The following is a 111,163-nucleotide window of genomic DNA, read 5'->3' on the forward strand; positions in this document are numbered from 1 at the left end:
CGAACGGCTCGCACCCTTGGCCATGCACCCACCGGGACCGAGAGGTCACAACCCTACTCGTGAGGGCTGCAGAAAGGATGGTCCTCTAATGAGCGCCCCCAGCTTGAAGGAGCTGCCATGAGCGCCGCGCCCGCCACAGGATCTCCACCACCTTCACCGCCGGGCGCGCGACCCACCCCGCTGCTCGTCCTCGACGTCGTCGGCCTCACCCCCCGTCTCCTCGACCACATGCCACACCTCAAGCGGCTCGGCCGGTCCGGCTCCCGGGCCACGCTCGGCACCGTCCTGCCCGCCGTGACCTGCGCCGCCCAGTCGACGTTCCTGACCGGCACCATGCCGTCCGAGCACGGCATCGTCGGCAACGGCTGGTACTTCCGCGAACTCGGCGACGTCCTGCTGTGGCGCCAGCACAACGGCCTGGTCGCCGGGGAGAAACTGTGGGACGCCGCCCGCCGCGCCCACCCCGGCTACACGGTCGCCAACATCTGCTGGTGGTACGCCATGGGCGCCGACACCGACATCACCGTCACCCCGCGGCCCGTCTACTACGCCGACGGACGCAAGGAGCCCGACTGCTACACCCGGCCCCCGGCGCTGCACGACGAACTCACCGAGAAATTCGGCACGTTCCCCCTCTTCCACTTCTGGGGTCCGGGCGCCGACCTGGTCTCCAGCCAGTGGATCATCGACGCGACCCGGCACATCCTGCGCACCCGCGACCCCGACCTGACGCTCTGTTACCTCCCGCACCTCGACTACGACCTACAGCGCTACGGCCCCGACGACCCGCGCTCGCACCGGGCCGCCGCCGACCTGGACGCCGCCGTCGCCCCGCTCCTGGACGACGCCCGAGCCGAGGGCCGTACCGTCGTGGCCCTCTCCGAGTACGGCATCACCCGCGCCGACCGCCCCGTCCACATCAACCGGGCGCTGCGCCGGGCCGGCCTGCTGGAGGTGCACACCCAGGACGGGATGGAATACCTCGACCCGATGGCCTCCCGGGCCTTCGCGGTCGCCGACCACCAGATCGCCCATGTGTATGTGCGCCGCCCCGAGGACCTCGACGCCACCCGGGCCGCGCTCGACGGTCTGCCCGGCATCGACCAACTCCTCGACGACCGGGGCAAGAAGGCCCACCACCTGGACCATCCGCGGGCCGGCGAACTGGTCGCCGTCGCGGAGCCGGACGCCTGGTTCACGTACTACTACTGGCTCGACGACAGCCGCGCCCCCGACTTTGCGCAACTCGTCGAGATCCACCGCAAACCCGGATACGACCCGGTCGAGCTGTTCATGGACCCGCTCGACCCCTACGTCAAGGTCAAGGCCGCCACCGCGCTCGCCCGCAAGAAACTCGGCCTGCGCTACCGCATGGCGGTCGTGCCCCTCGACGCCTCACCCGTCCGCGGCAGCCACGGCCGCCTCCCCGCGAGCGACGACGACGGTCCGCTCCTGCTGTGCTCCACCCCCCGCGCCGTCGGCGACCGCATCGCGGCCACCGACGTGAAGTCCCTGCTGCTCGCCCTGGCGGGCCTACCGGACCACCGGTCCAGAAAGAGGCACCCGTGAACGACACCGTGAATGACAGCGTGAACGACATCGACACCACCGTCACCGGCACCGACGAGCCCCTGCGCCGCGCCCTCGGCATCGGCCGCCGCGGCTTCCTGAGCACCTGCACCGCCGTCGCGGCGGGCGCGATCGCCGCACCCGTGGTCGGCGCCGCACCCGTCCAAGCCGCACCCGTCCAAGCCACGCCGACCACAGCCGCCCCCGCGTCCGGGAGGGGCGGCAGAGGGCAGCTGCTCGTTCCCGCCGACAAGCGCGGCATCATCCTGTACACGGTCCGCGACGCGACCGGCCGCGACCCGCTCGCCACCAGCCTGCCCTCCGGGTTCCGGGCCGTGTTCGAGCAGCTCGCCCGGTTCGGCTACCGGCAGGTCGAGTTCGCCGGATACGGCCAGCACGCCAACGCGCCCGGCGGCGCGAGCCTGGAGAGCGTCCAGGGCGCCCGGCTGCTGCGCCGCTGGCTGGACGAGTTCGGGCTGCGCGCCCAGGGCAACCACGGCTTCATCCCCGGCTCCTGGCCGCTGACCACCGCCGACGTGGACACCTTCAAGAAGCACCTGGAGATCGCGAACATCCTCGGCATGGACCACATGGGCACCGGCGGCGACCCCACCGGCAGCTCCTACCGGGCCGACTGGGACGTGGCCGCCGACAAGTGGAACGCGCTCGGCCGGATCGCCCGCCGCGCCGGGATCAAGCTGTACACGCACAACCACGACGCCGCCTACGGCTTCCTGCTCGACAGCGGCCCGCTGGACGCCCAGGGCCGCCCGACCCGCAGCTCCGGCATCCGCAAGCTGGAGTACTTCCTGTCCGTCACCGACCCCAGGCTGGTCTGGCTGGAGATGGACATCTACTGGGCGCACGTGGCCCAGTACAAGTTCCGCGGCTACACCGCGCCCGACGGCTCCACCCAGGAGCAGATCTTCGACCCCGCGGGCCTGGTCGCCTGCCACAACAAGCGCTACCCGCTGTTCCACGCGAAGGACGGCGTCGTCAACACCAGCAACGGACAGGGCTATGACATGGTCCCGTTCGGCACCGGCGTCATCGACTACACGACGTTCTTCTCCCGCGTCGGCCGACGCAACTACCACAACCCGATGGTCGAGCAGGACAACGCGCCCAGCACCACCGACCCGACCCAGTCCCTGACCCACGCCCGCATCGGCTACCAAAACATCGCCGCCCTGCGCCGCAGGTAACCACACCGCACGCCCACGAGGAGCCCCTCCCCGGGGTTGGCGGAGGGACGCCGGGGGGGCGGCGCCGGGGAGGAACGGCGCCCCGCGCCGCCCCGCCCGAGCACGGCGCGGCCGGCCGCGGCACAGCGGGCGACGGCGCGGGGGACAGACGCGGCGTGCTCGAGCAGGCGGGCCGCGGCACGCTCGGTCCGCGGCGCGGGGGACCGACGTGGGACGGCGGCCCGTGGGCCGGGGGACAGACACGGGGCGGCCCCTGCCCCATCCCGCCCGATCGTGCACCGGACGACGGCGTCCACAACCTCCCGGTCGCCGCCAGACAGCCGAACGCCCGCGCACCGCCCCCACCACCCCCCGTCGACGGCACCCCGCTCGCGGGCGCCCCGCGCCTTGACCCGACCACCGCCCGGCAGCCGTTCCGCACCTCGCCGCGACGAGCTGCTCGGCGGCTTCGGCGCCCCCTGGCGCGGCGCCTTCGCCGACGGGAACCTGCTGATCCGAGCGGTCACCCAGGGCCCCGCGGGCGGCGGCTCCCCGGGAACTTCCCGGACCACCAACTCACACCGCAACCCCGCGCCCGGCCGCCCCACGTCCCCACACGTCCCGGTACGTGTCCGCCCGTGCCTGCCGGGACACACTCCGTGACCTGGGCGGGCCGCCGCCGACCACGTCCCCGGCCTTCGCCCAGGTCACGGAAACGCAGGTGAACGCCACTCCGAAACCTTGGTATCGTTGACCACGTCGCCGCGGGGAACACCCCCGGCAAGGCGGCGGACACCTAGTCCGGGTGGCGGAATGGCAGACGCGCTAGCTTGAGGTGCTAGTGCCCTTTATCGGGCGTGGGGGTTCAAGTCCCCCCTCGGACACCAGCAGAGACCCCAGTTGATCTGGGGTTTTTCTTTTTCTCGGACTGTGGCGTGACCAACCTCGTGACCAACAGCCTGGAGATTCCCCAGGTCAGACCAGGGATGACAGGCCGAGTCGGCCCGCACCGGAGGCGGCCAGTCGGCGCGCTCCGTCCTTACGAGAGTGGCCGTACCGGGCCATGGTGTAGCCCGGCGAGTGATGCCGGACGTTGGCGGAGACCTCTACCGGGTTCTCTCCGGCCTCCAGATCGTTCGTGACCTTGCTGTGCCTCCAGTCGTGAATCCGGAAGTCCTCCGGCAGGTGCAGGCGGGTGCGCAGGGTGCGCCACCGTGCCGAGACCTTCTCAGGGTCCTGCGGGCCGCCAGCCTCGCCCCGGTACAGCTTGAAGCCGTCACGGGCGAACACAAGGTCATGATCAACCCAGGCGGAGCCGAGACGTGCACGTTCGGCGTCCTGCCTCTCCTTCTGCCACTTCAGGACGTTCATCACGGACTGATCCACGTAGATCACCGCGTTGTCGTCGGCGTCCTTGGTCAGCTTCCGCAGCCGGTAGGTGTTGCCCTCTTCGACCACGACCCAGCCCAGTTCGATGGCTCCCTCTTCCCAGTGGATCAAAGACCACTTCATCCCCAGGGCCTCACTGCGCCGGACGCCGGTCGCGGCGTAGACGGTCCACAAGGGGGCGTCTCTGAGGCAGTGATGAGTCAGGCCACCGTCACAGGCCCGGTTCCCGCAGGGCTCCCAGACGGCTGCCAGGAAGCGGGCCGTCTGACCGTCGTCCACGGTGGGGTACTTCTGTTCCTGCGCCCGTATCTCTCGCGACGTGGGCGGGTGCGCAGTCGCCGCCGGGTTGGCGGGGATCAGCTTGGGCACTGCGGCCCCGAGGGCGCCGGACAGGATGTTGTGGACGTGCCGGACGCTCTTCGCTCCGAGAGGCTTGCCCTTGTTGGTCGGGCACGGGGCCGTCTCCAGCAGCCGGTACAGATCATCAAGCGTGTCGTCGGTGACCTCACACAGCTTGACGCTGCCGATGTGCGGCTTGATGTGCAGACGGATCTTCGTCTCGTACCCGGCCACGGTCGTTCCCTCCTTCCTGAGATTCGACAGCCACTTGTCGAGCCAGTCACCCAGCTTCATGTCAGAGCGGGCCGCGATCTTGCCCGCCTCGTAGTTGCTGTGCCACTCCCGCAGCGCCTTCTCTGCTGCGGTCTTCGTCGGGTACTCCCGACCGATCCAGTAGCGCTCCTTCTTCCCTGTCGCCTTGTTGAAATGGAGCGGGGTGCGCACGCCCCAGGTGTTCGGTCTGCCCTTGCGCGGGATCTCCACCGGAGTCCCCCCCGAGCCCGTTACCGCGCTTCGCCACTGGCGTTACTGCTCCTTCCTGTTACTGGTCAACCAGTCGTTGAGGATCGACATCGCCTTGTCCGTGAGCTGCTTTCCGTCCCACAGACCCAATTCCTTGGCGCGCTTGACGAGCTCAGACAAGGTGGCCTTGCCGACGCCAGGAGTGCCGCCAACTCCCCCTGTGGGGCTGTCGTCCCTGTGGCCCTCATCCGGTCCAGTTCGGCGACGAGGAGCGTGTAGTCCTGTTCAGTACGACAACGCGCCGGAACAGGCCACGGCTCGTTCATCGCGCGATCCTCCTGGCTGGCCAGAGCCGCGCGGGCCTGAGCCTTGATCTCCGCAAGGGGGATCTGCCGGAGTAGGGATGCCGGGATGCCGTCCGTTTCCAGGGCCTGGTTCATGCCGCGTTCGATCTCTTCAGCGTCCCCGCCAACGGCCAGCCGGATGGACAGCTGCGAGGGCCCGTTGAAGGGCGCATGGACCGGGCAGCGTGCAGTGACCAGCCATGGTCCGTAGGTGCGCTTCCAGATCAGCTCTGAGCCCTCGCGCTCTCCGCAACACCACCAAGGATGAGGCCCAGGAGGTCCGCGACCCCGCCATGGTCCTGCACGCGCACATCACCCCGTCCGACTGGACCAAATACGTGGGCGAGTCGGAAGCAGCCGGAGGCTCGTACAACCGCATCCTGCCGTTCCTGCTCGGCTCCGTGCCGATGCTCGATGACGACCGGGTGACCCTGCCGAAGGTGGACGGGTGGGAGCTGTCCGACGCCTACGGCTGGGCCACTGCCCGGACCCGTGTGATCACGCTCGGGGAGGACGCCCGGCCCTTGTGGCGGATCGTTCGGCGCTATGCGCGCATCCTCGGTGAGGCACTGCCGGAGGCTCAGGCCGTATTCATCGAACGGACGGCAGAACAGACGCTGAGGGTTGCGGCCTGTCTCGCCGCTTCTGAGTGCTCCGAGACGATTAAGGGAGAGATGCTGGCTGCCGCGTTCGCTCTGGTTCGGCGGTCGGTGCAGGACGCCGTACGCATCACCAGGGGGCTACCTCTCCGAAGGTGAAGCGACAGCCACTCAGTCTCGCTGACAAGGTCCGGGCCCGGATCGAGATGCACGGCGGTCGGGCCACGTCCTCTCAGGTTCTCCCGTTCGTTGGGGCGACGGCCGCTGAGGTTCGCGCGCTGCCGGGAATCGTCGTGACTGTGGAGAGGTCAGGGAAGACGGGTCGACCGGCCACCGTTTTCTCAATCCGCGGTGACAGTTCCGGTGACGCTCCGCCGCAGCCGGCCAGCACGGACAGCAACAGGAACCGGGACACTTCCCGTCACGCTGAGCCGCAGCCGGCCAGCGCGGAGCGTGAACAGAACCGCGCAACGGTTGTCCGTCTGGATGCTTACCGACCAGCACCCAAGCAGGCCCCGAAGCCTGCGCCCGAACCGAAGCGGTCGGTACGCCCTTCGGTTTCCGTGACTGAGCGGCCCGAACCGCTCGGAGAGAACCCGTTCCGCGCACTGCTATAGCAAACAGGCTGGAAAAGCAGAAGGCCCCCCACAGGTTCAGTGGGGGGCGTCTGGCTTCTGGGACACGGCGGGCTTCCCTTCGGCAGTTCGAGCTTAATTTATGTGACGGTGATGCCCCGATAGCCGGTCCACGCCTCGCATGCGGCGACCATGGACTTCAGCCAGTCCTCATCCGGCTTCCGCTCGGCAAACGCGCTGTACATACGCAGGTTGGCGGCGGCGAAGGCGTTGATTGCCTCCGGAGCCGCCTTGTGCCACGCGGGCAACGGAGCCGCCCACTTCTCTGCGCTCGCCGGGGTGTGACCGGCCGCGATGAGCTGGAGAACCAGAAGCGCAGGATCCATGAACCCGGCTCCCATAGTCGGCCACGCCCAATCCACGGCCCACACGCGCCGCCCCGCTACGAGCAGGTTGTGAGGGTTGATGTCCGTGTAGAGAAGCGACTCACCCCGGAACAGCTCGGCTTCCGAACTGTCCGAGGCGAACCGGTCCCACCGGGTCTCTGTCCAGTCTCGGGCGAACGCCGGAAGGGGCACGCGACCAATCTGCGCGATCGTGTCGACCACCAGAGGGAGATCCGGCGAGTCGGGCGCGAAGTCGGCCGAACGGCCGTCGACCACTTCGTAACCCAGGACCAACCAGTCTTCGGCTTCCACATCCCACAACAGGGGCGGTGCGATGTGGACAAGGGCGGCATCGATCATCCGCTCCCTGACGAGGGAGTCCCGCCGACCGCCGGGCCGATTGCGGACAGCCTTGATGAAGAAGGGGCCGTTCTCGCACTCAACGATGGCGGTCAGATCTGAGCTGTTGCCGTGTTCGGTCCGACGGATCGCGGTCACCGGGCCCGTGTGCTCCCGGATGAGAGGTCGGATTGCGGATTCGGGGAGGTCGGTGTCCATGGGCCTTTCAGTTCCTCGGCGAGCACGAACTACCGGGGAAGCCCGGAGAGCACTCGCTCTCGTCGCCACCGCCGCCGCTGTCGTTGTCCGGGCCGCAGGGGCTATCGGGGCCGCAGCTGTACGAGACGCTGAGATCCCGCCCCTGTCGGATGGTCGTGTTGGCCTGTGCCATCTCGGGGCCACCGAGGATAGCGCCGAGCGGCGCGTCCTGGACGTTCCCCACAGCCATCCAGGTCGAGAAGACGCACGGCGACACCTTGCCATCCGGAGCGACGGACGCCCGCCCGTCCCCGCACCGCCCGCAGAGACCGTCCGTGCACGGCTCCTGTCCGCTCGCCGCGCGCCCGAAGGGCCTGACGTGGTCGACGTGAACGGTACGGACGCCCAGTGCCTGAAGCTCCCGCCGGGTCTCGTCGCCGGTGTCAGACGGGCCGGAGACGATCACGGAGACGCGGATCGGGATCTTGTCCGTCACCGCCTTCACGATGTTCGCGCGGGTGCGGGCGTGACTGTTCCGCCCGGTAACTGCGTTGTGCGCGTCCTCCGAGCCGTAGTACGACGTGGCCAGGCTGACGCCCTTCCGCCGAAGCAGCTCCCACCAGTTCTGGCTCAGGTGAACCATGTTGCTGTATACCTCGACGTCCAGGCCGAGCTTCAGCGCGTGCTCGATCAGGGACGGCGCGTCGGGGTGCATGGTGACCTCACCCCCGGTGAACTGCACTCGGGGGACGTCGGCCGCAGCGGCTTCGTTCAGCACACGCGTCCAGTCCTCGGCAGTCATCGAGCCGTGTGAGCCGTCCGGACCGGACCCGTTGTGGCAGTGACCGCAGGCGAGTTGACACTTCCGGGTGAGGTCCAGCCACACCAGGCCGGGCGTGCCCGTGTTCTTGGTGACCGGCGCCTCTGCAATGACGGTCATTCGCTTACCTCTCGTTCGTCCTTTCCGATTTCGAGGTGATGCGTGTTGCAGGGCTCGCCCTGGTGGCGCTCGGGCTGTCCTGGACCTTCTCCTCCAGGGCGAGCAGTCCCCTTGCCCGGAGTCGAACCGGAGCCCTCAGCAGTGCCGGACCACCTCCCGCATCGAAGGGCGGCACTGGTGCTCTAACCACTGAGCTACAAGGGGGAGAAGCCTCTCCCCGCCCCGACGGGGGATGTGTGCAGGAGGAATGCACCGGGGCGAAGAGAGGGGTGGGAGCCCGCTCTGCCGGGGCTGTCGATGAGTTTTTGGAGAGCCATCGAGTGTCGTCCGACAGAGCGGGGGCTATTAGGCTGGCCGCGCGTCGAGCTGCCGGGTGTAGGCGTTGACGTACTGACGTGACCAGTCGCAACAGCCAGCGCAGGCGAAGGCTGGCGCACGCTTGCCGTTCACCTCGATCGGGCCTATGAACGTCACGAGCTGGTCTGTCCTGCGACAGAGCCAGCAGAGTCCCTGTGCCCAGATCTTCTTGAGGGTCACTTCTCTGCCTTCTTGACCAAGGCGTAGTCCTCGTAGATGCGCTTGAAGCGCTCGTGGCCGGTCTCCTTGGTGTGCTCGGCCATCCAGTCCACCACGGCCTGCTCTCGGCCCAGCTCTGGAGACTTCACCCCGCAGTCCTTGTCTCCGACATCAGTCACACACTCGGCTTGCCAGGTCTGCTCTCCAACGGGGTCCGGCTTGGCCACATAGTCCACGTAGCGCAGTACCGATCTCACTTCTCCGGGTGCCCTTGCTTCTCGTAGACCGACAGCAGACCTTCAGCGCGTACGGCCAGCTCCCGCATGAAGGAGAAGCACTCATAGGCCGGCGTCTTGTCCGTAGGCCGCCGCGACAGGTCAAGCAGGTGGTAGCAAGCCCTGTAGTGGGCCATGACTGTCGCGTCCTGGTCCGCCCCGAGATCTTCCGCCAGGAGCGTGGACAGGTGGCCGACTAGGAGTCCCGTCCGGATGTCGATCTGCTCGCGCGTCGACGTGTCCAGCCGCATCGCCAATGAGGCGTCAACCGAGTCCCTGATGGTCTCAACGTCGATGGGCAAGCTGTCTGCTTCGGCCTCGCTGATCACGCGCTCTTCAGTCACGCTCACCACCACGCTTCTCCCCTCGGTGCCGCCTCAGCGGGTTGGGTCCGCAGACGAACGTAGAGGGGCTGGCCTCCAAGTCCCAAGAAGATTGCGCCAGTTTGCAGCAAGCCGATTGACAGCCTCGAACGGGGTCGCGACCATCAGTGTGTCGCGCAATCCGGCGCAAGACTGCGGACGGGAGAGCAACCATGAAGCTACGGTTCCTTGGGAAGAACTCCACCCCCGGAGACAGCCCCACCCTGTACGCCAGCGACCAGGACACCTACGTCATCCAAGGCTGGAAGGTGTATGCGAACGAACTACTCATGCAGCTCGACGTGCCAGAGGGACAGACCATCATCGAGGTACCGACCGAGCTGTTTGAGCACCTGACCAAGGACGGCCAGGTGTCCGGCGAGATCAAGAAGTTCACCGACCCCATCAAGATCGTCACCGAACAGGGGACATGCGTCCTCCAGGGCCCGGAAATGCACGATGCTGAAGCCTTGGGCCAGATGCGCATGCCCGACTATGAGACCTGCATCGAGGTCCCCAAGTCCTCGATCACGGCCCTACTGGAGGAAGACAGTGGACCTGATCAGCCCCGCGCAGCGTGACGAGCTGTTCAACCAGTTCGAACGAGACGCCTTCCACCTGGAGCTGCGAGACGACTACGGATCTCCCATCGAGGACACGCCGTACGCCCGATGGAAGAGGGGCGAGCCCGACGACTACGCATGGCTCAACGACTGGACGACGCTGATGAAGCGCGTCACAGGCGAGGGCAAGACGGTACGTCGCGTTCGCGTGGTCACAGAGCCCCACAGCCAGTACGTCACTTGGGAGCACTCGCTCACACACCTCAATATCGAGATCGGCGAGGACATCCGATGGCTTCCGCGACACCAGTTGCCGGAAGGCGTCATCTTCCCCTTGCAGGGGAACGACTGGTGGCTGTACGACGACCGGCTTCTCGCCGTGGGCCACTTCGACCCTGAAGGCCGAGTGCTCGGATCAGAGATCGTGGAAGACCCTGACACGGTGGCCGAGTGCATCCATCTGCGAGACCTGCTCTGGGCCGTCGCTATCCCTCACGCCGAGTACAAGCCCTGACCCATCAGTGAGCAACCAAGCACAAGAAGCACGAGAGGCGTTGGGTGCCCGGCTTCGCGGGTTCCGTAAGGATGCGGGCTTCGCGAGCGGCCGGGCATTCGCGCTGGCCACAGGATGGCAGGAGTCGAAGGTCTCCCGGATCGAGAACGGGAAGCAGAACGCCAGCGAGGACGACATCCGCGTCTGGTGCACGACGACCAACAGATCCGAGCAGATCGAAGACCTGATTGCCACGGTCCGCCACATTGACGAGCTGTGGCTTGAGTGGCGCCGGCAGTTGGCGACCGGAGCAGAGAAGAGGCAGCAGGCCGCAATACCGGTCTACTCAAAAACTAAGGTATTTCGAATCTGGCACCCGACCCTCGTATGGGGCACGCTCCAGACCTCCGAGTACGCCGCAGAGACCTTCAAGCAGGTCGTCAACTACTACGAGATCCCCGACGACACCGAAGCCGCCACGGCCAAGCGGCTTGAACGCCAGCAGTACCTATACCGGGGCGATCGAATCTTTAACGTTTTGCTCGGCGAGCAGGCGCTATACAGCAACTTCGGAGGAAGGGAGGTGATGAAGGGGCAACTCGACCGCTTGTTGTCGGTCATGGGGCTGGCCAGGCTGAGCCTGGGCATCGTCCCCAGGTCTGCGCCCCTCCGTATCTGGCCTGGCAACTCGTTTTCGATGTTCGATGACAAGCTCGTCCTGGTTGAGACCTTTTCAGCGGAGTTTTCTGTCACACAGCCCCGCGAAATCGAGTTGTACGCTAAAGCCTTCGTCCTCTTGAAACAGTCAGCGGTCTACGGATCCGCTGTACGAGACCTCATTTTCGCTGCAATCCAGCACTACGACAGAATGCCGACCGATTAGGAGGCGGAACCTTGGCTACGAACCCGAATTGGCGCACGAGTTCCTACACGAAATCCGACAGCTGCGTCGAAGTCGCAGACAATGATCCCTCCCGTGTCCTGGTGCGAGACACCAAGCACCGGAAGTTTGGTCACCTGAGCCTCAATCCGGCCTCCTGGAGCCGGTTCATCGAGGCTACGAAGCAGGTCTCTCAGTAGCACTGCCCCATCACCTGTGGGGTCCAGCCCCCAGCCGGGGAGGGGCCGAGTCACCTCAGCTACTGGTTGCTGATGAAGCGCCCAGAGCAGCCCCCTGAGCGAGGGTGTACAGCCCCCTCCGCAAAAGATGTCGGCGTCCAGCTGCCCGGAACTGGACCGGTTGGACACGTGACCAACGCATGACCAACAGCGGCCAGGAACGGGCAGAAACAGCAGGTGAGGATGACCAACCGGCACGGCCGCGAAGAGGGTTCAAGGGGTACGTTTCCCCAGGTCAGCGAGCTAATGGGCTGGTGCCCGAGTGGAGAGTTCAAGTCCCCCCTCGGACAAAACCGCTGACGATACGGTGATGAGGGCCTCGACCTTACGGTCGCGGTCCTCATTGTGTGTTCGTAGCTGATGGTGATGCCCAGGGCCTGGTAGAGGGGGCCTTTCTTCTCGGCGGTGGCAGTCTGGATGCGCTGTGCAATATCTCCAAGACTCTCCCGCCCGCACAGGCTGCACCGGACCCGACCTCGCGGAGCGTAGGGGCGCGCGCCCCGCTTGCCGGCGCGCTCCTGCCGTCCCTGGTTGCGGGCGCGCTGTGTGTGCACAGTGCGGGCGGCATCGAAGAGATCGCGGCTGATGATCGCTTCGTGGGCGGGTTCGTCGGAGTGGATCCACTCGTCGGATGGGTTGTGGGTCATGTGGGTGCGGTGGCCGAGGGTGACGTCGTCGACGTCGAGGAGGCGTTCTTCCTTGCGTTGTTTGTTCCAGAATTCGTGGCCGGTGTAGCGGGGGTTGAGGAGGATGGCGCGCACGGCACCCTGCTGCCATGCGGTCTTCTTGGACCGGCTGCCTCCAGCCGGGACGCCGTCGACGGCCGGTTCTCCGGTGCGAACAGCGACCCCGCCGTCCGGGAGGCGCTGCGGCGCCGGCGGGGCGACAGGGCTGAGCGTCGTACAGGACGGTCTTGACGCGATCGGGGAGGGAACATAGTTTGATGTTTAGCGAACAATCGAATCTGCTTGCCCGACACGTCAGTTGCCGAGGAGAGACGTTGGACCGCTACGGAGTGACGATCCCGCTCAACACCGTCCCGCTGTCCGAGCTCCGGCCGGTCCTGGAGGAGTTGCCCGACCTGGGCTACACCGACGCCTGGACCGGCGAGGCCGCTGGGTACGACGGGTTCACTCCGCTCGTGCTCGCCGCTGCCTGGGCGCCGGGGCTGCGGCTGGGTACGGGGGTGGTGCCGGTGCAGACGCGCGGCCCCGCGCTGCTCGCCATGACTGTCGCCACGCTCGCCGAGGCCGCGCCCGGCCGGGTCGTCGTCGGCGTCGGCTCCTCCGGCCCTCCGTTCGTCACCCGTATCAACGGCATCCCCTTCGAACGGCCGTACCACCGGGTGTACGACACCGTGCGTTTCCTGCGGGCCGCGCTGGCCGGGGACTTCGTCTCCGGGCGCTTCGACTCCTACGACATCGAGGGATTCCGGCTCGCCTCCGTGCCCCGGCCGGCGCCCCCTGTGATGATCGGCGCCCTCGGGCCGCGGATGCTGCGGATGGCCGGGCGCGAGACGGACGGGCTCGTCACCAATTTCCTCACGGTGGACGACGTACCACGCGTGATCGACGCGATGGGACCCGAGGGCAAGGCCAAGGAGGTTGTCGCGCGGCTCTTCGTCTGCCCCACCCGGGACACCGCGCACGCCCGCGCGCAGGGCCGCGCGATGCTGGCCGGGATCCTCAACGCCCGTACCTACTCCGCGTTCCACGACTGGCTCGGCCGGGGCGACGAACTCGCCGCCACGCACCGCGCCTGGGCGGCGGGCGACTTCCGGAGCGCCGGGGCGGCCGTACCGGAGTGGCTGGTGGACGAACTCCTCATCCACGGCGACCCGCAGGAATGCCAGGAACGCATCGCGCGCTACCGGGACGCCGGGGTGACCACGCCGCTGCTCGCCATCGTCCCCGCCCCCGAGTTCGGCACAGGACCCGAGGGCATGGCCCGCGCGCTGCGGGCGCTCGCGCCCCGCTCCTGAGCCGGCCCGGCTCACTTCACGTCGAGGATCTTCGCCACCAGCCGGGCCAGCGTCTTGCGTTCGGCCGGGGTGAGGGCGTGGAACGCGTGGTCCAGGAGTTGCGGCACGCCGCTCTCCACCTCGGCGAGCGCCACCAGGCCCTCCGGGGTCAGCGTGATGGCGTTGGCCCGGCGGTCCTTGGGGTGCCGCTCGCGGCGGACGAGCCCCGAGTCCTCCAGGCCGTCGATACAGCCCACCATCACGCTGCGGTCGATGCGCAGCTGCTCGCTCAGCTCCTGTTGCGAACACGGGCCCACGTCGCTCAACATTTTCAGTACCAGGTGCTGGGCCGCCGTGACGTTGTACTCCGTGAACTCGGCGTCGATGGCCCGCGCCACGACCGTGGTGGCCCGGCACAGGGCGATGTCCGGACGTGCCAGGGCCAGCGTGGCGAAGTACTGCTGCCGGGCGGTGTCTTCGGCGTCCCGGCTCGGCGAGGTGCGGCGGGTACGCGGCGTGTTGGTGGTCATCGGCTCCCTCGTCCCTGGCACATCCTGGACGCCGTAGACGAGCCAAGAATGTCTTTTCCACTACTTTCCTTGAACCAACTGTAACGGGTTCACGTGACCGACATAAGCCAGAAGGTTTACGAAGGGTCGGCGCGCTGAGGTTCGGCGGACCGGATGGAGCCGACACGAGCCCGGCGCGGGCCACAAGCGCGGCGGACCGGGGCGCGCCCGATCCGCACCCCGGTCCGTCGGGTTACCGCCCCGCGGCCGTCACCACTCCACGGGGAGCGCCCTCGGGCGCAGAGTCAGCAGTCCGCCCAGCCACTCGACCTGCTCCGGCTCCATGGCGAGCCGCAGCGAGGGCAGCCGCCGGGCGAGCGTGCCGAACGCGGCCTGGAGCTCCACGCGCGCGACCCCGGCCCCCGGGCAGTAGTGGTGGCCCTGCCCGAAGGCGAGGTGGGCGACGTCGGTGCGGGCGAGGTCCAATGTCTCGGGGTCGGAGACGCGGCGCACGTCCCGGCCGGCCGCGTGCATCACCGGGATGACCCCCTCGCCCTTGGCGATCTTGGTGCCCGCCAGCTCCACCTCCTCGGTGGCGATCCGCATGAAGCCGATCTCGGACGGGGGTGCGTAGCGCAGCAGCTCCTCGGTGGCGCCCGGCAGCAACTCGGGCTCGTCGACGAGGCGTTGCCACTGTTCGGGGTGGCGCAGCAGCTGGAACAGGGCGCGCGAGATGGCGCTGACGGTGGTGTCATGGCCCGCGACCAGCAGGTTGATGCCGAGCCACACCAGCTCGCGCTCGCCCAGCCGGTCGTCGTCGTCCCGAGCGCTGATCAGGGTGCTGAGCAAGTCGTCGCCGGGTTGCTCGCGGTGCTTGGCGACGAGTCCCGCGACGTACGCGGCGGACTCCTCGCGCGCGGAGAGCCGTTCCTGAGGGGTGTGCGCGGTGATGCTGACCAGCCGGTCGGTCCAGGTCTGGAGCTTCTCGCGGTCCTCGACGGGGGCGCCGACCATCTCGCAGATGACCCAGACCGGCAGCACGGCCGCGAAGTCGTGGTGCAGGTCCGCCGGGCGCGGGCCCGCGATCAGCCGGTCGATCAGTTCGTCGGCGATCTCGACGATCCTGGCCCGCCACAGCTCGGCCTTGCGCGGGGTGAAGGCGGGGGAGATCAGCCGGCGCAGCCGGGAGTGGTCGGGGCCCTCCTGGTTGAGGAGGTTGTAGGGGTTGTCCGAGAAGTCCTCGCCGCTGACGGTGCGCACGGCCCCGGGGTCGCGCAGCGCGGCCCGCGACAGGCGGCGGTCGGACATCGCGGCGGCGACCTCGTCATAGCCGGTGACCATCCACGCGGTGTCGCCGCTGGGCATCCGCACTCGGGTGACCGGGCACTTGGCGCGCAGTTCGGAGTATTCCTCGGGGGGCTCGCCGAGCGGGCCGAGGGGGAGCGGGTACTGGGGGAGCGTGTCGTCGGACATGGCGGCGGTTCCCTTTCAGACGGTCGGGGTGGACGTGGCCTTCGAGGCCGGTGGAGCCGGGAGGGGCGCGGGGGCGGACCGGGAGCGGCCGAAGCGGCGCATCGCGGGGCGTTCGACCAGGAGGTGCAGGGCCCACGACAGCAGCAGGGACAACGCGAACGCCGTCACGAGCAGGCCGATCGCGCTCGGTGTGGACCAGGTGCGGCCGGTGCCGAGCAGGCGGTGGCCGTGCTGGAGCAGCAGCCGGTGGACGAGGTAGAAGGCGAAGGACCACTCGCCGAGGCGGACGGCGACCGGGTGGGCGAGCAGCGAGCCCTCGCCCCGCACGTCGCGCTGCGCGACGGCCGCGATGAGCAGCCCGAGAGGGAGCACGGTCACGCTGGTCAGGCCGTACAGGAAGGGCAGCCGCAGCGAGACGGCGTACGCGATCAGGACCAGGGCGGCGGCGGGCAGGACCGGGACCGGGATACGGCGGCCGGACAGCAGCAGGCGGGCCAGCAGGACGCCGAGGAGGAATTCGAGCAGGCGGCCCACCGGAAGGACGTATACGAACCAGAACTGCCAGACGGAGCCGGAGCCGAACGGCAGTGGCGGGGTGGTCGGCAGCAGCTCGGAGATGACCGGGAGCAGCGGGACGAGCAGGGCCGTGACCAGCGCCCACACCCACAGGCGGGCGGGGGCGACGCGCCGGACGAGGCGCAGCAGGAGCGGGAAGAGGAGGTAGAAGAAGACCTCGCAGGAAAGCGACCAGCTGACGTCGTTGAGGTTGGAGAAGACCGCACGGTCGGGGAACCAGGCGTGCATCAGGAAGAGGTTGGGGATCGCCCGGTAGGCGGTGGCGGGGGTGCCGGCAGCGGCCAGCAGGAGCAGGGCGGCGGCCCAGGTGGCGACGTGCAGCGGGTAGACCTTGGCGGCGCGTCGGCGCCAGAAGGCGGGCGCGGTGTCCTGCGGGCGGGCGGACCAGGTCAGGACGAAGCCGCTGAGGACGAAGAAGAAGCTCACGCCGAGCCAGCCGGCGTTGGCCACGGCGTCCGCGTAGTTCTTTCCGAGGCCGACGTCGGCGAAAGGGGCCTCCAGGGAGGCGTGGAAGGCGAAGACGAACAGAACGGCGACGAAGCGCAGGCCCGTCAGCGACGGGAGCCGGGAGAGGCCCGGCGACCTGCGCGGATCCGTGGTCATGAAGGCGCTCCGGATCTAGAAGGTCAATATTCTAATGTTCGCTAATGATCGAAGCATAGGCCGAACTAGTCCCTCCCGTAAACGAGTTGGCCACTTCCGTGGGCGGACCGAAGGGGGAGGGGTGTGCTGCCGGAGTTTGCGGCGGCGGAACCCCGGTGACCCGTTCCTAGGGGAGTCTCAAGCCGCGTTCTCGATGAGCTGATGGGCGTGGGCGACCGCCTGCAGGCGGTTCTTCACCCCGAGTTTCCGCAGGATGTTGGAAACGTGGAACTTGACCGTCTTCTGGCTCAGGCAACATGCCTCGGCTATCTCCGCGTTGGAGCGCCCCGCCGTCATGTGGGAGAAGACCTCCCGCTCGCGGGCGGTGAGCTGCTCCAACGGCGAGGCGGTGCCGGGGGTGAAGAACGGCAGATGCGGCAGGATGCCGTCGATGATGCGGATCGCGATGCCGTGTGGCAGGAAGACCTCGTCCCGCGCGGTCGACTGCACCGCGCCCACCAGGTCCTCCAGCGGCGCGTCATGGCAGACGAAGGCGCGTACGCCGAGCTGGAGATAGGCGACGATCCGCTCGATCAGCGGGTCGCGCATGACCAGCACCACCCCGGCAGGATGTCGGGCGGGGGTCGCGATCCGGGGCGGGCTCGCGGTCGCCAGGACGTCCTCGGGTGCTAAGGAGGGCTGGTCCTCGGCGAGCAGGACGTCGACCTGCGGCCGGGCGTCGCGCCCGTCCGCCCCGGGTCGCGGCTGGCCGACCAGACACATACCCGGCACCGAGTGGAGGGCTGCGGCGATCCCGGCCGTGAGGATCGACTGGGTTTTCGGAGTGGCCACGTGGATGGCCGTGGCGGTGCGTTTGCTCGTGTCGCAGTCCATCATGATTCCCCCTGTCGATGGCTACATGGAGCGTCGATGACCACATGGAGCCGCGCATCGGGCGGCAGCCGCAGGGCTGCGGGGAGCATCGCCAAGCGGGCCGCAGCCGCCCGATGCTATCTCGATAACCATTTGTGCTTCAATGATTTTCAGTCAGACATATGTCTGTAACGAATGCATCCACAGTCCCGTACTTCCTGGACTTTGGTCGAGGTGGAGAACTGGTCGGGCGGCGGAAGCCGGGGGCGCGGCCGATCACGGAGGCTGAGCGTATGCCGAATCGAATCACGCCGGAGATTCTCCCGTGACTGCCCCGACCGTGACCGCCCCGGCCCACGGCGCAGGAGTCTCGCTCGACGGCCGCTCCCTCACCCTCGCCGACGTCGTGCGCCTCGCCCGCCCGCCGCAGGGCGGCGCCCCCACCGCCGCCGTCCTCGGTCCCGAGGCTCGCGCCGCGGCCGAGGCCAGCGTGGCGCTGCGGGACCGGCTCATCGCCGACCGCAAACCCGTCTACGGCGTCACCACCGGCTTCGGGGACAGCGTCACCAGCCAGATCAGCCCCGAGCGCGCCGCCCACCTGCAACGCAACCTCATCCGCTACCACCTCAACGGCACCGGACCCGACGCCCCGCCGGACGTCGTCCGCGCCACCCTGCTGATCCGCGCCAACGCCCTCGCCCGCGGCAATTCCGGGATTCGCTCCGAGGTCATCGACCGCCTGCTGACCCACCTCGCCGCCGACATCCTGCCCCGCGTCCCCGAACGCGGCTCGCTCGGCGCGAGCGGCGACCTCGTCCCGCTGTGCTACGTCGCCTCCGTGCTCCTCGGCGACGGCGACGTCCACTGGGGCAAGCGGACCCTGCCCGCCGCCGAGGCACAGGCCGAGGCCGGGCTCACCCCTCTCACCCTCCAGGCCAAGGAGGGCCTCGCCCTCATCAACGGCACCTCCTTCACCTCGGCGTTCGCAGTCCTTGCCGCGCACGACGCGTCCACCCTCGCCGGCGCCGCCGAGATCGTCACCGCGTTCGTCAGCGAGGCCCTGCTCGGCAACGCCTCCCACTTCGCCGCGTTCCTCCACGAGGCCAAGCCGCACCCCGGCCAGCTCGGCGTCGCCGAGCGCCTGCGCCGGCTCACCGAGGGCTCCCACCTCTCCACGACGTACGAGGAGATCCTCGCCGCCACCGCCCCCCTCACCGGCGACCACCGCCACCTCGAACGCCGTATCCAGGACCACTACTCGGTGCGTTGCGCCCCGCACGTCATCGGCGTCCTGCACGACACCCTCGACTGGGCCGGACGCTGGCTCACCACCGAGATCAACGCCTCCACCGACAACCCCCTCTTCTCCGTCGACGACGAACAGGTCCACCACGGCGGCAACTTCTACGCCGGACACGTCGCCCAGGCCATGGACAGCGTCAAGGTCGCCACCGCCAGCGTCGCCGACCTCCTCGACCGGCAGCTCGCGCTCCTCGTCGACCCCAAGTTCAGCGCCGGCCTGCCCGCCAACCTCGTGCCGCCCTCCCTCAGCGGCGAGGCCGGACTCCATCACGGCTTCAAGGGCATGCAGATCGCCGCGTCCGCGATCACCGCCGAAGCCCTGAAGACCGCCGGCCCGGCGAGCGTGTTCTCCCGCTCCACCGAGGCCCACAACCAGGACAAGGTGAGCATGGGCACCATCGCCGCCCGGGACGCGCGCACCATCAACGAACTCACCGGCCAGGTCGCCGCGATCGCCCTCCTTGCCGGCGCCCAGGCCCTCGACCTGCGCGGCGCCGAGCACGCCGCCCCCGCCGTCCGCCGCGTCCACCGCCTGTTGCGCGCCCACGTCCCCTTCACCGACGGCGACCGGCGCATGGACGGCGACATCGCGGCCGTCCACGACCTCATCCTCGACGGCAGCCTGGCCCGCGCGGCCGGCCACTCCACCGACAAGGACACCTATGCTGCTGCTACGTGAGACCACCGCCGAAGAAGCGCTGCGCGCCGCCGCCCGCGACCACGCCGGACTCGTCCGCGACAGCCACACCGGCGTCGTAGAACCCGCCGCACTCGGCCGGAAGTTCACCGCCACCGTCGAGGCGGCTCTCGGCTCGGGACTCTACGGCCGCGACGCCCTCACCGCGGTTGCCGAGAAGGCGCGGCAGACCGCCCCCGAGACCGTCGTCGCCGACCTGCTGCCCCAACTGCCTTTCCTGCCCAAGCAGAACCTCAGCACCGGCGGCCACAAGGCGTTCACCCGTGGCCTGTCGGAGTTCCTGCACTACTACGAGTCCTCCGGTACCACCGGTAACCCCGTCGCCGCGCCCAAGGCGCTCGACGACCTCGTCGTCAACACCATCAACATCGGCGAGCAGTGGGCCCGCGTCCTCGCCCGCGCCGACCGCGCCCTCATCCTCATCAACGCACCCTTCGCCCCGGCCGCCTACCAGTTCGAGAAGGTACTCGAATACCTCCAGGTCCTCTCCCTGCGGCCCTGGGTCGACAACATCACCGGCGACTACACCCGCGTCCTGCGCCTGACCCGCGAACTCGGCGTCAACGTCTTCGTCGGACCGCCCTCCCGTCTCCTGGAGATGGTCCAGTTCGCCTACCGCAACGACGAACCCGTCCCCGCCTTCGACAAGCTCCTGCTGATGGCCGAACAGACAGGGCCCGGCTTCGTCCGCCACCTCGAACGCCTCACCGGCGCCACCGCCTACGTCGCCGCCTACGGCTCCTCCGAGACCGGCACCACCGCCGTCACCTGCGAGGAGGGCAACCTCCACCTCCAGACGCAGAGCTACGTCCTGGAACTCACCGACGACACCGGCACCCGTTTCGTCGACGGCAGCCCCGACCGCGGCGAACTCGTCGTCACCACCCTCGACATGGGCTCCCGACCCCTGCTGCGTTACCGCACCGGCGACCTCGTCGAGCTCCCCGGCACCCCCTGCCCGTGCGGCGTCGCCACCCCGCTGCTGCGCACCCTCGGCCGCTCCCAGGACCTCATCGTCCTGGAGGGCAACGGCATCAGGCAGAACGACTTCGAGGCCGCCCTGTGGCCCGAGGAGCACACAGGGCCGACCGTCCTCAACTACATGCTCGTCATCCGCGGCCGGGCCGTCGTCTGCCTCGCCACCACCGACGTCACCGTCGACGACCTCTGGACCCGGGCCACCGCCGACCGCGTCGCCCCGCTCTTCGGCGGCTACGAACTCGCCCTGCGGCCCGTGGAGAAGTTGCCCCCGCTCGCCTCCCTCGGCCAGTACCTCGGCTGGAAGCTCTCCCGCGTCCTCGACCTCAACGACGCCCGCAACTGGGACCGCCTCCCCGATCCCATCCGGGGCGTGGTCGAGACCACCCTCGCCGACATCGACGCCGCCCCCGGGCAGTGAGGAGTCCACGATCATGTGCGGGATCACCGGCTGGCTGGACTGGGAACGCGACCTGACCGCCGAGGTCGCCGTCCTCTCCCGGATGACGCAGACCCTCACGCCGCGCGGCCCCGACGACGCCGGTGTGTGGACCGCGCCCCGCATCGGCCTCGGCCACCGCAGACTCGCCGTCATCGACGTCGACCACGGCCGGCAGCCCATGGGCCTGTGCGGCGACGACGACCGCGAGCTTGCCGTGGTCTCCTTCAGCGGCGAGATCCACAACTTCCGCGAACTGCGCGCCGACCTCGCTGCCAGGGGCCACCGCTTCCGCACGAACACCGACACCGAGGTGCTGCTCGCCGCCCACCGCCAGTGGGGCGCGGACGCCGTCACCCGTTTCGCCGGCATGTTCTCCTACGCCTTCTGGGACGTCGTACGACAGACGTTGTGGCTGGTGCGCGACCCGCTCGGCGTGAAACCGCTCTACTACTCCGAGCACACGACCGGAGTCATCTTCGGCTCCGAGCCCAAGGCCCTGTTCGCCAGCGGACAGGTCGCCGCCGAGGTCGACGCCGAAGGGCTCGTCGACGTCTTCACCGTCGCCGCCAAGCGCCCCGGCGACGCCGTGTTCCGAACCATGCGCGAGGTCGAGCCCGGCCACGTGATCCGCTTCGACCGCGCCGGACGCCACGACCACCGCTACTGGCAGATGCGCAGCGCCCCCCACGAGGACGATGTCCCCACCACCGTCGCCCGGGTCCGTGAACTGCTCGGCCGCGCCGTCACCGAACAGATCCTCGCCGACGTGCCGCTCGGCTCCCTGCTCTCCGGCGGCATCGACTCCAGCGCCATCACCGCCCTCGGCGCAGGCGCCCTCGCCGACGCCGGACTGGGCCCGCTCGCCACCTACTCCGTCGACTTCGCAGGCAGCGAGGAGGAGTTCACCGCCGATGCCCTGCACGACTCCCGCGACGCCCCCTTCGTCAAAGCCGTCGTCGGACACCTCGGCACCGCCCACACCGAGGTCCTCGTCGAGCCCGCCGCGCTCCTGGAGGAATCCCGGACCACCCTGCGCGCCCGCGACATCCCCGGCGTCGGCGACCTCGACGTCTCCTTGTACCTCCTCTTCCGCGAGGTCCGCCGGCACCTCACCGTCGCCCTGTCCGGCGAGGGCGCCGACGACGCCTTCGGCGGCTACCCCTGGTTCGTCTCCGAGACCCGGCAGCCCACCGACGCCTTTCCCTGGTCGGCCGGCGTCCAGAACCGCAATGCCGTACTCTCCGCGCAGCTCAAACCCCACCTCGATCTGCACGCGCGCCTCGACGACCGCTACCGCGAAGCCCTCGCCGAAGTCCCCCGCCTCGACGGCGAGAGGGGCACCGACCGGCGGATGCGCGAGGTCTACTACCTCCAGCTCACCCGGTTCCTGCCGTTCCTCCTCGACCGCAAGGACCGCATGAGCATGGCCAACGGCCTCGAAGTGCGCGTCCCGTTCTGCGACCACCGCCTGGTCGAGTACGTGTGGAACGTGCCCTGGCAGGTCAAACGCCTCGGCGACCAGGAGAAGGGCCTGCTGCGCGCCGCCGTCGAGGACCTGCTGCCCCACGAGGTCGTCCACCGGCCCAAGAGCGGCTTCCCGGTCGGCAAGGGCGACGCCTATCTCCAGTCCGTGCGCGACGCCGTCTCCGCGATGGTCGCCGACCCCGCCTCGCCCGCCATGGAACTCCTCGACGCGGACACCCTGCGCGCCATGGTCGACAACAGGGACTGGTTCAACGGCGCCTTCACCCCGCCGCCCGTCCTGCCCCGCGCCCTCCAGCTCGACGCATGGCTGCGCGACTACCGAGTGCGTGTGGTCCTGTGAACCGACCGCAAGGAGCCGAACGCCCCGTGAAACGCCGCCTGTTCACCTCGGAGTCCGTCACCGAGGGCCACCCCGACAAGATCGCCGACCAGATCAGCGACACCGTCCTCGACGCCTTCCTGCGCCAGGACCCCGCCTCCCGGGTCGCCGTCGAGACCCTCATCACCACCGGCCAGGTCCACATCGCCGGCGAGGTCACCACCCAGGCGTACGCCGACATTCCGGCCCTGGTCCGCACGAAGATCCTCGACATCGGCTACGACTCCTCGGCCAAGGGCTTCGACGGCGCCTCCTGCGGCGTCTCCGTCTCCATCGGCGCCCAGTCCCCGGACATCGCCCAGGGCGTCGACGCCGACACCGGCGACGTCCTCGCCACCCAGGGCGCCGGCGACCAGGGCCTCATGTTCGGCTACGCCACCGACGAGACGCCCACGCTGATGCCGCTGCCGGGCTTCCTCGCCCACCGCCTCGCGAGACGCCTCACCGACGTCCGCAAGAACGGCACCGCCGCCTACCTCCGCCCGGACGGCAAGACCCAGGTCACCATCGAGTACGACGGCGACAAGGCCGTACGGCTCGACACGGTCGTCGTCTCCTCCCAGCACGCCCCCGACATCGACCTCGACACCCGACTCGCCGCCGACATACGGGAGCTGGTCGTCGAACCCGAACTGAAGGCGCTCCTCGACGACGGCATCAAACTCGACACCGAGGGCCACCGCCTCCTGGTCAACCCGACCGGCCGCTTCGAGATCGGCGGCCCGATGGGTGACGCGGGCCTGACCGGCCGCAAGATCATCATCGACACGTACGGGGGCATGGCCCGCCATGGGGGAGGCGCCTTCTCCGGCAAGGACCCCTCCAAGGTCGACCGCTCCGCCGCCTACGCCATGCGCTGGGTCGCCAAGAACGTCGTCGCCGCGGGACTCGCCGCCCGCTGCGAGGTCCAGGTCGCGTACGCGATCGGCAAGGCCGACCCCGTCGGCCTCTTCATCGAGACGTTCGGCACCCACACCGTCGCCCCCGACCGCATCGAGAAGGCCGTCGACGACGTCTTCGACCTCCGCCCCGCCGCCATCATCCGCGACCTCGGCCTGCTACGCCCCATCTACGCCCGCACCGCCGCCTACGGCCACTTCGGGCGCACCCACCCCGACTTCACCTGGGAGCGCACCGACCGGGTCGCTGCCCTGCGGACCGCAGCGGGGGTGTGAGGTGCGCATCGCGGTCACCGGCTCGATCGCCACCGACCACCTCACCCACTTCCCCGGCCGCTTCACCGACCAGCTCGTCCCAGACCAGCTGGACCACGTCTCCCTCTCCTTCCTCGTCGACGAACTCCACATCCGGCGCGGCGGCGTCGCCGCCAACATCGCCTTCGGCCTCGGGCAGCTGGGCCTGCGACCGCTCCTCGTCGGCGCGGTCGGCCAGGACTTCGACGCGTACGACGCGCTGCTCACCCGGCACGGCGTCGACACCAGTGCCGTCCACCGCTCCCGCACCCGGCACACCGCACGCTTCCAGTGCACCACCGACGACGCGGGCAACCAGATCGCCTCCTTCTACGCGGGTGCCATGAGCGAGGCCGCCACGATCGACATCGCCGACGTCGCCCGCCGCGCCGGCGGCCTCGGCCTCGTCCTCATCGGCGCCGACGACCCCGACGCCATGCTGCGGCACACCGAGGGGTGCCGGAGCGCCGGACTCACCTTCGCCGCCGACCCCTCCCAGCAGCTCGCCCGCCTCACCGGCGACGCCATCCGCACCCTGGTGACCGGCGCCTCGTACCTCTTCACCAACGAGTACGAGAGCGGACTGCTCCTGCACAAGACCGGCTGGAGCGCCGCCGATGTCCTCGCCCGCACCCGCACCTGGATCACCACCCTCGGCGAGAAGGGCGTCCTCATCCGGCGGCGCGGCGAACCCGACACCGAGATCGCCGCCCTCACCGTCGAGGACCCACGCGACCCCACCGGCGTCGGCGACGGCTTCCGAGTCGGGTTCCTCGCCGCCCTCGGCCACGGACTGCCCCCGGCCCGCGCCGCCCAGCTCGGCTGCGTGGTCGCCGCATACGTCCTCGAAGCGGTCGGCGCCCAGGAGTACCGGCTCGACCTGCCCGACCTGCTCGCCCGCTGCACCGCCGCCTACGGACCCGAAGCGCGCGAAGACCTCGCCGGGTGCCTTGGAGGGACACCGTGACCGCACCGGACGGGGTACGGCGCCTGCTCGCCGAGGGTCGGCCCCTGTACTCGTTCGAGGTGTTCCCGCCCAAGACCCCCCAGGGCGAACGCACCCTGTGGCGCACCCTGCGCGACATCGAGACCCTGCGGCCCGCGTTCGTCTCCGTCACCTACGGCGCCGGCGGCTCCGCCCGCGACCGCACGACCGACCTCGCCGAACGCATCGCTCAGGACACCACCCTCCCCGTCGTCGCCCACCTCACCGCGGTCGGACACTCCGTCACCGAACTGCGCCGCATCGTCGGACGGTACGCCGCGGCGGGCGTCCGCGACCTCCTCGTCCTGCGCGGCGACCCGCCCGACGACCCCCAAGGCCCCTGGACACCCCACCCCCAGGGCCTTCGCCACGCCGCCGAACTCGTCCAACTCGTGCGCCGTGCGGGTGACTTCGGGATCGGTGTGGCCGCCTTCCCCGAACTCCACCCCCGCTCCCGCAACTGGCCCGAGGACATCGCGCACTTCGTCGCCAAGACCCGGGCAGGCGCCGACTTCGCCATCACCCAGATGTTCTTCCGCGCCGACGACTACTTCCGCCTGCGCGACCGCCTCGACGCCGCCGGCTGTACCGTCCCGGTCATCCCCGAGATCATGCCCGCCACCCGGTTCCGGCAGATCGCCCGGTTCGCCGAACTCAGCGGCGCCACCGTCCCCGCCGACCTCACCCACCGCCTCGAACACGCCCGCGACGACGCCGAGGGCCACCGCATCGGCGTCGACCACGCCACCGACCTGGCCCGCCGCCTCCTCGACCAAGGCGCACCAGGCCTGCACTTCATCACCCTCAACCACGCGACCGCCGCCCTCGACATCTACCGCGCCCTCGGCCTGCCCGAACCCCGCCGCGCCCCCGCGGCCGCCGGCGAAGGAGCCCGCCGTGGCGCCGCCTGAACCCGACTGCGACGTCTATGTCGTCGGCACGGTCTTCCAGGACATCGTCTTCACCGGCCTCGACGGCGCCCCCGTCACAGGCGCCGAGTCCTGGGCCCGGGGCATGGGGTGCAGCCCCGGCGGCGTCGCCAGCACCGCGACCGCGCTCGCCCGCCTCGGCCTGCGCACCTGCCTGCGCGCCGCTTTCGGCGACGACGCCTACGGCGACCGCTGCTGGGCCGACCTCGCGGGCGAAGGAGTCGACCTCTCCCGCTCCCGCAGGCCCCCCGGCTGGCACTCCCCGGTCACTGTCTCCCTCGCCTACGAGGGCGAACGCACCCTTGTCACCCACAGCCACGACGCCCCCGCGGAGGACCAGCAGCCCGCACCGCCCCGCAGCCGCGCCTGCGTCACCGGACTCTCCCCGGGCCGGGACAGCCCCTGGATCCGCTCCGCCGCCGGCCACGGCAGCCTCGTCTTCGCCGACGTCGGCTGGGACCCCACCGGCCGCTGGACCCTCGCCGACCTCGACGGACTCGACCACTGCCATGCCTTTGTGCCCAACGCCGCCGAAGCCCTCCGCTGGACCCGCACCGACAGCCCCCGCTCCGCGGCCCGCGCCCTAGGGGGTGTCGTTTGGATCATGCCGGCGTCGCGGGGTCTGGCACGCACATCTGCGGCGTTGTCGTCACTCGCCGACGCTCCGCGTCGACTCCCTCCTCCGCCTTGCAGCTGCACGCACCAGACCCCGCTCGCGGTCGGTCAGTCCGCACTGTTCGTCACAGCCGACCTGATCCAAACGACACCCCCTCGCCGAGGTCGTCCCGGTCGCCGTCGTCACCACGGGCGCACACGGCGCCGTCGCCTGCGACGCCCGCACCGGCACCGAGGCCACCGCACCCGCCGTACCCGTCGACGTCCTCGACCCCACCGGCGCAGGAGACGTCTTCCTCTCCGGATTCGTCTTCGCGACACTTGCCGACTGGCCGCTCGGCGACCGGCTCGCCTTCGCCAACCTCTGCGCCGCGCTCTCCGTCGCCGGCTTCGGCGGCGCCCACTCGGCGCCCGGCTGGCACGACCTCACCCGCTGGCACGGCGCGCTCGACGACCCCGAACTGCTGCGCCGCTACGCCTTCCTGACCGCCCCGGCCACGAGCGCCCCCTCGGCCTCGCCGCGCCGCGCGGTCCCCACCATCGGATTCCGGGGAGCCGCGCCCACACCCGTCGGCCGACGCTGACCCTGACTCGCGTCCCAGGAGACCCCGTCATGTTTGCCTTCCCACCGGACCAGGCGCTCGACCGACCGACCTGGCGTGATCTGCCCGCGGCGCAGCAGCCGGACTACCCCGACACCGAGGCTGTGCGCAAGGTCGTCGAGGAGTTGGAGTCGTATCCGCCGCTGGTGTTCGCCGGCGAGTGTGATCAGCTGCGTGCCCGTCTGGCCGCCGTGGCGAAGGGGGAGGCGTTTCTCCTTCAAGGCGGTGACTGCGCGGAGGCGTTCGACGCCGTGGGCGCGGAGCAGATCCGGGCGAAGCTGAAGACGCTGCTGCAGATGGGTGCGGTGCTGACGTATGCGGCGTCGGTGCCGGTGGTGAAGGTGGGGCGGATCGCGGGGCAGTATGCCAAGCCGCGGTCGAAGCCGACCGAGACCCGGGACGGGGTGACGCTCCCGACGTATCGGGGGGACTCGGTCAACGGCTTCGACTTCACCGAGGCGGCACGGGTGCCGGACCCGGAGCGTCTGAAGCGCATGTACCACGCCTCGGCGTCGACGCTGAACCTGATACGGGCGTTCACCATGGGCGGGTACGCGGACCTGCGGCAGGTGCACGCCTGGAACCACGATTTCGTGAAGTCGTCTCCATCGGGGCAGCGGTACGAGCAGCTGGCACGGGAGATCGACAGCGCGCTGAACTTCATGCGGGCCTGCGGGGCGGACCCGGAGGAGTTCAGGACGGTCGAGCTCTATGCCTCGCACGAGGCGCTGCTGTTGGACTACGAGTCCGCGCTGACCCGCATCGACTCCCGTACGGGGAGTCTGTACGACGTGTCGGGGCACATGGTGTGGATCGGTGAGCGCACCCGCCAGCTGGACCATGCGCACATCGAGTTCGCCTCCAAGATCCGCAACCCGATCGGCATCAAGCTCGGCCCCACGACCACGGCCGAAGAGGCGCTCCAGTACATCGAGCGCCTCGACCCCGACCGGGAGCCGGGCCGGCTGACGTTCATCGTCCGGATGGGCGCGGACAAGGTGCGCGACGAGCTGCCGGAGCTGGTGGAGAAGGTGACCGCGTCGGATGCGGTGGTGGCGTGGGTGACGGACCCGATGCACGGCAACACCTTCGAGGCCGCGTCCGGGCACAAAACGCGTCGCTTCGATGACGTGCTGGACGAGGTGAAGGGCTTCTTCGAGGTCCACAGGGGGCTGGGCACGCACCCGGGCGGCATCCATGTCGAGCTGACAGGTGATGACGTGACGGAGTGCCTGGGCGGCGGCGACGAGATCTTTGTCGACGACCTCCACCAGCGCTACGAGACGGCATGCGATCCCCGCCTCAACCACAGCCAGTCCCTCGATCTCGCCTTCCTGGTCGCCGAGTTGTACCGCACTCAGGAAGGAGGCATCCGATGAGCAGGCTGCGCCGGCTGACGGCGGGGGAGTCGCACGGTCCGGCCCTTGTCGCGACCCTGGAGGGACTGCCCGCCGGGGTGCCGATCACTACGCGGGCGGTCGCCGACCATCTGGCGCGGCGGCGGCTGGGGTACGGCCGGGGCGCGCGGATGAGGTTCGAGCGGGACGAGGTCACGTTCCTGGGCGGGGTCCGGCATGGACTCACCCTCGGCTCCCCGGTCGCGGTGCTGGTGGCCAACACCGAGTGGCCGAAGTGGGAGCAGGTGATGTCGGCCGATCTGTATGAGGAGGTCGCCTCGGCCGCCGTCCGCACCGATGGCCGCACCCCCGAAGAGATCGCCCAAGAGGTGTCCTACGCATTGGAGTCGAGGATATGAGAGACCGTCACTTCTATGTCCTGCTCGGGCCGGACGGTGCCGGGAAGTCCTCCGTGATGGCGGAGCTGGCGCGGACGCTGCCCGGCTGGCGGACGCTGTCGACGGACGACGACCTGCTGGCCGGGGACCACGGACTGATCACCCGGCTGCGCCGGGACGTCGTCGGGGAGGTGCTGCCGGAGCTGGGGCGGGTGTACTCCGCCGACTTCCTCGCGCAGCTGCTGGGGGCGGCGGTCGTGCACCTGCGGGACCAGCTGGAGCGGCAGGAGCCGGGGACGCCGGTGCTGATGGACTCGTACTACTACAAGATCCTCGCGAAGTGCCGGCTCGCCGGACTCGCCGCGCACCCGCTGTACGCATGGTGGCGGTCCTTCCCGCAGCCACGCGGCGTGATCTATCTGGAAGTGTCGCCGGAGACGGCCTGGCGGCGGTCGGGGGAGGGGGCGCGGCTCAACCCGCTGGAGTACTTCGGGCCGAGGCCCGAATGGTTCGGCTTCGAGGGCTACCAGAAGAACCTGCGCAAGCTGATGCTGGAGGAGGTCGGAGGGCTGCCGGTCACGGTGGTCGAGGAGCATCCGGGGGCCGCCGCGACGGCTGCGGCCGTACGGAAGGTGCTCGCCACATGAGCTGGGGCGAGGAGCGACACGCCGAGCGCTACCGCAGCCGGGTCTTTGCCGAACGGGCGCGACTGAGCAGCGAGCTCATCGACTTGACGTACCGTCAGGCCGCTGTGCTGTCCGATCTGGTGGAGTTCAACCGGGACACCGAGTTCGGGCGGCTGCACGGATTCGGCTCGATCCGCACCCTCAAGGACCTCCAGTCCGCCGTGCCCGTCCAGGACTACGCGGCGCACGCGCCGTACATCGAGCGGATGGCGGCCGGGGAGAAGGGCGTGCTCACCGCCGACGCGCCGGTCGTCTACTTCACCAGCAGCGGGAGCACCGGCGCGCACAAGAAGATCCCGGTCACCCGGCGGTTCATGAAGACGGTGTTCTTCCCCTTCTACTACGCGGCCTGGGCACCCCTGATCGGCGCGTTCCCGGAGCTGACCGGGCGGGCGGACGCCGTGCTGAACCTCAAGCACGACCCCCTGTCCGCTCCGCCGACCACCGCCGGCGGTCGTCCCCATGTCGGCGCCAGCCAGGTCGACTTCGGCGCGGCATTCGGCGAACCGCTCGCCGCCGAGCTGGGCACGGCCGCGCCCTGGGCGGCCCTGCCGGTGGACGTGGCGCCCGACGACCACCTGGAGAAGACGTACCTGCGGCTGCGGCTGGCCGTGCAGAGCGATGTGCGCGGGCTGATCGGCATCAACCCGGCGATGTTCGCAGCCCTGCCGTACCAGCTGCGGCTGTGGTGGCCGCGCATCGTCAAGGAGATCCGCGACGGCACCCTGGGCGGGGTCCCGTACGGCACCCCCGACACCGTGCTCGCCGCCCGGCTGGAGTCGCTGGACGAGGTGAGCCCTGCCCGGGTCTGGCCCCGGGTGCGCGCGCTGTTCGGGTGGACGACCGGGGTGGCCTCGCTCTACCTGCCCGCGCTGCGGCGGACGTTCGGGACGGACGTGGTCGCGCTGCCCGCGCCCGTCGCCGCGTCGGAGGGACCCGTCGCGGTGCCCCTCGACCGGCATCCCACGGCCGGGAGCATCGTCCCCTCGGCCTGCGTGTACGAGTTCGCCGACGCGGACGAGGACCTCAAGTCCGGGACGGAGACGCTGCTGCCGCAGGATCTCGAAGAGGGACGTGACTACCACGTCGTGTTCAGCCACGTAGGCGGGTTGTACCGGTACGCGGTGGGCGACGTCGTCCGGGTCGTGGACCGAGTCGGGGGTGCGCCCCGGCTGATGTACGCGGGCCGGGCCGGACGCTCGGACGCGGCAGGGGAGCGGCTGCGGGAGGCACAGGTCGTCCGGGCGGTGCGGGAGGCGCTGACGGGGGCGGGGGTGGAGCTACGGAACGTGTCGTGCAGGGTGGAGGAGGCGGGGGGCGGGGCGGCGGAGACGACTCCTCGCCACGGCGGCGGGCTTTCTCGGTACGAGTCCACCCATGATGGGCCTGCCCACGGGGGGTCTTCCCGCTACGTCTTCGCCGTCGCCCCCGAAACCCCTTGGCCCCCCGAGGCCCCCGCCCGCTTCGCCGCGCTGCTCGACGCCGGGCTGGGCCGGGAGTCCCCCGGCTACGCGAAGGCCCGGAGTCAGGCGCGGCTCGGCGTACCCGGCGTACGGCTGCTGCATCCGGACAGCTTCCAGCGCGAGTGGCAGGAGCGGGTGGCCGACGGGGTGCGGCCCACCCAGGTGAAGGACCGGCTGTTCCGGCCGGACGAGAGCCAGTGGCGGCGACTGACCGCCGCGTCCGACGCACTGCGAGGAGAAGGCACGTGACGCACATCCTGGAACCCGCCGACCCCGTGGAGAGGACCGCCCTGCTCACCGCGGCCCTGCGCGCCGCCGAGACCCGCCGCGAGGACCGGCTCTACGCCGACCCCTACGCGGCGGCCCTGGTCGGCGACGCCGGGCCCCGGCTGCTCGCCGAGATCCGCGCCGCGACCTTCCCGGCGGACCGGCCGCGCTCGATACCCAGCACGCCCGACTACAACGCGATCCGCACCCGGTTCTTCGACGACCTCCTCCAGCGGGCCGTCCACAAGGACGGCGCGACCCAGCTGGTCGTCGCGCCCGCCGGCCTGGACTCCCGCGCCTACCGGCTCAACTGGCCTGAAGGGCTACGGTACTTCGAGGTCGACCGGCCCGCCGTCCTCGCGTTCAAGGAGCAGCGCCTCGCCGGTGCCGTCCCCACCGTCGACCACGTCACCGTCGCCGTCGACCTCACCGCCCCCGACTGGGAGGACCGGCTGATCGACAGCGGTTACGACCCGAAGGCGCCGTCCGTGTGGTTGCTGGAGGGGCTGCTCTACTACATCCCCGAGCCGGACGCCCGGCGCATGCTCCAGCGGGTTGCCGCCTGCTGCGCGCCCGGCAGCCGGATCGCCGCCGACCTGGTCAACACCGCCGCCCTGACGCTCCCGCACATGCGGCCGCTGCTCGACGTGTTCGCGGGCTGGGGCTGCCCCTGGCTGTTCGGCAGCGACGAGCCCGAGGAACTGTTCGCGCGCTACGGCTTCGACGTGCGCGCGGTCCAGCCCGGCGAGGACGGCGCCGACTTCGGGCGCTGGCCCGACCCGGTGCCGGAGCGGTCGGTGAAGGACGTGCGGCGGGTGTTCTTCGTACACGGCAGGCACCGGTGACCCGGCCCGTGGTGGTGGCCGGCGGCAGCGTCGCGGGGCTCGCCTGCGCGCTCGCCCTGGCCCGGCGCGGCTTCCGGGTGACGGTGCTGGAGCGGACGCCCGAGCCGCCGAAGGACGCGCTGGAGTGGCGCAGGCCCGCCGTCGCGCAGCACGGCCACTCCCACCTCCTGGCCTCGCTCGGCGTACGGGTCCTGCGCGAGCACGCGCCCGAGGTGCTGGCCGCCGCGCTCGACGCGGGCGCGGGCCTCCTCGACCTCGCCGACACGCTCCCCGGCGGCGAACGGCTCCCGGAGGACGCCGAGTTGACGGCGCTCGCCGTGCGCCGCCCGGTGTTCGAACTCGCCCTGCACGGCGTGGTCCGCGCACTGCCCGGCGTGGAGATCCGCCACCGCGTGACCGTGCGCGCGCTGACCACGGCCCGCCGGGTGACCGGGGTCGTCACCGGCACCGGCGAGCACCTCCCCGCGCACGCCGTCGTCGACGCCACCGGCCGCCGGGCCGCCTCGCGCGAGTGGCTGGCAGCCGCCGGGACGATCCCGCCCGCCGAGCTGACCGCGCCCACCGCGATCCGCGCCTTCACCCGCTTCTACCGGCTGACCTCCCCGGGCAGCCTGCCCGGCCCGCTGAACCGGGGCAACGCGGCCGGCGGTATCTGGGACCACTACGCGGCCGTCGCCCACCCCGCCGACAACGACACCTACGCCCTCACCCTCGGTGCCCCCGCCCGCGACCGCGCCACGGCCGGACTGCGCCACCCCGCCGCCTTCACCGCCGCCGCCCGGCTCTCCCCCCACCTCGCCGCCTGGGCCGACCCCGACGCCGGACGTCCCATCAGCCCCGTCCGCCCGATCACTCTCCCGCCCAACAGCCTGCGCCCGGCCGCCGCCGTCGGGGGCCTGTACGCCGTGGGCGACGCCGCCTGCGTCACCAATCCCCTCTACGGGCGCGGCATGTCGCTGGCCCTGCGCCACGCGTTCGCGCTCGCCGGACACCTCGCCGAGACCAGGGAAGGCGACGCGCGGGCCGCCGACCGGCTCCACCGGCCCTGGTACGAGCACTCCGTCCGCGAGGACACCCACCGCACCGCCCTGTGGCGGGCCCGCGTCACCGGCGGCCCGCCACCCGCGTGGGCGGCCCCGGACGGCCGCCCGGCCCTGGCCGAGATCGGGACGGCGGCCCGCGCCGACCCGGTCGTGTGGCGTGGCCTCACCCGGGTCCTCATGGGTCTGGACGGCGCCCACGAGGTCTTCGACGACGCGGTGTTCCGCACACGCGTCCGCGCCGCCCCCGCCCCGCGCGGCGGACCCCGGCCCCCCACCCGGGACGAACTGGTCCGGGCCGTCGCGGCGGAGAACGCGCCGTGACCCGCCGGGTGCTGCTCGCGCCGGTCACCGTCACCCCCGCCAAACCCCTGACCCCCAGCCACCTCAAGGGGCTGCTGTGGACCGACGTCATGTACCGAGCCACTGCCGCGCTCGCCGACGTCACCTACCGCTACAGCCCCACCACCTACCACCTCACCGAACAGACCCTCGGCTTCTGGGAGTTCCTCGACCGCACCCAGGGCGACCTGCCGTACGGCAGGCTCTCCGAGGAGGAGATCGGCGACCTGTACGTCCTGTTCCGCAAGGACGCGCCCGCGCCCGCCGGTGCGCTGCGGCCGTACGCCCTGGAGGTCGAGCGCAACGGGTGGGTGCATCCGGCGAGCGCGCGAGTGCTGGAGCTGTGGACCGGCCACTACACCAAACTCGGCCTGTGTGATCCAGGACTGACGAATCATCAGCCTCCGCGGCTCGGGTTCGAGGAGATGGCCGAACGGCTCGTCGGCCTCGGCATGGGGCTCGACCAGCGGTCCGGCGGTGGTCCCGTCTACATCGACGCCACCCGGTACGGGCTGCCCCTGCGGCAGATCACCACCCAGGACGGGCACCCCAACTACCTCGCCTGCGCGCTGCGGGAGCTGCTGCCGCTGGCGGCCGAGCACGACGAGGTCGTCCTGCTGTACGACACCGAACTCGCCGCCGACTACACCCTGTTGCAGCGGGTGCTGGCCGAACTCGGGCCGGTGGTGCACCGCGTGCCCGTAGGACGCGTCCCCATCGACGGCGAGATCCGCTCCGCCCGGCACGGCGGCTGGCACGACCACACGGCGGGCGCCCTCCTGCGGACCCTGGGAGCCGACCCCGACGTGCGGAGACTGGGCGTGCGGCTGTACTTCGTCGCCGCCCTCGGCCCCGGACAGGCCCAGTCGTTCCGCGCCGACCTCCTCCACAAGAGCCTGGAACGTGCCGCACGGCTGCTGCGCCGGGCGGACGGCGTCCGGCTCGGCGCCGAGGCGGTCCGCGAGGAGCTGCGCCGGCATCGACGCGACCACATCCATGTCGACCCCTACCGGCTCACCTCCTCCCTCCTCGCCCGCGCCCGCCGCACCCTCGACCACGACCTGCTCACCACGGTGTACCTATGACCCTCTCCCCGGAACTGCTGCTGACCGTCGCCACCGAACGGCTCAGAGCCGCCCGCCCCGACCTCGCGGACCGCTCCACCCGCTCGGCGAAGGACTCGGTGAAGGGCTCGGTGAAGGAGGGGGTCCGCGCCGAGGGGGTTGCGGCCGTCGTCGTCGTCCGGGACGTCCGGCTCCCCTCCTGGGTGCGCGAGACCTGCACGTTCGCGCTCTCCCTCCCGCCCGAGCGGGCCGACGCCTGGCGCCGCTCCCTCACCCGGACCCTCTATCTGGCGGGGCGCCCCGACAACCTGCACGAACGCTTCGCCTTCACCCACGTCGCCGCCGACGGCACCGCCGCGTGGGCGGGCCCCGACCCGGACGAAGCCACCACCGGGCTACGACGGCTGCTGAGGACGTTCAGCGGACACCGGCTGCTGACGGCCTGGCACCCGGTGACCGTCGAACTCCCTTTCATGCAAAGCGACGTGGAGCGTGCACCCGCCCACCGCGACCTCTACCTGGCCACCGCCCACCTCACCCTCGCCGACGCGCTGGTCCACCTCGGCCACCTCCTCGCCGAGTCCGTCATCGACGGCACCCTCGGCCCCGGCGACCGGCTCACCCTGCGCTCCGTACCGCGCCTCACGGCCCTCCCCACGCCGTACGCCGCACTGCGCGTCGACACCGACCGGCTCCGGCCGGACCGCCTGCGGGCCTACGCCGCAATGACCCAGGAGATCTGATGTCCTCAACCCTGGTGACTCCGCTGCGCATCGGAGTCCACGGTTCCGCGGCGCAGGCCGAACGGATCGTCGCCGCCTCCGGGTTCGACCCGGCACGCGTGACCTACGTGCCGTACGACGTCCGGGAACCCTTCCGGCCGCTGCGGGCCGGTGAACTCGACGTCATGCTGGTCAAGTTCCCGCTCCGGGAGCCGGACGTGGTCGCGGGGGAGCCGGTCGCCTTCGACGCGCGGGCCGCGCTGCTGCGGGCCGGACACCCCCTCGCCGGGCGGGACGCACTCTCCGTCGAGGACCTCGTGCCGTACGACCTCTTCCGTCGCCCCGGTGACTTCCCGGCCTACGTCTGGGACCAGGTCGTGCCGCCCCGCACCCCCCGGGGGACCGTGCTGCGGCGGGTGCGGGAGATGACCACCATGGCCGCGCTCGCCGAGACGCTGACCGGGTCGGACGCCGTGCACCTGTCGTTCCTGTCGCTGAGGGGGATCGTGCCGCCGCAGGTGCGGGTCGTACCGGTGGCCGACCTGCCGCCCGCGCCCGTGTCGCTGGCCTGGCTGCGCGAGGGGCCGCCGGTCGCGGGACTCGCCGAGTTCGTAGCCGCCGCCGAGCGGAGGGCCGCACGGTGACCGCGCTGGTGCTGCTGCACGCGCTGCCGCTGGACTCCTCGATGTGGCGGGCTCAGGTCCAGGACCTCGGAGCGCTCGGCCACCGGGTGCTGGCCGTCGACCAACGCGGTTTCGGTGGACGGCCGTTGGGGGATGCGGCGCCTTCCCTGGACGCCGTCGCGGACGACCTCGCCAAGACCCTGGACCGGGAGAACCTGGACCAAGTGGTCCTCGCCGGCTGCTCGATGGGCGGATACGCGGTGCTCGCCTTCCTGCGCCGCCACCCCGGCCGGGTCCGCGCCCTCGCGCTGCTCTCCACCCGCGCCGAGGCCGACACCGCCCAGTCAGCCGCCCGCCGCCGGGCCTTCGCCGTCGCCATGCGCGACCCCGCCGCCCGCAACCGACTGGTCGAGACGACGACACCGGTCCTCCTCGGCGCGACGAGCAGCAGCCGGAACCCGTCCCTGCCGGGCGAGTTGCTGCTGACCGCCAAGTCCGCCGACCCGGAGGCGGTCGCCTGGGCGCAGGAGGCCATCGCCGACCGCCGGGACAGCCTCGACGTCCTGCGCACGACCGACGTCCCGGCACTCGTCGTCGCGGGGGAGGAGGACGAGTTGGTGTCCCTCGCGGAGTCGCAAGCGGCGGCGGACGCACTGCCCCACGGACGGCTGGTCGTCCTGCCGGAAGTCGGTCATCTGCCGCCGCTGGAGGACCCCGACACGGTGACACGCCTGCTGGCGGGACTGGCGGAGGAAGGGGCACGACCATGACCGTCGAGAACGCGACCGAGGACCACCGATCCTGGGGCTACACCGCCTCCACCGGACTCGCCTTCACCCGTGAGGACATCGTCGAGGCCCACTTCGAGGCGTGCGCGGGACCCTACCGGGCCGCGCTGGACCTGGTCGGAATCCGGCCGGGATGGCGGGTGCTCGACGCGGGCTGCGGCAGCGGCGCCTTTCTGCCGTGGCTCGTCGAGGCGGTCGGGCCGCAGGGCCGGGTGCACGGCGTCGACCTCGCGGCGGAGAACGCCGAGCGGGCCGCCGCGCGGACGGGCGGCAGGGTGGAAGTGCGGCAGGGAGACATCCTGCGCCTCGACCACCCCGACGACAGCTTCGACGCCGTCTGGTGCGCCAACACCACGCAGTACCTCGACGACGACCAACTCCTTTGCGCTCTCGCCGAGTTTCGCCGCGTCGTACGGTCCGGCGGGGTCGTCGCGGTCAAAGACCTCGATGCCGCGCTGGTCGTCGTACGGCCCGGAGATCCTTATCAGTTCCCGGACTTCTTCCGGAGTGCGGGCCAACAGCCAGGCTACGCACGCCAGTTGCTGCGGACCGCCGAGCTGGACCGATGGCTGGAGCGGGCCGGACTCACCGATGTGCGGCGGCAGACTTTGCTCATCGAGCACTCCGCGCCCATGCCGCCGGCCGTTCTGGACTTCTACACCCGGGCCTGCGAGCGGATCGCCCGGATGGCCGAGGGCGAGGGGTGGGAGGTGTTCCTCGACCCCGAAGGGTCCGGTCACCCTCTGCGCGACCCTCACGGATATATCCGTGAGGGGAACACGGTGGCGGTGGGTGTGGTCAGGTGAGCGACTCCGGGCGCAGGACGACCTCCAGGAGGCCCGGGAAGCGGGCGTCCAGGTCCTGGCGGCGCAGCGACATCAGGCGGTGGGTGCCCTCCACCCGGGTGCGGGTCACGCCCGCGTCCCGCAGCACCTTCAGGTGGTGGGAGAGCGTCGACTTGGCCATGGGGACGTTCAGCCCGCTGCACGACTGCTCGTGGTCATCGCCGAGCCCGCGCACGATCGCCAGGCGCGTCGGGTCGCTCAGCGCGTGGAACACGTCCGTGAGCTGGATCTCCGCGCGGTCGGGGTGCTTCAGCGTGCGCACGTCTCGGACTCCTCGGGCGACAAGCGGCCTGTTCTGGGAACTTGGCCCGGGGAAGCCCTTGCTGCCACGCCCGAGCGCTTTCTATAGTTCCATAGGTTCCGTAGTTCCATGAGAAGCGAACAATAGAAATAAGCCCTGCGACGTCAACCGCTCACACAGGAGGCACGGTGTCCGAGCTGAAGATCGAGGTCGACCCGGCGGACGTGGGTCTCGACGCCGACCGGTTACGGCGGCTCGACCGCTACCTGGCCGCCTACGTCGACGACGGCCGGCTGCCCGGCTGGCAACTCGCGGTGACCCGCCGCGGCAAGGTGGCCCACCTCGCGGAGTACGGCCGCCGCGACATCGAGAACGACCTGCCCAGCGCGGGCGACACCCTCTACCGCGCCTGGTCCATGACCAAGCCCGTCACCTCCGTCGCCGCGCTGACCCTGGTCGAGGACGGCACGATCGGCCTCCAGGACCCGGTCGCCAAGTACATACCCGCCTTCGAGGATGTCCGCGTCTACCAGCGCGGGCCCGCCGCCCGCCCGGTCACCACAGCCGCCGCGAACCCCATCCGCGTCCAGCACCTGCTCACCCACACCTCGGGCCTGACCTACGGCTTCCACCGGGCCCACCCGGTCGACGAGATCTACACCGCGAACGGCTTCGAGTGGGCCACCCCGCCCGGCCTCGACCTCGCCGCGTGCTGCGAGCAGTGGGCGTCCTTCCCGCTGCTCTTCGAACCCGGCACGGCCTGGAACTACGGCGTCTCCAGCGACGTCCTGGGCCGGGTCGTCGAGGTCGCCTCCGGCCAGCGCCTCGACGCGTTCTTCACCGAGCGCATCCTCGACCCCCTGGGCATGACCGACACCGCCTTCCACGTCCCGCCGGAGAAGGCCGACCGGCTGGCCGCCTTCTACACCGCCGACCCCGCCACCGGCCGGGCCGTGCGCGCCGACCACTTCGGCGCGGGCGCGCTGCACCCGCCCGCCTGCCTCTCCGGCAGCGCGGGACTGGTCACCACGCTCGCCGACTACCACCGCTTCACCCAGATGCTGCTCGGCGAGGGCGTCCTCGACGGTCAGCGCATCCTCGGCCCGCGCACCGTGCGCCACATGCGCCGCAACCACCTGCCCGGAGGCAAGGACCTGCACACCGTGGGCCGTCCCGTCTTCTCCGAGATGCCGACCGCGGGTGTCGGCTTCGGCCTCGGCTTCGCCGTGATCGAGGACCCGGCCGCCGCGGGAGTCCCCGCCAACCCCGGCGAGTACGCCTGGCACAGCGCGGCCGGGACCATCTTCTGGATCGACCCCGAGGCGGAGCTGACCGCCGTCTTCCTCACCCAGCTGATGCCGTCCAGCGCCCACCCCCTGCACAGCCGCCTGCGCCAACTGGTCAACCAGGCCCTGACCGACTGAGGGAGCGAACCGTCATGTGTGGCCCCGAAACCATCCTCGGCGCAGCGTCCGGCGAACCACCCGAGCGGGTGCCCCGGACCTTCACCGAAGAGCATGCCTCCACCGAACAACCCGCCCAAGCACCCACGTCGTACATCCCCAAGGGTGTCGTCCGCGACCTCACACACGTCCTCGGCACCGACTGGCCGGTCTTCTCCCTCTACGTGGAGCCCATGCGCATCAAGCGCCTCGCCAACCTCGCCGAGCATGAGTACAACGCCTTCGAACTCACCTACAACGAACACATCGGCACCCATATCGACGCCCCCGCCCACTTCGACGACAGCGGGCTGACCGTCGAGCAGATCCCGGCGCAGGCGCTCGTCGCCCCGCTCGCGGTCGTCCGGATCCGCGAGCGGGCCGCCCGGGACAACGTCACCGAGCTGAGCGTCGACGACCTGCTGCGCTGGGAGAGCCGGCACGGCCGGATCCCGGACGGTGCGGTGCTCGCCGTCGACAACGGCTGGTCCGAGCGCATCGACACCCCCGGTGCCTTCCTCAACTACGACGAGAAGGACGGCCACTACCGCTACCCGGGCATCTCCGTGGAGGCCGCGCACTTCCTCGTCGAGGAGCGGTCCGTGGCCGGCGCCGGCATCGACACACCCAGCCTGGAGCCCGGTACCCGCCCCGCCGACCCCTTCACCCACCGAGTCCTGCTGCCCGCCGGGGTCTACGGCATCGAGAACCTCGCCCACCTGGACACCGTCCCCGACCTCGGCGCCACGGTCGTCGTGGGCGCCCCCAAGCACTCCGGCGGCACGGGCGGCCCGGCCCGGGTGCTGGCCTTCGTCTGAACTCTGCGACCTTGAGGAGAACGCACAGATGACCGCGACATCAGACACGGCCGCCACCGAGGAGCGCTGGGAGTGGAGCCAGGAGCGTTACCGCGACGGCGTGTTCAGCCACGCCGTGTCCACCGAGCGGGAGCGGCTGAAGCTCCTGGAGTCCGTCCTCGACGAGCACACCCGCGGAAACTTCCGCCGCCTCGGCCTCGCCCCCGGCCACCGCGTCCTCGAAGTGGGCGGCGGGGGCGGCTCGGTGGCCCGCTGGCTCGCCGAACAGGACGCCGAGGTCACCGTCACCGACCTCGACACCACCTACCTCGACGAACTGGCCGGCGTAGGCGTGCGGGTGCTGCGCCACGACGTCTACCAGGACGACTTCCCGGCCGGCTCCTTCGACTTCATCCACACCCGGTACGTCGTGATCCACCTGCCCGACCCCGAACGCGCCGTGGCGAGGCTGGCCCGGTGGCTCAAGCCGGGCGGTGTGCTGCTCCTGGAGGAGCCGTCGTTCTTCCCCATCAAGGACTCCCCGCATCCGGCGTACCGCAAGGTCATGCGGGCCTTCCGCAGCCACCTGGAGAGCGCGGTCGGCACCGACACCGAGTGGGCCCGCAACCTGCCGGTGCCGCTGGCCGACAAGGGCCTCGACGACATCGGCTACGACGCCCGCTTCCAGCGCATCGCGGGCGGCGACGACGAGGCCGAGTGGTGGCGCCTGACGCTGGAGCAGACCCGGCAGGCGGTGGTCGCCGAAGGACTCGCCGAGGACGAGGACTTCGACGCCGCCTACCGGGAGCTGGCCGACCCCGGCTTCCACGACCTCTCCCTCGCGGTGTTCACGGCCTGGGGCACCAGGCAGGCCGACTGAGTACTGCGGGGAGCGGACGGCGGCCGGTGCCGCACCGGACAGGGAGCGCCCCGGTGCGACACCAGCCGTGCTGTTGGCAGATAGTTTGACGGAAGATTATTTCGCTGCTACTTTCGTGGCCTAATCGTTGGTGCGCAGATTGATGTCTGCAAGACGAAATGGCAGGGGTAGATGTCGGATCGCCAGTCGAACGCCTTAACGGCGCCCGCCGGACTGAGCGCGCGCAAGAACCTGGTGCTGCTGGTGCTGTGCGCGCAGCTCTTCCTGGACTCCATGGACGTCTCGCTGATGGGCGTGGCCCTGCCCGAGATGCAGCACGACATGGGCCTCAGCGCCGAGCAACTCCAGTGGATCATCTCGGGCTACGCCGTCGCGTACGGCGGCTTCCTGCTCCTGGGCGGCCGGGCCGCCGACCTCTTCGGCCGACGCCGGATGTTCTTCTGGGCCACGGTCCTCTTCGCGGCCGTCAGTCTTATCGGCGGCCTGGTCACCAGCGGCTGGCTGCTCATCATCACACGCGTCATCAAGGGCATCGCCGCCGCGTTCATCGCGCCGGCCGCCCTGTCGATCATCACGACGACGTTCCCCGAGGGCCCCGAGCGCAACCGGGCGATGAGCATGTTCGGCCTCACCGGTGCCAGCGGCTACGCGGCCGGTCTGGTCTTCTCCGGGCTGCTGACCTCGCTGAGCTGGCGGCTCACCTTCTTCGTCCCGTTCGTCGTGGCCGCGCTCGTCCTGCTGACCGTGCGCAGTGTCATCGCCCCCGACGAGCGCGCCGACGACCGCCGCCCCGGCTTCGACGCCCTCGGCGCGGTCACCGCGACCGGCGGTGTCCTGCTGCTGGTCTTCGCGCTGACCCGGGCCCCCGAGGTCGGCTGGGGCTCGGCGGCCACCGTGGTCAGCCTGGTGGTGTCGGTCCTGCTGCTCATCGCCTTCGTGGTGATCCAGAACCGGCGCACCGACCCGCTGGTCGACCTCGCGATCTTCCGCTCGCGCACGCTGTCCACCGCGAACGTCGTCGGTATCGCCTGGGCCTGCGCCACCATCGGCTGGCAGTTCATCGCCCTGCTCTACCTCCAGGACGCGCTCGGCTACAGCGCTCTGAAGGCCGGTATGGCGATCGTCCCGATGGCCGTGTCCATCCTGGTCGCCGTCAACATCGCGCCGAAGGTGATCGCCAGGATCGGGCTGCGGGTGCCCGCCGTGATCGGCCTGCTCCTCCAGGGCGCCGGCATCTTCCTCTTCCTGCGCGCCGGCGAGGACGCCTCCTACCCGGCCGTGCTGCTGCCCGCGCTGATCGTCCACGGCCTGGGCAACGGCACCAGCTTCCTCAGCTTCAACATCGCGGGTGTCAGCGGCGTCGCCAATGACAAGCAGGGCCTCGCGGCCTCGCTCATCCAGTCGGCCGTCCAGCTCGGCGGCGGCCTCGGCGTCGCGGTCGGCGCCGCCGTCCTCGTCGGGTCGGCGGGCGGCGCCGGGGTCAGCGCGTACCACCCCGCCTTCGTCGCGGTCGGCGTCTTCTCCCTGGCCGGCGCCCTCGCCTCGGCGATCGGACTCGGCACGCCGAAGTCCACCGGCGGCGCGGGCGCCGTCGAGGAGGCACCCGCCGGGGTCGAGAGCGGGCGCGCGTGAGCGTGCGGACCGTCGCCGGGGCGCGGGACATCGAGTGGCTCGCGCCCGACGACGCCCGGCTCGCCTGGGACGGGGTTGCCGAGTCGGAGCGCCTCCCCGGCGGCTGGCTGCCCCGCCGGATCTCCCGGCGGCGGCTCGCCACCACCCTCTCGCCCGACTTCACCCGTCTCGCGGCGATGCCCGTCGGCATCCGCTGCGGAGTACGGACCGACGCCCGCGAACTCGTCCTCCGGCTCAGCGTCGAGGGAGGGGACGCCCCGGTCGACGTCCTGGTCGGCGGGACACTGGCGCTGCGCGCCGTCGTCGAGGGCGCCCGCGAACTCGTCGTATCCCTTGGGCCGGAGGCGGAGAACCCGCGGGACGTCGAGGTGTGGCTGCCGAATCTCGGGTACGTGCTCGTCGACGAGGTCGGCTTCCGGGGGCACACGGCCCTGGCGCCCGCCGAGCGGACCGGGCCGCGCTGGGTGACGTACGGCAGCTCGATCACGCACAGCATGTTCGCGGCCGGGCCGTCCGAGACGTGGAGCGCGTTGGTCGCCCGGGAGAGCGGCTGGCGCCTACACAATCTGGGGTTCTCCGGACAAGCGCACCTCGACCCGGTGGTCGCGCGCACGATCCGGAAGCTGCCTGCCGACCTGATCTCGCTGGAGCTGGGGATCAACGTCCACAACAAGGGCACGTTCGCCGAACGCAGCTGGACGCCCGCCGTGTGCGGGTTCGTGGAGACCGTCCGCGACGGCCACCCCGACCTGCCGATCGTAGTCATCACCCCGCTGTCCTCGCCCGAACGGGAGGACACCGAGAACGCGGCCGGTCTGACGCTGGCGCAGATCCGCACGCGCACGGCGGAGGCGGTCCGGGTCCTGGAGCGCCTCGGCGACCGCAATCTGCACACCCTGGACGGCCTGACGGTGGTCCCGGTCGCCGAGGCGGCCGGGGTCTACGCGGACGGACTGCACCCCACGGCCGAGGGCGAGCACGTGCTGGCCGCGAGAATCGGGGACTTTCTCCGGAAGGTCGCGCCGCCGCCGTATTTCTAACGGTGTGACATGAGCCACCCGCAGTGGCGGACGGGTTACATTCCCCCGGCTCGTTCCGTCACTGCGGGTTTTCCCGTGCGCTGGGTTCTCCGTGAGCTCAGCTCACTTCATATCCGATCCGGGCGAGCACTCCCCATTTCCCGCCCTGCCGGGTCACGACGTAAACGGAGTCGAAAACTGCCAGCCGCTTGCCTTCGGCATCAAGGCGGCTGAACCGCACCACCGCGTGCACCTGGTCGGCGGAGACCTGCGAGAACGCGACCTCGTCCCAGGCGCTGCGATGCCAGCCGGAGGCCAACAGCGCAGCCAGCTCGGCCTGCGAGGCGCGGATGTACTCCTCGGGCTCGTCCCAGACCGTCACCGCGCCCTCGTGCACGCGTATCTGGGGGAAATGCAGCGTGCCGGTCCATTGCACCAGATCGTGGCTGTTGAGCCCGTCGAGAAAGGCATCGAGGGCCGCGCGGGCCTCTTTCGTGACGGCGGTGAAGTCGAGAGCGGGGGTCATGGCGAGTACCTTTCGAGCGAAGTCGGTTCGTACGGCATCGAGGGGAAGATTACCCACCGGATTCGCCTTCTTTTCCTGGTCTTTGGTCCAGGAAGAAACCGGTCGGAAGACGGAAGCGGGAATTCGCTCCGAGGTCACAGAATCGACCCGGTGAAACCCATGTCACCCGAAGCCGGACCGGCCCTCGACCGCAGATTCCTGGCCCCGGACCACTCCACCCTCGCCTGGGACGGCCTGGCCGCGCTCAGCGGACGCGGCGGCTGGTGGGAGCCCTGGCGGATCACTCCGGACCGGCCGGCCACTGCCCTGTCCCCGGCCCTCCTCGACCGCGCCGCCACCCCGGCGGGCGCCCGCCTCCGCCTGCGCACCGACGCGGAGGAACTGACCCTGCGGATCGCGGTGGGGGGCGCGGCGCCGGTCCGTTCGACGTCCTCATCGACGATGCTCCCCGTACGACTGCCCGTGACACCCGGCGTCCACGACCTGCGCGTCCCGCTGCCCGGCCGACCCGTGCGGGTCGAGATGCGACTGCCGCAGGCCCGCGTGCTGCGCTCCGCGCCGGCCGACCTGATCACTGTGGGACTCGCCGAGATCGTAGGGCAGTTATCAGTTGGACAGGCCTGGGGCAGCGCTGTAAGGGCTCGTGGAGACCGTATGTGACACTCACCCCCGGGTGCCCCTCGCCGTGCTGGTCCCCGCGCGGGGCGGTGGCGGTGCGGTCGACGAGGCGGTGACGCTGCTGCGCCGGCTCGGCGACCGTCATCTGCACCTGCTGGACCTCCCGGACCCGCTGCCTGGGGGCGACGCGGCGGGTGACGGGACGAACGCGCCGCTCGCCGCCCGGACGGGCCCGGAACTCGCCCGGATCCTCGCCGAGAGCGTCGCCGCTACCAGCGGTCCCAGTGCAGCACCTCCTCGCGCGGGACACGCGGAGCCGGCTTGAAGTCGGTGCCGATCGTGAAGGCCAGCGGGACGAACGCGGCGAGCATGACCTCGTCGTACGGCACCCCGAGCACCTTCGCCAGCTCCCGCTCCAGTGGGCCCTGGGCGGTCGTCCAGACCGTGCCAAGACCCCGGGTGCGCGCCGCGAGCATGAAGCTCCACACGGCCGGCAGGATCGACCCCCACGTCATCGACTGGTCCAGGACGGAGGCGTGCTCGGTACGGCCCTCCACCGCCGGGATGACGAACGCGGGCACCCGGTGCACGTTCGCGTACAGGTGCTGAAGGCCGTCGTAGATGCGTTCCATCGACCCCGGGTGGTGGTTCATCCGGCGCAGGTCGCGGGCGTTGACCGGCTGGCCGCCGCCGGTGTTCAGGGCGCGCCGGAAGATGTCTGCGACCGCCAGGCGCTGCTGTTCCTCGGTGACGACGAGGAAGTGCCAGCGCTGCCGGTTGCGCCCGGTGGGCGCCTGCGTGGCCAGGTCCACGCACTCCTCGATCAGTTCACGGGGGACGGGACGGGTGAGGTCCAGGCGCTTGCGCACCGCACGCGTCGTGGACAGCAGTTGATCGGGGGTCAGGTCCAAGGTCATGGTCGTGACCGTATGGGTAAATTCATCTGATGTCAAACAATTGAAGCTCAAATGGTTTTGGACGGGCTGCGCTCCGCGGCCGGATCGGGCCGGTCGCGCTCCGGATCCACCAGCAGCGCGAAGCAGAGTCCGCCGAGTGCCATCAGGGCGCCGAAGCAGAGGAAGACGAGGGAGTAGCCGCGCTCGGCGCTGCCGCTCGCGTCCAGCAGCATCCCCGACACGATCGGGCTGACGGCGCCCGCGCTCACTCCGAGCCCGTTGAACGCGCCGAGCAGCGCGGCGCGTTGGTGCGGCGGCACGAGTTCGGCGAGCACCGGGTTGGTGAAGGTGCTGAGGCTCACCGAACCGCCGTAGCCGGCCATCAGGATGCCCAGCGAGACGACAGGGTGGTGGACGACGGGCAGCAGGGCCGGCGTCAGTCCGGCGCAGGCGAGGACCGCGCCGCCGAGGAGGTGTAGGAGGGCAGCCAGGTGAAGATCACGGAGGCCAGGGCGCTCTGGGTGGACTGGGCCGGCAGACAGCCCACGAACGTGCGGTTGAGCAGCGCTCTCCGCCACGGTACCGAGGGCGGCCGGACCGCCGTACGAGCCTCGGGCCGCGCGCCGTACGGTCCGAGGCGGCCTGCCAGGGCCCAGGCCGCCGACCAGAGCAGCGCGAGGACGGCCACCGTGACGAATCCGGCGCGCCAGCCGAACGTGACGATGGCCAGCGTGAGCAGTGGGGCCAGCGCGATCTTGGCGAGCACGGCGCCGGAGGTGTACCAGGCGGTGGGCACCCCGCGCCGCTCGCCCGGGTACCAGGAATACAGCGCGGTCACTGCGAGGGGGTTCGCCGGGCCCTCGGCGGCGCCGACCAGGAGACGGCTGCCGTACAGCATGCCGCCGGTGACCGCGAAGACCGCCGGGAGCTGGCCCAGCGCCCACAGCAGTCCGCAGACCAGCAGGATCAGCCGGGGCGAGACGCGCTGCGCGGTGAAGCCGACCGCCAGGCAGGTCACCCCGAACAGGACGTAGGAGGCGCTGGCGAGCGTGCCGAAGTCGGCCGAGTCCAGGTGGAGTTCACCGCTCATCGGGGTGACGACGAGGCCCAGGAGCACCTTGTCGAGGAAGACCACTACTGCGGACGCCACGACCAGCGTGGTGACCGTCAGGGCACGCCCGCGCGTGGCCAGGGTCGAGGAGGCGGCGAGCCGGTCGCCGGTGGACGTCGTCACAGCGCCGCCAGCCAGCGGTCGATCTCGGCGTTCACATAGTCGGGCAGCTCCCCGTGGAGGAAGTGTCCGGCGCCGGTGACGGCGATCGCCTTGCAGTCCGGGTGCGTAAAGCAGCGCTCGTCGGCGCGCATTCGGTCCGGGTCCCGGTGCAGCGCCAGCACAGGCTGGGGGCGCCGTCGCAGGACCGCCTCGGCCTCGGGCAGGAAGCGGACGCCCGCCGGGTGCCGGGTGTGTCCCCGGAAGACGTGCGCCCGGGTCTGAGGGGTCGCCCACAGTGCGGCGAGCCGCTGACGTTCCACCAGGTGGGCCGGGGTGTCCGGGCCCTGGGCCAGCCCGGTGACGATCCGCAGCGCGGTGGCCTCCGCGTCCGGTCCGTCGAGCGCGTCCCCGAGCGCCCGCAGCCGGTTCCGGCTGTCGTCGGCGCCCGCGTAGTCCGGGTCGAGGGCCACCAGCGCGCGCACCAGGTCGGGACGGCGGGCCGCCAGTACCGAGGCCACCGACGCACCCATGGAGTGCCCCACCACGACCACCGGCCCGGTACCGAGCTGCTCCAGCAGTCTCGCCAGGTCGTCGGCGTGCCGCTCGGTGGACCAACCACCGGCCAGCGGTCCCGTCCGGCCGTGCCCGCACAGGTCCACGGCGACGGTCCGGCAGCGACCGCGCAACTGGGGGAGCTGATGGACCCACGTCTCGGCGTTGTCCCACAGTCCGTGCACCAGAAGCGTGGGCAGCCCGAGTACCCCGGCGGGTCGTGCGCCGGGCGGGGCGGGCCGGTCGACGTAGAACATCCGCCCGGCAAGCAGATCGACAAAGGGCATTGCGGCAACTCCCGCCTCGGGGAAAGGGGTGGGATGTACGGGGTGCGCGCGGCGGAAGGGAAGAGGCCGCGGGGAGGGGACAGGGGGTGTGCGGGTCAATGCGGTGCGGTCTGGCCGGGCGCCCGCGGTCCACCGCACCAGGCGTTTGCCCACCGGCACAGGCATGTCCGACCGACCCATTAGAGATCCGCGCCCCACCCGCCGTCCAAGTCCCCTCCGGCAGAGCCGTTATGCTCGCCGGGCATGGCCAGAAGTGGTCGGGGGAAAGCGGATGGAACTACGTCACCTGCGGTACTTCGTGGCGGTCGCCGAGGAAGGTTCGGTGAACCGGGCCGCGCGGCGGCTGCTCGTCTCCCAGCCATCGCTCAGCCGGCAGATCGTCCAACTCGAACGCGAGCTGGGACAGCGGCTGTTGCAGCGGACCCCGCGCGGCGTACGGCTCACCCCTGCCGGACAGGTCCTGCTGCCGCACGCCCACCAACTGCTCACGATGGCCGACGCGACCCGCGAGACGGTGGCCGGGGCAAGCGCCGTACGGCAACCGGTCACCCTCGGGGTCCCGCCCGGGACGGACGGGACCTGGCTGATCGCCCTCGTCGACATGCTCCGCGATCGGCTGCCGCACGCGGCCCTGGAGTACATCGAGGCCACCAGTTCCGACCAGCTCCGGCTGCTCGGCGGGGGGCGGCTCGACCTCGGACTTGTGCACCGGCCGCCGCCCGCCCCCCTGTGCGCGTGGGAGCTGCGCCGCGACCTGCTCGGGATCGCCGTACGGCCCGGGCACCCGCTCGCGGAGCGGGGCGGGTTCGGGCTGGCGGACCTCGACGGGGTGCGCATCCTGCTGCACGCCCAGGACCGGCTCCCCGCCGAGCAGCACGGGCTCGTCGCCGCCGTCCGGACCGCCGGGGTCCGGCCGCACTGGCACTTCGCGCAATTCACCGAGCACGTCCTCGCGCACGCCCACGCGACCGGCTGCGACGCGGCGCTGGTCGTCGCGCACACCGCTGCCGACCGGCTGCCGGGCTGGCGGTGGGGACCGCTGGCCGACCTGCCGCTGACGATGACCACCTGGCTGGTGGCGGCGCCGGACGCGCGTCCCGTTGTACAAGAAGCCGCCGTGGTGATCGGGTCCTCCGGAACGGCTGGTTCCGATGAGTCCGAGTGACGGGAATATGTCGATCTCGGAGCCTCGGTGGCCAGTGTGATCCAACCGCGGCCAGGACGGCTGAAAGACGGGTTCTCACACAAACGAGGTCGCGGGCCGGCCCGTCGTTCTGTGCTGACTCACGATGCCACTCCCGCCCCGCCCGCACGCAGCCAGACGGTGCCCCGGCAGATGGGAGAAACCGCCAGCAGGTGAGACCCCGCCCCTGAACATCACCCCGGGAGCACCCGGAAACGGCAGGCTCCACTCATGGTTCTCGGGTGCTGCGAGGCCGGATGAATTCATTGGCGTGTAATAGAAGTTATGCAGAACAAAGCCTCTTGCGATGTATCTTCATGGAAAAGATCGGCGGAGGTGAGAAGTGATGTGCTCGGTTTTCGTCAGGAACGTCGTCATTTCGGCGAGCGAGCTCGGTGCTGCGCTGCGTGAAAGCACGTCGGTCATTGTCCTTGAGGTGGGAAGAGAGACAGAGGACGGTCGTGACCCTCGGCTTGCCTACGCGACGGGACACATACCCGGTGCTCATTACGTACCGTTCGAAGCGGACCTTGTCGGATCGCCCACCGCGACCTCCGGCAACGGACCGCTCCCCCGGGTGAGCGACCTCCAGGAACGCCTGCGCCTCTGGGGTGTCGACGACGGCAGCACCGTCGTCGTCCACACCCGGCAGAATCTCGCCGTAGCCGCTCGTGCCTGGTGGATCCTGCGCTGGGCCGGTGTGGCGGACGTGCGTTGTCTGAACGGCGGCTTCGCCGCCTGGCAGGCGTTCGGTGGACCGCTCGACGTCCAGGATCCACCGCCGGCCGCGGGTACGGCCGTCGTGCGGCCCGGTTCGCTTCCCGTCCTGACCGCCGAGGACGCGGGACGGCTGGCCGCTTCGGGGCACCTGATCGATGCCCGCGCCCCGAAGGCGTACGCCGGGGATCCGCGGCGGACGCGGACCGGTCACATCCCGGGCGCGTACAGCATTCCAGGGGCGGACAACTTCCGGGCGGACGAGCTGCTTGACGCCACGGAGTTGAGGGCCCTTTACGCCCCTCACCTGGACGGGCGTGTGGTCGGCGCGTACTGCGGCGGCGGTGTGTCGGCGACGACGACCGTGCTGGCCCTCGCCTCCCTGGGGGTCGAGGCGGCTCTGTACCCCGGCTCGTGGTCCGCCTGGATCACCGACCCCGCGCGGCCCACAGCGACCGGGACCGAGCCCGGCGTGCCACCGGTCGCAGGGCGGTGACGCCGGGGCCGGGGGAGTGCGGTGCCCCGGCCCCCGGGAGCGCGCTCGGTACCTCACCCCCGGTCGACCACACCGGGGCCGCCCGAGAGATCGCCGGTGAACAGGCCGCGCAGCTGGGCCTCCTCCTCCGCCGACGGGATCCACCGGGAGGCCTGGACGTTCTCGTCGAGCTGCGCCGACACGGTCACTCCCGCGATGACGCTGGTAACTGTCGGCTGAGCGAGCAGCCAGCCGAGTGCCGCCGCGCTCGGGGGGATGTCCCGGTCGCGCGCGAACTGCTCGAACTTCGCCAGTGCCGCCCAGGGCGCCGAACGCAGCAAATAGCGTTTGAGATTGGTTATTTTGGCATTCTCCGGAGCCCGCTCCGCCGAGTATTTTCCGGTGAGTAGTCCGTTCTGCAGAGGGAAGTACGGAATGAAACCCAGGCCATGGTGATCGAGCGCCGGAATCAGTTCCTCCTCGGGCTTGCGCCACAGGAGACTGTATTCGTCGGTCGTCGACATGAATGGTGTCAGTCCTTGCGCGCGGGCCGTGTGGTGCGCGTCGACGATCTGCCAGGCTTTGAAATTGGAGGCGCCGATGTACCGTACCTTTCCGGATCTCACCAGAGAGTCGAGTGCCGACAGGGTTTCCTCGACCGGGGTGAAGGGGTCCGGGAAGTGGATCTGGTAGAGGTCGATGTAGTCGGTGCGCAGTCGGCGCAGTGACTCCTCCGCTGCGGCGACGATGTACTTGCGGGATCCGGGCCGGCTGTAGGCGGGGCCGCGCTCCCGGCTGAGGTTCAGGCCGAACTTGGTGCCGATGACGACCTGTTCACGGCGGGTGCCGAGAGCGGCGGCGAACAGTTCCTCGCTCTGTCCGGGCCGGTCGCCGTAGCCCTCGGCGAGGTCGAAGTACGTGACGCCGAGTTCGATCGCGCGGTTGACGATCGCGGTGACCGCCTCCTGTCCGGTGGCGCGCATGCCCGACCGGCCGAAGGTGCTGGCGCCGATGCCGATCTCGGACAGGACGAGGCCCGAGGAGCCGAGCCGGCGGTATCCGTCGGGGAGTTGTGTTGCAGGGGGCACGGTTGTCCTCAGTAGGTGTCGTCGGTGTCCAGCAGGCCCTGGAGGGTCGAGGCCTCGTACTCGGTGCGGAAGATGCCGCGGCGTTGGAGTTCCGGGACGACGAGGTCGACGAAGAGGTCGGCCGGTCCGCGGTGGTAGGGGGGAAAGAGCTGGACGCCGTCGAGGACCTCCTCCTCCAGGTTCTCCTCCAGCCAGTCGGCGATGGTCCTCGCGTCGCCGACGACGGCCGGCTGCGCTGCGTGCCGGGCGCGCTGGACGTAGTGGTACAGCTCGCGCAGGGTGGCGTCCTCTCCGATCTGCGTGCTGAGAATCCGCCGCAGCAGTTCCCGGTCGTCCTTGGTGTCGTGCACACGGTCGCCGAGCAACGGCGAGAGCGCGTCATCCGCGAGCTGGTCGATGTCGACGATGTCGAGCACACGCTCACTGTCGCGGACCCTCGACAGGTCGATGCCAAGGGCCCGGGAGAACGCGGCCGGCAGAGTCTGTGTCAGTTGCAGGGCGTTGATCTCGTTGAACTTCGCGCGTGCTTCCCGGGCGGTGCCGCCCAGGTAGAAGGTGATCCCGGGGATGATCTTGAACTTCTCCGGGTCGCGTCCGTTGGCCGCGACGCGCTCCTTGAGCCTGCGGTACTCCTCCTTGCCACGGCTGATGCCGAAGTAGGGAGAGAACCGCACCTGCGCGAAGTCGGCGCCGTAGCGCAGGGACTCCTCGGAGAGGCCCACCTGGACGATCGGAATGTGGGACTGTACCGGCGGCGGGACGTTCAGCGGTCCGCGGACGTCGAAGTGCTCCCCGTGGAAGTCGATCTGGTGCCAGGAGCCCGGCCTTATCAGCGTGCCGCCCGGCTTGTCGTCGAGGAGGAAGTCGTGACCCCAGCTGTCGTACAGCAGTCGGTTGACGACTTCGGTGAACTCCCGGGCCCGCGCGTATTTCGTCTCCTCGCTCGGCACCGGGTTCTTGCCGTAGTTGCCGATCGGGTCACCGTCACGGTCGATGCCGAAGACGACGTTCAGCGCGGTGCGCCCCTGGTTGAAGTTGTCCAGCGTCGCTAACTGCCGGGCGACGCCGTAGGGGTGCTCGAAGGAGGAGTTGACCGACATCACGAACCCGAGGTTCTTCGTGATCGCCGCGGCATGTCCGGCGTACACGAAGTTGTCCCACCGGTAGATCCGGTTGAGGCGGTCGGGTTCGCTGCCCAGGGCGCTGCCGGCGAAGACGTAGTCCAGTTTGCCGCGCTCGGCGGTTCGGGCGATGTCGAGGATGACGCTGGGGTCGTGCAGACCGGCGTTGGTTGCCTCCGGCAGCCGCCAGGCGTCCAGGTCCCAGCCGGTGCCGTAGGCGGCCAGTCCCAGGCGGAGTTTGCGTCGGGAGCTCATGCGAATCGTTCCCCCGGGTCGGTCGCGGTGAAGCTGTTGGGAGGTGTGCCCAGGCCGAAGTGGCCGCGGAAGGTGTCCGTCGTGTACTCGGCGCGGTACACGCCGCGCTCCTGGAGGATGGGGACTACCTCGTTCGCGAAGCGCTCCAGCGGTTCCCACAGGTAGGGCACGCTCACGTTGAACCCCTCGGCGGCGCCGCGGTCGAACCAGTCGATCAGAGTGTCGGCGACGTGCTCGGCCGTCCCGATCACCAGCGGGAAGTTCCCTGCGATCGAAGCGCCCAGCACGTCCTTGACCCGCACACTGCCGCCCGCCACGGTGCGGCCGGTGCGCTGTGCCAGCGCCGTCAGCAGGGTGCGGCCGTAGCCGTTGAACCGGTCGGCGACGTCCGGCTTGACGGTGCCGTCGATGCCCAGCGGCCGCAGATCGACCCCGATGCGTTCCGACAGCGAGCGGACGCTGCGGGCTCCCTTGGGCAGCGGGAACCGGGAGGCGCTGATCCGGCCCCAGTCCGGCCCCGACCAGTACGCCTCCTCCTGATCGCCCTCGACGATGTCCTCGTCGAACGGCAGCAGGTCGTTCAACTCCTCGTACAGCTCGACGGCTTCCGCCCGGGTATCCGCGACGAGCGGTGTGATGCCCGGCAGGAAGAAGATCGGGTCCACCCGTCCGCGCAGGCGCTCTGCGCGTCGGCGTACGTCGGTGTTGAACGCGATCGAGTCCTCCGGCGTCGCGGGACCGGTGAAGTTCACGTCGGCCCACTTCGCGGTCAGCTCACGGGAGAGCTCGGAGGCGCCGGCGTACAGCAGCGGCACGTGACCCTGCGGAGGCCGCTCCAGCGGCAGCGTGCCGGCGACCTGGAAGTGCCTGCCCTGCCAGTCGAGCCGGTGCACCTTGGTGTCGTCGAGGTAGCGCCCGGCCTTCTTGTCCTGGAGGTAGGCGCCGTCCTCGATGCTGTCCCACAGCCGCTGCACGACGTGGATGAACTCGTCGGCGCGCTCGTAGCGGGCCGCGCCGCCCAGGTCGGCGAGGCTGAAGTTCCGGGCGGCCAGGTCGGAGGCGCCGAGCACGACGTTCCACGCCAGCCGTCCGCCGCTGAGATGGTCGAGGGACGCTGTCAGTCTCGCCAGGATGTACGGCTCGTAGAACGTCGGGTGCGCCGTGACGACGAGCCCGATCTTCGAGGAGTTGAGGGCGAGTTGGGAGGCCAGAGTGAACGGTTCGAGGCGGCCGGTGTTGTGGGTGGTGATCCATTGTTCGCCCACGATGTCGCCGGGGAGTGTGTCCCCGAGGAAGAAGAAGTCGAACTTCGCGTCCTCGACGATGCGCAGTGCCCTGGTCGCGTACTCCAGCTCGAAGGCCTGCGCCGTGGGTGCCTCCGGATGGCGCCAGCCGCCCCAGTGCGTGCCGTTGAGCCAGTGCATGTATCCCAGGTGAAGCTGCCGTTCGGGCATCATCTGTTCCCTTCTTCTGTAGATCCGCCGCGCCCCACGAGAACGGCCGGGTCGGGTGCGGCCGCACCGGGGATCGACGCCAGCAGCTCCTTGACGTAGTCGGTCCGCGGCTCGGTGAGGACGCCCAGGGCCGGACCGCGCTCGACTATCTGCCCGTGGTGCAGGACGACGATCTCGTCCGACACCTCGGCGATGACCCCCAGGTCGTGTGAGACGAAGACGTAGGTCAGCCCCAGCTCGCGCTGGAGCGAGTCGAGCAGGCCGAGGATCTGGCGCTGCACGGTCACGTCGAGGGCGGAGACGGGTTCGTCCAGGACGACGACGTCCGGCCGTGGTGCCAGCGCGCGGGCGATGGCCACCCGCTGCCGTTGGCCGCCCGAGAGTTCGGCGGTGTATCGGTCGGCGAGCGCGGCGTGCAGTCCGGTCATCTCCAGCAGTTCGGTGATCCTGCGCGCACGTTCCTGCGCCGACCCGTACCCATGGCCCCGGAGCGGCTCGTCGAGGATCGCGCGGACCGTGGAGCGCGGGTTCAGCGAGGCGAAGGGGTCCTGGTAGACCATCTGCACCTTGCGGTAGAGGCCGGCCTGTCCGGCGCCCCGGCGGTGGTGGACGACCGGTTCGCTGTCGATCTCGACCGAGCCGGCGTCCGCCGGGGTCAGCCCGGCGAGGATACGTACGAGGGTGGTCTTGCCCGATCCCGATTCGCCGACGATCCCCAGCGTGGTTCCCCTGCGCACCTGGAAGGACGCGTCGGCCACCGCGGTGACCGTGTCCGAGCCGCGGCGCGAGGCGAAGGTCTTTTCGACCTTCCTTGCTTCGACGGCCACCGGGGCGTCCGCGGGCACCGTCCGGAAGTACTCCAGCCGGGTTGTCGCGGCCTGCCTGCCCGAGAACCCGAGAGAGGAGGACCGCAACAGATCTTCCGTGTACGGGTCTCCCGGATCGGCGACGACCTCGTCGGTCCGCCCACTGCGTACGATCCGCCCGTCCTTCACCACCGCGATGTCGTCGGCCCGCTCCGCGGCGACGCCCAGATCGTGGGTGATGAGCAGGATGCCGAGGTTCTCGCTCTCCACGAGACTCGACAGGAGGTCGAGGATGGTCTTCTGCACCGTGACGTCGAGCGCGGTCGTCGGCTCATCGGCGATCAGGATCCGGGGCCTGGTACTCATCGCGGCGGCGATCAGCACCCGCTGGCACATTCCCCCGGACAGCTCGTGCGGATAGCGGCCGTACAGACGCGCGGGATCACGCAGTCCGACCTTCGCGAACAGGTCCAGGACCCGTTCCCGGCGCTCCGCACGCGAGCCCACGCCGTGCGCGCGCAACGGTTCCGCGGCCTGGACGCCCACCGGCAGAAGAGGGTTGAGGCCCAGGAGCGCGTCCTGGGGGATGTAGCCGATCTCCTTTCCGCGCACGGACCGGTACTGCCGCTCGGACAGCCCGGTGAGCGTACGGTCGCCCAGGACGACGTCGCCCGCGGTGATGCGCCCGTTCTCGGGGAGGGTCCCGGTGACGACCCGGCCGAGGGTGGACTTGCCGGAACCGGACTCGCCGACGACCGCCCGGACCGAGCCCGCCGCGACCTCCAGGCTCACTGTGTCGAGCACGGGTACCACGGCGCGGCCGGGGACGGTGAACTCGGCGCTCACGTCCCGCAGGCGCAACAACGGTGTGCTCTGCTCAGGCGACGACACGGGTCCTCCCTCGGTTGAACGACCTGCCGATGCGGTAGACCGCGAGCACAGTCAGCACGATGACCAGGCCGGGCAGCAGACTCAGCCACCACTGGACGCCGATGAACGTGCGTCCCTCGGCCACCAGAAGGCCCCACTCGGGCGTCGGCGGAGGCGCGCCAAGGCCCAGGAAGCTCAGGGCGGCGACGGTCAGGATCGCCGTGCCGATGTCCATGGTCGCCGCGGCCAGCACCGACCGGGACGCGTTGGGCACGACGTGCTTGAACAGGCGGCGGACGTAACCGTGCCCTGCGAAGACCGAGGCCTCGACGTACTTGGCGTTGCTCACCTTCAGCACCTCGGACCGCATCAGACGGGCGAAGCCGGCCGTGCTGTTGATACCGATGGCGACGGCGATGTTGAGCGTGCCGCGCCCCAGCGCGGAAATGATCGCGAGGGAGACGATGAGGCTCGGAACCGCCAGCATGATGTCGACGATCCGCATCAGCACGCTGTCGACCCGGCCGCGCAGCGCGCCCGCGACCAGACCAATCAGCGAGCCGCTCACCAGACCGATGACCACCGCGATGACCGCCGCCTGGAGGGACAGCCGAGTGCCCCACACAGCACGGGTGAACTGGTCACGCCCGAAGTCATCGGTGCCGAAGAGATGGTCGGGGCCCGGCGCGAACAGCATCTGCGACGCGTTCTGCCGCAGCGGGTCGCCGGAAGCGAACAGACCGGGATGGATCGCGGCGGCGAGGATCACGACGATCCACAGGTACGCCACGAGGAGTCCGGGCGAGCGCAGCAGCGTGGCCAGCCGCCCGCCCTGCTCCCGCAGCCGCCCGGCCGAAGGCGTGGGCGCCGCCGTTTCGAGAGTCGTCATGTCATCCGTCCCATTGGATCCGCTTGTCGAGCAGCGGGTAGACTGCGTCGACGACGAGGCTCACCACGACGAAGATCACCGCGCTCATCGTGACCGCGACCAGGACGACCGGCATGTCCCGGCCGTTCACGGCGTCGACCACGAGACGCCCCACACCGAGCCGCGAGAACACCGTCTCAGTCAGGACGGTGCCGCCGACCATCACGCCGACGGTGGTCCCCAGCGAGGTGATGACCGGCAGCGCCGCGTTCTTCAAGGCGTGCCGGACGACGATGTCGAATCGGCTGAGCCCCCAGCTGCGGGCCGTCTCGACGTACGGCGACGTCAGAGCGCCGCGGAGGTTGGCGGTCAGGAGCTGGGAGATGCTGCCGCCGCCGGCGACCGCGAGGGCGGTCGAGGCGATGAGCAGCCCGCCGAACCCCCGGTCGCTGACCGCCTTGATCCAGTGCAGCTGGAAGGCGAACACCTGCAGCAGCACGAGGCCCACCAGGAAGGGAGGCAGCGACACTGCGACCGGCGGCAGCGAGATGAGCAGCTCGCGCGCCCACTTCCAGTGGGTCAGCTCGATGACCACCGACAGCGTCACCCCCAGCACCACCGCCAGGAGCAGCCCGAGGAACGCCAGCTTGAGCGTCTCGGGGAAGGACTCGAAGTACACCTCCACCGCCGGTCGGCGTTGGTAGATGCTCTGGCCGAAGTCGCCCCGGAGGGCTCCGGTCAGCGCGTCCCAGTACTGCACCCACACGGGGCGGTTGAGACCGAGCAATTCGCGCTGCTCCGCCAGGAGTTGCTTGACGTCGGCGCCGTCGGCACCGGCCGTGAGACCGCCTGCCGCGTCACCGGGCACGACGTACAGCAGGAAGAACGCCCCGGTGAAAGCACCCCAGACCACGATCACGCCGTACAGAAGCCGAAGACCGTATCGTTTCATCGGTCTACTTCTTCGCCAGCCAGGCATTGATCAGGTACTGGTCGAGCCCGACGGGTGTGATGTCGTGCAGGCGCGGCGAGTGGGCCCAGATATCGACGTCGTTGGACACCGGCACGTCGTACGCCTGCTGGATGAGGATGCGGGACGCGCGGTCGACCAGTTCTTGACGCTTGTCCTTGTCGATGGTCTGGTTCTGCTCCTGGAGCAGCTTGTCGAGTTCCTTGCCTGTCTTGTCCTTGTCCGCGATGAAACTCCGGTCGGAGCCGTCCGTCGTGCCGTAATTGGCTCGCAGCACATCGGGGTCGGGGGAAGAGGCGTACCAGAAGGCGACGTCGTACTCACCGCTGAGCAGCTTCTCGTTCGCCTCGGCGTCCAGCGGCGGATCGAGGACGAGCTCGATGCCGAGCTTCTTCCACTGCTCCTGGAGGACCTGAAAGCTCGCGTCGTCCCGCGGGGCGCGCAGCGACAGCCGCTCGCCGTCCGCGTTGCGGCGGATGCCGTCGGATCCGATCTCAGTCCAGCCGGCCTGCTCCAGCAGCGACTTCGCCTTCTGCGCGTCGTATTTGAGGAACTTGCTCTGGTCGGAGTAGTAGGGGTTGGCCTTGCTCAGCGGGCCGGTCGCGGGCTGGTCCACGCCACCCGAGGCGATCTTGACGAGCTGCTCCCGGTCCACGCCTATCTGGAGCGCCTGGCGGACCCGCACGTCCTTCAGGAACTTGGAGGAGGTGTTCAGCGGCAGTTCGAGTCCGGTCGCGGGGTTGAGTGTCTTGGAGATCGTCAGCCCGGCGCTCTTCAGCTGCGAGACGTACTTGGCGTTCACCCAGTAGATGAACTGGAGTTCGTCGTCACCGATGACCGCGCCGTTGCGAACCGAGTCCTCGGGGATGATCTTGTAGACGACCTCGTCGAGATAGGCCGACCCGCTGTGCTCGAAGTATTTCGGCGCCCAGTTGTAGTCCTTGCGCTTCTTCAGCACGATGCGCTGGTTCGGGACGTACTCCTCCAGGTAAAAGGGGCCGGAGCCGTCCAGCCACTTCTGCCGCTTCTCGACCGGGAGTTCGGCCGTCTTCTGCGAGACGATGCCGACGTACGCACGCGACAGGGACGTCAGGAAGGCGGCGTTGGGCTCGGCGAACTCGACGGTGACCCGGTGCTCCGAGGGTGTCGTGATCTTGTTGATGCCCTGCACGATGGTCTTGGCGCTGGAATGGATGCCGGGCCGGTTCAGGCTCTCCAGGTTGGCCTTGACCACCTTGGCGGTGAGTTTGGTGCCGTCATGGAAGGTCACGTCGTCACGCAGGTCGAACGAATACGTTCGTGCGTCCTTGCTGACGGTCCAGCTCCTGGCGAGCCACGGCTCGACTTTCTTGGTCTGGGGGTTGTAGAACACGAGTGAGTCGGCCAGTGAGCGGGCCACCGTGCGCCAGACCTGGTTGACGACGGCGGCGTCGACGCCGCCGGGGTCGGCGCTGAGGCCGATGTTGAGCGTGCCTCCGTAGCGGTCCTTCTTGGCCACGCTGGCGGCTGCCTCACTCTGCCCACCGTTCCCCGAGCAGGCTGCGGTTGCGAAGAGCGCCGACATGGCGCCCACGGCGGCGAGCCGGCGCCACGGACGTGAACTGAACACGGCTTGTTGTTCCTCTCGATCGGCTCAGAGGCGAGCGGTAGCGGCTGCGTGGTCGTCAACGACGGCTCAGCGCTACGTAGTTGCACTTGCTTCAGGCGAAGGTGTGGCAGTGATACATAAGACTTCTCGTATCAAGGCTTGTGTCTCACATCCCGTGGGGTGTGGCTGACTTCGCATCAACACTCCTCAACCTGTGCATCTTTGCAGTTCAGGCCACCATGAGGCGCCGCTCGAGCCGGGGGAGTGGGGATGCCGCGTGATAACAGCTGGATACGGCTATCTCGTAGCCGATATGTTGACATGGGTGCGCGGGAAGTATCGTGACGACGGTGTTGCAGTCTCCTGAACGGGGAAACCGGAGTGGTGAAGTTCCCCCTGATAGGTTCAACTTCCTTGTTTCGCATCGGAATTCGCTGCTCGTGTACTCGATTCCGCGATCGGTGTGCATGAGGCAGCCGGACTGAAGATCGCCGCGGTCGGCGGCCATGCGCAAGGGCGTCGGTGACCAGTTCGGCGCGGTGGTGGCCGGCCATCGAGTATCCGATCACCTCGCGGGTCGCCAGGTCGATGACGGTCGCCAGGTAACCACCAGCCCTCGGACGTTCGGCGACGGCCGGCCGCGCGGCGAGCCACGAGTAGTAGCTGGAGCGGTTGATGCCCAGCACGCGGCACAACCGCGCGACACTGTAGCCATCGGGGTTCGCCTCGGTGGCCTTCTCCGCATCGACACCGGGACGGGCGGGCGCACTCCATTGAGGGTTTCCGCGCGGGCAACGAGGTGGGGTGCAAGGTCGGAGTACGGCCACGGGCTACGGCTTGCAACATCTCCGCCAGGGCTGCGAGTTCTCCGATTCGGCCGACGGGGGTGTCGAGGACCGCCGTGAACTCCGTGCGCACGCGGGCGGCCACGTCGGGAACGAGGAGGCTATTGGTGTGGCGGAGCCCCGCGTCATAGCCGAAGGGCACAAGCCCCCACCGCTGCCAGTCCAGCAGACACAGGGGTGCTCCGGTGAGGTTGCCCCAGTGCAGGTCGCCTCCGTACTCGTCGGAGCGTCAACATGATCACCGCGAATAACCCACAGTGGCGGCTCCGGTTCACGTCACCTCGACGAACCGCTGAGCCGCGTCGGCCCAGACCGGATGCGCTACGCATCTTGCAAACGTGGCTTTCCAGACAAAAAACGTGATCACTCATCAAGTTCCTTTACGAGGCGAATCGTTCCGTTGTGGGAGCGTCTCCATGCAGCGTTCCCCAGCGGAGAGGGGCCGGTTCTCCGCATCAGCCAGCGCATTCCTGCCGGCCACCAGGCGGCGCGCCCCCTCACCAGGCGGTGCGCCCCCCCTGTGCCGGGCTTCGTATGAAGGAGAATCTGTGATCTCGAAAAGCAAGAAGGCCGTATGTTCCATGGCCGCGGCGCTCGCCGCAGCAGCCGCGTTCACCGTCAGCGTGCCGAGCGGCACTGCCTTCGCCATCGACCACGTCCAATGCGTCGGCGGCGAGAACTTCCTGAAGATCTGGTCGCACCTCGACGGCCGGCAGAGCGTCGACTGCTACGCGAACGCGGGAAAGACCGACTTCGGCGGGTGGTGGGTCGACCGGATCTCCACGGGCAACAACGACCTGATCTACTACGACGCCAACGGTGACTCGGTGAAGATCGAACGCTGGCACGACATCACCTTCCCGAACCGCCCGCCGAGGGTCGTCGCTATCCAGATCCTGTGACAGCCTGACATCCGGCTGCCGGAAAGCGGGTTGGTCACGCTCTTGCGGGCGTGACCAGCATCGCCAACGTCCTGTCACGCGCTGAGCGGGAAGGGCCGCGTGCCAGGCGGTGATTCCCGATTGGCTGGACTGGCGCAGCTGCCACCGACCCCGACACCGGAATGGGTGGGCCCCACCCCAGCCAGCCGCGTCGCCGGCCTGCCCGGACAGCGCGCCTGGTCAGACCCTGGTCGAGTTCTTCGTGTGGGGGGGGGGGGGGGGGCGCCCGGCCGCCCCGCCCCCCCGCACCGCGCCACGTACGTGGACTCCTTCTACAGCAGCCCGAGTTCCACGGCCCGCGCCCCGGCCTGGAAGCGGGACCTGGCGCCGAGTTCGCGCATGATCTCGGCGACATGGCGCCGGTAGGTCCGCAGGGAGACGCTGAGTTCACGGGCTGCCACGTCGTCGGTGCGGCCGACCAGCAACCGCTCCAGGATCCGACGGGTCTGCTCGCTGCGCAGCCGCGGGCTGAGCGCGAGGTGGTCGTCAAGTCTGCGGCAACGAGACCAGGTACCCGCGAAAAGCAGCTCCAGGGCACGCGCCGCCGCGGCGTCGGCCACGACGGTCGCCTGACCGCCGCTGCCCGGTGCACCACAGACCATGGCCTGGGAGCCGTCCACCACGACCGCGTTGCGCAACCCGTCCTCCGAACAGCGCACTTCGAAGCGGGAGTCGGCGAAGTCGCCCAGGCCGGCGAGGAAGGCGCGGTCGGCGATCGGCGCGCTGAGCAGCACCCGCACCATCGGGCCGGGCTTCCGCGCGGCCAGCAGTTCCCTCACGGTGTCGCTGAACACATCGGCACTGGACAGCGAGACGCACACCGAGTGGCGGGCCTGGCCGAGGAGTTGAGCGAGGGCGTCACGGAGTGAGGAGACACTGGTGTGGATGCCGTCGGTCCCACCCATGGGGTGGGACCGACAGAGAGAGACAGTCGACTGTATGAGCGCTCGGGCCATCAGCAGGGCCTCTTCGACCTCCGCGGCCCCCGTCGCGACGGACGGGGCCCGCAGGTCTGACGAAGCAACAGCAACATTGATCACTAGTTCCCCCGGTTACGTACTAGCAAATCACACGTATTCGGCAACTTCGAACGAATCCGACATCGACGGCGCAACTCCCCAGGACCTTGCCCCAGGGAATGCGGTCATCGGATTGGTCGACGCGCGACTTAGTCAGCGCAAGCCACCAAAAGCGGGGGCAACATTATCCCGCCAATTCAGCATGGTCAAACAATGGTTGACGAATGCCCGAGCCGGAGGCAGCAACGATCTGCACCTCTCCCGAGATATCATTACCAGACCAAGGGGAAGTTGTTTCAATTCCCTGACAGCAAGATGCAGGCACCCGCCGGGCGCGCCCCCGCCCCCCATCACTCTGAGGTGCAAGAACATCGCTCCACGTGGTGACCATGTCCGGTTCCTGCCAGTCACCCCGCCCGCGGCCGACTGCGAATTCGTGAACATCCCTCATGTTCCTGAATTCCCCACGCCCGGCCACCGGAAGGCAATCGACGCCACATTCACGCGGCCGAAATCCGGGGGATGTAACCGTCTCGCCACAGCCAGCAATCGCACACGGCGCTCGGATGGTGAATCAAGTTGAAAGCAGAATCATATCCCGCCGTTCCCAAAACCTTCACGAATTCGAGGGGGGAGAGACCCTGGGTCATATCCCTGGTGGTGATGTAGGTGACCGTCCTCGCCGCCGGGCAGGAGGACGGGATTGCCCTCGCGCATCCCGACCAGTAAAGCGGTGGCGAGGCGGTCGACGACGATGTCATCGGACGACGGTGTCGTCAGGGCATTGCTGTCGCGATCAACTCCGCGTGCCCCTCGGGGGTCTGCGCGAACACGGTGTGCACGAAGCCCGGCCCACAAACGGATCGACTTGGCGCGGTTCGCGGCGGCGGGGCGGCGACGGCGGGGCGGCGTGGCAGCGGGGCGGCGACGATGTGGTGGCGGTGTAGCGACAGCGCTCCACCAGGACTGCCTGATGCACCACAACGCCCCCCGGCTCGGTCTCAGCACCGAACCGGGGGGCGTCCAGGTAGGCCGCGTGGGACTCGAACCCACAACCCACAGATTAAAAGTCTGCTGCTCTGCCAATTGAGCTAGCGGCCCGCGCGCCCAGCATAGCCGCATGGCCGGGCTGCCTTCACAGCACTATCCGCGATACCACGAGCCGAGCCCCGGACAGCCGCTGCCCGAATCTGCCGATCGGGTCAAAGGGGCCCTCCCCGGGGACGCCTCAGAGGGCGCGGCAGCGGACCTGGTCGGCGACGCCGGAAGGGCCCGTACGACCGGAGTCGTACGGGCCCTTCCGTGGCTCACTCGGCGTCAGCCGTTGCGCTTCCAGCGCGGCTTGTCCTCACGGCGCCCGAAGGAGCCGGAGCCGCGGTGGTCGTCGCGGCGGCCATACGGGCGGTCGTGGCTGCCGGCCCGGAAGCCCGGCCGGTCGCCCTGGCGGTCCCGGTTGAACGGACGGTCGCTGCCGCGGTGCCCGCCCCGGTCGTCCCGGCGGAAGCCGCCCCGGTCGTCCCGCCGCTCGAAGGAACGCCCACCCCGGTCACGGTCACGGTCGAAGGAACGGTCACGGTCACGGTCGAACGGACGACGGTCATCCCGTCGGTCATCCCGTCGGTCATCGCGTCGGTCATCGCGTCGGAAACCGCCACGCTCCTCACGCCGCTCGAAGGAACGACCGCCGCGGTCGTCCCGACGGAAACCGCCCCGGTCGTCCCGCCGCTCGAAGGAACGCCCACCCCGGTCACGGTCACGGTCGAACGGACGACGGTCATCGCGTCGGTCATCGCGACGGAAACCGCCACGCTCCTCACGCCGCTCGAAGCCACGGTCCCGATCCCGGTCACGGTCGCGATCCCGGTCACGGTCCCGGCTGAAACCGCCGCGCTCACCGCGCTCGGCTCGCTCCGGCCGCTCGGCCTCCGGCGCCGTCGGCTGCTCCGGCACGGACACCCCGGCCACCGCCTCGGCCGCCGACGCCTGGGCCTCGGCCACCGCGGCCTCCGGGTCCTCGCCGCGCTCGCGGGCAACCCTCGCGACCAGCCGGTCGGCCTCCTCGCGCAGCTCGGCCGCGCGCCGCTGGGCGCGCTCCAACTGCTTGGTGAGCTGGGCGACCTCGCGCTCGGCCTGCTGAGCGGCGTTGCCCGCGGACTCGGCCTGGACCTCGGTCATGGAGCGGGCGCCGGTGATCTCGGCGACCTCCGGGTCGAAGGCACCGGCGCCCTGGATGATGTGGCGCGCGGCGTCCACGCCCGCGTCCTCCATCAGGCGGAAGATCTGGCGCCGCTGGTGCGGCAGCGAGAGGGAGACGACCGTACCGGTGCGGCCCGCGCGGGCGGTACGGCCGGCCCGGTGCAGATAGTCCTTGTGGTCGCCCGCCGGGTCGACGTTCAGCACCAGGTCGATGCCGTCCACGTGGATACCGCGGGCGGCGACGTCCGTGGCGACCAGGACGTTGACGTACCCGTCCTTGAAGTCGGCCAGCGTCCGGGTGCGGGCGCCCTGGGTCATGCCGCCGTGCAGCGCGTCGGCCTTCACGCCCGCGTCGCGCAGCTGTTCGGCGACGCGGTCGGCGCCCAGCTGGGTGCGGACGAAGATGATGGTGCGGCCCTTGCGGGAGGCGATGGCCGCGGTGACCGGCGCCTTGTCCTTGGGCTTCACGATCAGGATGTGGTGGGACATCGTCGTGACCGCGCCCTGGGCCGCGTCCACCTCGTGCGCGACGGGCGCGGAGAGGTAGCGGTCTACGAGGGTCTGGATCTCGTTCTCCATGGTCGCGGAGAACAACATCCGCTGGCCGCCCGCCGGGACCTGGTCGAGCAGTTCGGTGACCTCGGGCAGGAAGCCCAGGTCGGACATCTGGTCCGCCTCGTCGAGGACGGTGATCCGCACATCGTCCAGGGAGCAGGCGCCGCGGTTGATGATGTCGCGCAGCCGGCCCGGGGTGGCGACGAGGATGTCGACGCCCTTCTCCAGGGCGTAGATCTGGTTGCCCATGGACGTACCGCCGCAGACGACCTTCATCTTCAGGCCGACGACGTCGCCGTACGGCTGGAGCGCGTCGGCGACCTGCATGGCCAGCTCACGGGTCGGGGTGAGAATGACGGCCCGCGGGCGCTTCTTCGCGGTGTGGCCGCCCGCCAGCGCGGCCAGGGTGGGCAGGCCGAAGGAGAGGGTCTTGCCGGAGCCGGTGCGGCCACGGCCGAGGATGTCCTTGCCGGCCAGGGCGTCCGGGATGGTCGCGGCCTGGATCGGGAACGGGACGGTCACGCCGTTCTGCGCCAGCTTGCGCACGACGCCCTCGGGCAGACCGAGGTCGGCGAAGGTGATCTCGGGGGTGTCAGCGGTCTCGTCGACCTCGGTCACCCCATCGGTCCGGGCGTCCTCGATGCTCTTCAAGGACTCGGTGTGCTCGGAGCTGCCCTCCGTGTGCTCGGAGCTGCCCTCCGTGTGCTCGGAGTCCTCGGTGTGTTCGGTGTGCTCGGACACGACGACGTGATCGGTGCTGTACACGGACATGCGAATGCGAAACCTTCCGGAGTCTCGTCGGCACGCGCCCGTCAACTCCGTGATGCGCAATACGACCGCCTCATGCGGTCAGCCACGGCAAAGGAGAGAACGCGCCACACGGCGCGCTCTGCGATGGCGCCGGGCAAATGGGATCAAACGATCTACCACCATACGCACCCACCACCCCCCAAGGCAAACCGAGCCCCGACCCCCGACCAACCGACACCCCCACCAGACCGACACCCCCACCCAACCGGAGCTGCGGTTCGACAGCGCCCCAAAGGGGCGCGGGGCTGTATCGATATGCGGCTCCGCCGCGATGGGGGTCCCCCCTGTTCGAGCGAAGCCGAGAACTTGGGGGAGCGACCGGCCACGACGGCGCCGCAGCCGCCCCACGACACATCGCGGCACATCACTCACACCCCACCCAGCGGAGCGCTCACGCCCGCCGCCGGGGCCGGCTCGCGCTGCACCAGCTGCGGGCCCGGCTCCTCGTGCGCCGACGAGGACGGCTCCGCGGTCGCCGGCGGGGGCGGCGAGACGGGCGGCTCCGGAGGCGGCGGCGTCGACGTCGGCTCGTCCGTGTGCGGGGCGGACGGCTGCCCCCCGGTCGGCGCCGGATCACCCGGCCCCTCGCTCCGCCGGGGCCCGGCCGGCGTCGCGGACGCGCTGCCCCCTCCCGACGGCGTGGCCGACGCGGACGCCGACTCCCCGGGCTTCCCCTTCCCGCCGCGCCCACGCTTGCCGTCACCGCCCTCCGCGCCCGCGTTCCCGGCACCGGCGCCCCCGGACACCGCCGAGCCGCCGCCCGGCGCCTTGCCGCCCTGCTGCCCGGCGGACCGCGACGGCCCGACCCGGCCGGCGTCCTCGCCGACGTGCACACAACCGGCGGCAGCGGCGGCGACGGCCAGCACCGTGGCGGCGATACGGACGGGTACGTACAAGGGGCGCACGGGAGCCACCTCCGAGGGCGGGCGGGTGAAGCAGTCAACCTGCCCAACTCCCGCCGCCCACAAGAGGACACGCGTCCGCCGCTCAGCCGTAGCCGAGCGCGTGCAGACGGGCGTCGCCGATCCCGAAATGATGGGCGATTTCATGCACCACGGTCACCTCGGTCTCCGCGACCACCTCCTCCCGCGTCTCGCACATCCGCAGCGTCGGCCCCCGGTAGATCGTGATCCGGTCCGGCAGCACGCCCGCGTACCACTCGCCGCGGTCCGTCAGCGGAGTCCCCTCGTACAGCCCGAGCAGCTCGGGGTCGTCGGCGGGCGGCTCGTCCTCGACGAACACCGCGACGTTGTCCATCAGCCGCGTCAGCTCGGGCGGGATCCGGTCGAGCGCCTCGGCGACCAGTTCCTCGAAGTCCTCGCGCGTCATCTCCAGCACAGGGCCATTGTCCGGTACGGGACGGCCGCAGGAGAGCCGTGGACCGCCGCATATCCGCTTCCACGCCTGGGCATACGGGACCAATGGCCCGCGTCCGCGTCTCCATGCCGAAACGCATCGTCTCCCTGACGAAGCACGTCGTCGCCGCAACGAAGCACGTCGCCGCCATGCCGAGGCGCGCCGCCGCCGTACCGAAGCGCGCCACTCCCGCACCGAAGCACGTCGCCCCCGCACCGAAACGCATCGCGTCCATACCGAAGCGCGGCCGAAAGAGGTCCCGCGACCTGCCCGCCCTCGAACTCGCCGCCCGGCCGCGCCCCTGGGCCCGCGCCCTCGGCCTGACGGCGGTGGTCCTGGCGGGCGCCTGGCTGGGGCTGCTGATCGTCGGCAACGTACGCGCCCCCATCGGGCCCATGAACACGACGATGACCCTGCGCCCCTCGCTCACCGGCGGCACGAAGATCAACGTCTCCCCGCTGGGCGCGCTGACCCTCGACAGCCATGTCGCGCCCGTCCGCCTGGACGTGAACGTCGACCAACTGGACCCGCTGCGCTCCCAGTCCCTGGTCGACCACCCCGAGCGACTGTCCGGCCTCCAGGACGAGGTCACCCGGGACGTCGAGCACGGCACACTCGACCTGGCCGTACGCTCCTGCGTCGCCGTCCTCGCCGGCGCCACCGCGCTCGGCCTCGCGGTCTACCGCCGCCCCCGCCGCGCCCTCACCGCCGGCGGCCTGGCGCTCGCTCTCCTCGCCGCCTCGGGCGTCACGGCGTACGCCACCTGGAACCCCAGGTCCGTCCTGGAGCCCAAGTTCTCGGGGCTGCTCTCCTCCGCGCCCTCCGTGGTCGGCAACGCCCGCAGCATCGTCACCGAATTCGACGTCTACCAGAAGGAATTGGCCCGTCTGGTGACAAACGTGACCAAGCTGTACGACGTCACCTCCACGCTCCCGGCCTACCAGCCGGACCCCACCACCATCCGGGCCCTGCACGTCTCCGACATCCACCTCAACCCGGCGAGCTGGAAGATCATCGCCTCACTGGTGGAGCAGTACAAGGTGAACGTGATCGTCGACTCCGGCGACACCATGGACCACGGCACGGCGGCGGAGAACGGCTTCCTGGACCCGATCGCCACCCTGGGCGTGCCCTATGTCTGGGTCCGCGGCAACCATGACTCACGCGTGACCCAGCGCTACCTGGAGCGCATGAAGAACGTGCACGTCCTGGACGACGGCCGGGCCCGGACGGTGGCCGGCCTGCGTTTCGCCGGCATCGGCGACCCGCAGTTCACGCCCGACCGCTCGGCTCCGCCCGGCGGCGACCGGGCGGAGCAGCTGGCCGGGGACCGGCTGGCCTCGGCGCTGCGCGACCAGCGGGCGGCCGGAACACCGGTGGACGTGGCCATCGCCCACGAGCCGTCGGCGGCCCGGGAGACGGACGGCGAGGTGCCCATCGTCCTCGCCGGCCATCTGCACCACGAGCAGACGGAGGTCATGAAGTACGGCACCCGGCTGCGCGTCGAGGGGTCGACCGGCGGCAGCGGTCTGCGTGCCGTGGAGGGCAGCCACCCGGACCCGATCGAGACCTCGATCCTCTACTTCGACCGGGACAGCCGACGCCTCCAGGCATGGGACGAGATCGAGCTGGGCGGGCTGGGACTGACAACCGCCGAGGTCAGCCGCCATCTGCCGGAGGGGGACAGCCCTGAGTGGCCTCCGCTAACCAATTTGGCCCAGCTCCGAACGACGTAGTAGAGTCACGTCGTGCCCAAGGGCAACCGGTCAGGGCTTGACCGTCCCGATCTCCGCGAGGAGTGAGGGAGAAGCAGAACCTTTCGGGGGAAAGCGGAGTCACATGCTTCAACCGTCCCCTGGTGGACGCCCGGACGAAGCAGAGCAGCACCTGGTAGTACGCCCTCATCGTCTAGCGGCCCAGGACGCCGCCCTTTCAAGGCGGTAGCACGGGTTCGAATCCCGTTGGGGGCACGCAACGCCGTGTGCGACACTGTCGCACACAACGCAAGGTCCTGTGGAGCAGTTTGGAGTGCTCGCCACCCTGTCAAGGTGGAGGCCGCGGGTTCAAATCCCGTCAGGACCGCAAAGATCTTGCAATAGGTCTTGATGGCTGGGTAGCTCAGTTGGTACGAGCGATCGCCTGAAAAGCGATAGGTCGCCGGTTCGATCCCGGCCCCAGCCACAGCGAAGGCCCCGATCTCCGGATCGGGGCCTTGTTCTGTCCCCGGCGCTGCGTCCTATGCCCGGCGCTGCGTCCTATGCCCGGTGCTTCACGATGAGTGCATCCAGGGCCAGGGCGGATCAAGGTGCTGATCCGGCGATCGGTCACCGATCGCCGGATCGAGTGATCGCGGGGCCGGTGGGCGTTCCTGCCCGTTCCAAATCCGTTAGCCACGGATTTCTCCGGGATGAGATCCTGGGTCGCGTATGTCTACGCATCCTGCCCTCGGGGCACAAACCCTCGGCGTCCTCGCCCCCCGCCTGACCGAGTTGTCGCTGCGTGATGCGCATCGGCTCGGGCGCAGGCTCGAAGGTGCGCGCAAGATCCGTAAGCCGGAGGCCCGTGCCGCCGTTCTCGCCGAGATCGAGGCCGAGGTCATCGAGGCCGAGGAGCGGATGGCCGGGCGGCGCTCGCGCGTGCCCGCGGTCGACTACCCCGAGCAGCTGCCCGTCAGCCAGAAGAAGGACGAGATCGCGGCGGCCATCCGCGATCACCAGGTCGTCATCGTCGCCGGTGAGACCGGTTCCGGCAAGACGACGCAGATCCCGAAGATCTGCCTGGAGCTGGGCCGCGGCGTCCGCGGGATGATCGGGCACACCCAGCCCCGCCGGATCGCCGCCCGTACGGTCGCCGAGCGGGTGGCCGAGGAGCTGAAGACGCCGCTCGGCGAGTCGGTCGGCTGGAAGGTGCGCTTCACCGACCAGGTCGACCCGGACGGCACCTTCATCAAGCTGATGACGGACGGCATCCTGCTCGCCGAGATCCAGACCGACCGCGAGCTGCGCGGCTACGACACGATCATCATCGACGAGGCCCACGAGCGGTCCCTGAACATCGACTTCCTGCTCGGCTACCTGGCCCGGCTGCTGCCGAGGCGGCCGGATCTGAAGGTCGTCATCACCTCGGCGACCATCGATCCGGAGCGGTTCTCCCGGCATTTCGGCGATGCCCCGATCATCGAGGTCAGCGGGCGGACGTATCCGGTGGAGGTGCGTTACCGGCCGCTGCTGGAGGAGGACGGCGACGACGCCGACCGGGACCAGATCACCGCGATCACGGACGCGGTCGAGGAGCTGATGGCGGAGGGCCGCGGCGATGTCCTCGTCTTCCTGTCCGGTGAGCGGGAGATCCGGGACACGGCGGACGCGTTGGAGAAGAAGAGATACCGGTTCACGGAGGTCCTGCCGCTGTATGCCCGGCTCTCGCACGCCGAGCAGCACCGGGTCTTCCAGCCGCACACCGGTCGCCGGATCGTGCTGGCGACCAATGTCGCCGAGACCTCCCTCACCGTGCCGGGCATCAAGTACGTCATCGACCCCGGTTTCGCCCGGATCTCCCGCTACAGCCACCGCACGAAGGTGCAGCGGCTGCCCATCGAGCCGATCTCCCAGGCGAGCGCGAACCAGCGCAAGGGCCGCTGTGGCCGTACATCGGACGGCATCTGCATCCGGCTGTACTCCGAGGACGACTTCGACGCCCGGCCGGAGTTCACCGACGCCGAGATCCTGCGCACCAACCTCGCCTCTGTCATTCTGCAGATGACCGCGGCGGGCCTCGGCGACATCGAGAGGTTCCCGTTCATCGATCCGCCGGACCACCGCAACATCCGCGACGGCGTGCAGTTGCTCCAGGAGTTGGGGGCGCTGGACCCGGCGGAGAAGGATCCGCGCAAGCGGCTCACGCAGACCGGTCGCACGCTGGCCCAGCTGCCCGTGGACCCGCGGCTGGCCCGCATGGTCCTGGAGGCCGACCGCAACGGCTGTGTGCGCGAGGTCATGGTGATAGCGGCCGCGCTGTCCATCCAGGACCCGCGCGAGCGTCCGGCGGACAAGCAGACCCAGGCCGATCAACAGCACGCCCGGTTCAGGGACGAGACGAGCGACTTCCTCGCCTACCTGAATCTGTGGCGCTATGTCCGTGAGCAGCAGAAGGAGCGGGGTTCCTCGTCGTTCCGCCGGATGTGCAAGCAGGAGTTCCTGAACTTCCTGCGGATCCGGGAGTGGCAGGACATCTATACGCAACTGCGAACGGTCGCCAAGCAGATGGGCATCCATCTCAACGAGGAGGACGCGCCCGCCGACCGAGTGCATGTCTCGCTGCTCGCCGGCCTGCTGTCGCACATCGGGATGAAGGACGTGAAGGGCGCCGGCGCGGAGAGCGGCAGGGGCGGCGCGAAGAACGAGTATCTGGGCGCCCGGAACGCCAAGTTCGCGATCTTCCCGGGCTCGGCGCTGTTCAAGAAGGCGCCGCGGTTCGTGATGTCGGCGGAGCTGGTGGAGACGAGTCGGCTCTGGGCCCGGGTCAATGCCCGGATCGAACCGGAGTGGGTCGAGCCGCTCGCCGGCCATCTGGTGAAACGGACGTACAGCGAGCCGCACTGGGAGAAGGACCAGGCGGCGGTGATGGCGTACGAGAAGGTGACGCTGTACGGCGTCCCGATCGTCACCGACCGCAAGGTCAACTACGGCCGGATCGACGCGGAGGCGAGCCGCGAGCTGTTCATCCGGAACGCGCTCGTCGAGGGCGACTGGCGCACCCACCACAAGTTCTTCGCGGACAACCGCAGGCTGCTCAGCGAGGTCGAGGAACTGGAGCATCGGGCGCGGCGCCGGAACATCGTCGTGGACGACGACGCGCTGTTCGACTTCTACGACCAACGGGTGCCCGAACACGTGGTGTCCGGGGCGCACTTCGACTCCTGGTGGAAGGGGAAACGGCATGAGCAGCCGGACTTCCTCGACTTCGAGCGGGAGATGCTGATCCGCGAGTCGGCGGAGGCGGTCACCAAGGCGGACTATCCCGACTCCTGGCGCCAGGGGCCCCTCAAGTTCCGGGTGACGTACCAGTTCGAGCCGGGCGCGGACGCGGACGGCGTGACCGTGCATGTCCCGCTTCAGGTCCTCAACCAGGTCACGGCCGAGGGCTTCGACTGGCAGATCCCGGGGCTGCGCGAGGAGGTGGTCACGGAGCTGATCCGTTCGCTGCCGAAGCCGGTCCGGCGCAACTACGTGCCCGCGCCGAACTTCGCGAAGGCGTTCCTGGAGCGGGCCGTGCCCATGCAGGAGCCGCTGACGGTCACCATGGCGCGCGAGCTGAGGCGGATGGTGGGGGTGCCGTTCGAGGCGGACGACTTCGACTGGGCGAAGGTCCCCGACCATCTGAAGATCACGTTCCGGATCGTCGACGAGCGGCGTCGGGGGCTCGCCGAGGACAAGGACCTGGAGGCGCTGCGGCTGCGGCTGAAGCCGAAGGCCAGGCAGGCGCTGTCGCAGGCAGCGGCGGCGACGGCCGTGCGGATGGGCGGCGAGTCGCTGGAGCGGGCGGGGCTGACCGACTGGACGATCGGGGCGCTCACCCGGGTCTTCGAGACGCGCCGGGCCGGCCAGCCGGTGAAGGCGTACCCGGCGCTGGTGGACGACGGCGACACGGTCTCCGTACGGCTCTTCGACACGGAGGCGGAGCAGGCCGAGGCGATGTGGCGGGGCACCCGCCGGCTGATCCTGCGCAATATCCCGGTCAGCCCGGCGAAGTTCGCCGCGGAGCAGCTGACGAACGCCAAGAAGCTCGCCCTGTCCGCGAATCCGCACGGCTCCGTGCAGGCGTTGTTCGATGACTGTGCGATGGCGGCGGCGGACCGGCTGATCGCCGACCTCGGTGGTCCGGTGTGGGACGAGGAGTCGTATCGGAAGCTGTACGACAAGGTGCGCGCGGAGATCGTCGACACGACGGTGCGGACGGTGGGTCAGGTGCAGCAGGTGCTGGCCGCCTGGCAGTCCTGTGAGCGCCGGTTGAAGGCGGTGCGCAGCCCGACGCTGCTGCCGAACCTGGCGGACGTCAGGGCACAGTTGGACGCCTTGGTGAAGCCGGGCTTCGTGACGTGGGCGGGGGTACGGCGGCTGCCCGATCTGATGCGTTACCTGGTGGCGGCGGACCGGCGGCTCCAGCAGATGGCGACGGGCGTCCAGCGGGACTCCACGCGCATGGCGAAGGTGCACGAGATGCAGGACGAGTACGCGTGGCTGCTGGAGCAGTTCCCGCAGGGCCGTCCGGTGCCGGCCGCGGCCCTGGACATCCGGTGGATGATCGAGGAGCTGCGGGTGAGCTATTTCGCGCATGCGCTCGGCACGGCCTACCCGGTGTCGGACAAGCGGATCGTGAAGGCGATCGACGCCGTCGTCCCGTGATCGCATCGGTACGCTGGGTGAGTTCGACCAGGAGGCGCACCCTCCTGTACAGTTTCTTCTCGCAGCGCAACGCACAAATGGCGCCGCGAATCAAGGTCCTGTGGAGCAGTTTGGAGTGCTCGCCACCCTGTCAAGGTGGAGGCCGCGGGTTCAAATCCCGTCAGGACCGCAGTGTGCAAGGGCCCGCCCCGGCAAGGGGGCGGGCCCTTGTTGTGTTTCCGTGCGCGAGGGGATGGGCCGGGGTGGCTTGACGGCGTCACATTCCACAGGTACCCAAGGAGCAGGGCCCGTTCCCCTGTGCGGGCCTGTGGAGGTGGCATATGGCGGCAGTGGCCAGGCACGAGACGCGGGCGCTGCTCAGGGCGCATCTGTCGGCCGCTTCGTCCTACCGGCATGTGACCCGCCATTGCGCGGTCTGCCACCGGCTACTGCGCCTGGCGATGGATTCCGCCCCGCGGGCGGCCGAGGCCCCTGAGGACATGACCGAGGACGAAAGCCCCTTCCTCCCGTGACGCGCCGCCTCAACACCCTTGCCACAGTGGGTCGCTGGGCCCCGGGCCGGTTCCGAGGCAGGCCGATGGCGGCCGCCTCTAGCGCATACGGACCGGAGGGAACAAGCACTTGGACATGTGACGGGTGTCACCGCGCGAGTTTCTGAAACGGTGGCGTTTACGTCCGTCCTACAACTGGTCAATTTAATATGTGCAATTGCACCCCTCTCTGGGGCCATCCACAGCGGATCCGACACCTCTCCCCAGACTTCGACAAGCCCGCTCACAGACCCCTCGTCGCCCCGGCCGGCGGTGGACAAAAAAGATCGCGCTGGACCCGGCGGAGTCCAGCGCGATCTACGACGCACCCTGTGTCGCTGCCTAGAACGTTCTGATCGGCTTGGGCGTGGGCCCTGTTGGGGCAGGTCCCGCGTCGCTTGGAGCTAGGGTTCGGGCGCCTCGACGGGTTGGGGGAACCAGCCGTATTGCCCGGTATTGAGTTGTTCAGGCCTCGCTGCGCTGCTGCGGGATGCCCGCGAGCAGAGCGCGGACCTCGGCCTCGCGGTAGCGGCGGTGCCCGCCGAGCGTACGGATCGACGTGAGCTTTCCGGCTTTCGCCCACCGCGTGACCGTCTTCGGGTCAACGCGGAACATCGTGGCGACCTCAGCCGGGGTCAGCAGCGGCTCGGCATCAGGGGTGCGAGCGGTCATGAGCGGCCTCCTCGGGAGAACCGAACCATCTCGGTTCTTTCCTCTAAATTCTGCACCTTGACCCGCGTTGCCCGAAATGGCGGACGCGAGTCGAGTCGGTTATAGGACGAACGGCTTGTCCTCGGCACTACAACTACACCATCCGTCCAGCCACGTCGGCCAAACCGATGGAATTGCCCTCCCAGGTGTTCATCACCGACGGAAGCCGATGGACCGTGCCATAGCGGACAGTCACGCCACTGTGACGATCAGTCACAGTGGTATCCAGGAGCCACCAGACCCCCCTAAAGCGTGCAATGCTGAGCCCTTCCCGGACTCCTTGTCCTATTTTGGCATGAGGAGGGGCAAGAGATGCAAGGGCCGGGTAAAGTGCGCTCCATCACCCTTGACGCATAAGCCCGGATCGGGGCCAACGTCCCGTCACGTCGGGGAAGTCCTGTCGACCGTACGTCGCCCCCGCCGCCGCGGCCGTGACCTACGTCACTTCTGACGACATGTCAGTTTGCCGAGCGAAGGTCCCGGACCGTCCGCCAGCGCTCCACGAGCCGGCCGTACGCCTCCCCCGCGGCGGCTCCGTCGCCGCGGCGCAGCGCGTCGATGCCCTCGGCCACATCGGCCGCCGAGTGGTCCCCCGCCAGCTCGCCCGCCGGCACCGCGTGCACCAGACCGCCGTAGTCCAGCTCCACCAGCGAGCGCGGATGGAACTCCTCCAGCCAGCGCCCGACATCCAGCACGCCGTCGATCAGAGGGCCCTCCTCGACCGCGTCCTTGAGCGTGCGCAGCGCCCGTGCCACCCGGCGCCGGGCCTGCACCATCGGCGTGCGGTACCGCAGCAGCGGCGCCTTCTCGTCGGCCCCCTCGGCGTACTCCCGCTCCTCGTCGGAGACCAGCACGAACCAGCTCAGCGGGACCTGCCAGGTGGCCGTGCGGATCCAGGGGCAGGCGTCGGGGTTGCGGGCGAGCCAGCGCTCGTAGTCCTGGGCGGCCTGGCGGCGCACGACCGGGGGCAGCACCGCGTCCAGGACCGGCGGCGGCAGCTCCTCGGCCAGCTCGCCCAGGGCCTGCCAGCCGCGCAGCCGGGTGCGCCAGGGGCAGACGCAGACCACCCCGTCGACGTCCAGCACGAAGGCATCGGCACTCTCGTGCACCGGCACCGGCACCGGCGGGGTGGGCAGCAGATCGGCCAGGGAGCGGCGGAGCTCGTCCTGACAGGAGGGGCGGCCGGGGCGGCGGGCGTAGCGCGCCCAGTGGCCGCGCTCCGGCTCCGAGAAGGCGGCCAGCGGTTCGTACACACGCAGATACGTCGCGTAGGGGACGATCACCGAGGACACCTTGGGCACGCCTGCTCCCTCCCCATCGGCCCCGGCTCGAAACCCGCGCGGGACCCGCACCCGGACCCGTCCGAGCGGCGCCCGGACGTAGCGAAACCCCTGGAAATCCTGCCATGGCCACGGGCGGGCGGACGACGCGCCAAGGTGATCCTGAACACCGTGCGGTCGGCGGGCGACCCAGGCTCTACGCTCGTGCCACGGCATCCCGCCACCCTCCCCCACCACCAAAAGTGTGGGGGTGCCCGCAGGGGCCCGTCTCCACTCGCCGCTACTTACCCGGGAGTCACCACAGTGACCGACGTGACCAACGGCGTCCTGCACACCCTGTTCCACTCGGACCAGGGGGGACATGAGCAAGTCGTGCTCTGCCAGGACCGCGCCAGCGGCCTCAAGGCCGTCATCGCCATCCACTCCACCGCCCTGGGCCCCGCGCTCGGCGGGACCCGCTTCTACCCGTACGCGACCGAGGAGGAGGCCGTCGCCGACGCCCTCAACCTCGCGCGGGGGATGTCGTACAAGAACGCCATGGCCGGCCTCGGCCACGGCGGTGGGAAGGCCGTGATCATCGGCGACCCGGAGCGGGACAAGACCGAGCGACTGCTGCTCGCCTACGGCCGGTTCGTGGCCTCGCTCGGCGGGCGGTACGTCACCGCGTGCGATGTCGGCACCTACGTCGCCGACATGGACGTCGTGGCGCGCGAGTGCCGCTGGACCACCGGCCGTTCCCCCGAGAACGGCGGCGCGGGCGACTCCTCCGTCCTCACCGCCTTCGGCGTCTACCAGGGCATGCGCGCCTCGGCCCAGCACCTGTGGGGCGACCCGTCGCTGCGCGGGCGCCGGGTCGGCATCGCCGGCGTCGGCAAGGTCGGCCACCACCTGGTGCGCCATCTGCGGGACGAGGGCGCCGAGGTCGTGATCACGGACGTACGCGAGGAGGCCGTGCGCCGCATCCTCGACCAGCACCCCGAGGGCGTGACCGCGGTCGCCGACACCGACGCGCTGATCCGGGCCGAGGGGCTCGACATCTACGCCCCGTGCGCGCTCGGCGGCGCCCTCAGCGACGACAGCGTGCCCGTGCTCACCGCCGCGGTGGTGTGCGGCGCCGCCAACAACCAGCTCGCCCACCGGGGCGTGGAGAAGGACCTCGCCGACCGCGGGATCCTGTACGCGCCGGACTACGTGGTGAACGCCGGCGGGGTCATCCAGGTCGCCGACGAGCTGCACGGGTTCGACTTCGACCGGTGCAAGGCGAAGGCGGCGAAGATCTTCGACACCACGCTGGCCATATTCGCACGTGCGAAGGAAGACGGGATTCCGCCGGCTGCCGCGGCCGACCGGATCGCCGAGCAGCGGATGGCGGAGGCCCGCTGAGCGCTCCGCTGGGAATGCCGGGATATGCCGTCGGTTGTCTGCAGCGCCATCGTGGCTAGTCGCGCAGTTCCCCGCGCCCCTTCGGGACACGGTCGAAGCGTTACGGACTTGGCCGGACCGGTACCCGTCGGCGGGAAGTTGGAGAGAACTCTCACTTCAACCGGCGGGTCGTGCCCGGATAAGTGGTTAAAATCGCCACTGACCAGCGAGGACGGGGCGCCTCGAAGGTCCCGCGCACACGCGCGTCCTGTGGGCGACGTACCGTATGGGCGCGGGCTCAGGTACCGTGGAAGCCCTACGGACCGGCCTCTCTACGGAGAGTCCGTTCCGGATCATGAACGCGTGTCAGACTCTGGGGCCGTCGAGCCCCGTCGTTGAGGGGGTCGAGCCATGGGGCGCGGCCGGGCCAAGGCCAAGCAGACGAAGGTCGCCCGCCAGCTGAAGTACAACAGCGGTGGGACGGATCTCTCACGCCTGGCCGAGGAGCTGGGCGCATCGACGTCGAACCAGTCGCCGAACGGCGACCGCTTCGAGGACGATGAGCAGGACGAGGACCTGTATTCACGGTACGCCGACCTCTATGAGGACGACGACGAGGAGGACGAGGACGGCCAGTCCTCGCAACATCGTCGCGGCGCGTGACACTTGCAGCGGCTCAGTCGCTCCTTCCCGGTCCGGGGCCCTTAGCACCGGACCGGGTTTCCTGCTGTCCGCACGGGCGTCCGGTCCCGGGTCGCCGGGCCGGGGGGTCTACGCGTAGTCGCCCACCAGTTCCGCGCCCGTGGTGCGCTCGCCCCGGTCGGTGATCTCGCCCGCCACCCATGCCTCGACCCCGCGGTCGGCCAGCGTCGCCAGGGCCACGTCCGTCGACTCCTCCGGCACGACCGCGATCATGCCGACGCCCATGTTGAGGGTCTTCTCCAGCTCCAGCCGCTCGACGGCGCCGACCCTGCCGACCAGGTCGAAGACCGGGCCCGGGGTCCAGGTGGAGCGGTCGACGATCGCGTGCAGTCCGTCCGGGATCACGCGGGCGAGGTTGGCGGCGAGCCCGCCGCCGGTCACATGGCTGAAGGCGTGCACCTCGGCGGTGCGGGTCAGGGCCAGGCAGTCCAGGGAGTAGATCTTGGTCGGCTCCAGCAGCTCCTCGCCGAGGGTGCGGCCGAACTCCTCGATCCGCGCGTCCAGGGTCAGCCCGGCCCGGTTCAGCAGCACATGACGGACCAGGGAGTACCCGTTCGAGTGAAGACCGGAGGACGCCATGGCGATCACGGTGTCACCCGTACGGATAAGATCCGCGCCGAGCAGCCGGTCGGCCTCCACAACGCCCGTGCCGGCGCCGGCGACGTCGAAGTCGTCCTCGCCCAGCAGGCCCGGGTGTTCGGCCGTCTCGCCGCCCACGAGGGCGCAGCCGGCCAGCACACAGCCCTCCGCGATGCCCTTCACGATGGCCGCCACCCGCTCGGGGTGCACCTTGCCGACGCAGATGTAGTCGGTCATGAACAGCGGCTCCGCGCCGCACACCACGATGTCGTCCATGACCATCGCGACCAGGTCATGGCCGATGGTGTCGTAGACGCCGAGTTGGCGGGCGATGTCGACCTTCGTGCCGACGCCGTCGGTGGCGGAGGCCAGCAGCGGGCGCTCGTAGCGCTTCAGCGCGGAGGCGTCGAAGAGGCCGGCGAAGCCGCCGAGGCCGCCGAGGACCTCGGGACGCCGGGTCTTCCTCACCCACTCCTTCATCAGCTCGACGGCGCGGTCGCCCGCTTCGATGTCGACGCCCGCGGCTGCGTAGCTGGCACCAGTGGTCTCAGGCATGACTGTGACTTTCGTGTCGTACGGCAGGTGTTACGGGCGACGGATCGCGTCGACTGCGGCCGGGGCGGCCGGGCCGGCCGCCAGCTCGGTCTCCAGGAGCTGTTTGCCGAGCAGCTCGGGGTCCGGGAGTTCCATCGGGTACTCGCCGTCGAAGCAGGCGCGGCACAGGTTCGGCTTGGCGAGGGTGGTCGCCTCGATCATGCCGTCGATGGAGATGTAGGCCAGGGAGTCGGCGCCCAGCGAGGTGCCGATCTCGTCGATGGTCATGCCGTTGGCGATCAGCTCCGCACGGGTGGCGAAGTCGATGCCGAAGAAGCAGGGCCACTTGACGGGGGGCGAGGAGATCCGGATGTGGACCTCGGCCGCACCCGCCTCGCGGAGCATGCGGACCAGGGCACGCTGGGTGTTGCCGCGCACGATGGAGTCGTCGACGACGACCAGGCGCCGGCCCTTGATGACTTCCTTCAGCGGGTTCAGCTTCAGGCGGATGCCGAGCTGACGGATGGTCTGCGAGGGCTGGATGAAGGTCCGGCCGACGTAGGCGTTCTTGACGAGGCCGGCGCCGAACGGGATCCCGCTGGCCTCCGCGTAGCCGATGGCGGCCGGAGTGCCGGACTCCGGGGTCGCTATCACCAGGTCGGCCTCGACGGGGGCCTCCTTGGCGAGGCGGCGGCCCATCTCGACGCGGGAGAGGTACACGTTCCGGCCGGCGATGTCGGTGTCCGGGCGGGCCAGATACACGTACTCGAAGACACAGCCCTTGGGCTTCGCTTCCGCGAATCGCGAGGTACGCAGACCGTTCTCGTCGACAGCCACGAACTCGCCGGGCTCTATCTCACGGACGAAGCTGGCGCCGGTGATGTCGAGGGCGGCGGTCTCCGAGGCGATGACCCAGCCGCGCTCCAGGCGGCCCAGCACCAGCGGGCGGATGCCCTGCGGGTCGCGGGCGGCGTACAGGGTGTGGTCGTCCATGAAGACGAGGGAGAAGGCGCCCTTGACCTTGGGGAGGACCGTGTGCGCGGCCTCCTCGATGGTCAGCGGCTTGCCGTCGTCGTCGACCTGGGCGGCGAGGAGGGCCGTGAGCAGGTCGGTGTCGTTGGTGGCCGCGACCCGGGCAGAGCGGCCGTTGGTGTCCTTCGGCAGGTCGGCGACCATCTCGGCGAGCTGTGCCGTGTTGACCAGGTTGCCGTTGTGGCCGAGCGCGATGGAGCCGTGCGCCGTGGCACGGAACGTCGGCTGGGCGTTCTCCCACACGGAGGCCCCGGTGGTCGAGTAGCGGGCGTGTCCGACCGCGATGTGACCCTGGAGCGAGCCGAGCGAGGTCTCGTCGAAGACCTGGGAAACCAGGCCCATGTCCTTGAAGACGAGGATCTGGGAGCCGTTGCTGACCGCGATTCCCGCGGATTCCTGACCCCGGTGCTGGAGGGCGTAGAGCCCGAAGTACGTGAGTTTTGCGACCTCTTCACCCGGAGCCCAGACTCCGAAGACGCCACACGCGTCCTGGGGGCCTTTCTCACCGGGGAGCAGATCGTGATTGAGTCGACCGTCACCACGTGGCACGGCACCGAGTGTAGGCGAGATCGACCACTGGTCCGAATTGGCTAATGCCCCGAAGATACGTGTTCGTGATCCGTCACCGTTCCGCGACCGCTGTCATGCTCTCGCCGTTTTCGCTGGTCAGCGTGACGGTGCGGTGTTCCAGACGGTAGCCGACCGGGCCGCCGAAGAGGCGCAGCAGAGTCTTTTCCGTATGCATGAGTGAGGCGTCGCACATCATTCGGGTGGTGGCGGGAGTGCCCAGAGTGATATGTGCGTCGCGGACCGTGGCCTTCGACGCGGTGAGGAGGCCGTCGGTTCACGTCACGACATCAGCGGCAGCAGCCCGCCGAGGTCCGCCCGCTCGCCGCTCGCGCTGACCTTGGCCTCCGCCACGGCGTCCGCCCAGGCCAGCCGCCCCGTGGCGAGCCGGATCCAGGTCAGCGGGTCGGTCTCGACGACGTTGGGAGGAGTGCCGCGGGTGTGCCGGGGTCCCTCGACGCACTGCACGACGGCGTACGGCGGAATACGCACCTCGGTGGAGCCGCCGGGCGCCTTCACCGCGAGGGCGTCGGCGAGGAGGCGGGTCGCCGCGGCGAGGGCCTGCCGGTCGTGGGGCACCTGAAGGCCGGCCACGGCGGCGTTCAGGTCGTCGGTGTGGACGACGAGTTCGACGGTCCGGGTGACAAGGTAGTCGGCGAGCGGCAGAGCGCCGGCGTTGGTCTCCAGGATCCGGCTGCCGGGATGCGCGTCGAGCTGGGCGACGAGGTCACGCTCGACGGACGTGAGGTAGGCGTCGAGGTCGGGGTGGCGCTCGACAAGACCGCGGGTGAACTCAGCAATGGCCGCGGAGTTTGCGGCCGTCGCGAACGGCCAGTCCAGGAGCACGGCGTCCGGCCGGGCCGGCTCCGGCCGGTCCAGGGAGCGGCCGACCGCCGTGACCGCCATCCCGATGTGCGCGACGAGTTCGCGTACGGTCCAGTCGCCGAGCCTTGTGGGAAGCGCGAGTTGCTCGGGGGTGAGGGTGCGGACGGCCTCCCGTACGGCGCCCAACTGGGCGAGGACCGCCGTGCGGGTCCGCGCGGGATCGTAGGTCCGGGTGCGCTTCTTGGCCGGTGGCATGAAAGTGAGCTTATGCCTGCACGGCGTACCCGCTCAGGTCCGGCCAAGTCGGCAGACCCCCGCCCGTACGCCGAGGGCCATCACCCATCAGTGTGATCGGCGGCGCAAACCGCCCCGCGCCCCCGGGCCCGGACAACACTGGCTTTCGCCTTGAAGGGGGTGCAGCACGACGGTTATGACCGAGCACACGTCTCAGATGTCGGTGGAGGAGTTCGAAACGATCGCGTCCGCCGCTCCCGAGACCGTCACGTTGGAGTTCATCAACGGACGGATCGGAGTCAAGAAGGTGGCCGACGGAGACCACAACACCATCGTGGCCTGGCTGGCCCGACGCTGTATGCAGACCAGGCCCGACCTGGACCTGTATCAGGGCCGGGGGCTCCGGGTGGAGACGTTCCGGGAGGGCAGGGCACAACCGGATGTGGTGCTCGCGCCCGAAGCCCACTTCGCGGGACACGGCGAGTGGGCCGACCCGGACGGGGCGCTCATGGTCGTCGAGGTCACCTCGTACGACTCGGACACCGACCGACGGGACCGGTACGAGAAGCCCGCCGCATACGGCCAGTCCGGAATCCCCTTGTATCTCTTGATCGACCGGGACTCCTGCACGGTCACGGTGCACAGCTCACCGGACCGGAAGGTCGGTGGCTACCGCGACGTCCACACCGCGAAGTTCGGTGAGAGGGTGTTCGTCCCCGACCCGATCGGCATCGAACTCGACACGGAGATCCTCAAAAGCTACGTCCGATAGAAGCTACGTCCGATGAGTCGAGGAGCCCCCACCCGGAAACGCGACCCCGGGCGGGGGCTTCGTCGTCGTACGGGCCGTACGCCCTGAACCGGCTACGCCAAGAGCGCCGGGATCGTCGCCTCGTGGGCCTCGCTCAGTTGGGCCAGGGGCAGTTCGAACTCGCCCTGGAGCTCGACCGCGTCACCGTCCACCACACCGATGCGGGCGGCCGGCAGGCCCCGCGCGCCGCACATGTCGTTGAAGCGGACCTCCTCCGAGCGGGGCACCGCGACGAGCGCGCGGCCGGCCGACTCGGAGAAGAGGAAGGTGAAGGCGTCCAGGCCGTCCGGCACGACCAGGCGCGCACCCTTCCCGCCGAGCAGGGCCGACTCGACCACTGCCTGGATGAGACCACCGTCCGACAGATCGTGCGCGGAGTCGATCATGCCGTCGCGGGAGGCGGAGATCAGGATCTCGGCCAGCAGGCGCTCACGCTCCAGGTCCACGGTCGGCGGCAGACCGCCCAGATGGTCGTGGACCACCTGGGACCAGGCCGAACCGCCGAACTCCTCACGTGTGTCGCCGAGGAGATAGAGCAGCTGGCCCTCCTCCTGGAAGGCGACGGGGGTGCGACGGGCCACATCGTCGATGACGCCCAGCACGGCCACCACGGGCGTGGGGTGGATCGCCGCCTCGCCGGTCTGGTTGTACAGGGAGACGTTGCCGCCGGTCACGGGCGTACCCAGCTGCAGGCAGGCGTCCGCGAGGCCGCGTACCGCCTCCGCGAACTGCCACATCACGGCGGGGTCCTCGGGCGAGCCGAAGTTCAGGCAGTCGGAGACCGCGAGGGGCCGCGCACCGGTCGTCGCCACGTTGCGGTACGCCTCCGCGAGCGCCAGCTGCGCGCCCGTGTACGGGTCCAGCTTGGCGTAGCGGCCGTTGCCGTCCGTGGCGATGGCGACGCCGAGCCCGCTCTCCTCGTCGATGCGGATCATGCCGGAGTCCTCCGGCTGGGCCAGCACCGTGTTGCCCTGGACGAAGTGGTCGTACTGCGAGGTGATCCACTTCTTGGACGCCTGGTTCGGGGAGGCCACCAGCGCGAGGACCTGGTCCCGCAGTTCCTCGGCGGTCGTCGGCCGGGGCAGCTTGTTCGCGTCGTCCGCCTGGAGGTCGTCCTGCCAGGACGGGCGGGCGTACGGGCGCTCGTACACCGGGCCCTCGTGCGCGACCGTGCGCGGGTCGACGTCGACGATCTTGCCGCCGTGCCAGTAGATCTCAAGGCGGTCGCCGTCGGTCACTTCCCCGATCACCGTGGCGATGACGTCCCACTTGGCGCAGATCTCCAGGAAGCGGCCGACCTTCTCCGGCTCCACGACCGCGCACATGCGTTCCTGCGACTCGCTCATGAGGATTTCCTCGGGCGAGAGGGTCGAGTCGCGCAGCGGTACGTCGTCCAGGGTCACCCGCATGCCGCCGGAGCCGTTCGACGCCAGCTCGGAGGTGGCGCAGGACAGCCCGGCCGCCCCCAGGTCCTGGATGCCGACGACCAGTTTCTCCTGGAACGCCTCCAGGGTGCACTCGATGAGGAGCTTCTCCTGGAAGGGGTCGCCGACCTGGACGGCCGGGCGCTTGGACGGCTTCGCATCGTCGAAGGTCTCGGAGGCCAGGATGGAGGCGCCGCCGATGCCGTCGCCACCGGTCCTGGCGCCGTACAGGACCACCTTGTTGCCGGCGCCGGACGCCTTCGCCAGGTGGATGTCCTCGTGCCGCATCACGCCGATGGCGCCCGCGTTGACCAGCGGGTTGCCCTGGTAGCAGGCGTCGAAGACGACCTCGCCGCCGATGTTGGGCAGGCCCAGGCAGTTGCCGTAGCCGCCGATACCGGCGACGACACCGGGCAGCACCCGCCGGGTGTCCGGGTGGTCGGCCGCGCCGAAGCGCAGCGGGTCGACCACGGCCACCGGGCGGGCACCCATCGCGATGATGTCGCGGACGATGCCGCCGACGCCGGTGGCCGCGCCCTGGTAGGGCTCGACGTACGAGGGGTGGTTGTGCGACTCGACCTTGAAGGTCACGGCGTAGCCCTGGCCGACGTCCACGACGCCGGCGTTCTCGCCGATGCCGACGAGCAGCGCGTCGGACTCGGGGGCCTTCTCGCCGAACTGGCGCAGATGGACCTTGGAGGACTTGTACGAGCAGTGCTCGGACCACATGACGGAGTACATGGCCAGCTCGGCGCCGGTCGGGCGGCGGCCCAGGATCTCGACGATCCGCTCGTACTCGTCCTTCTTCAGGCCGAGTTCGGCCCAGGGCAGCTCGACGTCGGGGGTCGCGGTCGCGTGCTCGACCGTGTCCAGAGGCGTCCGGCTCATGCGCCCACCAGCTTCTTGAGGATCGAGGTGAAGAAAGGAAGGCCGTCGGTACGGCCGGTACCGATCAGCGGTTCCACGGCGTGCTCGGGGTGCGGCATGAGGCCGACGACGTTGCCCGCCTCGTTGGTGATGCCGGCGATGTCCCGCAGGGAGCCGTTCGGGTTGCCGTACCCTTCAGCGGCCTCGCCGTGGACCAGGTACCGGAAGACGACCCGGCCCTCGGCCTCCAGCCGGTCGAGCGTGTACGCGTCGGCGACGTACCGGCCGTCCATGTTCTTCAGCGGGATGCGGATCTCCTGGCCGGACCGGTAGTCACCGGTCCAGGCGGTCTCCGCGTTCTCCACGCGCAGCCGCTGGTCGCGGCAGACGAAGTGGAGGTGGTCGTTGCCGAGCATCGCACCCGGGAGGAGGTGGGCCTCGGTGAGAATCTGGAAGCCGTTGCAGATGCCGAGGACCGGCAGTCCGGCCCGCGCCTGCTCGATGACGGCCTCCATCACCGGGGAGAACCGGGAGATGGCACCGGCCCGCAGGTAGTCGCCGTAGGAGAAGCCGCCGGGCAGCACCACGGCGTCGACCTGCTTGAGGTCCTTGTCCTTGTGCCAGAGGGCGACCGGTTCGGCGCCCGCGAGGCGGATCGCGCGCCGGGTGTCCTGGTCGTCGAGGCTCCCCGGGAAAGTGACGACGCCGATACGAGCGGTCACTTGGCGGCCTCCGCGACTTCCGCCGCCTCTTCGACCTTGACGGTGAAGTCCTCGATCACGGTGTTGGCGAGGAAGGATTCCGCAAGATCGTGGATGCGGGCGAGCGCGGCCTCGTCAACCGGCCCGTCAACTTCCAGTTCGAATCGCTTTCCCTGACGTACATCCGAGATACCTTCGAAACCCAGGCGCGGCAGTGCACGCTGGACCGCCTGGCCCTGGGGGTCGAGGATCTCCGGCTTGAGCATGACGTCGACTACGACGCGTGCCACTGGCACTCCCGGTGTGTGGTGCTGAGCAGGTTCCTTCAGCGTACCCGTACGAAATTTCTACGCGAGTAGTGTTGTAGGAACCTACGTGATCGCCATCACGATCCGACATCGAAGGGGTACGGTTGTGGAAATTTCCGGGAAAGATCCCCGGTCGACCCCTCATAGCTATTGCCCTCGGACACGCTGAGGGATTTAGTCGGGCTTCACATTTCATTGCCAGGCACTGTACAAATGAATTGGCAATAGCTGATACTCGGCACGTCATCGCAGATGAGCTGTATGAGGTGCCGCACGAAGGGACCGATATTCGTGGCGCAGAAGGTCGTGGTCACTCTCTTTGACGACATCGACGGCTCGGAAGCGGCGGAAACGATCGCCTTCGGACTCGACGGCAAGTCGTACGAGATCGACCTGAACCAAACCAATGCCAAGAAACTGCGTAGGGCCCTGGAGCCGTACGTGGCGGCCGGCCGCAAGCGGTCGAGGTCGGGCAAGGCGTACCGGCAGACGGAGGTCGCCCCCGATCCGGCGGCCGTCCGCGCCTGGGCCCAGGCGAACAAGATGGACGTGCCCGCACGAGGCCGCATCCCCAAGAAGGTCTACGAGGCGTTCAGCGCTGCCCAGTGAGCGCCGCCGCCGACAGGTCATCCGCCCCTCGCCGCAACCGACTTGCGCTGCACCCCTCCTGATCAGCTAGAGTCTGGAGCACGCCGAGGGGCGAGGCCGAAAGGCCAAGACCCACGGAATGTCTGCGGGTGTAGTTCAGTAGCAGAACATCCCCCTTCCAGGGGGAAGGCGCAGTGTGCAATTCCTGTCACCCGCTCTGCATCGCCGTCCGGACCCTCATGGGGGTTCCCCTGCCGGAGCTTGTCGAAGGCTCGGTGGAGGATCGGTTAGGCTGATGCCCGCACCGGTCGGTGGGAGCCGATCGGGAGCAATGCGGACGTAGCTCAGTTGGTAGAGCGCAACCTTGCCAAGGTTGAGGTCGCGAGTTCGAGCCTCGTCGTCCGCTCGGGAATGAGACCCCGGTCCACTGGACCGGGGTCTTTTCCATGCCTCGCGCCCCCGCCCGCCTCTGACATTTGTCATGCCGGGCGATGACATCGCGCACTGCTGCCCGGCCCGGGCCGCCGGGACGCTGGTGTCATGGACAACAACGAGCACGAACACGTGATTGAGGTCACCGACCTCCGGCGTGTCTACGGGGGCGGGTTCGAGGCCGTGCGCGGGATCAGTTTCTCCGTGGCCCGCGGAGAGGTCTTCGCGCTGCTGGGCACCAACGGGGCCGGCAAGACGTCGACGGTCGAGTTGCTGGAGGGGCTCGCGGCACCGGCCGGCGGCCGGGTGCGCGTCCTCGGCCACGATCCCCACCTGGAGCGGGCCGCCGTACGCCCGCGCACCGGCGTCATGCTCCAGGAGGGCGGCTTCCCGGCCGAGCTGACCGTCGCCGAGACCGCGCGGATGTGGGCGGACTGCTCCAGCCGGGCGGGCCGGGGGACCGCCGAGGCGCTGGAGATGGTCGGCCTGGACCGGAAGGCCGGGGTGCGGGTGAAACAGCTGTCCGGGGGTGAGCGGCGCCGCCTGGACCTGGCCCTCGCCGCCCTCGGCGAACCCGAGGTGCTGTTCCTGGACGAGCCCACGACCGGCCTGGACGTCGAAGGCCGCCGGGACACCTGGGACTTGGTACGGGCGCTGCGCGACGCCGGGACGACCGTGCTGCTGACCACGCACTACCTGGAGGAGGCGGAGAACCTCGCCGACCGGCTCGCGATCCTGCACGAGGGGCGCATCGCCGCCGCCGGGACCCCGGCCGAGGTGACCGCGCAGCGGCCCTCCCGGATCTCGTTCGAACTGCCCACGGGCTACTTCCTCGGTGATCTGCCGCCCCTCGCCCAACTGGGGGTGTGCGAGCACGAGATGGACGGCCGGACGGTCCGGCTGCGGACCCGGGAGCTGCAACGGGCGGCCACCGGACTGCTGGTGTGGGCCGAGGGGAAGGGGGTCCCGCTGCACCGCCTCGACGTGCGGTCGGCCTCGCTGGAAGAGGCCTTCCTGGGGATCGCCCGGGAGCGGGAGGCGACGGCGGCATGAGCACCCGGACCCACACGAGTACATCGGCTCAGTCCGGCACCGCGGACCAGCCCGGCACCGCGGACCGGCGGGGCGACCGGGACCGGCACACCGGCCGGACCGCGCTCGCGCCCGTGGCCCGGCGGCTGCGCGCCCTCGCCCGGGCCGAGTTCACCCTCCTCGGCCGCAACCGCACCACGATCGTGACGGCGCTCCTCGTGCCGCTCGCGCTGCCCTTCACCGTGCGGCCCGCGCTCGACCGGGTGGATCTGCCGGCCGAGGGACTGAGCGTCGGCGCCGTGATGCTGACCGCGACGATCGGGTTCTCCTTCCTGTTCGCCGTATACAGCTCCCTGGTGGGCGCGTTCGTCGCCCGCCGCGAGGAACTGGTGCTCAAGCGCCTGCGCACCGGGGAACTCGGCGACGGCGAGATCCTCGCCGGCACGGCCCTGCCCGCCATGGGCCTCGGCCTCGCCCAGGCCCTGGTGCTCTCCGTGGGCTGCGCCGTCCTCCTCGACGCGGGGGCACCCGAAGCGGTGTACCTCACCGTCCTCGGCGTCCTGCTGGGCCTCGTGCTGTGCGCCGCGCTCGCGGCCCTCACCACCGCCTTCACCAAGACCGCGGAGAGCGCTCAGGTCACCGCGCTGCCGTTGATCTTCATCTCCATGATCGGATCGGGCATCGCGATCCCCACGGAGGTCATGCCCGACCGGCTCGCCGCCGTCTGCGAACTCCTCCCGCTCTCCCCGGCCATCCGACTGGTGCGGGGCGGCTGGACCGGTGGGCTGAGCGCGTTCGAGGCCCTGGGCGCCCTGGCCACCGCGCTGGCCTGGACCGTTGTGGCGGTGTTTGCTGTACGGCGGTGGTTCCGCTGGGAACCGCGGCGCTGACCACAGGCCGGCCACAGGCAGACGACGGGCCGACCACAGGCCGACGGGCCGACGGGCCGACGACAGGGGGGACGAGGAGATGGGCGACGGGAAGGGCTGGTGGCGGCGGAAGAGCACACCGGCCAAGGTGGAGACCTACACACGCTGGTCGTTCCACTCCTTCTCCGTGATGGAGCTCGCGGCGGTCGGACTGTCGACGTTCGCGCAGGGGGACGCGGCCCTCGCGGGCTGGCTCACGGCGATGGTGCTGGCGCACGCGGTGTTCGGCGCCGTGACCGCCTCCCGCGCGCTGGACTGGACCCGCGGCCTGCGCCCACGGCCGGTGCGGCTGCTGTGGGCGCACGGCGCGGTCACCTTCGGGATCGCGATGGCCGCGCTCGGGTTCCAGGAGTACCGGCCGGACGGCGGCGAGGCTGCCACCGGGGCGGTCTTCGGCACTGTGCTGAGCTTCGGCGTCGGGATGATGGCGCTCGGGGTGCGCGGCCGGCGGCGGGTGCTCGCGCTCGTGGCCGGCTTCGCGGTCGCCGCCGGGCTGGTCGCCGTCCCGCTGGGCGTGCCCGCTCCCGCCGCGCTCATCGCCGTCCCGACGGTCTTCGTCGGCGGCGGGTTCCTCGCCTTCGCCTGCGTCTTCTCCGTCTGGCTGGTCGACGCCGTCTACGAACTCGACGCGGCCCGCGAGACCCGCGCCCGGCTCGCCGTCGCCGAGGAGCGGCTGCGGTTCGGGCGGGACCTGCACGACGTGCTGGGGCGCAATCTCTCGGTGATCGCGCTCAAGAGCGAGCTGGCGGTGCAGCTCGCGCGACGCGGGCGGCCGGAGGCCGTGGAGCAGATGATCGAGGCGCAGCGCATCGCGCAGGAGTTGCAGCGGGAGGTGCGGGACGTCGTTCGCGGCTATCGGGGCGCCGACCTCGCCGTCGAACTCTCCGGCGCACAGGGCGTGTTGACGGCCGCCGGGATCGACTGCGAGATGACGGGCGAGGCCACGGGGTTGCCCGCCGAGGTCCAGTCGGCGCTGGGCTGGGTGGTGCGCGAGGCGACCACCAACGTGCTGCGGCACGGAAATGCCGGACGGTGCCGGGTGGGGCTCGGGGTGCGCGACGGACGGGTGGTGCTGACCGTGGAGAACGACGGAAGGTCCGGGGCCTCGGACGGGGGCGGCGGTTCCGGGCTCGCGGGGCTGCGGGAGCGGCTGGCCGCGGTGGACGGGACGCTGGAGGCGGGCGCCGTCGGACAGGACAGGTTCCGGTTGGTGGCCGAGGTGCCCTTGACGAGTGAGAGCGGAGTGACGCGATGAGCTCCCCGGTACGGCTGTTGCTCGCCGACGACGAACACCTCATCCGGGGGGCGCTGGCCGCGCTGCTCTCCCTGGAGGACGACCTCCTCGTCGTGGCGGAGGCGGCGAGCGGGCCCGAGGCGCTGGCGATGGCCCGCGCCCACCGGCCGGACGTGGCCGTCCTGGATCTGCAGATGCCGGGCGCCGACGGTGTGAGGGTCGCCACATCGGTGCGGGCCGAACTGCCCGGCTGCCAGGTGCTGATCGTCACCGGGCACGGCCGCCCCGGACATCTGAAGCGGGCCCTGGCAGCGGGCGTGCGCGGCTTCGTCCCGAAGACGGTCAGCGCCCAGCGGCTCGCGGAGATCATCCGTACCGTGCACGCCGGAAACCGCTACGTCGACCCGGAGTTGGCCGCCGACGCGATCTCCGCCGGGGACTCGCCGCTGACCGCGCGGGAGGCCGAGGTGCTGGAGCTGGCCGCGGACGGGGCGCCGGTCACGGAGATCGCCGAGCGGGCCGCGCTGTCGCCGGGGACCGTGCGGAACTATCTCTCGTCGGCGGTGACGAAGCTCGGTGCGGACAACCGTCATGCGGCGGTCCGTCTCGCCCGGGAGCGAGGTTGGGTATAGTTGCTCCCACGCCACGGCGCAATGCGGACGTAGCTCAGTTGGTAGAGCGCAACCTTGCCAAGGTTGAGGTCGCGAGTTCGAGCCTCGTCGTCCGCTCGGAAATGAGCCCCCGGTCCACCGGACCGGGGGCTTTTTCATGCCGTCAGCGCCGACTCGTGCCGGTCAGCTCCAGCTCGTGCCGGTCAGTCGCTCGTACGCCTCCACGTACTTCGCCCGGGTCGCCGCCACGACCTGCTGCGGCAGCGGTGGCGGAGGCTGCTCGCTCTTCCGGTCCCAGCCGGACTCGGCGGAGGTCAGCCAGTCGCGCACGAACTGCTTGTCGTACGACGGCTGCGCCCGGCCCGGCCGCCACTGGTCGACCGGCCAGAAGCGGGAGGAGTCCGGGGTGAGGACCTCGTCGGCGAGCACCAGGGTGTCCGCGTCGAAGCCGAACTCGAACTTGGTGTCGGCCAGGATGATCCCCCGGTCGCGCGCGATGTCCCGGGCCCGGCCGTAGACGGCGAGGGTGGCCTGGCGCAGCTGGGCGGCGGTCTCCGCGCCGGCCTGGCGGGCGACCTCCTCATAGGAGACGTTCTCGTCGTGCTCGCCGACCTCGGCCTTGGTGGCCGGGGTGAAGATCGGGGCGGGCAGTTCGGAGCCGTCGACGAGGCCCTCGGGGAGGGCGAGGCCGCAGACCGTGCGGGACTCGACGTACTCGACCAGACCGGAGCCGGTGAGGTAGCCGCGGGCCACGCACTCGACGGGGACCATCCGCAGGGACTTGCAGACCAGGGTGCGGCCCGCCCAGTCGGCGGGGGCGCCCGCGGGCAGCTCCGTGCTCAGCACGTGGTTCGGTACCAGGTCGGCGAGCTGGTCGAACCACCACAGGGAGAGCTGGGTGAGCACCCGGCCCTTGTCGGGGATCTCGGTCGGCAGCACCCAGTCGTAGGCGGATATGCGGTCGCTGGCGACCATCACGAGGTCGCCCGCCTCGTTCTGGTACAGCTCGCGCACCTTTCCGGTGTGCAGATGCACCAGACCCGGAACCTGGAGCGGTTCGGGCTTCTCGACGAATCCGGACACGGTTCCTCCCCGTGGTTCTGTCCAATGGGTTGATTCTCCCGTATCGGACAGAGGCCACCGACAGGGGGTCGGTCGCGGTCGCGGAGGGGGTCCAGTCACGGTCGCGGATGGGCTCCGGTCGCGCTTGCGACTGGGGGGGTCGGCTGCGCTTGCGGATGAGGGTCGGTCGCGGTTGCGGATGGGGGGCGGGTGCGCTTGCGGAGGGGGGTCAGTCGCGTTTGCAGATACGGTCCAGCAGATTCGCCGTGGCGCGCTGGATACGGCCGTCCACATGGCCGGGGCGGTCCAGGGCCGGGGACCAGGCGAACGTACCGGACGCGAAGACGAGCGCTCCGGAGGGCGCCCGGTACAGGGAGGTCTCCTGGTGGCGCAGGGCGCCGTCGTTGTCGGTGTAGGGGGAGTGGGCGAGCAGGATGCGCTCCTCGTGGTCGGGCAGCGGGGTGCGCGGGAAGTAACGGTCGGCCTCGCCCGCCACCAGGCCGGCCAGTTCGTCGCCCTCGTGCGCGTCGGTGGCCTCCCACAGCCAGTGGCCCCCGTTGCGCACGACCAGGGGGCGGGGTTCGGGGACCCGGCCCGCGTACTGGATGCCGACGAGTTGCTGCTCGGGGCGGTCGATCTCCCGCCACAGCACGGGCCGGCCCGGCCCCCTGCGCTTGCGGCAGGTGAGCAGGCGGTCGGGGACGCCGGACGGGGCGGGGCCCAGGTCCACCTGCCAGTACATGGTGTTGGCGGACAGGAAGACCAGCGAAGTGCCGTTCTCCCTGGCCAGCTCCGCGGTGCGGCGCATACCGGCCGACCAGTACTCGTCGTGGCCGGGGAAGACCAGGCCCCGGTAGCGGGTGGGGTCGACGCGGCCGGCGTGCAGGTCGCGGGCGTCGGCGTAGGCGAGGTCGTAGCCGTAGCGCTCGGCCCAGCGGATGACGTCGTAGGCGTGGCCGACGTGCAGGGGCAGGCCCGCGCCCGCGTACGGGCGGTCGAAGGAGATCGTGGTCGCCGCGTCGGCCTCGCCCAGCAGACGGCCCTCGTCGTCCCAGGCGTGGTAGAGGCTGGCGCCGGTGTGGCCGTCCTCCGGGTAGAGGTTGTATGCCTGCCAGGTGATGTCGGGCAGCAGCAGGAGCAGGTCGGCGGGCCGGTTGTCGCGGATCGTGAACGGCACATGGGAGCGGTAGCCGTCCATGGTGGTGAGGACGGCCACATAGGCCCCGTTGCTCCAGTACGACGGGACCTGGAGCCGCCAGGACAGCCACCAGTGATGGCAGGAGACCGTGCGGTCGGCGGTCAGCGGCGGGGGCTGGACGATGCCGGAGAGGCGGGGGCTGGTGGTGATCTTGGCTGCGCCGTCACCGCCGTAGTGACCGATCCGGTAGATGTCGACGCTGAACTCCTGCGGCGGGTCGACGGTGATGTGGAAGTCGACGGCCTCGCCCGGTGCCACCGCGCCGGTCGAGGCGAAGCCCTTGATCTGCCGGTGCACGTCGTCGGCCGAGCGCGGACCGCCGGACGAACGCGGCGCCGGGACCCGCGCGCTGCCGCCGCCTGCGGCGGACTGCTGCGGGATCGGGTCCAGGTACCAGGGGACGACCTGGCCCGTGTCGTCGAAGTAGGTCTCGCTGCCGCGCAGCCAGGGCACGGGTCCCTGCCCGAAGGGATCGCTGACGGCGTGTGCGAGTGCGCCCGACTCCCAGCGGCGGATGTGCTCGGATCCCATGGCTGCTCCCCTCCCTCGTGCCCCCGTGATGCGCCGTCCGCGTTGCCGTATGCACCTGTTGGTGCCGTACGCGCGAACGGTCCCAGCACATCACATTCCGCACGCGCGCAGTCACTATTTGTTGTGAATTGACAGAAAGTGGAACACTGCACTCCGTTACACGCGCCGTTACGCCGAATGTTCCCTCGCCTCGTCCGGGCACCGGCGGGGGGCGACGGGAAGCCGGGCAAGGTGCGACGGGAAGCCGGGGCGGGGCGACGGAAAGCCGGGGCGGGGTGCGTCAGACCAGCCGGACCGGCTTTTCCGGCCGTATCCCCGACGCGACCAGCCAGGCGCGCAGCGGGGCCGGGTCGCCGTCCTCGGTCAGGCTGAGGACTCTGGACCCCAGGTCGGCGGCCCGCTCGCCGTTGACGATCAGGGACGGGCCGTCCAGCCAGTCCAGGCCGGGGGTGGCACCGGCGGTGTCCATCGCGGCGCAGCAGACCATCGCCGTGACATGGTCGGCGAGGAGTTCGCGGGCGGTGCGCGGCGGCTGGAGCGGGAAGAGCGGCAGGGCGCCGTCGTCCCAGAGAGTGGTGTCGGGGCCCTGGCCGGGGGCGGCCCGGCCGGTGGGCGCCGCGGCGGTGGCCGACGCCTCCTCGCGGGCCAGCTCGGCGCTGAGCCGGGCCGCGAGCGCGGCACCGTGCGGGGGCTCGGTGTCGGCGTCCGTCTCCTCGTACCCCTCCGCTTCCGGCCAGGGAGCGCGCAGGGCGTCCCGGGCGCCGCCCGCTTCCCCGTCGCCGGGACCCGGGTGGACGGCGGAACCTGGGTGGTCGGCGGGACCGGTGAGATCTGTGGGGTCTATGCGGTCTGTGAGGTCTGTGAGGTCTGTCGGGAGGGGGCGGTCGGCGACGTGATCCGTGACGTCGGTCGGGACGGGGTGGTCGGCGAGGTCGAGGCGGTCGATATCGGCGGGGGCCGGTGGCGGTGACAGGTGGTCGAGGACGCGGGCCAGGGTGGGGCCCTCGGGGTGCCGGGCGGTGGTGTCCGGGGCCGGGCGGACGCCCAGGGAGTCCAGGACGCGGTGGAGGCGGGCCGCGTCCGTGCGCCACTTGCGGTCGACGACCTCCTCCGGATACTCCTGCCAGGCCACCGGGGACCAGTCGGGCCCCGGCTCCGCCGGGCCGCCGTGGAAGAGGCGGGCGGCGAGCAGCGAGGCGGCCTCGTCCACTGTGCCGGGCTCCTCCAGCAGGTCGCAGGCGGGGCGCTCGCCGAGCCGAGAGGCGAAGCCCTCGGCCAGCCGGTCGCGACGGGACAGTTCGGTGAGCGCCGCGACGACGCCCGCGTCCAGCCGGGACGGCCAGCGGCCCATCCGCCAGGCGGGGAGCGCGACGCGGGTCAGCAACCGGTCCCAGCCCGCGTACGCCAGGCCCACCTGCTCCTGGGCGACGATCCGCAGCCCGTAGTCCACGGCCTGGGCCCGCTCGGCGGCGGCCGCCGCCACGCCCCGCTCCATCTCGGCGGCGTGCGTCCGGCAGCCGCGCAGCAGCAGGCGGGCCACCCAGCCGACGCCCGCGAGCACGGTGCGCGCGATCGGGCCGCGGCCGGGTGCCGAGGTCACGGCCACCGCCGCGTCCAGCCCCCGGACGAAACGGCGGGCCGCCGCTATGTCGGGGTGCGCCGAGGGCCCCGTGCCGGCGACGACCGGGGCGAGGACCGCGCGCAGCTCGCCGACGCGCATCCACCACAGGAAGGGGGAGCCGATGACGAGGACGGGCGCGGCGGGCGTACGCCGGTGGGGGCGCCGCCCCGGGCCCGCCAGTTCGTCACGGCGGCGCGACGCGGGCGGGCCGTGCGCGGGATGGGTGCGATCCTCCAGCCAGCTGTCGCAGTCCGGGGTGAGCGCTATGGCGGACGGGACCGGCACGTCCAGGCGATCGGCGAGGTCGCGCACCATCCCGTACAGATCCGGGGCGGACTGCTCGGCGATCGGGATCGTCGGGCTGACGGCGGGGCGGGCGCGGGCCACGACCAGGGCGACGCCCGCCGCGGCCAGCAGCACCAGCAGGGCGACCGCGGCCACGATCTCCCGGGCGGTGTCCCAGCCGACGCCCACGAGATGGCCGGTGGTGCCGCCGGCCACCAGGATCACGGCCGCCGCGGCGGGCAGCAGCGCCACTGCCAGCGCCCGGCCACGCACCCGCAGCACGGCGAGGGCCCGGGAGCGCGCTGACTGCGCGCCCGCCTCCACACCCATACCGCTCACGACCGGACGTCACCCCCTTACTGTCCTGGCGCTTTCCCGGCGTTGCCCACTCCCCCACTGTGGCATCCGTCACTGACATCGCAATGCCGGTGGGCCAAGTGCCGGAACACTTGCGCCGCACCCTAGTTGGGGGCCCGGCCCCCGTCAGCCGGATGGAACATCGCTCACTCGATGGAATGGCTTTGGTCAGAGGTGGATGACGGACAGCAAGGATCAGGCCCCGGATGTGTGTCCGGGGCCCGAGCTGCGCCGACCGGCGGTCAGGCGCCCGCCGCCCCGGCTGCGATGTCCGTGCGGTGCTGGGATCCGTCGAGACCGATGCGCGCGACGGCCGCGTACGCGCGGTCGCGGGCCTCGGCCAGGTCCTCGCCGGTGGCCGTCACGGACAGGACCCGGCCGCCGGCGCTGACGATCGCGTCGCCGTCGCGCCTGGTCCCGGCGTGCAGGACGTACGCGTGCGGGGCGTCCTCGGCGGCCACCTGGTCGAGGCCGGTGATCGGGTCGCCGGTGCGCGGGCTGCCGGGGTAGTTGTGCGAGGCGACGACCACGGTGACCGCCGCCTCCTCGCTCCAGCGCAGCGGCTCCAGATCGGCGAGGGTGCCCCGCGCGGCGGCGAGCAGGACGCCGGCCAACGGGGTCCTCAGCCGGGCCAGCACCACCTGGGTCTCGGGGTCGCCGAAGCGGGCGTTGAACTCGATGACCCGGACGCCGCGCGAGGTGATCGCGAGGCCGGCGTAGAGCAGGCCGGAGAAGGGGATGCCGCGGCGGCGCAGCTCGTCGACGGTCGGCCGCAGCACCGTCTCCAGGACCTCGTCCACCAGCTTCGGGTCGGCCCAGGGCAGCGGCGAGTACGCGCCCATGCCGCCGGTGTTGGGGCCCTCGTCCCCGTCCAGGGCGCGCTTGAAGTCCTGCGCGGGCTGGAGCGGGACGACGGTCTCACCGTCGGTGATGGCGAACAGGGACACCTCGGGGCCGTCGAGGAACTCCTCCACGACCACGCGCTCGCAGGCGGCGGCGTGCGCCTTCGCGGCGTCGAGGTCGTGCGTGACGACGACGCCCTTGCCGGCGGCGAGACCGTCGTCCTTGACGACGTACGGCGCGCCGAAGGCGTCGAGCGCCGTGGCGACCTCGTCGGCGTCGGCGCAGACGTAGGAACGGGCCGTGGGCACCCCGGCCGCCGCCATCACGTCCTTGGCGAATGCCTTGGACCCTTCGATCCTCGCGGCCTCCCCGGACGGGCCGAACACGGGGATGCCCGCCGCGCGCACGGCGTCGGCGACCCCGGCGACCAGCGGGGCCTCCGGGCCGACGACCACGAGGTCGGCGCCGAGTCCGGTGGCCAGGGCGGAGACGGCCGCGCCGTCCAGGGCGTCTACCGGGTGCAGCTCGGCGACCTCGGCGATGCCGGCGTTGCCGGGGGCGCAGTGCAGCGCGGTGACGGCGGGATCGAGGGACAGGGAACGGCACAGGGCGTGTTCGCGGGCGCCGCTGCCGATGACGAGGACCTTCACGGGGTCAGCCTAACCGGCACGAGGGGCGCCGCTTTGTGCGGGCTTCCGAGAGGTGGGGGACGGCGCGGTCGTGTGAATCTCCGAAGCGGGCCGGGGAGGGGCGGGTGAGGAGTGCTGCCGCGGTGGCCAAGCTCCCGGCAGCCGGTGCGCACGGTGTCCTGCTCGCTCGTGAACTCCCCGTTCGTAGCTACCTCGTTCGTGGGCTTCTCGCTCGCGAACTGCTCGTTCGTCACCTACTCGTTCGTGAGCTCCTCCATCACCGTCGCGCCCAGCTCCCGCACGATGAGCTCGTGGCCGGAGAGGGCCGACTCGTCGAGGTCGGGGTCGTCGTCCTCGGGGATGTCGTCCTCGGGGGCGACCGGGGGCGGTTCCGGGGCCGCCGTCGGCTGGTGGGCCGGGGCGGGGGCGGCCGACGTGGCGGAGGAAGGCCGGGCCTGGGGCGCCGCGGGTGGTGGTGCCGCCGGCTGGGGTGCGGCGGGGCGGTGGCCGGGCCCGGTGCCGGGGCCGCCGTGCCCCGGGGCCCCGCCTCCGCCGTAGCCGCCGCCTCCGGTGCCGCCGTAGCCACTGGCGGCACCGGCTCCGCCTCCGCCGTAGCCCCCTGGGGTTCCGCCGGTCGGTGCGGGGGCCGAGCCGCCCGATGGATCGACGATCGCCTCGATCTTCCACTGCACGTTGAACTGCTCGGCCAGCGCCTGCCGCAGCACGTCCTCGCTGCCGCTGCTCGCGAAGTTGTCACGGGCGCCCGCGTTGACGAAGCCGAGTTGGAGGGTGGTGCCGTCGTAGCCGACGACCTGGGCGTTCTGGCTGAGCAGGATCCAGGTGAAGCGACGGCGGTTCTTGACGGCCTCCAGGATGTTCGGCCAGAGCATGCGGGGATCGAGGCCGCCGGCGGCGGGGGCCGCCGGGGTCTGCGGGGCGACGGGGGGCGGAGCTTGTGGCGTGGCGGCGGGCGGAGCTGGCGGGGCAGCGGGGGGCGGGGTCGGGGATTGCTGTCCACCGCCCGCCGCGGCCGCCGTGGGCCAGCCGCCGGGCCGTCGCCCACCGCCCGCGGGCGCCGCGGCGGGCCAGGCACCCGGGGTGGCGGCGGGGGCGGGCGCGGGGGCCTGGGGGGCGGCCGGTGCGGGGGCGGGCTGGGCCGCGGGCGCGGGCGGCGGAGCCGTTGGAGCCTGCATGGCCGTCGGGGCCGTCGGGCTTGTGGCGGGCGGAGCCGTGGGCATGGCCCCGGGAGGGGTCCCCAGAGGAGCCCCCGGCGGCGTCACCGGAGGGGTTCCCGGCGGCGTCACCGGAGATGCGCCGCCTCCCGGTGTCCGTACGGCCGCGCGGGCCGCGGCGGGGCCACCGCCGGGCAGACCCCCGCCGCCTCCCGTGTGGGCGTCGGGACCGGGGACGTACCCCGCCGCGGGGGCGCCGCCGCCTCCGGAGAAGTTGACGCCGCGCTCCAGGCGGTCGAGGCGGGCCATGACAGAACGCTCGTCCCCGTAGGCCGCGGGCAGCAGCACGCGCGCGCAGATGAGTTCGAGCTGAAGGCGGGGCGAGGTGGCGCCGCGCATCTCGGTCAACCCCTCGTTGACCAGGTCGGCGGCTCGGCTCAGCTCGGCGGCGCCGAAGATGCCGGCCTGGGCCTGCATGCGCTCGATGACATCGGCCGGGGCATCGATGAGCCCCTTCTCCGCGGCGTCCGGCACGGCGGCGAGAATCACCAGGTCACGCAGCCGCTCCAGCAGATCGGCGACGAACCGTCGGGGGTCGTTTCCCCCTTCGATCACCCGGTCCACGACCTCGAAGGCGGCCGCCCCGTCACCGGTGGCGAACGCCTCGACCACGGAGTCCAGCAGCGACCCGTCGGTGTATCCGAGCAGCGAGGTGGCCATGGCGTACGTCACACCGTCAGCGCCCGCGCCCGCGAGCAGCTGGTCCATGACGGACATCGAGTCACGCACGGAACCGGCCCCGGCGCGCACCACGAGCGGGAGCACCCCGTCCTCGACCGGGATGTCCTCCTTCTGGCACACCTCGGCGAGGTAGTCCCGCAGGGTGCCGGGCGGCACCAGCCGGAACGGGTAGTGATGGGTCCGCGACCGGATGGTCCCGATGACCTTCTCGGGCTCGGTGGTGGCGAAGATGAACTTGAGGTGCTCCGGCGGCTCCTCGACGACCTTCAGCAGGGCGTTGAAGCCGGCCGACGTGACCATGTGGGCCTCGTCGATGATGTAGATCTTGTAGCGGCTGCCGGCGGGGCCGAAGAATGCCTTCTCGCGCAGCTCACGGGCGTCGTCCACGCCGCCGTGCGACGCGGCGTCGATCTCGATGACGTCGATGGAACCCGGCCCGTTCCTCGCCAGGTCACGGCAGGACTGGCACTCGCCGCACGGCGTGGGCGTCGGCCCCTGCTCGCAGTTCAGGCAGCGGGCCAGGATGCGCGCGCTCGTCGTCTTGCCACATCCGCGCGGCCCGCTGAACAGGTACGCGTGATTGACCCGGTTGTTCCGCAGCGCCTGCTGCAGCGGGTCGGTGACATGCTCCTGCCCGATGACCTCGGCGAAGGTCTCCGGGCGATAGCGGCGGTAGAGCGCGAGAGACGACACGCCTACGAGGTTATAGGCGCCCACTGACAACGATCCCCGCAGCGGCTCCCCGTCCGGGCACAGCAGCGCCCCCCACGCACCCGTCAGAGCCAACCTACCCTTGCTGCCTTCCGGCCCTGGGGGAGTTCAGTCAGATAGCGCCGCGTGAGGGGCTGCGCCGAGGATACCCGATGTCAGCCCGGGGAACGAGTTCGCGAGCACTCCTCCGGGTCATGTAATGTTTCCGGCGGAGGATTCGCCTAGTGGCCTAGGGCGCACGCTTGGAAAGCGTGTTGGGGGCAACCCCTCACGAGTTCGAATCTCGTATCCTCCGCCAGTGCCTCACCGGGCACGATGTCGAAGGGCCCCACCGTAAGGTGGGGCCCTTCGACGTTGTCCGTCTCACTTTCCGTCTCAGTTGGTCTTCGGCGGCTCCCAGAGAGCGTCGCCGACTTGCTGCGCGACTTTCCGGAGCATCGATCCGGTGACATGCATGTAGCGAGCGCGCATGCGAGCCGCTCCCCCAGGCTCCCAACCCATGATCGCGTCGACCACGACGTCCGGGACGCCGAGGATCAGGAGGACGGTCGCGGCGGTGTGGCGAGCGTCATGGAGGCGGCCGTCTCGTACGCCCGCGTCCTTCAGGAGCCGCTTCCACGTGTGGAAGTCGGTGTTCGGGCTGAACGATCCACCGGTCGGGGAGGCGAAGACGTATCCCTTGCCCTCCCAGCCGGTACCGGCCTCGATCCGTTCCTTCTCCTGCACCTCCTGGTGCTGCCGGAGCAGCTTGATCAACGGATCAGGCAGACCGACCGTGCGACGCCCAGCCCGGGACTTCGTGGACTTGTGCTCTCGGCGGGTCTGCTGCTTCTGGGGGCAGTAGCCGGCCTTCCGGCCGCACGGATTGTCTCCGCAACCGTAGGCGTACTTGGGACGCAGCCGGTTCTTGCGGATGCGGACATACCCAGCGTCCAGGTCGACGTCTTCCCAGTGGAGACCGAGCGCTTCCCCCCTGGCGGAGGCCAAGCGCCAAGGCCACGACCCAGCGGGCGCTGTTGCGGAGCTTGGCGGCCTCGACGAGGACGCTCTGAACCTCTTCGATAGTGAACGGCTCGATGTCTTCTTCTTCGAGTCGCGGAGCCTTGGCAATCTCGGCCACGTTGGTGGCGACGTGCCCACGCCGCTTGGCCTCGCCGAGGGCGACCCGGATCGTCCGGTGAGCGTGGTGGGCAGTGCCGGCGGAGCTCCCGGCGTCCTGCATCCTCCGGTAGAAGCGCTCCAGGTGCTCGGGTTCCAGCTTGTCGAGCTTGTGAGCACCCAGGCCGGGCACCAGGTGTACGCGTACGTCGACCTCGTAGCCGTCGTACGTGTTCTCGGAGACGTAGGGCTTGGCGATGTTCTCGACCCAGTGCTCAAGCCAGGCTTGGACGGTCCAGCTCTGACCGGGCTTCCGGAGCTTCTTCTCGTCCCGGGCCCGCTCCATTTCGCGGACGGCCCTGGTTACCTCGGTCTTTGTCTTGCGCTCGATGTGGCGGCGATCCGGTGTGCCGTCGTCTTTGACGCCAACTGTCACACGGCCGTGCCACTTCCCGTCCTTGCCGAGGTAGATGGACGAGGCCCCGTTGGGCTGACGAGTGCGCTTCTTCTCTGCCATGACATCCTCCTCAGGCCGCTTCGGCGGGATGGCGACGGAGCTTGGAGACGTACGCCGGTAGCGCGTCGGTCGGGACCCGGCGGAGTCTCCCGACCATGACCGACTCGATCTCTCCGGCAACCACGAGCCGGAAGCACGTCGTACGGCCGATCCGGAGCCGCCGTGCCGCCTCCTCGACGGTCAGGAGGACCAAGGACGGGTCGGCGGTCTGCTGGTGGATCGCGGCGGGTCCGAGGTCAGCCACGTGTTGGTTCTCCTTCCGTTCCGGGGGCGGGTTCGAGGGTGCTGGTCAGCCAGGTTTCGGCGGTGCTGAGACCAGTTCCGGCGAAGACCCAGTGGGCGAGGACGAGCGTGGTTTCGCCGTCCTGCGGGGCGGGAGGCGCGGCTTGGGCACGCCGCCATTCGGCGCGCGCGTCACGGAGGGCGCCGAGGGTGGTGGAGTAGCGGCGAGACTTGGTGGAGAAGTGGCCGCGGAAGCCCAGCATGTGGGCCCACGCTCGCAGGCGGAGGTCAGCCAGCTCACGGCGCGCACCGAGGGTCCACGCCGTCCGGATCATCCGCTGGGCATGCTCGGAGATCCGTGCCTGAGCCAGCTCGGCGAGGAAACGGATCGGCCGGTCCAGGGTGCCGGTCGCCGTCTCGGCGCCTTTGGTGGCGTACTTGGCGATGTACGCCGCTACGGCCCGTTCGGTCAGCTCCTGGCCGTCGTCGAAGTCGGCGGAGCGGATCGGGCGGACATCGAGCTGACGGCCGAAGACGAAGCGGTGGGCTCGGCCGTCGATCTCGGGCCCGTCGACGCGCGCGGCAGTGGCGGCGGCCCGGATGGCGTCGGTGAGCAGCTCGGCCGAGGCCCACGTCGGCGGAGCCGTTTCGCCTCCTTCCGGGCCGTCGATGCGGATGACCGCATGGAAGTGGACGGCGCCACGCTTTTGGTACTCGGCCACCTTGGCGAAGGAGATGCGGGCGTGGTGGCGGAAGGCGCGTTGGGTGAGGCCGGCGCGCTTGGCGACTTCCCGGCGGAGGTAGATCGAGAAGCGCCGCCACAGGGCACCGGCGTGTGCGTTCCAGAGCACGGCCGCTTCGTAGTCGTAGGTGTTCGGGTCGAGTGGGGTGCCCAGGGCGAGATCCTGTTCGTCATGCCGGGTACCGCAGCGGCAGTCACGGCCGCTTGTGGGGCGGTTGTGGACCGATCCGAATCCGGGTGCGGTGAACGTCGCGAAGACCCGCGGATGTGTCGCGACCTGGTCCGGGGTGCCCTTGCCGCCGCGCAGGCCGGCGGTGATGAGCTGGTAGGTGTCGCGGCGGTAGGTCTCGGAGCAGGCCGCACAGCGGGTGGCGCGACGGTTGTTGCAGCGCACGAGAAGCTGACCGGCGGGGAGGACTGCGGAGTCGAGGTGGTGCAGGGTGCGGCCGATCTCCCCGGTCGTCTGGTTGACCGCGTACTCCGTTCGGTGGCCGTCGAGGCGGACGGGGTGCGTGCATCCGCCCAGGCCGGAGAGTTGGCGGGCCAGCTCGGGCATGGTGCCTAAGGAGGCCAGCATGGAGAGTTCCGCCAGCGGGGGCGGAGTCTGCCGGGTGATGATGGGACTTCCTTTCGACTGTTTCGGCGGTTGGGAGAGACAGCCCCGGGGCGGCGGGATGCTTGGCGGCGTTGTTGCCGCCCCGGCGGCTGGTCAGCGCCTGTTGGCGCCGCTGACGAGGGAGCGCAGGACCACAGCAGCGACGGCCACCGACATGGCCGTGACAGCGACGGCCGCAAGGAGAGCGGTCAGCACGACGCCGACGACGACCACAGCGACCACCGGGCCCACCCACGGGGCGAGAGACCGGCCCACCGAGGGCATCGGGGCTTGTGTCTGCTGAGGAACGAGGGACGTCGTGGGCAGCGGCGGTACGTCGGGCAGCTTGGGGCGGAACATGGCGGACCTCCTTGTCACTTGTTGGTGCCGTTGACGACGCCGACACCGGAACGGGTGCCGGTCTCGATGGCGGGGGCGAGGAAGGTGTGCGAGAGCCAGAAGCCGAATAGCGCGATCACGACGGCGACCCACAGGCGGATCCCGAGGAACTTGATCGCGGCCCAGGCGACGACGCCGAGAACGAAGACGAGCGGCAGCGAGACGGTCACAGGGCTCTCCTCAGCGGACCGCGCAGCGGTGGGTGCGGGCGGCGAGTTCGGCGGCGGCGCGGCTGTCGTAGTCCGTGGAGAAGCCGCAGCGCGGAGCCGTGCAGGCGGCTGAGTGCTTCTCCCGGCCCCGGCCGTCGTAGTACGTGCCGACCTGGACGGGACCGATGCGGACGACGTTGCGGAAGCGGCGGTTGGCGGACATCAGGCGGCCTCCTTCGAGGCGTTGTGGTCGTCGTGGTGGTTGCACGTGAAGTCGGCGACGCGGTCGACGAGCCAGCGCCGGATCTCCTCGCCCTCGGCGTTGTCGGCGGTGAGGATCACTGGTTCGGCGATGAGCACGGCTTCGGTGAAGCGGTTCTGTCGGGTCAGCTCGGCAGCGCGGTTGAGCACGCGGAGCGTGGACGGACGCAAGGGGGAAATTCCTCCAGGATCAGGTGAGTTGAGTAGCAATCGCTTCGGCGAGCGGCAGCGGGACACCGAGCCGGGCGCGAAGTGTCGAGGTGTCGATGGCGGTTCCGGTCCGCGCCTGGTGCTCGTCGGCGAGCTTGCGACCGAGCGAGACGAGAGCCGGCGGAAGGGAGACTGGAGAGCTCTGAGGCAACTCCACTTCGGATGTGGGCAGTTCAGGAACAGCGGAGGAAGCAGGGGCTGCTTTCTCGTCCACGACCGGCGCCGATTCGGGCGCAGGTGCCCCGTGGGCGAGGAGCGTTCCGCCGAGGAAGGCGACGGCAGGCCACCCGGCGACGAGGATTCGCAGCCAGGCCGGTACCGCGCCCAGGTCGAGCAGACCAGCCGTGGCGACGTTGGCGCCGAGCGACGCGGTCAGCGCGACCAGGAACCAGCACCACCCAGCCGCCTTCATCCCGCCGGAACGCAGCCGTCGCCAGGCCGCCACCAACAGCAGGTCGACGGAGATGGGGTAGGCCCATGCCTTCCAGCCGTTCTGTCCGGCCGCCGCCGCCAAGTCATGAAGGTGGGAGAAGGACAGGGCGGCGGCGATGAGCGCCTGCACGAGCACGGCGTCCAGCCGTACCGGCAGTCGCATCACGCCTCCTCGTCCGGCTTCGGGTCGCCCTCGGCCTGCGAGGCGCCGTACGCCTCCAAAGCGGTGACGTAGTCGGCACATGCGGCAGCCAACTGCCGGGCGAAGGACAGGTGATCAGCGACCGGGACATGGTCGAAGGCGGAAACCAGTAGAGAGTGGTCCGCTCCGTCCAGGGCGAGGATCGGAGCTTGGCGGGTGCCGTACTGGTTGAGGCGGACCCTGGTACCGGCGTCCGCGTAGAAGGACATGGTGGCGGTCACGGGACTTCCTTCTGCGATCCAGGCATGGGTGGGGTAGGGACTTGGCGCGGGTCGGCCGCGCCGGCCGTCGGAGCGGGTTGGGTTACTCGGGGAGCGGTCGAGGAGCCGTCACCGGGCCAAGGCCCTTGGCGGGCACGGGCGGGACGTAGGGCCGGAAGGGCGTCAGCGCAGGGATGTCCGGGGCGAGGTGGGCCGCCTCGCGGCAGGTGGCCGCTGCATCGGCCAGGGACACATACGGCGTACGGATACGGGACCAGCCGCCGGAGGTGTCACCGACGACGGCCAGGCCGGGCAACTCTGGAGCGATGGCGCAGGCTGCGTAGACCGCCTCCGGGGCGATATCGCCGAGCGCCATCTTGGCGGAGGCTTCGTCGTTGACGCGGTGACAGACCCGGCCGGTGAGCTGAGCGCGGAGCATGGTCGCTCCCTTGCCCAGTTCGGCGCCGAAGCGCTGCCCGCACACCTCCAGGTAGATCCCCGCGGCACGGCCGAGTTGGGCGAGCCTGATCAGGTGCGTGACCATCTCGTCGCGCCGCTCCTCCTCCTTCCGCGTGGCGACAAGGAAGAGTTCGGCGACCTCGTCGATGAACAGCACGATGGGAGCCGGGCGTTCATCCTCCGGCAGGCCCCAAATGTCCGACGTGATCAGTTCATCCGGGGTGCCGAAGGCGATGCCCTGCCGCGCCTTGATCAGGTCGTACCGGTCCTCCATTTCCTTGACGAGTACGGGCAGCAGTTCGGCCGCCTGTTCCGGATCGGTGGCGAGTGCGGAGAAGCGGGCGGCGAAGGGCGCCAGTTCGACACCGCGCTTGCAGTCGATGCCGGCCAGGACCACGGGCTGCGCCGCGAGCTTGGCGATGAGGTTGCGCAGGAACATGGACTTGCCCGACAGCGTTGCGCCCAGGACGAGTTCATGCGGAACGGCCTGGTAGTCGCGTACGAACGCGGTCGCGTCCTCCCGCAGCGCCACCGGCACCCGCAGGAACCCGCCGTCGATCCGCTTGGGCATGCGGACCTTGCGCAGCACGTCGAAGCCGACCAGTCGGAGTTCGACGACACCGGGCTTGATGTCCCTCACGTACACGGCGTGTACGCCCCAGGCGTGACGGAGCCGTTCCGCCGAGGCGGCCACGTCCGCCGGTTCCTGGCCCGGAGCCAGCCGGAGCCGGATCCGGAGACCGGTCGAGGTGGGGCGGATCATGCCCCGGCGGGGCGGGACGGGTCGGACCTCACGACGCGTGGTCGCTCTGATGGCCAGCGCCCGCCACCGCGAGGGTTCGACCGTCAGGCCGCAAGCGTCCATGGTCGAGGAGTACGAAGCCAACAGCCGGAGCACCGAGGCCGGTAAGCCGACCGTTGACCAGTACGCCGCCGGGTGGGCCCGCCGGGCATACGCGGCACCGCTTATCGCGGTGAGCGATGCGCCCAGCTCGGCCCACGTCAACAGGTCAGTCATGCCGGTCAGCCCGCCTGAGCCATCGGGAAGACGCCCGGAGCAACGGCGGTGGCCCGATAGGCGATGCCGTGCCGCTGTTGGCCGTTGAACACGCTCTCCCACGGCCGGGCCACCAGGCCTACCAGCGAGACCGGAGCACCGAGGGTCAGCCCCTCGGTGACACCGCTCTCCGGAACGGTGACCTTGACCAGCGCCGATTCGCCGTCCTCGATGTAGACGACGCCGATCGTCATGAGCGGCTCACCGCTGACGGCGTCGGTGGCCCGCTCACCGGTCTGCCGGTCGCGGACCTTGGGTTCCGGAGCCTCGGTCAGCAGGATCGTCGCCGCCGAGGTTTCTACACGGATGACACGCACAGAATTGCTCTCCCTTTTGTTGCGCCGCACACGCGTACGGCCGCATTCAGTGACGAATGACTACGCAACGGGAGGTTGACCTCATACCGGCTGGGCGCGATACGCTCCAGGAGCGTTGATGCCAAAGACGCACCCGGCCTGAGTGGGCTGCCTCCCGCTCAGGCCACATCTGTTTTCTGTGGCCTTTCCGCTTACGCACCGGCGCAGGTCTGCCTTCCTGCTCCGGTCCGTTCGCATGCCCGCACGACCCACTCCGCCGGATGCGAAGGGGTGTGCTGACACCAACCACAGTAACCCGTACCCCAAGTACTGTCTAGTACTTCAAGTACCAGTCCGTACTTCGTGTACGCCCAACTCCGCCGCCAAGGTGCGAAGTTCCTCAGAAGGCGGCTGAGCCATGGTCAGCAGGTCCGCCGCGAGCTGCTTCACCATCGGGAGGGCCCGCACCATCTCGGGCGACAGTTCACGTGCCCTCAGCAGCGCTGAGACCGCGTCAGCGATCTGCCGTCGCTGGGCATAGGCCCTGGCGACGTCGATCTGAAATCGCGTCTGCCGCTCGGCAGACAGCCCCGACTCGTCGACGGCCTGCGCAGCCCGTAGTGCGACTCCGGCATCCCCCAGGTCGACCGCGACGGACACCTCATGCAGACCGACGTTGGTCGGCCCGAACTCGGTGTTGTAGTCGTTGCGACCATCACCGACCTGTTCAGCCATTGCGCGAGCGTCGCGGAGATACCCGTACGCCTCGTCGGCCAGGTTCAACCGAGCGGCGGCGACCGCCCGTTGCAACGTCAGCGCACCACGCAACGCCACTGCCTCGACCTGTCCGGACTCCGCCAGAGGCCGCAGCGCGTCAGCCGCACTCCCTGACACCTGGGCCGCCTGCGCGAAGTGACGGGCACCCAGGAAGACGAGCGACAGCCTGAACTCACCGGCCGCCATCAGCAGTGGATCATTCGCCCGCTCGGCAGCGACCACGGCACGGTCAACCGCGATCCATGCCGCCTCCGGCTCCCCCATGTTCGCGAGGGCGCCGCTGCACGTGTGGTACATGACCGCCAACAGCCGGAACAGTTCAGGACGCTCCGACTCGGGAACCGAGCGGGTGGCCGACTCCAGCCCGGGGACCAGCGCTTCGAGCAACTCGGCCAGGTCGGCGTAGTTGCCCTGATGCGTAAGCGACCAGGCACGGTCGACCTCGGCCCGAAGCGCCGGCACATCGGGGGAACTGTTCTGCGGGCCAAGGACCGCCTTCAAGGAGTGCGCGGCACTCAGCACCATCCGCAGCCGACTCGCCCCGGGCGGCTCGCCCTCTGCCACCGATGCCACGATGGGAGCCTCGGCCGCCAACTCGGCGACTGGGACCTCAAGGACATCGGCGACCTTCTCCAGGACGGTCATCCGGTCAATCCGCCGAACGCCCCGCTCCACCTGGGACACCCAGGCTTCCGAGCGCCCCAGCAGGCCGGCGAACTCCTTCTGCGACAGCCCCCGACGCTTGCGATTGAAGGCGATCTTGCGGCCGAGCGCCTTCTGATACTCAGTGCTCAACGTCCACACCCTTGCCGGACACGAAGTCCAGGCGATCAACCTCCGTGGCCGACAGGTATCGGTCCCGCTCGGAGAGGAAGGCCCGCACGTAGTCCTTGGACTCGTGGTCTTCGAAGGCGTCCTTGTCCCGGTAGAGCTCGTAGAACACGCGCTCCAGCGGACGGCCGTCAACACGGTGCACGGTGTAGATCACCGTGCCGGGTTCGTTCGCACGGATCTGCTCGCCGGTCCGCGCCACCAAGTCATCGAAGCCAGCCGCCGCCGCTTCGTCCCTGCAGGTAAAGCGCACCATCAGTCCGAACATGCGAGGTCCTCTCTCCATGGCATCCAGGTCGGCACCGACCGCACGGCGAACGCTATGCGTCACCTGCCCGCACGAAAAGTACGAACCCGCACTCCAAATACGCGCACATTCGGTACGGTGCTAGTACTAATTGTACGGCTCTGCATGGTTCGTGTCAGCCGGTCAGCAAGGCTGACGCAGAAAATGGCAGGTCACCGCCATGGAGGACGCCTTGCCCACCCACCGACGCACCTTCCGCGGGGATCCTCAGGAGCTCCGCGCCGCACGCAACTGGACCCGTGCCGCGCTGGACGGCCACCCCCACTCAGACGATGCCGCGCTGATCGTGACCGAACTCGGCACGAACGCCTTGATGCACACCGCCAGCGGGGACGTCGCCGGCACCTTCCACGTCACGCTCACCATCTCAGAGCTGGTCACCCTCATCGCGGTGACCGACTCGGGAGACGCAAAGACCGCACCCGAGATCCAGCAGCCACCCGGCAACGCCACCCACGGCAGAGGACTCGGCATCGTCGCCACCCTCGCCGACAACGTGATCGTTCATGGCGACAACTCGGGGCGCACCATCACCGCAGAACTCCGCATCCCGACCAGCCTCCAGAAGTCGGCCCCCTGCTACACGCACCCCGGAGGCCGACAGTGCTGACGGGCAAGCCCCGCCGAGGCTATTGGTGCGAGTGCTGGACCGAAGACCTCACCGACGAGACAGCACCGCCGACGCTCCGAGCTTCCTTCGACGCGTACTCAGCATCACAGGCAGACAGATGGGTCGCGGTCACCATTCGCACGATCTCACCAGCCCTCGACCCGGAAGCCTCCGACGAGGCGTGGGGCTGGCTGTACCAGGGACGCATCGTGACCCGCCAAGCCCTCCTGAACTCTGAGCCGTGCAGAGTCTCCATCAGCAGCGCCGACACGCGCATCACATGGACGATCCGGCCGGTCATCTTCCTGCCGCTCGCCCACCGCCAGGAGACCGAACTCCCAGCCTGCGCATACGACTTCAAGCCCCACATGCCCCAGGCGTCCGACTGAGTTACAACCTTCTTCACGGGTTCAAGGCGGCTCGCTCCGCTCACCGCGCGCGGCCCGGCCCCCGGCCGGGCCTGCGCTCCTGTCTCCGCCCCGCTCCAGCCCGGCCGGCGCCCGTGCCGCGCGCACAGCAATCAGCCTGATGCCAGAGAAGGGGGTACGTCATGGCTGGGGCGGTCGGCTCCACGGCTTTACGGAGCCACTTTGGCGCGAGCCTCGAAGATCATGGCCCCAACGTCGTGCTTTACCGGGCAGGTCCACAGACTGCCCGACGCGCCGCAAGCTTACGGGGCCATGATCACTCGCGCCAAAGCAGCGCCACCCCAAAGCCGCTCCGCCGACCTTTGGGGAACCGCACTCAGGCTCAGTCATCCTGATCTGGAGTAGAGAGCGAGAATTCTCCGATACACCATCTCCGGATAAAATCAAAGAACTCCTGAGTGAACATTTCGCGGTACCTATTCAATGAGGGATCGAAGACACCGACTTTACGAGCCTTTGCGATGCGCGCCAAAAGATCATGAGCGCCCATATATGTGAAATCATCACCACCTTCCTCGTCTTGAGAAGTTCCTATATCGTCAGACTCCATCTCCAACCCAAGCATCCAGCTCAAGACTCGACAAGCAACATTGTTGGCCCCATCTGCAAGCACAGGAGCGTAGGTGATAAAACTCTGCCTCCCTGACATCCATGGGGTAGGGGCGCGGAGTAGAGAATTGACCACCTCGCCCGCGATTCGTCCACTATCTTCATATTTCCAGCGAATTCGCGGATCTGCGAGCTCAGATAGCACATTCTCAATATCGTGGCCAACGCCTCGCGGAGAAAGGTCTTGCTCTGTCATCACAGACGCCCCGTGCCAGCGCACGGCTTGCTCAGCCTCCACCAGACCGAAAAGTACGGCCGCGCCAGCAGCTCGAATGTCTTTCTTCGCATAGTCCACGAGAGGAACCTGAAGAGAATTTCTCCGGTCTTGCTCCGCCCAGAACTTCCTAACCTCAACACTTGCGTAGCCAGGCACAAAATCAGCCATAGAAATGCAAAGCCTTAGGTCATCATAAGCAACGTCACTCGAATTCAACGCCTTCATGAGTTCATCGTTGACTGCATCTCTTGCTTCAGGTGCGCACATACACGCGCCAGCCCAGGCAGCACTAACCACCTCGTTTTGACGCCTTCTGAGCGCCACCGAGGAATCAGACTTTCGACGGTCCTTGCGGAGCTCAACTGTTAGACGCAGAAGGGAGGAAACGATATCGCGCGCGACAGATGGACGCAGTGTGACAAACTCTAGAAGGCGCGCACAGAAAGAGATTAGGGCCGACTTCTGTTTGGCCTCGGACACGCTCTGTGCTTTGCCCAGGGCAAGACTTACGAAGCCATTTGCCGCATCACCCAATCGCTCATCCAGAAATTGAACTGCCAACTGAGCAGTGACATCCCATGACTCATTGACGAGGTGCGGGTGCAGTTCTTCATACAACGAACCCACGTCAGCACTGTCCCGAACAAGCTGTCTGGCAGAGAAATACTCCAGAAAAGTCCGGTGAGTGAAAGAGTAAATCCTCTCGCCCGCCGGGTTAGTTCCGACGTCAGTGAGCTGTTGCCAGCAACGAGCCGTGGCGGTGCGTGAGTAGGGCGAGCGAGGCCGCGTGCGGACAGCAGCAAAGCCCCTGGTAGGAACAAGTCGA

100 protein-coding genes, 11 tRNA genes, 1 other RNA gene and 6 pseudogenes are annotated in these 111,163 nt (G+C 70.0%); 60 read left to right on the forward strand and 58 right to left on the reverse strand.

Going from position 1 to position 111,163, the window contains the following annotated elements:
* Positions 1–117: 117 nt before the first annotated feature.
* The 4 genes and pseudogenes from ACWEKM_RS08245 (at position 118) to ACWEKM_RS08260 (ending at position 3,640) form a co-directional block, all read left to right on the forward strand.
* Entirely contained in the window at positions 118–1,569 is a 1,452-nt protein-coding gene (locus ACWEKM_RS08245) for an alkaline phosphatase family protein (protein WP_451620360.1), read from the forward strand.
* Entirely contained in the window at positions 1,566–2,774 is a 1,209-nt protein-coding gene (locus ACWEKM_RS08250; protein WP_451620361.1) for a sugar phosphate isomerase/epimerase family protein, read from the forward strand. The genes ACWEKM_RS08245 and ACWEKM_RS08250 overlap by 4 nt, the downstream gene beginning before the upstream one ends.
* A gap of 285 nt (positions 2,775–3,059) precedes the next feature.
* Positions 3,060–3,337: pseudogene (locus ACWEKM_RS08255) on the forward strand (hypothetical protein); the annotation flags it as partial.
* Positions 3,338–3,552: 215 nt separating this feature from the next.
* Positions 3,553–3,640, forward strand: a tRNA-Leu gene (locus tag ACWEKM_RS08260).
* 88 nt (positions 3,641–3,728) lie between these two features.
* On the opposite strand, the gene ACWEKM_RS08265 is transcribed toward ACWEKM_RS08260, so the two are convergent.
* Positions 3,729–4,964, reverse strand: a complete 1,236-nt coding sequence (locus ACWEKM_RS08265) for a tyrosine-type recombinase/integrase (protein WP_451620362.1) — start codon at positions 4,962–4,964, stop codon at positions 3,729–3,731.
* Positions 4,965–5,487: 523 nt separating this feature from the next.
* On the opposite strand from ACWEKM_RS08265, the gene ACWEKM_RS08270 reads away from it, so the two are divergent.
* A complete protein-coding gene (locus tag ACWEKM_RS08270) occupies positions 5,488–6,045 on the forward strand; it encodes a hypothetical protein (RefSeq protein WP_451620363.1) in 558 nt (185 codons plus the stop codon).
* 556 nt (positions 6,046–6,601) lie between these two features.
* Here the strand turns inward: ACWEKM_RS08270 and ACWEKM_RS08275 are convergent.
* The 5 genes from ACWEKM_RS08275 to ACWEKM_RS08295 all read right to left on the reverse strand — a co-directional run bounded on the left by ACWEKM_RS08275 (position 6,602) and on the right by ACWEKM_RS08295 (position 9,465).
* On the reverse strand, positions 6,602–7,405 hold the full coding sequence (locus ACWEKM_RS08275) for a hypothetical protein (RefSeq protein ID WP_451620364.1): 804 nt from the start codon (positions 7,403–7,405) through the stop codon (positions 6,602–6,604).
* Between the two features lie 7 nt (positions 7,406–7,412).
* Positions 7,413–8,324, reverse strand: coding sequence for a radical SAM protein (locus ACWEKM_RS08280; protein ID WP_451620365.1), 912 nt, complete (start codon positions 8,322–8,324; stop codon positions 7,413–7,415).
* A gap of 106 nt (positions 8,325–8,430) precedes the next feature.
* A tRNA-OTHER gene (locus ACWEKM_RS08285) sits at positions 8,431–8,528 on the reverse strand.
* 329 nt (positions 8,529–8,857) lie between these two features.
* Positions 8,858–9,097: a DUF7848 domain-containing protein gene (locus ACWEKM_RS08290; RefSeq protein ID WP_451620366.1), complete on the reverse strand. Its 240-nt coding sequence runs from the start codon at positions 9,095–9,097 to the stop codon at positions 8,858–8,860.
* Positions 9,094–9,465 carry a hypothetical protein gene (locus ACWEKM_RS08295; protein WP_451620367.1) on the reverse strand — a complete coding sequence of 124 codons (372 nt, stop codon included), beginning with the start codon at positions 9,463–9,465 and terminating at the stop codon, positions 9,094–9,096. Before ACWEKM_RS08295 ends, ACWEKM_RS08290 begins: the two co-directional genes overlap by 4 nt.
* Positions 9,466–9,650: 185 nt before the next feature.
* Here ACWEKM_RS08295 and ACWEKM_RS08300 point away from each other — a divergent pair, with 185 nt between their 5' ends.
* Genes ACWEKM_RS08300 through ACWEKM_RS08315 form a run of 4 tightly spaced genes read left to right on the forward strand, consistent with a single transcriptional unit; the run spans position 9,651 to position 11,613 of the window.
* Complete coding sequence (locus ACWEKM_RS08300) at positions 9,651–10,058, forward strand: hypothetical protein (protein ID WP_451620368.1); 408 nt, start codon at positions 9,651–9,653, stop codon at positions 10,056–10,058.
* Positions 10,030–10,554 carry a DUF6879 family protein gene (locus ACWEKM_RS08305; RefSeq protein ID WP_451620369.1) on the forward strand — a complete coding sequence of 175 codons (525 nt, stop codon included), beginning with the start codon at positions 10,030–10,032 and terminating at the stop codon, positions 10,552–10,554. Before ACWEKM_RS08300 ends, ACWEKM_RS08305 begins: the two co-directional genes overlap by 29 nt.
* A gap of 7 nt (positions 10,555–10,561) precedes the next feature.
* Positions 10,562–11,416 (forward strand): helix-turn-helix domain-containing protein, encoded by an 855-nt coding sequence (locus ACWEKM_RS08310; RefSeq protein ID WP_451620370.1) that lies wholly within the window; start codon positions 10,562–10,564, stop codon positions 11,414–11,416.
* Positions 11,417–11,427: 11 nt separating this feature from the next.
* A complete protein-coding gene (locus tag ACWEKM_RS08315; RefSeq protein WP_451620371.1) occupies positions 11,428–11,613 on the forward strand; it encodes a DUF397 domain-containing protein in 186 nt (61 codons plus the stop codon).
* Between the two features lie 59 nt (positions 11,614–11,672).
* Here the strand turns inward: ACWEKM_RS08315 and ACWEKM_RS08320 are convergent, their stop codons facing one another.
* The gene (locus ACWEKM_RS08320) at positions 11,673–12,413 is read right to left on the reverse strand and encodes a recombinase family protein (RefSeq protein ID WP_451620372.1); all 741 of its coding nucleotides are present in this window, start codon (positions 12,411–12,413) and stop codon (positions 11,673–11,675) included.
* Positions 12,414–12,652: 239 nt separating this feature from the next.
* Between ACWEKM_RS08320 and ACWEKM_RS08325 the strand changes: the two genes are divergently transcribed.
* On the forward strand, positions 12,653–13,633 hold the full coding sequence (locus ACWEKM_RS08325; protein ID WP_451620373.1) for an LLM class F420-dependent oxidoreductase: 981 nt from the start codon (positions 12,653–12,655) through the stop codon (positions 13,631–13,633).
* Positions 13,634–13,644: 11 nt separating this feature from the next.
* Here ACWEKM_RS08325 and ACWEKM_RS08330 read toward each other — a convergent pair whose 3' ends face one another.
* From ACWEKM_RS08330 to ACWEKM_RS08345, 4 genes are all read right to left on the reverse strand, one after another.
* On the reverse strand, positions 13,645–14,142 hold the full coding sequence (locus ACWEKM_RS08330) for a MarR family winged helix-turn-helix transcriptional regulator (RefSeq protein ID WP_451620374.1): 498 nt from the start codon (positions 14,140–14,142) through the stop codon (positions 13,645–13,647).
* A gap of 249 nt (positions 14,143–14,391) precedes the next feature.
* Positions 14,392–15,594, reverse strand: coding sequence for a cytochrome P450 (locus tag ACWEKM_RS08335; protein ID WP_451620375.1), 1,203 nt, complete (start codon positions 15,592–15,594; stop codon positions 14,392–14,394).
* Between the two features lie 15 nt (positions 15,595–15,609).
* A complete protein-coding gene (locus ACWEKM_RS08340; protein ID WP_451620376.1) occupies positions 15,610–16,773 on the reverse strand; it encodes an acyltransferase family protein in 1,164 nt (387 codons plus the stop codon).
* A gap of 177 nt (positions 16,774–16,950) precedes the next feature.
* Positions 16,951–17,649 (reverse strand): helix-turn-helix transcriptional regulator, encoded by a 699-nt coding sequence (locus ACWEKM_RS08345; RefSeq protein WP_451620377.1) that lies wholly within the window; start codon positions 17,647–17,649, stop codon positions 16,951–16,953.
* Positions 17,650–17,950: 301 nt separating this feature from the next.
* On the opposite strand from ACWEKM_RS08345, the gene ACWEKM_RS08350 reads away from it, so the two are divergent.
* The 19 genes and pseudogenes from ACWEKM_RS08350 to ACWEKM_RS08440 all read left to right on the forward strand — a co-directional run bounded on the left by ACWEKM_RS08350 (position 17,951) and on the right by ACWEKM_RS08440 (position 37,613).
* Positions 17,951–19,606 carry an HAL/PAL/TAL family ammonia-lyase gene (locus ACWEKM_RS08350; RefSeq protein ID WP_451620378.1) on the forward strand — a complete coding sequence of 552 codons (1,656 nt, stop codon included), beginning with the start codon at positions 17,951–17,953 and terminating at the stop codon, positions 19,604–19,606.
* Positions 19,590–21,023: a phenylacetate--CoA ligase family protein gene (locus tag ACWEKM_RS08355; protein ID WP_451620379.1), complete on the forward strand. Its 1,434-nt coding sequence runs from the start codon at positions 19,590–19,592 to the stop codon at positions 21,021–21,023. Before ACWEKM_RS08350 ends, ACWEKM_RS08355 begins: the two co-directional genes overlap by 17 nt.
* A gap of 13 nt (positions 21,024–21,036) precedes the next feature.
* Entirely contained in the window at positions 21,037–22,869 is a 1,833-nt protein-coding gene (gene asnB, locus ACWEKM_RS08360) for an asparagine synthase (glutamine-hydrolyzing) (protein WP_451620380.1), read from the forward strand.
* Between the two features lie 26 nt (positions 22,870–22,895).
* Positions 22,896–24,083, forward strand: a complete 1,188-nt coding sequence (metK, locus tag ACWEKM_RS08365; protein WP_451620381.1) for a methionine adenosyltransferase — start codon at positions 22,896–22,898, stop codon at positions 24,081–24,083.
* Between the two features lies 1 nt (position 24,084).
* Positions 24,085–25,068 (forward strand): carbohydrate kinase family protein, encoded by a 984-nt coding sequence (locus tag ACWEKM_RS08370; protein WP_451620382.1) that lies wholly within the window; start codon positions 24,085–24,087, stop codon positions 25,066–25,068.
* Positions 25,065–25,997 (forward strand): methylenetetrahydrofolate reductase [NAD(P)H], encoded by a 933-nt coding sequence (metF, locus tag ACWEKM_RS08375; protein ID WP_451620383.1) that lies wholly within the window; start codon positions 25,065–25,067, stop codon positions 25,995–25,997. Before ACWEKM_RS08370 ends, metF begins: the two co-directional genes overlap by 4 nt.
* Positions 25,984–26,601, forward strand: a pseudogene (locus tag ACWEKM_RS08380) (carbohydrate kinase family protein); the annotation flags it as partial. The gene metF and the pseudogene ACWEKM_RS08380, both read left to right, overlap by 14 nt.
* Positions 26,602–26,779: 178 nt before the next feature.
* Positions 26,780–27,214, forward strand: a pseudogene (locus tag ACWEKM_RS08385) (carbohydrate kinase family protein); the annotation flags it as partial.
* A 29-nt stretch (positions 27,215–27,243) separates the two neighbouring features.
* Complete coding sequence (locus tag ACWEKM_RS08390) at positions 27,244–28,611, forward strand: class II 3-deoxy-7-phosphoheptulonate synthase (RefSeq protein WP_451620453.1); 1,368 nt, start codon at positions 27,244–27,246, stop codon at positions 28,609–28,611.
* Positions 28,608–28,889: pseudogene (locus ACWEKM_RS08395) on the forward strand (chorismate synthase); the annotation flags it as partial. The gene ACWEKM_RS08390 and the pseudogene ACWEKM_RS08395, both read left to right, overlap by 4 nt.
* Before the next feature lie 95 nt (positions 28,890–28,984).
* Positions 28,985–29,614 (forward strand): hypothetical protein, encoded by a 630-nt coding sequence (locus ACWEKM_RS08400; protein WP_451620384.1) that lies wholly within the window; start codon positions 28,985–28,987, stop codon positions 29,612–29,614.
* A complete protein-coding gene (locus tag ACWEKM_RS08405) occupies positions 29,611–31,365 on the forward strand; it encodes a GH3 family domain-containing protein (RefSeq protein WP_451620385.1) in 1,755 nt (584 codons plus the stop codon). Before ACWEKM_RS08400 ends, ACWEKM_RS08405 begins: the two co-directional genes overlap by 4 nt.
* A 5-nt stretch (positions 31,366–31,370) precedes the next feature.
* Positions 31,371–32,228: a class I SAM-dependent methyltransferase gene (locus ACWEKM_RS08410; RefSeq protein WP_451620454.1), complete on the forward strand. Its 858-nt coding sequence runs from the start codon at positions 31,371–31,373 to the stop codon at positions 32,226–32,228.
* Positions 32,225–33,592: an NAD(P)/FAD-dependent oxidoreductase gene (locus ACWEKM_RS08415; RefSeq protein WP_451620386.1), complete on the forward strand. Its 1,368-nt coding sequence runs from the start codon at positions 32,225–32,227 to the stop codon at positions 33,590–33,592. The genes ACWEKM_RS08410 and ACWEKM_RS08415 overlap by 4 nt, the downstream gene beginning before the upstream one ends.
* Positions 33,589–34,695, forward strand: coding sequence for a hypothetical protein (locus tag ACWEKM_RS08420; protein ID WP_451620387.1), 1,107 nt, complete (start codon positions 33,589–33,591; stop codon positions 34,693–34,695). Before ACWEKM_RS08415 ends, ACWEKM_RS08420 begins: the two co-directional genes overlap by 4 nt.
* On the forward strand, positions 34,692–35,417 hold the full coding sequence (locus ACWEKM_RS08425; protein ID WP_451620388.1) for a DUF6182 family protein: 726 nt from the start codon (positions 34,692–34,694) through the stop codon (positions 35,415–35,417). Before ACWEKM_RS08420 ends, ACWEKM_RS08425 begins: the two co-directional genes overlap by 4 nt.
* Positions 35,417–36,040 carry a LysR substrate-binding domain-containing protein gene (locus ACWEKM_RS08430; RefSeq protein ID WP_451620389.1) on the forward strand — a complete coding sequence of 208 codons (624 nt, stop codon included), beginning with the start codon at positions 35,417–35,419 and terminating at the stop codon, positions 36,038–36,040. The genes ACWEKM_RS08425 and ACWEKM_RS08430 overlap by 1 nt, the downstream gene beginning before the upstream one ends.
* Entirely contained in the window at positions 36,037–36,789 is a 753-nt protein-coding gene (locus tag ACWEKM_RS08435; protein ID WP_451620390.1) for an alpha/beta fold hydrolase, read from the forward strand. The genes ACWEKM_RS08430 and ACWEKM_RS08435 overlap by 4 nt, the downstream gene beginning before the upstream one ends.
* Positions 36,786–37,613, forward strand: coding sequence for a class I SAM-dependent methyltransferase (locus tag ACWEKM_RS08440; protein ID WP_451620391.1), 828 nt, complete (start codon positions 36,786–36,788; stop codon positions 37,611–37,613). Before ACWEKM_RS08435 ends, ACWEKM_RS08440 begins: the two co-directional genes overlap by 4 nt.
* Here ACWEKM_RS08440 and ACWEKM_RS08445 read toward each other — a convergent pair.
* On the reverse strand, positions 37,606–37,914 hold the full coding sequence (locus ACWEKM_RS08445; RefSeq protein ID WP_451620392.1) for an ArsR/SmtB family transcription factor: 309 nt from the start codon (positions 37,912–37,914) through the stop codon (positions 37,606–37,608). The genes ACWEKM_RS08440 and ACWEKM_RS08445 overlap by 8 nt on opposite strands.
* Before the next feature lie 167 nt (positions 37,915–38,081).
* On the opposite strand from ACWEKM_RS08445, the gene ACWEKM_RS08450 reads away from it, so the two are divergent.
* The 5 genes from ACWEKM_RS08450 (at position 38,082) to ACWEKM_RS08470 (ending at position 43,684) form a co-directional block, all read left to right on the forward strand.
* Positions 38,082–39,317: a serine hydrolase domain-containing protein gene (locus ACWEKM_RS08450; RefSeq protein WP_451620393.1), complete on the forward strand. Its 1,236-nt coding sequence runs from the start codon at positions 38,082–38,084 to the stop codon at positions 39,315–39,317.
* Between the two features lie 14 nt (positions 39,318–39,331).
* Positions 39,332–40,153 (forward strand): cyclase family protein, encoded by an 822-nt coding sequence (locus ACWEKM_RS08455; protein ID WP_451620394.1) that lies wholly within the window; start codon positions 39,332–39,334, stop codon positions 40,151–40,153.
* Between the two features lie 28 nt (positions 40,154–40,181).
* Positions 40,182–41,012: a class I SAM-dependent methyltransferase gene (locus tag ACWEKM_RS08460; RefSeq protein ID WP_451620395.1), complete on the forward strand. Its 831-nt coding sequence runs from the start codon at positions 40,182–40,184 to the stop codon at positions 41,010–41,012.
* Positions 41,013–41,183: 171 nt separating this feature from the next.
* Positions 41,184–42,644: an MFS transporter gene (locus ACWEKM_RS08465; RefSeq protein WP_451620396.1), complete on the forward strand. Its 1,461-nt coding sequence runs from the start codon at positions 41,184–41,186 to the stop codon at positions 42,642–42,644.
* Positions 42,641–43,684: an SGNH/GDSL hydrolase family protein gene (locus tag ACWEKM_RS08470; RefSeq protein ID WP_451620397.1), complete on the forward strand. Its 1,044-nt coding sequence runs from the start codon at positions 42,641–42,643 to the stop codon at positions 43,682–43,684. Before ACWEKM_RS08465 ends, ACWEKM_RS08470 begins: the two co-directional genes overlap by 4 nt.
* Positions 43,685–43,781: 97 nt before the next feature.
* Here ACWEKM_RS08470 and ACWEKM_RS08475 read toward each other — a convergent pair whose 3' ends face one another.
* A complete protein-coding gene (locus tag ACWEKM_RS08475; protein WP_451620398.1) occupies positions 43,782–44,189 on the reverse strand; it encodes a hypothetical protein in 408 nt (135 codons plus the stop codon).
* A 150-nt stretch (positions 44,190–44,339) separates the two neighbouring features.
* Here ACWEKM_RS08475 and ACWEKM_RS08480 point away from each other — a divergent pair, with 150 nt between their 5' ends.
* Positions 44,340–44,849 carry a hypothetical protein gene (locus ACWEKM_RS08480; protein WP_451620399.1) on the forward strand — a complete coding sequence of 170 codons (510 nt, stop codon included), beginning with the start codon at positions 44,340–44,342 and terminating at the stop codon, positions 44,847–44,849.
* A 13-nt stretch (positions 44,850–44,862) separates the two neighbouring features.
* Positions 44,863–45,132, forward strand: coding sequence for a hypothetical protein (locus ACWEKM_RS08485; protein WP_451620400.1), 270 nt, complete (start codon positions 44,863–44,865; stop codon positions 45,130–45,132).
* Here ACWEKM_RS08485 and ACWEKM_RS08490 read toward each other — a convergent pair.
* From ACWEKM_RS08490 to ACWEKM_RS08505, 4 genes are read right to left on the reverse strand one after another with little or no spacing between them, the layout of a single operon-like run.
* On the reverse strand, positions 45,077–45,724 hold the full coding sequence (locus tag ACWEKM_RS08490) for a nitroreductase family protein (RefSeq protein ID WP_451620401.1): 648 nt from the start codon (positions 45,722–45,724) through the stop codon (positions 45,077–45,079). The two genes, ACWEKM_RS08485 and ACWEKM_RS08490, sit on opposite strands and share 56 nt — an antisense overlap.
* Positions 45,725–45,771: 47 nt before the next feature.
* Positions 45,772–46,245 carry an MFS transporter gene (locus ACWEKM_RS08495; RefSeq protein ID WP_451620455.1) on the reverse strand — a complete coding sequence of 158 codons (474 nt, stop codon included), beginning with the start codon at positions 46,243–46,245 and terminating at the stop codon, positions 45,772–45,774.
* Complete coding sequence (locus ACWEKM_RS08500) at positions 46,140–46,937, reverse strand: MFS transporter (RefSeq protein WP_451620402.1); 798 nt, start codon at positions 46,935–46,937, stop codon at positions 46,140–46,142. The genes ACWEKM_RS08495 and ACWEKM_RS08500 overlap by 106 nt, the downstream gene beginning before the upstream one ends.
* Positions 46,934–47,755: an alpha/beta hydrolase gene (locus ACWEKM_RS08505; protein WP_451620403.1), complete on the reverse strand. Its 822-nt coding sequence runs from the start codon at positions 47,753–47,755 to the stop codon at positions 46,934–46,936. The genes ACWEKM_RS08500 and ACWEKM_RS08505 overlap by 4 nt, the downstream gene beginning before the upstream one ends.
* 271 nt (positions 47,756–48,026) lie before the next feature.
* On the opposite strand from ACWEKM_RS08505, the gene ACWEKM_RS08510 reads away from it, so the two are divergent.
* On the forward strand, positions 48,027–48,920 hold the full coding sequence (locus ACWEKM_RS08510) for a LysR family transcriptional regulator (RefSeq protein WP_451620404.1): 894 nt from the start codon (positions 48,027–48,029) through the stop codon (positions 48,918–48,920).
* Positions 48,921–49,284: 364 nt separating this feature from the next.
* Entirely contained in the window at positions 49,285–50,151 is an 867-nt protein-coding gene (locus ACWEKM_RS08515) for a sulfurtransferase (protein ID WP_451620405.1), read from the forward strand.
* 53 nt (positions 50,152–50,204) lie between these two features.
* On the opposite strand, the gene ACWEKM_RS08520 is transcribed toward ACWEKM_RS08515, so the two are convergent.
* From ACWEKM_RS08520 to ACWEKM_RS08550, 7 genes are read right to left on the reverse strand one after another with little or no spacing between them, the layout of a single operon-like run.
* Positions 50,205–51,218, reverse strand: coding sequence for an aldo/keto reductase (locus ACWEKM_RS08520; protein WP_451620406.1), 1,014 nt, complete (start codon positions 51,216–51,218; stop codon positions 50,205–50,207).
* An 8-nt stretch (positions 51,219–51,226) separates the two neighbouring features.
* On the reverse strand, positions 51,227–52,594 hold the full coding sequence (locus ACWEKM_RS08525) for an NtaA/DmoA family FMN-dependent monooxygenase (protein ID WP_451620407.1): 1,368 nt from the start codon (positions 52,592–52,594) through the stop codon (positions 51,227–51,229).
* Entirely contained in the window at positions 52,591–54,048 is a 1,458-nt protein-coding gene (locus ACWEKM_RS08530) for an NtaA/DmoA family FMN-dependent monooxygenase (RefSeq protein ID WP_451620408.1), read from the reverse strand. Before ACWEKM_RS08530 ends, ACWEKM_RS08525 begins: the two co-directional genes overlap by 4 nt.
* On the reverse strand, positions 54,048–55,745 hold the full coding sequence (locus tag ACWEKM_RS08535) for a dipeptide ABC transporter ATP-binding protein (protein ID WP_451620409.1): 1,698 nt from the start codon (positions 55,743–55,745) through the stop codon (positions 54,048–54,050). Before ACWEKM_RS08535 ends, ACWEKM_RS08530 begins: the two co-directional genes overlap by 1 nt.
* Entirely contained in the window at positions 55,732–56,613 is an 882-nt protein-coding gene (locus ACWEKM_RS08540) for an ABC transporter permease (protein WP_451620410.1), read from the reverse strand. The genes ACWEKM_RS08535 and ACWEKM_RS08540 overlap by 14 nt, the downstream gene beginning before the upstream one ends.
* A gap of 1 nt (position 56,614) precedes the next feature.
* The gene (locus ACWEKM_RS08545; protein ID WP_451620411.1) at positions 56,615–57,544 is read right to left on the reverse strand and encodes an ABC transporter permease; all 930 of its coding nucleotides are present in this window, start codon (positions 57,542–57,544) and stop codon (positions 56,615–56,617) included.
* A 4-nt stretch (positions 57,545–57,548) separates the two neighbouring features.
* Positions 57,549–59,171, reverse strand: a complete 1,623-nt coding sequence (locus ACWEKM_RS08550) for an ABC transporter substrate-binding protein (RefSeq protein ID WP_451620412.1) — start codon at positions 59,169–59,171, stop codon at positions 57,549–57,551.
* Between the two features lie 1,405 nt (positions 59,172–60,576).
* Between ACWEKM_RS08550 and ACWEKM_RS08555 the strand changes: the two genes are divergently transcribed.
* The gene (locus ACWEKM_RS08555) at positions 60,577–60,897 is read left to right on the forward strand and encodes a beta/gamma crystallin domain-containing protein (RefSeq protein WP_451620456.1); all 321 of its coding nucleotides are present in this window, start codon (positions 60,577–60,579) and stop codon (positions 60,895–60,897) included.
* A 311-nt stretch (positions 60,898–61,208) separates the two neighbouring features.
* Here ACWEKM_RS08555 and ACWEKM_RS08560 read toward each other — a convergent pair whose 3' ends face one another.
* The 5 genes from ACWEKM_RS08560 to ACWEKM_RS08580 form a co-directional block, all read right to left on the reverse strand.
* Complete coding sequence (locus tag ACWEKM_RS08560) at positions 61,209–61,841, reverse strand: DNA-binding response regulator (protein ID WP_451620413.1); 633 nt, start codon at positions 61,839–61,841, stop codon at positions 61,209–61,211.
* Between the two features lie 1,142 nt (positions 61,842–62,983).
* A tRNA-Lys gene (locus ACWEKM_RS08565) sits at positions 62,984–63,056 on the reverse strand.
* 216 nt (positions 63,057–63,272) lie between these two features.
* The gene (locus ACWEKM_RS08570; RefSeq protein WP_451620414.1) at positions 63,273–65,477 is read right to left on the reverse strand and encodes a DEAD/DEAH box helicase; all 2,205 of its coding nucleotides are present in this window, start codon (positions 65,475–65,477) and stop codon (positions 63,273–63,275) included.
* Positions 65,478–65,884: 407 nt separating this feature from the next.
* Positions 65,885–66,421 (reverse strand): hypothetical protein, encoded by a 537-nt coding sequence (locus ACWEKM_RS08575; protein WP_451620415.1) that lies wholly within the window; start codon positions 66,419–66,421, stop codon positions 65,885–65,887.
* An 82-nt stretch (positions 66,422–66,503) separates the two neighbouring features.
* Positions 66,504–66,854 (reverse strand): metallopeptidase family protein, encoded by a 351-nt coding sequence (locus ACWEKM_RS08580; protein WP_451620416.1) that lies wholly within the window; start codon positions 66,852–66,854, stop codon positions 66,504–66,506.
* Positions 66,855–66,937: 83 nt separating this feature from the next.
* On the opposite strand from ACWEKM_RS08580, the gene ACWEKM_RS08585 reads away from it, so the two are divergent.
* The 7 genes from ACWEKM_RS08585 to ACWEKM_RS08615 all read left to right on the forward strand — a co-directional run bounded on the left by ACWEKM_RS08585 (position 66,938) and on the right by ACWEKM_RS08615 (position 73,788).
* On the forward strand, positions 66,938–68,608 hold the full coding sequence (locus ACWEKM_RS08585; protein WP_451620417.1) for a metallophosphoesterase family protein: 1,671 nt from the start codon (positions 66,938–66,940) through the stop codon (positions 68,606–68,608).
* A gap of 161 nt (positions 68,609–68,769) precedes the next feature.
* A tRNA-Glu gene (locus ACWEKM_RS08590) sits at positions 68,770–68,842 on the forward strand.
* 37 nt (positions 68,843–68,879) lie between these two features.
* Positions 68,880–68,954 (forward strand) — tRNA-Asp (locus ACWEKM_RS08595).
* 25 nt (positions 68,955–68,979) lie between these two features.
* Positions 68,980–69,053, forward strand: a tRNA-Phe gene (locus ACWEKM_RS08600).
* A gap of 245 nt (positions 69,054–69,298) precedes the next feature.
* Positions 69,299–73,276 carry an ATP-dependent RNA helicase HrpA gene (hrpA, locus tag ACWEKM_RS08605; RefSeq protein ID WP_451620418.1) on the forward strand — a complete coding sequence of 1,326 codons (3,978 nt, stop codon included), beginning with the start codon at positions 69,299–69,301 and terminating at the stop codon, positions 73,274–73,276.
* 94 nt (positions 73,277–73,370) lie between these two features.
* Positions 73,371–73,445: transfer RNA gene (locus ACWEKM_RS08610), tRNA-Asp, on the forward strand.
* Between the two features lie 151 nt (positions 73,446–73,596).
* Positions 73,597–73,788, forward strand: coding sequence for a DUF6274 family protein (locus tag ACWEKM_RS08615; protein WP_451620419.1), 192 nt, complete (start codon positions 73,597–73,599; stop codon positions 73,786–73,788).
* A 483-nt stretch (positions 73,789–74,271) separates the two neighbouring features.
* On the opposite strand, the gene bldC is transcribed toward ACWEKM_RS08615, so the two are convergent.
* Together bldC and ACWEKM_RS08625 are read right to left on the reverse strand one after the other, a co-directional pair.
* Complete coding sequence (gene bldC, locus ACWEKM_RS08620; protein WP_003949541.1) at positions 74,272–74,478, reverse strand: developmental transcriptional regulator BldC; 207 nt, start codon at positions 74,476–74,478, stop codon at positions 74,272–74,274.
* Positions 74,479–74,975: 497 nt separating this feature from the next.
* Positions 74,976–75,818: a hypothetical protein gene (locus ACWEKM_RS08625; protein WP_451620420.1), complete on the reverse strand. Its 843-nt coding sequence runs from the start codon at positions 75,816–75,818 to the stop codon at positions 74,976–74,978.
* A gap of 282 nt (positions 75,819–76,100) precedes the next feature.
* On the opposite strand from ACWEKM_RS08625, the gene ACWEKM_RS08630 reads away from it, so the two are divergent.
* Both ACWEKM_RS08630 and ACWEKM_RS08635 read left to right on the forward strand, forming a co-directional pair.
* Positions 76,101–77,180, forward strand: a complete 1,080-nt coding sequence (locus tag ACWEKM_RS08630; RefSeq protein WP_451620421.1) for a Leu/Phe/Val dehydrogenase — start codon at positions 76,101–76,103, stop codon at positions 77,178–77,180.
* A gap of 390 nt (positions 77,181–77,570) precedes the next feature.
* Positions 77,571–77,822, forward strand: a complete 252-nt coding sequence (locus ACWEKM_RS08635; protein ID WP_451620422.1) for a DUF3073 domain-containing protein — start codon at positions 77,571–77,573, stop codon at positions 77,820–77,822.
* A gap of 108 nt (positions 77,823–77,930) precedes the next feature.
* Here the strand turns inward: ACWEKM_RS08635 and purM are convergent, their stop codons facing one another.
* The 4 genes and pseudogenes from purM to ACWEKM_RS08655 form a co-directional block, all read right to left on the reverse strand.
* Positions 77,931–78,995: a phosphoribosylformylglycinamidine cyclo-ligase gene (gene purM, locus ACWEKM_RS08640; protein ID WP_451620423.1), complete on the reverse strand. Its 1,065-nt coding sequence runs from the start codon at positions 78,993–78,995 to the stop codon at positions 77,931–77,933.
* 30 nt (positions 78,996–79,025) lie between these two features.
* Positions 79,026–80,555, reverse strand: coding sequence for an amidophosphoribosyltransferase (gene purF, locus ACWEKM_RS08645; RefSeq protein ID WP_451620424.1), 1,530 nt, complete (start codon positions 80,553–80,555; stop codon positions 79,026–79,028).
* A gap of 73 nt (positions 80,556–80,628) precedes the next feature.
* A pseudogene (locus ACWEKM_RS08650) lies at positions 80,629–80,817 on the reverse strand (META domain-containing protein); the annotation flags it as partial.
* Positions 80,818–80,855: 38 nt separating this feature from the next.
* Positions 80,856–81,653 (reverse strand): sterol carrier family protein, encoded by a 798-nt coding sequence (locus ACWEKM_RS08655; RefSeq protein ID WP_451620425.1) that lies wholly within the window; start codon positions 81,651–81,653, stop codon positions 80,856–80,858.
* 175 nt (positions 81,654–81,828) lie between these two features.
* Here ACWEKM_RS08655 and ACWEKM_RS08660 point away from each other — a divergent pair, with 175 nt between their 5' ends.
* The gene (locus tag ACWEKM_RS08660; RefSeq protein ID WP_451620426.1) at positions 81,829–82,404 is read left to right on the forward strand and encodes a Uma2 family endonuclease; all 576 of its coding nucleotides are present in this window, start codon (positions 81,829–81,831) and stop codon (positions 82,402–82,404) included.
* Positions 82,405–82,496: 92 nt separating this feature from the next.
* On the opposite strand, the gene purL is transcribed toward ACWEKM_RS08660, so the two are convergent.
* The 3 genes from purL to purS are packed head-to-tail and all read right to left on the reverse strand — an operon-like array spanning position 82,497 to position 85,725.
* Complete coding sequence (gene purL / locus ACWEKM_RS08665) at positions 82,497–84,755, reverse strand: phosphoribosylformylglycinamidine synthase subunit PurL (RefSeq protein ID WP_451620427.1); 2,259 nt, start codon at positions 84,753–84,755, stop codon at positions 82,497–82,499.
* A complete protein-coding gene (gene purQ, locus ACWEKM_RS08670) occupies positions 84,752–85,456 on the reverse strand; it encodes a phosphoribosylformylglycinamidine synthase subunit PurQ (RefSeq protein WP_451620428.1) in 705 nt (234 codons plus the stop codon). The genes purL and purQ overlap by 4 nt, the downstream gene beginning before the upstream one ends.
* Positions 85,453–85,725 carry a phosphoribosylformylglycinamidine synthase subunit PurS gene (gene purS / locus ACWEKM_RS08675; protein ID WP_067056252.1) on the reverse strand — a complete coding sequence of 91 codons (273 nt, stop codon included), beginning with the start codon at positions 85,723–85,725 and terminating at the stop codon, positions 85,453–85,455. Before purS ends, purQ begins: the two co-directional genes overlap by 4 nt.
* Positions 85,726–86,034: 309 nt before the next feature.
* Here purS and ACWEKM_RS08680 point away from each other — a divergent pair, with 309 nt between their 5' ends.
* The 8 genes from ACWEKM_RS08680 to ACWEKM_RS08715 all read left to right on the forward strand — a co-directional run bounded on the left by ACWEKM_RS08680 (position 86,035) and on the right by ACWEKM_RS08715 (position 90,686).
* Positions 86,035–86,352: a histone-like nucleoid-structuring protein Lsr2 gene (locus tag ACWEKM_RS08680; protein WP_451620429.1), complete on the forward strand. Its 318-nt coding sequence runs from the start codon at positions 86,035–86,037 to the stop codon at positions 86,350–86,352.
* A 124-nt stretch (positions 86,353–86,476) separates the two neighbouring features.
* A tRNA-Gly gene (locus ACWEKM_RS08685) sits at positions 86,477–86,548 on the forward strand.
* 116 nt (positions 86,549–86,664) lie between these two features.
* Positions 86,665–86,737 (forward strand) — tRNA-Gly (locus ACWEKM_RS08690).
* 134 nt (positions 86,738–86,871) lie between these two features.
* Positions 86,872–87,816, forward strand: a complete 945-nt coding sequence (locus tag ACWEKM_RS08695) for an ABC transporter ATP-binding protein (RefSeq protein ID WP_451620430.1) — start codon at positions 86,872–86,874, stop codon at positions 87,814–87,816.
* Complete coding sequence (locus ACWEKM_RS08700) at positions 87,813–88,685, forward strand: ABC transporter permease (RefSeq protein ID WP_451620431.1); 873 nt, start codon at positions 87,813–87,815, stop codon at positions 88,683–88,685. The genes ACWEKM_RS08695 and ACWEKM_RS08700 overlap by 4 nt, the downstream gene beginning before the upstream one ends.
* A gap of 79 nt (positions 88,686–88,764) precedes the next feature.
* On the forward strand, positions 88,765–89,979 hold the full coding sequence (locus tag ACWEKM_RS08705) for a sensor histidine kinase (RefSeq protein ID WP_451620432.1): 1,215 nt from the start codon (positions 88,765–88,767) through the stop codon (positions 89,977–89,979).
* Complete coding sequence (locus ACWEKM_RS08710; protein ID WP_451620433.1) at positions 89,976–90,590, forward strand: response regulator; 615 nt, start codon at positions 89,976–89,978, stop codon at positions 90,588–90,590. The genes ACWEKM_RS08705 and ACWEKM_RS08710 overlap by 4 nt, the downstream gene beginning before the upstream one ends.
* Positions 90,591–90,613: 23 nt before the next feature.
* Positions 90,614–90,686, forward strand: a tRNA-Gly gene (locus ACWEKM_RS08715).
* A 66-nt stretch (positions 90,687–90,752) separates the two neighbouring features.
* Here the strand turns inward: ACWEKM_RS08715 and ACWEKM_RS08720 are convergent.
* From ACWEKM_RS08720 to ffs, 6 genes are all read right to left on the reverse strand, one after another.
* On the reverse strand, positions 90,753–91,652 hold the full coding sequence (locus ACWEKM_RS08720) for a phosphoribosylaminoimidazolesuccinocarboxamide synthase (RefSeq protein WP_451620434.1): 900 nt from the start codon (positions 91,650–91,652) through the stop codon (positions 90,753–90,755).
* 208 nt (positions 91,653–91,860) lie between these two features.
* Positions 91,861–93,360, reverse strand: coding sequence for a N,N-dimethylformamidase beta subunit family domain-containing protein (locus ACWEKM_RS08725; RefSeq protein WP_451620435.1), 1,500 nt, complete (start codon positions 93,358–93,360; stop codon positions 91,861–91,863).
* 280 nt (positions 93,361–93,640) lie between these two features.
* Positions 93,641–95,596 (reverse strand): hypothetical protein, encoded by a 1,956-nt coding sequence (locus ACWEKM_RS08730; protein ID WP_451620457.1) that lies wholly within the window; start codon positions 95,594–95,596, stop codon positions 93,641–93,643.
* Positions 95,597–95,865: 269 nt separating this feature from the next.
* The gene (purD, locus tag ACWEKM_RS08735) at positions 95,866–97,116 is read right to left on the reverse strand and encodes a phosphoribosylamine--glycine ligase (RefSeq protein WP_451620436.1); all 1,251 of its coding nucleotides are present in this window, start codon (positions 97,114–97,116) and stop codon (positions 95,866–95,868) included.
* 233 nt (positions 97,117–97,349) lie between these two features.
* Positions 97,350–99,701: a DNA polymerase III subunit gamma and tau gene (locus tag ACWEKM_RS08740; protein WP_451620437.1), complete on the reverse strand. Its 2,352-nt coding sequence runs from the start codon at positions 99,699–99,701 to the stop codon at positions 97,350–97,352.
* 58 nt (positions 99,702–99,759) lie between these two features.
* An RNA gene (ffs, locus tag ACWEKM_RS08745) (signal recognition particle sRNA small type) lies at positions 99,760–99,858 on the reverse strand.
* Between the two features lie 71 nt (positions 99,859–99,929).
* Between ffs and ACWEKM_RS08750 the strand changes: the two genes are divergently transcribed.
* Positions 99,930–100,017 (forward strand) — tRNA-Ser (locus ACWEKM_RS08750).
* A 77-nt stretch (positions 100,018–100,094) separates the two neighbouring features.
* On the opposite strand, the pseudogene ACWEKM_RS08755 reads toward ACWEKM_RS08750, so the two are convergent.
* The 13 genes and pseudogenes from ACWEKM_RS08755 to ACWEKM_RS08815 form a co-directional block, all read right to left on the reverse strand.
* Positions 100,095–101,334 (reverse strand): annotated as a pseudogene (locus ACWEKM_RS08755) (tyrosine-type recombinase/integrase).
* A gap of 10 nt (positions 101,335–101,344) precedes the next feature.
* Positions 101,345–101,578: an excisionase family DNA-binding protein gene (locus ACWEKM_RS08760; protein ID WP_451620438.1), complete on the reverse strand. Its 234-nt coding sequence runs from the start codon at positions 101,576–101,578 to the stop codon at positions 101,345–101,347.
* Positions 101,571–102,875 (reverse strand): replication initiator, encoded by a 1,305-nt coding sequence (locus ACWEKM_RS08765; protein WP_451620439.1) that lies wholly within the window; start codon positions 102,873–102,875, stop codon positions 101,571–101,573. The genes ACWEKM_RS08760 and ACWEKM_RS08765 overlap by 8 nt, the downstream gene beginning before the upstream one ends.
* A gap of 132 nt (positions 102,876–103,007) precedes the next feature.
* Positions 103,008–103,253, reverse strand: a complete 246-nt coding sequence (locus ACWEKM_RS08770; RefSeq protein ID WP_451620440.1) for a SpdD protein — start codon at positions 103,251–103,253, stop codon at positions 103,008–103,010.
* A gap of 14 nt (positions 103,254–103,267) precedes the next feature.
* On the reverse strand, positions 103,268–103,462 hold the full coding sequence (locus ACWEKM_RS08775) for a hypothetical protein (RefSeq protein ID WP_451620441.1): 195 nt from the start codon (positions 103,460–103,462) through the stop codon (positions 103,268–103,270).
* 10 nt (positions 103,463–103,472) lie between these two features.
* On the reverse strand, positions 103,473–103,664 hold the full coding sequence (locus ACWEKM_RS08780; RefSeq protein ID WP_451620442.1) for a mobile element transfer protein: 192 nt from the start codon (positions 103,662–103,664) through the stop codon (positions 103,473–103,475).
* Positions 103,664–103,873, reverse strand: coding sequence for a hypothetical protein (locus ACWEKM_RS08785; RefSeq protein ID WP_451620443.1), 210 nt, complete (start codon positions 103,871–103,873; stop codon positions 103,664–103,666). Before ACWEKM_RS08785 ends, ACWEKM_RS08780 begins: the two co-directional genes overlap by 1 nt.
* Positions 103,874–103,892: 19 nt before the next feature.
* Positions 103,893–104,507 carry a DUF2637 domain-containing protein gene (locus ACWEKM_RS08790; RefSeq protein ID WP_451620444.1) on the reverse strand — a complete coding sequence of 205 codons (615 nt, stop codon included), beginning with the start codon at positions 104,505–104,507 and terminating at the stop codon, positions 103,893–103,895.
* Positions 104,507–104,767, reverse strand: a complete 261-nt coding sequence (locus ACWEKM_RS08795; protein WP_451620445.1) for a hypothetical protein — start codon at positions 104,765–104,767, stop codon at positions 104,507–104,509. The genes ACWEKM_RS08790 and ACWEKM_RS08795 overlap by 1 nt, the downstream gene beginning before the upstream one ends.
* Before the next feature lie 82 nt (positions 104,768–104,849).
* Positions 104,850–106,223 (reverse strand): FtsK/SpoIIIE domain-containing protein, encoded by a 1,374-nt coding sequence (locus ACWEKM_RS08800; RefSeq protein WP_451620446.1) that lies wholly within the window; start codon positions 106,221–106,223, stop codon positions 104,850–104,852.
* A gap of 5 nt (positions 106,224–106,228) precedes the next feature.
* Complete coding sequence (locus ACWEKM_RS08805) at positions 106,229–106,579, reverse strand: SCO3933 family regulatory protein (protein WP_451620447.1); 351 nt, start codon at positions 106,577–106,579, stop codon at positions 106,229–106,231.
* A 321-nt stretch (positions 106,580–106,900) separates the two neighbouring features.
* On the reverse strand, positions 106,901–108,139 hold the full coding sequence (locus ACWEKM_RS08810) for a helix-turn-helix domain-containing protein (RefSeq protein ID WP_451620448.1): 1,239 nt from the start codon (positions 108,137–108,139) through the stop codon (positions 106,901–106,903).
* A complete protein-coding gene (locus ACWEKM_RS08815) occupies positions 108,120–108,434 on the reverse strand; it encodes a putative quinol monooxygenase (protein WP_451620449.1) in 315 nt (104 codons plus the stop codon). The genes ACWEKM_RS08810 and ACWEKM_RS08815 overlap by 20 nt, the downstream gene beginning before the upstream one ends.
* A gap of 199 nt (positions 108,435–108,633) precedes the next feature.
* Here ACWEKM_RS08815 and ACWEKM_RS08820 point away from each other — a divergent pair, with 199 nt between their 5' ends.
* Both ACWEKM_RS08820 and ACWEKM_RS08825 read left to right on the forward strand, forming a co-directional pair.
* Positions 108,634–109,083, forward strand: a complete 450-nt coding sequence (locus ACWEKM_RS08820; RefSeq protein WP_451620450.1) for an ATP-binding protein — start codon at positions 108,634–108,636, stop codon at positions 109,081–109,083.
* Positions 109,077–109,472, forward strand: a complete 396-nt coding sequence (locus tag ACWEKM_RS08825; RefSeq protein ID WP_451620451.1) for a hypothetical protein — start codon at positions 109,077–109,079, stop codon at positions 109,470–109,472. Before ACWEKM_RS08820 ends, ACWEKM_RS08825 begins: the two co-directional genes overlap by 7 nt.
* A 361-nt stretch (positions 109,473–109,833) precedes the next feature.
* Here ACWEKM_RS08825 and ACWEKM_RS08830 read toward each other — a convergent pair whose 3' ends face one another.
* Positions 109,834–110,964: a hypothetical protein gene (locus tag ACWEKM_RS08830; protein WP_451620452.1), complete on the reverse strand. Its 1,131-nt coding sequence runs from the start codon at positions 110,962–110,964 to the stop codon at positions 109,834–109,836.
* Between the last annotated feature and the right edge of the window lie 199 nt (positions 110,965–111,163).

Source organism: Streptomyces sp. NPDC004752 (assembly GCF_053601275.1).

Excerpts from the sequence above, each read along its gene's own strand:
- ACWEKM_RS08780 (WP_451620442.1), bottom strand. The coding sequence starts at position 103,664 with ATGTCCGCCAACCGCCGCTTCCGCAACGTCGTCCGCATCGGTCCCGTC.
- ACWEKM_RS08270 (WP_451620363.1), top strand. The coding sequence starts at position 5,488 with ATGGTCCGTAGGTGCGCTTCCAGATCAGCTCTGAGCCCTCGCGCTCTC.
- ACWEKM_RS08790 (WP_451620444.1), bottom strand. The coding sequence starts at position 104,507 with ATGCGACTGCCGGTACGGCTGGACGCCGTGCTCGTGCAGGCGCTCATC.
- ACWEKM_RS08525 (WP_451620407.1), bottom strand. The coding sequence starts at position 52,594 with ATGAGCTCCCGACGCAAACTCCGCCTGGGACTGGCCGCCTACGGCACC.
- ACWEKM_RS08560 (WP_451620413.1), bottom strand. The coding sequence starts at position 61,841 with ATGGGTGGGACCGACGGCATCCACACCAGTGTCTCCTCACTCCGTGAC.
- ACWEKM_RS08430 (WP_451620389.1), top strand. The coding sequence starts at position 35,417 with ATGTCCTCAACCCTGGTGACTCCGCTGCGCATCGGAGTCCACGGTTCC.
- ACWEKM_RS08300 (WP_451620368.1), top strand. The coding sequence starts at position 9,651 with ATGAAGCTACGGTTCCTTGGGAAGAACTCCACCCCCGGAGACAGCCCC.
- ACWEKM_RS08700 (WP_451620431.1), top strand. The coding sequence starts at position 87,813 with ATGAGCACCCGGACCCACACGAGTACATCGGCTCAGTCCGGCACCGCG.
- ACWEKM_RS08765 (WP_451620439.1), bottom strand. The coding sequence starts at position 102,875 with ATGCTGGCCTCCTTAGGCACCATGCCCGAGCTGGCCCGCCAACTCTCC.
- ACWEKM_RS08400 (WP_451620384.1), top strand. The coding sequence starts at position 28,985 with ATGAGAGACCGTCACTTCTATGTCCTGCTCGGGCCGGACGGTGCCGGG.
- ACWEKM_RS08455 (WP_451620394.1), top strand. The coding sequence starts at position 39,332 with ATGTGTGGCCCCGAAACCATCCTCGGCGCAGCGTCCGGCGAACCACCC.
- ACWEKM_RS08555 (WP_451620456.1), top strand. The coding sequence starts at position 60,577 with ATGGCCGCGGCGCTCGCCGCAGCAGCCGCGTTCACCGTCAGCGTGCCG.
- ACWEKM_RS08335 (WP_451620375.1), bottom strand. The coding sequence starts at position 15,594 with ATGTCCGACGACACGCTCCCCCAGTACCCGCTCCCCCTCGGCCCGCTC.
- ACWEKM_RS08465 (WP_451620396.1), top strand. The coding sequence starts at position 41,184 with ATGTCGGATCGCCAGTCGAACGCCTTAACGGCGCCCGCCGGACTGAGC.
- ACWEKM_RS08425 (WP_451620388.1), top strand. The coding sequence starts at position 34,692 with ATGACCCTCTCCCCGGAACTGCTGCTGACCGTCGCCACCGAACGGCTC.
- ACWEKM_RS08800 (WP_451620446.1), bottom strand. The coding sequence starts at position 106,223 with ATGACTGACCTGTTGACGTGGGCCGAGCTGGGCGCATCGCTCACCGCG.
- ACWEKM_RS08545 (WP_451620411.1), bottom strand. The coding sequence starts at position 57,544 with ATGAAACGATACGGTCTTCGGCTTCTGTACGGCGTGATCGTGGTCTGG.
- ACWEKM_RS08710 (WP_451620433.1), top strand. The coding sequence starts at position 89,976 with ATGAGCTCCCCGGTACGGCTGTTGCTCGCCGACGACGAACACCTCATC.
- ACWEKM_RS08355 (WP_451620379.1), top strand. The coding sequence starts at position 19,590 with ATGCTGCTGCTACGTGAGACCACCGCCGAAGAAGCGCTGCGCGCCGCC.
- ACWEKM_RS08460 (WP_451620395.1), top strand. The coding sequence starts at position 40,182 with ATGACCGCGACATCAGACACGGCCGCCACCGAGGAGCGCTGGGAGTGG.
- ACWEKM_RS08615 (WP_451620419.1), top strand. The coding sequence starts at position 73,597 with ATGGCGGCAGTGGCCAGGCACGAGACGCGGGCGCTGCTCAGGGCGCAT.
- purL (WP_451620427.1), bottom strand. The coding sequence starts at position 84,755 with ATGAGCCGGACGCCTCTGGACACGGTCGAGCACGCGACCGCGACCCCC.
- ACWEKM_RS08815 (WP_451620449.1), bottom strand. The coding sequence starts at position 108,434 with ATGTTCGGACTGATGGTGCGCTTTACCTGCAGGGACGAAGCGGCGGCG.
- ACWEKM_RS08405 (WP_451620385.1), top strand. The coding sequence starts at position 29,611 with ATGAGCTGGGGCGAGGAGCGACACGCCGAGCGCTACCGCAGCCGGGTC.
- ACWEKM_RS08475 (WP_451620398.1), bottom strand. The coding sequence starts at position 44,189 with ATGACCCCCGCTCTCGACTTCACCGCCGTCACGAAAGAGGCCCGCGCG.
- ACWEKM_RS08820 (WP_451620450.1), top strand. The coding sequence starts at position 108,634 with ATGGAGGACGCCTTGCCCACCCACCGACGCACCTTCCGCGGGGATCCT.
- ACWEKM_RS08490 (WP_451620401.1), bottom strand. The coding sequence starts at position 45,724 with ATGACCTTGGACCTGACCCCCGATCAACTGCTGTCCACGACGCGTGCG.
- ACWEKM_RS08695 (WP_451620430.1), top strand. The coding sequence starts at position 86,872 with ATGGACAACAACGAGCACGAACACGTGATTGAGGTCACCGACCTCCGG.
- ACWEKM_RS08725 (WP_451620435.1), bottom strand. The coding sequence starts at position 93,360 with ATGGGATCCGAGCACATCCGCCGCTGGGAGTCGGGCGCACTCGCACAC.
- ACWEKM_RS08570 (WP_451620414.1), bottom strand. The coding sequence starts at position 65,477 with ATGTCCGTGTACAGCACCGATCACGTCGTCGTGTCCGAGCACACCGAA.
- ACWEKM_RS08540 (WP_451620410.1), bottom strand. The coding sequence starts at position 56,613 with ATGACGACTCTCGAAACGGCGGCGCCCACGCCTTCGGCCGGGCGGCTG.
- hrpA (WP_451620418.1), top strand. The coding sequence starts at position 69,299 with ATGTCTACGCATCCTGCCCTCGGGGCACAAACCCTCGGCGTCCTCGCC.
- ACWEKM_RS08770 (WP_451620440.1), bottom strand. The coding sequence starts at position 103,253 with ATGTTCCGCCCCAAGCTGCCCGACGTACCGCCGCTGCCCACGACGTCC.
- ACWEKM_RS08515 (WP_451620405.1), top strand. The coding sequence starts at position 49,285 with ATGTGCTCGGTTTTCGTCAGGAACGTCGTCATTTCGGCGAGCGAGCTC.
- ACWEKM_RS08345 (WP_451620377.1), bottom strand. The coding sequence starts at position 17,649 with ATGATGGACTGCGACACGAGCAAACGCACCGCCACGGCCATCCACGTG.
- ACWEKM_RS08705 (WP_451620432.1), top strand. The coding sequence starts at position 88,765 with ATGGGCGACGGGAAGGGCTGGTGGCGGCGGAAGAGCACACCGGCCAAG.
- ACWEKM_RS08280 (WP_451620365.1), bottom strand. The coding sequence starts at position 8,324 with ATGACCGTCATTGCAGAGGCGCCGGTCACCAAGAACACGGGCACGCCC.
- bldC (WP_003949541.1), bottom strand. The coding sequence starts at position 74,478 with ATGACCGCTCGCACCCCTGATGCCGAGCCGCTGCTGACCCCGGCTGAG.
- ACWEKM_RS08530 (WP_451620408.1), bottom strand. The coding sequence starts at position 54,048 with ATGCCCGAACGGCAGCTTCACCTGGGATACATGCACTGGCTCAACGGC.
- ACWEKM_RS08390 (WP_451620453.1), top strand. The coding sequence starts at position 27,244 with ATGTTTGCCTTCCCACCGGACCAGGCGCTCGACCGACCGACCTGGCGT.
- ACWEKM_RS08655 (WP_451620425.1), bottom strand. The coding sequence starts at position 81,653 with ATGCCACCGGCCAAGAAGCGCACCCGGACCTACGATCCCGCGCGGACC.
- asnB (WP_451620380.1), top strand. The coding sequence starts at position 21,037 with ATGTGCGGGATCACCGGCTGGCTGGACTGGGAACGCGACCTGACCGCC.
- ACWEKM_RS08330 (WP_451620374.1), bottom strand. The coding sequence starts at position 14,142 with ATGACCACCAACACGCCGCGTACCCGCCGCACCTCGCCGAGCCGGGAC.
- ACWEKM_RS08635 (WP_451620422.1), top strand. The coding sequence starts at position 77,571 with ATGGGGCGCGGCCGGGCCAAGGCCAAGCAGACGAAGGTCGCCCGCCAG.
- ACWEKM_RS08245 (WP_451620360.1), top strand. The coding sequence starts at position 118 with ATGAGCGCCGCGCCCGCCACAGGATCTCCACCACCTTCACCGCCGGGC.
- ACWEKM_RS08730 (WP_451620457.1), bottom strand. The coding sequence starts at position 95,596 with ATGGGTGTGGAGGCGGGCGCGCAGTCAGCGCGCTCCCGGGCCCTCGCC.
- purM (WP_451620423.1), bottom strand. The coding sequence starts at position 78,995 with ATGCCTGAGACCACTGGTGCCAGCTACGCAGCCGCGGGCGTCGACATC.
- ACWEKM_RS08510 (WP_451620404.1), top strand. The coding sequence starts at position 48,027 with ATGGAACTACGTCACCTGCGGTACTTCGTGGCGGTCGCCGAGGAAGGT.
- ACWEKM_RS08585 (WP_451620417.1), top strand. The coding sequence starts at position 66,938 with ATGGCCCGCGTCCGCGTCTCCATGCCGAAACGCATCGTCTCCCTGACG.
- ACWEKM_RS08440 (WP_451620391.1), top strand. The coding sequence starts at position 36,786 with ATGACCGTCGAGAACGCGACCGAGGACCACCGATCCTGGGGCTACACC.
- ACWEKM_RS08340 (WP_451620376.1), bottom strand. The coding sequence starts at position 16,773 with ATGACCACGGATCCGCGCAGGTCGCCGGGCCTCTCCCGGCTCCCGTCG.
- ACWEKM_RS08275 (WP_451620364.1), bottom strand. The coding sequence starts at position 7,405 with ATGGACACCGACCTCCCCGAATCCGCAATCCGACCTCTCATCCGGGAG.
- ACWEKM_RS08505 (WP_451620403.1), bottom strand. The coding sequence starts at position 47,755 with ATGCCCTTTGTCGATCTGCTTGCCGGGCGGATGTTCTACGTCGACCGG.
- ACWEKM_RS08660 (WP_451620426.1), top strand. The coding sequence starts at position 81,829 with ATGACCGAGCACACGTCTCAGATGTCGGTGGAGGAGTTCGAAACGATC.